The 115,343-nt window shown below is 64.5% G+C and carries 102 protein-coding genes (2 of these 102 cut by a window edge); 60 read left to right on the top strand and 42 right to left on the bottom strand.

Annotated elements, in window-relative coordinates; genetic code table 11:
• The 3 genes from sseA to LPJ38_RS13935 form a co-directional block, all read right to left on the bottom strand.
• On the bottom strand, positions 1-652 hold the 5' portion of the coding sequence (gene sseA, locus LPJ38_RS13945; protein WP_145634958.1) for a 3-mercaptopyruvate sulfurtransferase. 203 nt of this gene lie to the left of the window's left edge; 652 of the gene's 855 nt are visible here — the first part of the coding sequence; its start codon is at positions 650-652; its stop codon lies off the left edge, out of view.
• 135 nt (positions 653-787) lie between these two features.
• Positions 788-1,201 (bottom strand): rhodanese-like domain-containing protein, encoded by a 414-nt coding sequence (locus tag LPJ38_RS13940; protein WP_145634961.1) that lies wholly within the window; start codon positions 1,199-1,201, stop codon positions 788-790.
• 123 nt (positions 1,202-1,324) lie between these two features.
• Complete coding sequence (locus tag LPJ38_RS13935; protein ID WP_145634964.1) at positions 1,325-2,500, bottom strand: vWA domain-containing protein; 1,176 nt, start codon at positions 2,498-2,500, stop codon at positions 1,325-1,327.
• A gap of 122 nt (positions 2,501-2,622) precedes the next feature.
• On the opposite strand from LPJ38_RS13935, the gene LPJ38_RS13930 reads away from it, so the two are divergent.
• Both LPJ38_RS13930 and LPJ38_RS13925 read left to right on the top strand, forming a co-directional pair.
• Positions 2,623-2,868, top strand: a complete 246-nt coding sequence (locus LPJ38_RS13930; protein WP_008559660.1) for a GlsB/YeaQ/YmgE family stress response membrane protein — start codon at positions 2,623-2,625, stop codon at positions 2,866-2,868.
• Positions 2,869-2,974: 106 nt separating this feature from the next.
• Entirely contained in the window at positions 2,975-3,817 is an 843-nt protein-coding gene (locus LPJ38_RS13925) for an AAA family ATPase (RefSeq protein ID WP_145634968.1), read from the top strand.
• 1,108 nt (positions 3,818-4,925) lie between these two features.
• Here the strand turns inward: LPJ38_RS13925 and LPJ38_RS13920 are convergent.
• The 4 genes from LPJ38_RS13920 to LPJ38_RS13905 form a co-directional block, all read right to left on the bottom strand.
• Complete coding sequence (locus LPJ38_RS13920; protein WP_145634971.1) at positions 4,926-6,572, bottom strand: GMC family oxidoreductase; 1,647 nt, start codon at positions 6,570-6,572, stop codon at positions 4,926-4,928.
• A gap of 16 nt (positions 6,573-6,588) precedes the next feature.
• On the bottom strand, positions 6,589-7,182 hold the full coding sequence (locus tag LPJ38_RS13915) for a GNAT family N-acetyltransferase (RefSeq protein ID WP_145634974.1): 594 nt from the start codon (positions 7,180-7,182) through the stop codon (positions 6,589-6,591).
• Between the two features lie 119 nt (positions 7,183-7,301).
• Positions 7,302-8,228 (bottom strand): SMP-30/gluconolactonase/LRE family protein, encoded by a 927-nt coding sequence (locus LPJ38_RS13910; RefSeq protein WP_145634977.1) that lies wholly within the window; start codon positions 8,226-8,228, stop codon positions 7,302-7,304.
• A 140-nt stretch (positions 8,229-8,368) separates the two neighbouring features.
• Entirely contained in the window at positions 8,369-9,202 is an 834-nt protein-coding gene (locus tag LPJ38_RS13905; RefSeq protein ID WP_145634980.1) for an AraC family transcriptional regulator, read from the bottom strand.
• A gap of 180 nt (positions 9,203-9,382) precedes the next feature.
• On the opposite strand from LPJ38_RS13905, the gene LPJ38_RS13900 reads away from it, so the two are divergent.
• Positions 9,383-10,486, top strand: a complete 1,104-nt coding sequence (locus LPJ38_RS13900; protein ID WP_145634983.1) for a mandelate racemase/muconate lactonizing enzyme family protein — start codon at positions 9,383-9,385, stop codon at positions 10,484-10,486.
• Positions 10,487-10,495: 9 nt separating this feature from the next.
• On the opposite strand, the gene LPJ38_RS13895 is transcribed toward LPJ38_RS13900, so the two are convergent.
• Positions 10,496-10,849 (bottom strand): hypothetical protein, encoded by a 354-nt coding sequence (locus LPJ38_RS13895; protein ID WP_145634986.1) that lies wholly within the window; start codon positions 10,847-10,849, stop codon positions 10,496-10,498.
• Positions 10,850-11,032: 183 nt separating this feature from the next.
• Between LPJ38_RS13895 and LPJ38_RS13890 the strand changes: the two genes are divergently transcribed.
• On the top strand, positions 11,033-11,257 hold the full coding sequence (locus LPJ38_RS13890; RefSeq protein ID WP_145634989.1) for a hypothetical protein: 225 nt from the start codon (positions 11,033-11,035) through the stop codon (positions 11,255-11,257).
• 293 nt (positions 11,258-11,550) lie between these two features.
• On the opposite strand, the gene LPJ38_RS13885 is transcribed toward LPJ38_RS13890, so the two are convergent.
• Positions 11,551-12,207 carry a glutathione S-transferase family protein gene (locus LPJ38_RS13885; RefSeq protein ID WP_145634991.1) on the bottom strand — a complete coding sequence of 219 codons (657 nt, stop codon included), beginning with the start codon at positions 12,205-12,207 and terminating at the stop codon, positions 11,551-11,553.
• Between the two features lie 162 nt (positions 12,208-12,369).
• On the opposite strand from LPJ38_RS13885, the gene LPJ38_RS13880 reads away from it, so the two are divergent.
• Positions 12,370-13,593 (top strand): polyhydroxyalkanoate depolymerase, encoded by a 1,224-nt coding sequence (locus LPJ38_RS13880; RefSeq protein WP_145634994.1) that lies wholly within the window; start codon positions 12,370-12,372, stop codon positions 13,591-13,593.
• A 41-nt stretch (positions 13,594-13,634) separates the two neighbouring features.
• Here the strand turns inward: LPJ38_RS13880 and LPJ38_RS13875 are convergent, their stop codons facing one another.
• From LPJ38_RS13875 to LPJ38_RS13865, 3 genes are all read right to left on the bottom strand, one after another.
• Positions 13,635-16,964: an AAA family ATPase gene (locus LPJ38_RS13875; protein ID WP_145634997.1), complete on the bottom strand. Its 3,330-nt coding sequence runs from the start codon at positions 16,962-16,964 to the stop codon at positions 13,635-13,637.
• Between the two features lie 288 nt (positions 16,965-17,252).
• Entirely contained in the window at positions 17,253-17,768 is a 516-nt protein-coding gene (locus LPJ38_RS13870; RefSeq protein ID WP_145635000.1) for a hypothetical protein, read from the bottom strand.
• Between the two features lie 447 nt (positions 17,769-18,215).
• On the bottom strand, positions 18,216-19,241 hold the full coding sequence (locus LPJ38_RS13865) for an AraC family transcriptional regulator (RefSeq protein ID WP_145635003.1): 1,026 nt from the start codon (positions 19,239-19,241) through the stop codon (positions 18,216-18,218).
• 189 nt (positions 19,242-19,430) lie between these two features.
• On the opposite strand from LPJ38_RS13865, the gene LPJ38_RS13860 reads away from it, so the two are divergent.
• The 4 genes from LPJ38_RS13860 to LPJ38_RS13845 all read left to right on the top strand — a co-directional run bounded on the left by LPJ38_RS13860 (position 19,431) and on the right by LPJ38_RS13845 (position 23,715).
• Positions 19,431-19,880, top strand: a complete 450-nt coding sequence (locus tag LPJ38_RS13860) for a cupin domain-containing protein (protein ID WP_008559739.1) — start codon at positions 19,431-19,433, stop codon at positions 19,878-19,880.
• 107 nt (positions 19,881-19,987) lie between these two features.
• Positions 19,988-21,478 (top strand): flavin-containing monooxygenase, encoded by a 1,491-nt coding sequence (locus LPJ38_RS13855; RefSeq protein WP_145635006.1) that lies wholly within the window; start codon positions 19,988-19,990, stop codon positions 21,476-21,478.
• Between the two features lie 92 nt (positions 21,479-21,570).
• Positions 21,571-22,641, top strand: a complete 1,071-nt coding sequence (locus tag LPJ38_RS13850; protein WP_145635009.1) for a hypothetical protein — start codon at positions 21,571-21,573, stop codon at positions 22,639-22,641.
• Positions 22,642-22,707: 66 nt separating this feature from the next.
• Positions 22,708-23,715, top strand: a complete 1,008-nt coding sequence (locus LPJ38_RS13845; protein WP_145635012.1) for an NAD-dependent epimerase/dehydratase family protein — start codon at positions 22,708-22,710, stop codon at positions 23,713-23,715.
• Position 23,716: 1 nt separating this feature from the next.
• Here LPJ38_RS13845 and LPJ38_RS13840 read toward each other — a convergent pair whose 3' ends face one another.
• A complete protein-coding gene (locus LPJ38_RS13840) occupies positions 23,717-24,508 on the bottom strand; it encodes an ABC transporter substrate-binding protein (RefSeq protein ID WP_145635023.1) in 792 nt (263 codons plus the stop codon).
• Between the two features lie 233 nt (positions 24,509-24,741).
• Here LPJ38_RS13840 and LPJ38_RS13835 point away from each other — a divergent pair, with 233 nt between their 5' ends.
• Together LPJ38_RS13835 and LPJ38_RS13830 are read left to right on the top strand one after the other, a co-directional pair.
• Positions 24,742-25,935, top strand: a complete 1,194-nt coding sequence (locus LPJ38_RS13835) for an efflux RND transporter periplasmic adaptor subunit (protein WP_167520505.1) — start codon at positions 24,742-24,744, stop codon at positions 25,933-25,935.
• A gap of 13 nt (positions 25,936-25,948) precedes the next feature.
• Positions 25,949-29,107, top strand: coding sequence for an efflux RND transporter permease subunit (locus tag LPJ38_RS13830; RefSeq protein ID WP_145635036.1), 3,159 nt, complete (start codon positions 25,949-25,951; stop codon positions 29,105-29,107).
• 209 nt (positions 29,108-29,316) lie between these two features.
• On the opposite strand, the gene LPJ38_RS13825 is transcribed toward LPJ38_RS13830, so the two are convergent.
• Entirely contained in the window at positions 29,317-30,489 is a 1,173-nt protein-coding gene (locus LPJ38_RS13825; RefSeq protein ID WP_145635050.1) for an MFS transporter, read from the bottom strand.
• Between the two features lie 59 nt (positions 30,490-30,548).
• Between LPJ38_RS13825 and LPJ38_RS13820 the strand changes: the two genes are divergently transcribed.
• A complete protein-coding gene (locus LPJ38_RS13820; RefSeq protein ID WP_167520506.1) occupies positions 30,549-31,349 on the top strand; it encodes an AraC family transcriptional regulator in 801 nt (266 codons plus the stop codon).
• A gap of 195 nt (positions 31,350-31,544) precedes the next feature.
• On the top strand, positions 31,545-32,897 hold the full coding sequence (locus LPJ38_RS13815) for a malonyl-CoA decarboxylase (protein WP_145635078.1): 1,353 nt from the start codon (positions 31,545-31,547) through the stop codon (positions 32,895-32,897).
• Between the two features lie 122 nt (positions 32,898-33,019).
• On the opposite strand, the gene tarD is transcribed toward LPJ38_RS13815, so the two are convergent.
• The 5 genes from tarD to LPJ38_RS13790 all read right to left on the bottom strand — a co-directional run bounded on the left by tarD (position 33,020) and on the right by LPJ38_RS13790 (position 36,863).
• Complete coding sequence (gene tarD, locus LPJ38_RS13810) at positions 33,020-34,189, bottom strand: D(-)-tartrate dehydratase (protein WP_145635090.1); 1,170 nt, start codon at positions 34,187-34,189, stop codon at positions 33,020-33,022.
• 153 nt (positions 34,190-34,342) lie between these two features.
• Positions 34,343-34,585, bottom strand: coding sequence for a DUF3297 family protein (locus tag LPJ38_RS13805; protein ID WP_008559805.1), 243 nt, complete (start codon positions 34,583-34,585; stop codon positions 34,343-34,345).
• 11 nt (positions 34,586-34,596) lie between these two features.
• Entirely contained in the window at positions 34,597-35,073 is a 477-nt protein-coding gene (locus LPJ38_RS13800; RefSeq protein ID WP_145635104.1) for a glutathione peroxidase, read from the bottom strand.
• Positions 35,074-35,075: 2 nt separating this feature from the next.
• Complete coding sequence (locus LPJ38_RS13795) at positions 35,076-36,476, bottom strand: amidase family protein (protein ID WP_145635117.1); 1,401 nt, start codon at positions 36,474-36,476, stop codon at positions 35,076-35,078.
• 129 nt (positions 36,477-36,605) lie between these two features.
• The gene (locus LPJ38_RS13790) at positions 36,606-36,863 is read right to left on the bottom strand and encodes a DUF6894 family protein (RefSeq protein ID WP_145635130.1); all 258 of its coding nucleotides are present in this window, start codon (positions 36,861-36,863) and stop codon (positions 36,606-36,608) included.
• Between the two features lie 260 nt (positions 36,864-37,123).
• Here LPJ38_RS13790 and pqqA point away from each other — a divergent pair, with 260 nt between their 5' ends.
• The 10 genes from pqqA to LPJ38_RS13740 all read left to right on the top strand — a co-directional run bounded on the left by pqqA (position 37,124) and on the right by LPJ38_RS13740 (position 47,292).
• A complete protein-coding gene (pqqA, locus tag LPJ38_RS13785; protein ID WP_007595659.1) occupies positions 37,124-37,204 on the top strand; it encodes a pyrroloquinoline quinone precursor peptide PqqA in 81 nt (26 codons plus the stop codon).
• Between the two features lie 127 nt (positions 37,205-37,331).
• Positions 37,332-38,261, top strand: a complete 930-nt coding sequence (gene pqqB, locus LPJ38_RS13780) for a pyrroloquinoline quinone biosynthesis protein PqqB (RefSeq protein ID WP_145635144.1) — start codon at positions 37,332-37,334, stop codon at positions 38,259-38,261.
• Entirely contained in the window at positions 38,258-39,037 is a 780-nt protein-coding gene (pqqC, locus tag LPJ38_RS13775) for a pyrroloquinoline-quinone synthase PqqC (RefSeq protein ID WP_145635158.1), read from the top strand. The genes pqqB and pqqC overlap by 4 nt, the downstream gene beginning before the upstream one ends.
• 8 nt (positions 39,038-39,045) lie before the next feature.
• Positions 39,046-39,357 carry a pyrroloquinoline quinone biosynthesis peptide chaperone PqqD gene (pqqD, locus tag LPJ38_RS13770; RefSeq protein ID WP_145635171.1) on the top strand — a complete coding sequence of 104 codons (312 nt, stop codon included), beginning with the start codon at positions 39,046-39,048 and terminating at the stop codon, positions 39,355-39,357.
• Positions 39,354-40,544, top strand: a complete 1,191-nt coding sequence (gene pqqE / locus LPJ38_RS13765; protein WP_145635187.1) for a pyrroloquinoline quinone biosynthesis protein PqqE — start codon at positions 39,354-39,356, stop codon at positions 40,542-40,544. Before pqqD ends, pqqE begins: the two co-directional genes overlap by 4 nt.
• Positions 40,534-41,520 (top strand): prolyl aminopeptidase, encoded by a 987-nt coding sequence (pip, locus tag LPJ38_RS13760; protein WP_145635200.1) that lies wholly within the window; start codon positions 40,534-40,536, stop codon positions 41,518-41,520. Before pqqE ends, pip begins: the two co-directional genes overlap by 11 nt.
• A 13-nt stretch (positions 41,521-41,533) precedes the next feature.
• Positions 41,534-42,211, top strand: coding sequence for a DUF4286 family protein (locus LPJ38_RS13755; protein WP_145635214.1), 678 nt, complete (start codon positions 41,534-41,536; stop codon positions 42,209-42,211).
• 242 nt (positions 42,212-42,453) lie between these two features.
• Positions 42,454-44,253 carry an FAD-dependent oxidoreductase gene (locus LPJ38_RS13750; RefSeq protein ID WP_145635227.1) on the top strand — a complete coding sequence of 600 codons (1,800 nt, stop codon included), beginning with the start codon at positions 42,454-42,456 and terminating at the stop codon, positions 44,251-44,253.
• Positions 44,223-46,070, top strand: a complete 1,848-nt coding sequence (locus LPJ38_RS13745) for a 2-oxoacid:acceptor oxidoreductase subunit alpha (protein ID WP_060735133.1) — start codon at positions 44,223-44,225, stop codon at positions 46,068-46,070. Before LPJ38_RS13750 ends, LPJ38_RS13745 begins: the two co-directional genes overlap by 31 nt.
• Positions 46,071-46,236: 166 nt before the next feature.
• Positions 46,237-47,292: a 2-oxoacid:ferredoxin oxidoreductase subunit beta gene (locus LPJ38_RS13740; protein ID WP_145635243.1), complete on the top strand. Its 1,056-nt coding sequence runs from the start codon at positions 46,237-46,239 to the stop codon at positions 47,290-47,292.
• Here the strand turns inward: LPJ38_RS13740 and LPJ38_RS13735 are convergent, their stop codons facing one another.
• The gene (locus LPJ38_RS13735; RefSeq protein WP_145635257.1) at positions 47,293-47,739 is read right to left on the bottom strand and encodes a DUF4399 domain-containing protein; all 447 of its coding nucleotides are present in this window, start codon (positions 47,737-47,739) and stop codon (positions 47,293-47,295) included.
• 17 nt (positions 47,740-47,756) lie between these two features.
• On the bottom strand, positions 47,757-49,286 hold the full coding sequence (locus LPJ38_RS13730) for an SUMF1/EgtB/PvdO family nonheme iron enzyme (RefSeq protein ID WP_145635272.1): 1,530 nt from the start codon (positions 49,284-49,286) through the stop codon (positions 47,757-47,759).
• A gap of 324 nt (positions 49,287-49,610) precedes the next feature.
• Between LPJ38_RS13730 and LPJ38_RS13725 the strand changes: the two genes are divergently transcribed.
• The 6 genes from LPJ38_RS13725 to LPJ38_RS13700 all read left to right on the top strand — a co-directional run bounded on the left by LPJ38_RS13725 (position 49,611) and on the right by LPJ38_RS13700 (position 52,372).
• Positions 49,611-50,231: a hypothetical protein gene (locus LPJ38_RS13725; RefSeq protein ID WP_145635284.1), complete on the top strand. Its 621-nt coding sequence runs from the start codon at positions 49,611-49,613 to the stop codon at positions 50,229-50,231.
• 33 nt (positions 50,232-50,264) lie between these two features.
• Entirely contained in the window at positions 50,265-50,714 is a 450-nt protein-coding gene (locus LPJ38_RS13720; RefSeq protein ID WP_145635290.1) for a DsrE family protein, read from the top strand.
• A 221-nt stretch (positions 50,715-50,935) separates the two neighbouring features.
• Positions 50,936-51,259, top strand: a complete 324-nt coding sequence (locus tag LPJ38_RS13715; RefSeq protein WP_145635291.1) for an ArsR/SmtB family transcription factor — start codon at positions 50,936-50,938, stop codon at positions 51,257-51,259.
• Entirely contained in the window at positions 51,256-51,687 is a 432-nt protein-coding gene (locus LPJ38_RS13710; protein WP_145635298.1) for an SRPBCC family protein, read from the top strand. Before LPJ38_RS13715 ends, LPJ38_RS13710 begins: the two co-directional genes overlap by 4 nt.
• Positions 51,688-51,716: 29 nt before the next feature.
• Positions 51,717-51,920 (top strand): hypothetical protein, encoded by a 204-nt coding sequence (locus LPJ38_RS13705; protein ID WP_167520507.1) that lies wholly within the window; start codon positions 51,717-51,719, stop codon positions 51,918-51,920.
• Positions 51,921-51,934: 14 nt separating this feature from the next.
• The gene (locus tag LPJ38_RS13700) at positions 51,935-52,372 is read left to right on the top strand and encodes a DUF1801 domain-containing protein (RefSeq protein ID WP_145635311.1); all 438 of its coding nucleotides are present in this window, start codon (positions 51,935-51,937) and stop codon (positions 52,370-52,372) included.
• 225 nt (positions 52,373-52,597) lie between these two features.
• Here the strand turns inward: LPJ38_RS13700 and LPJ38_RS13695 are convergent, their stop codons facing one another.
• From LPJ38_RS13695 to LPJ38_RS13685, 3 genes are read right to left on the bottom strand one after another with little or no spacing between them, the layout of a single operon-like run.
• The gene (locus tag LPJ38_RS13695) at positions 52,598-54,136 is read right to left on the bottom strand and encodes a SpoVR family protein (RefSeq protein WP_145635322.1); all 1,539 of its coding nucleotides are present in this window, start codon (positions 54,134-54,136) and stop codon (positions 52,598-52,600) included.
• A complete protein-coding gene (locus LPJ38_RS13690) occupies positions 54,133-55,416 on the bottom strand; it encodes a YeaH/YhbH family protein (RefSeq protein ID WP_145635335.1) in 1,284 nt (427 codons plus the stop codon). Before LPJ38_RS13690 ends, LPJ38_RS13695 begins: the two co-directional genes overlap by 4 nt.
• Before the next feature lie 25 nt (positions 55,417-55,441).
• Positions 55,442-57,385: a PrkA family serine protein kinase gene (locus tag LPJ38_RS13685; protein WP_060735126.1), complete on the bottom strand. Its 1,944-nt coding sequence runs from the start codon at positions 57,383-57,385 to the stop codon at positions 55,442-55,444.
• Between the two features lie 804 nt (positions 57,386-58,189).
• Here LPJ38_RS13685 and LPJ38_RS13680 point away from each other — a divergent pair.
• Genes LPJ38_RS13680 through LPJ38_RS13650 form a run of 7 tightly spaced genes read left to right on the top strand, consistent with a single transcriptional unit; the run spans position 58,190 to position 66,419 of the window.
• Positions 58,190-61,039, top strand: a complete 2,850-nt coding sequence (locus LPJ38_RS13680) for a bifunctional transaldolase/phosoglucose isomerase (protein ID WP_145635348.1) — start codon at positions 58,190-58,192, stop codon at positions 61,037-61,039.
• Positions 61,040-61,052: 13 nt separating this feature from the next.
• Complete coding sequence (gene gnd, locus LPJ38_RS13675) at positions 61,053-62,051, top strand: phosphogluconate dehydrogenase (NAD(+)-dependent, decarboxylating) (RefSeq protein ID WP_145635361.1); 999 nt, start codon at positions 61,053-61,055, stop codon at positions 62,049-62,051.
• A gap of 41 nt (positions 62,052-62,092) precedes the next feature.
• Positions 62,093-63,604, top strand: coding sequence for a glucose-6-phosphate dehydrogenase (gene zwf / locus LPJ38_RS13670; RefSeq protein WP_145635374.1), 1,512 nt, complete (start codon positions 62,093-62,095; stop codon positions 63,602-63,604).
• The gene (pgl, locus tag LPJ38_RS13665; protein WP_167520508.1) at positions 63,604-64,353 is read left to right on the top strand and encodes a 6-phosphogluconolactonase; all 750 of its coding nucleotides are present in this window, start codon (positions 63,604-63,606) and stop codon (positions 64,351-64,353) included. The genes zwf and pgl overlap by 1 nt, the downstream gene beginning before the upstream one ends.
• Entirely contained in the window at positions 64,340-64,870 is a 531-nt protein-coding gene (locus tag LPJ38_RS13660; protein WP_145635404.1) for a gluconokinase, read from the top strand. Before pgl ends, LPJ38_RS13660 begins: the two co-directional genes overlap by 14 nt.
• A gap of 43 nt (positions 64,871-64,913) precedes the next feature.
• Positions 64,914-65,726, top strand: a complete 813-nt coding sequence (locus LPJ38_RS13655) for an HAD family hydrolase (protein WP_145635418.1) — start codon at positions 64,914-64,916, stop codon at positions 65,724-65,726.
• A gap of 15 nt (positions 65,727-65,741) precedes the next feature.
• Positions 65,742-66,419, top strand: coding sequence for a phytanoyl-CoA dioxygenase family protein (locus tag LPJ38_RS13650; protein WP_145635431.1), 678 nt, complete (start codon positions 65,742-65,744; stop codon positions 66,417-66,419).
• A gap of 4 nt (positions 66,420-66,423) precedes the next feature.
• Here LPJ38_RS13650 and LPJ38_RS13645 read toward each other — a convergent pair whose 3' ends face one another.
• Positions 66,424-68,226 carry a glycoside hydrolase family 15 protein gene (locus LPJ38_RS13645; RefSeq protein ID WP_145635446.1) on the bottom strand — a complete coding sequence of 601 codons (1,803 nt, stop codon included), beginning with the start codon at positions 68,224-68,226 and terminating at the stop codon, positions 66,424-66,426.
• A gap of 30 nt (positions 68,227-68,256) precedes the next feature.
• Complete coding sequence (malQ, locus tag LPJ38_RS13640) at positions 68,257-70,218, bottom strand: 4-alpha-glucanotransferase (protein WP_145635463.1); 1,962 nt, start codon at positions 70,216-70,218, stop codon at positions 68,257-68,259.
• A gap of 204 nt (positions 70,219-70,422) precedes the next feature.
• On the opposite strand from malQ, the gene LPJ38_RS13635 reads away from it, so the two are divergent.
• The 6 genes from LPJ38_RS13635 to treY are packed head-to-tail and all read left to right on the top strand — an operon-like array spanning position 70,423 to position 84,426.
• A complete protein-coding gene (locus tag LPJ38_RS13635; RefSeq protein ID WP_145635477.1) occupies positions 70,423-72,369 on the top strand; it encodes a maltotransferase domain-containing protein in 1,947 nt (648 codons plus the stop codon).
• An 11-nt stretch (positions 72,370-72,380) separates the two neighbouring features.
• Entirely contained in the window at positions 72,381-75,674 is a 3,294-nt protein-coding gene (gene treS, locus LPJ38_RS13630; RefSeq protein WP_145635494.1) for a maltose alpha-D-glucosyltransferase, read from the top strand.
• On the top strand, positions 75,667-77,805 hold the full coding sequence (gene glgB / locus LPJ38_RS13625) for a 1,4-alpha-glucan branching protein GlgB (RefSeq protein WP_167520509.1): 2,139 nt from the start codon (positions 75,667-75,669) through the stop codon (positions 77,803-77,805). The genes treS and glgB overlap by 8 nt, the downstream gene beginning before the upstream one ends.
• Positions 77,806-77,808: 3 nt before the next feature.
• Entirely contained in the window at positions 77,809-79,887 is a 2,079-nt protein-coding gene (gene glgX / locus LPJ38_RS13620; RefSeq protein WP_145635523.1) for a glycogen debranching protein GlgX, read from the top strand.
• Entirely contained in the window at positions 79,884-81,638 is a 1,755-nt protein-coding gene (treZ, locus tag LPJ38_RS13615) for a malto-oligosyltrehalose trehalohydrolase (protein WP_145635537.1), read from the top strand. Before glgX ends, treZ begins: the two co-directional genes overlap by 4 nt.
• Before the next feature lies 1 nt (position 81,639).
• A complete protein-coding gene (gene treY / locus LPJ38_RS13610) occupies positions 81,640-84,426 on the top strand; it encodes a malto-oligosyltrehalose synthase (protein WP_145635553.1) in 2,787 nt (928 codons plus the stop codon).
• A 2-nt stretch (positions 84,427-84,428) separates the two neighbouring features.
• Here treY and LPJ38_RS13605 read toward each other — a convergent pair whose 3' ends face one another.
• Positions 84,429-84,746, bottom strand: a complete 318-nt coding sequence (locus tag LPJ38_RS13605; RefSeq protein WP_145635574.1) for a polyhydroxyalkanoic acid system family protein — start codon at positions 84,744-84,746, stop codon at positions 84,429-84,431.
• Positions 84,747-84,926: 180 nt separating this feature from the next.
• Between LPJ38_RS13605 and LPJ38_RS13600 the strand changes: the two genes are divergently transcribed.
• Entirely contained in the window at positions 84,927-85,091 is a 165-nt protein-coding gene (locus tag LPJ38_RS13600) for a DUF3309 family protein (protein ID WP_008560028.1), read from the top strand.
• A 107-nt stretch (positions 85,092-85,198) separates the two neighbouring features.
• Here LPJ38_RS13600 and ligD read toward each other — a convergent pair whose 3' ends face one another.
• Complete coding sequence (ligD, locus tag LPJ38_RS13595; protein WP_145635588.1) at positions 85,199-87,886, bottom strand: DNA ligase D; 2,688 nt, start codon at positions 87,884-87,886, stop codon at positions 85,199-85,201.
• A 134-nt stretch (positions 87,887-88,020) separates the two neighbouring features.
• On the opposite strand from ligD, the gene ku reads away from it, so the two are divergent.
• Entirely contained in the window at positions 88,021-88,905 is an 885-nt protein-coding gene (ku, locus tag LPJ38_RS13590) for a non-homologous end joining protein Ku (protein WP_145635604.1), read from the top strand.
• A 252-nt stretch (positions 88,906-89,157) separates the two neighbouring features.
• Here ku and LPJ38_RS13585 read toward each other — a convergent pair whose 3' ends face one another.
• The 6 genes from LPJ38_RS13585 to LPJ38_RS13560 all read right to left on the bottom strand — a co-directional run bounded on the left by LPJ38_RS13585 (position 89,158) and on the right by LPJ38_RS13560 (position 97,363).
• Positions 89,158-89,847 carry a response regulator gene (locus tag LPJ38_RS13585; protein ID WP_145635640.1) on the bottom strand — a complete coding sequence of 230 codons (690 nt, stop codon included), beginning with the start codon at positions 89,845-89,847 and terminating at the stop codon, positions 89,158-89,160.
• Positions 89,844-92,567, bottom strand: coding sequence for a sensor histidine kinase (locus tag LPJ38_RS13580; RefSeq protein WP_145635658.1), 2,724 nt, complete (start codon positions 92,565-92,567; stop codon positions 89,844-89,846). Before LPJ38_RS13580 ends, LPJ38_RS13585 begins: the two co-directional genes overlap by 4 nt.
• Positions 92,568-92,607: 40 nt before the next feature.
• Complete coding sequence (locus tag LPJ38_RS13575; RefSeq protein WP_145635673.1) at positions 92,608-93,213, bottom strand: K(+)-transporting ATPase subunit C; 606 nt, start codon at positions 93,211-93,213, stop codon at positions 92,608-92,610.
• Positions 93,214-93,324: 111 nt separating this feature from the next.
• Entirely contained in the window at positions 93,325-95,439 is a 2,115-nt protein-coding gene (gene kdpB, locus LPJ38_RS13570; protein ID WP_145635691.1) for a potassium-transporting ATPase subunit KdpB, read from the bottom strand.
• 18 nt (positions 95,440-95,457) lie between these two features.
• The gene (gene kdpA, locus LPJ38_RS13565; RefSeq protein WP_145635707.1) at positions 95,458-97,161 is read right to left on the bottom strand and encodes a potassium-transporting ATPase subunit KdpA; all 1,704 of its coding nucleotides are present in this window, start codon (positions 97,159-97,161) and stop codon (positions 95,458-95,460) included.
• A 112-nt stretch (positions 97,162-97,273) separates the two neighbouring features.
• On the bottom strand, positions 97,274-97,363 hold the full coding sequence (locus tag LPJ38_RS13560; protein WP_018641117.1) for a K(+)-transporting ATPase subunit F: 90 nt from the start codon (positions 97,361-97,363) through the stop codon (positions 97,274-97,276).
• A 593-nt stretch (positions 97,364-97,956) separates the two neighbouring features.
• Here LPJ38_RS13560 and LPJ38_RS13555 point away from each other — a divergent pair.
• From LPJ38_RS13555 to LPJ38_RS13515, 10 genes are all read left to right on the top strand, one after another.
• Positions 97,957-98,415 (top strand): hypothetical protein, encoded by a 459-nt coding sequence (locus LPJ38_RS13555; RefSeq protein ID WP_167520510.1) that lies wholly within the window; start codon positions 97,957-97,959, stop codon positions 98,413-98,415.
• A 22-nt stretch (positions 98,416-98,437) separates the two neighbouring features.
• Positions 98,438-98,716: a hypothetical protein gene (locus LPJ38_RS13550; protein ID WP_167520511.1), complete on the top strand. Its 279-nt coding sequence runs from the start codon at positions 98,438-98,440 to the stop codon at positions 98,714-98,716.
• A gap of 135 nt (positions 98,717-98,851) precedes the next feature.
• Entirely contained in the window at positions 98,852-99,106 is a 255-nt protein-coding gene (locus LPJ38_RS13545) for a hypothetical protein (RefSeq protein ID WP_167520512.1), read from the top strand.
• A gap of 24 nt (positions 99,107-99,130) precedes the next feature.
• Complete coding sequence (gene dapA, locus LPJ38_RS13540; protein WP_145635758.1) at positions 99,131-100,048, top strand: 4-hydroxy-tetrahydrodipicolinate synthase; 918 nt, start codon at positions 99,131-99,133, stop codon at positions 100,046-100,048.
• Between the two features lie 25 nt (positions 100,049-100,073).
• Positions 100,074-100,532 (top strand): hypothetical protein, encoded by a 459-nt coding sequence (locus LPJ38_RS13535; protein ID WP_231088635.1) that lies wholly within the window; start codon positions 100,074-100,076, stop codon positions 100,530-100,532.
• A gap of 51 nt (positions 100,533-100,583) precedes the next feature.
• Positions 100,584-100,772, top strand: a complete 189-nt coding sequence (locus tag LPJ38_RS13530; protein WP_145635777.1) for a hypothetical protein — start codon at positions 100,584-100,586, stop codon at positions 100,770-100,772.
• 47 nt (positions 100,773-100,819) lie between these two features.
• Entirely contained in the window at positions 100,820-101,011 is a 192-nt protein-coding gene (locus tag LPJ38_RS13525) for a hypothetical protein (protein ID WP_231088634.1), read from the top strand.
• A gap of 87 nt (positions 101,012-101,098) precedes the next feature.
• Positions 101,099-101,227: a hypothetical protein gene (locus LPJ38_RS37935; protein WP_008560079.1), complete on the top strand. Its 129-nt coding sequence runs from the start codon at positions 101,099-101,101 to the stop codon at positions 101,225-101,227.
• A gap of 179 nt (positions 101,228-101,406) precedes the next feature.
• A complete protein-coding gene (gene upp / locus LPJ38_RS13520; protein ID WP_145635788.1) occupies positions 101,407-102,042 on the top strand; it encodes a uracil phosphoribosyltransferase in 636 nt (211 codons plus the stop codon).
• A 33-nt stretch (positions 102,043-102,075) separates the two neighbouring features.
• Positions 102,076-103,650, top strand: a complete 1,575-nt coding sequence (locus LPJ38_RS13515; protein ID WP_145635790.1) for an AMP-binding protein — start codon at positions 102,076-102,078, stop codon at positions 103,648-103,650.
• 30 nt (positions 103,651-103,680) lie between these two features.
• On the opposite strand, the gene LPJ38_RS13510 is transcribed toward LPJ38_RS13515, so the two are convergent.
• Positions 103,681-104,847 (bottom strand): acyl-CoA dehydrogenase family protein, encoded by a 1,167-nt coding sequence (locus LPJ38_RS13510; RefSeq protein WP_060735112.1) that lies wholly within the window; start codon positions 104,845-104,847, stop codon positions 103,681-103,683.
• A 231-nt stretch (positions 104,848-105,078) separates the two neighbouring features.
• Between LPJ38_RS13510 and LPJ38_RS13505 the strand changes: the two genes are divergently transcribed.
• A complete protein-coding gene (locus tag LPJ38_RS13505; RefSeq protein ID WP_145635793.1) occupies positions 105,079-105,531 on the top strand; it encodes a MaoC family dehydratase in 453 nt (150 codons plus the stop codon).
• Complete coding sequence (locus LPJ38_RS13500; protein ID WP_167520513.1) at positions 105,531-106,382, top strand: HpcH/HpaI aldolase/citrate lyase family protein; 852 nt, start codon at positions 105,531-105,533, stop codon at positions 106,380-106,382. Before LPJ38_RS13505 ends, LPJ38_RS13500 begins: the two co-directional genes overlap by 1 nt.
• Positions 106,383-106,386: 4 nt before the next feature.
• Here LPJ38_RS13500 and LPJ38_RS13495 read toward each other — a convergent pair whose 3' ends face one another.
• The 5 genes from LPJ38_RS13495 to LPJ38_RS13475 form a co-directional block, all read right to left on the bottom strand.
• Positions 106,387-106,797, bottom strand: coding sequence for a hypothetical protein (locus LPJ38_RS13495; RefSeq protein WP_145635799.1), 411 nt, complete (start codon positions 106,795-106,797; stop codon positions 106,387-106,389).
• 148 nt (positions 106,798-106,945) lie between these two features.
• Complete coding sequence (locus LPJ38_RS13490; protein ID WP_145635802.1) at positions 106,946-108,052, bottom strand: trypsin-like peptidase domain-containing protein; 1,107 nt, start codon at positions 108,050-108,052, stop codon at positions 106,946-106,948.
• A gap of 154 nt (positions 108,053-108,206) precedes the next feature.
• Positions 108,207-108,542 carry a hypothetical protein gene (locus LPJ38_RS13485; RefSeq protein ID WP_145635805.1) on the bottom strand — a complete coding sequence of 112 codons (336 nt, stop codon included), beginning with the start codon at positions 108,540-108,542 and terminating at the stop codon, positions 108,207-108,209.
• Between the two features lie 86 nt (positions 108,543-108,628).
• Entirely contained in the window at positions 108,629-109,120 is a 492-nt protein-coding gene (locus tag LPJ38_RS13480) for an Hsp20/alpha crystallin family protein (protein WP_145635808.1), read from the bottom strand.
• Positions 109,121-109,195: 75 nt separating this feature from the next.
• Positions 109,196-109,657: an Hsp20 family protein gene (locus LPJ38_RS13475; protein WP_145635811.1), complete on the bottom strand. Its 462-nt coding sequence runs from the start codon at positions 109,655-109,657 to the stop codon at positions 109,196-109,198.
• 275 nt (positions 109,658-109,932) lie between these two features.
• Between LPJ38_RS13475 and LPJ38_RS37930 the strand changes: the two genes are divergently transcribed.
• The 4 genes from LPJ38_RS37930 (at position 109,933) to LPJ38_RS13460 (ending at position 113,993) form a co-directional block, all read left to right on the top strand.
• Positions 109,933-110,067, top strand: a complete 135-nt coding sequence (locus LPJ38_RS37930; RefSeq protein ID WP_283811477.1) for a hypothetical protein — start codon at positions 109,933-109,935, stop codon at positions 110,065-110,067.
• Positions 110,068-110,224: 157 nt separating this feature from the next.
• A complete protein-coding gene (locus LPJ38_RS13470) occupies positions 110,225-111,439 on the top strand; it encodes an ABC transporter substrate-binding protein (protein WP_145635814.1) in 1,215 nt (404 codons plus the stop codon).
• A gap of 8 nt (positions 111,440-111,447) precedes the next feature.
• On the top strand, positions 111,448-113,181 hold the full coding sequence (locus LPJ38_RS13465) for an FAD-dependent oxidoreductase (protein ID WP_145635817.1): 1,734 nt from the start codon (positions 111,448-111,450) through the stop codon (positions 113,179-113,181).
• Positions 113,182-113,198: 17 nt separating this feature from the next.
• Positions 113,199-113,993, top strand: coding sequence for an IclR family transcriptional regulator (locus LPJ38_RS13460; RefSeq protein ID WP_145635820.1), 795 nt, complete (start codon positions 113,199-113,201; stop codon positions 113,991-113,993).
• A 119-nt stretch (positions 113,994-114,112) separates the two neighbouring features.
• On the opposite strand, the gene LPJ38_RS13455 is transcribed toward LPJ38_RS13460, so the two are convergent.
• Positions 114,113-114,892: an SDR family NAD(P)-dependent oxidoreductase gene (locus LPJ38_RS13455; protein ID WP_145635823.1), complete on the bottom strand. Its 780-nt coding sequence runs from the start codon at positions 114,890-114,892 to the stop codon at positions 114,113-114,115.
• A 35-nt stretch (positions 114,893-114,927) separates the two neighbouring features.
• Positions 114,928-115,343 carry the 3' portion of a GntR family transcriptional regulator gene (locus LPJ38_RS13450; RefSeq protein ID WP_231088633.1) on the bottom strand. It continues 289 nt past the right edge of the window, so the window shows 416 of its 705 coding nt (coding positions 290-705); the start codon falls outside the window, past its right edge — the gene reads right to left on this strand; the stop codon is at positions 114,928-114,930.

The following is a 115,343-nucleotide window of genomic DNA, read 5'->3' as shown; positions in this document are numbered from 1 at the left end:
GCGGCTTCATCTCGCCGGTCGCGGCATCGAACAGCAGATTGTAGGGCACGTTGCGGGCGCCGGGGATGTGGCCGGAGCGGATGCCCGGCCGCGGCTCGGGCGCGCGCCCCTCGAAACGGTCGGCAGCGCGCGCGTCGATCACCTGCTCGGCACGGCTTTCGACATTGGCGATGAGCTGCTGCATGCTGCGCACGCGCTTGGCGTCATAGCTCGCCTTGAACGTCGCCGGCTTCGGCTTCACCTCTCCGCTCTCGGTCGCGCGCCCCTCGGCACGCCACTTCTTCAGCCCGCCATTGAGGATGCGCACGTTCGTGTGGCCGAAGGCCAGGAACATCCACCACGCGCGGGGCGCGGCGACCCAGCCGCCGGCATCGTAGAGCACGACGGTGTCGGCGTTGGCGATGCCGAGATTGCCGATGTCGCGGCCGAACTGCTCGGCGCTCGGATACATGTGCGGCAGCGGATTGGAATGATCCGACACCGCATCGACGTCGAAGAACGCCGCGCCGGGCAGATGCGCGGCGAGATAGTCGTCCTTCGGCAGCGGCAGCACGCCCGGCAGCTTGAAACTGGCGTCGAGGATCTTAACGTTGGCGTCGTTGATGTGTGCGGCGAGCCATTCGGTGGAGACGAGGGGGTCGGTGGCGGTCATTGCATGCTCCGGCAATTGTCTCAGTCGTCATGGCCGGGCTTGTCCCGGCCATCCACGTTCTTCGTCGCGGCAAAGACGTGGATGCCCGGGTCAAGCCCGGGCATGACGGAGTATGTGGTGAGGGAGGCGTCCACTTCACCCCTTCTTCTTTGGCGCCCACTGCTCCGTCGGGCCGCCGGCATCGCGCCAGGCGGCGTAGCCACCGGCGATGTGGGCGACCGGCTTCAACCCCATGTCTTGCGCGGTCTTGGCGGCGAGCGCGGAGCGCAAGCCGCCTGCGCAGTGGAAGACGAACTTCTTGTCCTCCTGGAAGATCGGCTTGGCATAGGGGCTCTGCGGATCGATCCAGAATTCCAGCATGCCGCGGGTGCAGGCGAACGCGCCGGGAATGCGGCCGTCGCGCTCGATCTCGCGGGGATCGCGGATGTCGACGATGACGACGTCGCCGTTCTTGGAAATCTCGATGGCGTCCTTGGCGTTGAGGGTCTCGATCTCGGCATTGGCCTCGTCGATCAACGCCTTGATGCCGCGGGTGATGGTCTGGGGCATGATTATTCCCTTCTCTTTCGTCATTCCGGGGCGATGCGCAGCATCGAGCCCGGAATCCATTTCTCACCGACTCTGCCGCCCGATGGATTCCGGGTTCGCCCTTCGGGCACCCCGGAATGACGGCTAGTGCGTCAATTCCTTCATCGCGGCTTCCAGACCCTCGATCGTGATCGGATACATCCGGTTGGCGAAGATGCGTTTGATGATGGTGGTGGATTCCGAATAGTCCCAATGCTTCTGCTGCACCGGGTTGAGCCACACCGTATGCGGATAGGTGCGGATGATGCGATCGAGCCAGACCGAGCCCGGCTCCTCGTTGACGTGCTCGACCGAGCCGCCGGGGACCATGATCTCGTAAGGCGACATCGAGGCGTCGCCGACAAACACGATTTTGTAGTCGTGCGGATATTTGTGCAGCACGTCCCAGGTCGGCGTGCGGTCGGTGAAGCGGCGCTTGTTCTGCTTCCACACGCCTTCATAGAGGCAGTTGTGGAAGTAGAAATACTCCATGTGCTTGAATTCGCTCTTCGCCGCAGAGAACAGCTCCTCGACCTGCTCGATATGCGCGTCCATCGAGCCGCCGATGTCGAAGAACACCAGCAGCTTCACCGCATTGCGCCGCTCGGGGCGCATGTGGACGTCGAGATAGCCGTGATTGGCGGTCTCGCGGATGGTGGTGTCGAGATCGAGCTCGTCAGGCGCGCCGGTGCGCGCGAATTTGCGCAGGCGCCGCAACGCCACCTTGATGTTGCGGATGCCGAGCTCGACATTGCCGTCGAGATCTTTGAACTCGCGCTTGTCCCACACTTTCACGGCGCGGTTGTTGCGGTTCTTCTCCTGGCCGATGCGCACGCCTTCTGGATTGTAGCCGTGCGCGCCGAACGGAGAGGTGCCGGCGGTGCCGATCCACTTGCTGCCGCCCTGGTGCCGGCCCTTTTGCTCCTCGAGGCGCTTCTTCAGGGTCTCCATGAGCTTGTCCCAGCCCATGGCCTCGATCTGCTTCTTCTCTTCCTCGGTCAGGTACTTCTCGGCGAGCTTCTTCAGCCACTCCTCGGGGATCTCCGCCTTGTCCATGGCCTCGAGCAGGCTTTCCAGGCCCTTGAAGACCGTGCCGAACACGCGGTCGAACTTGTCGAGATTGCGCTCGTCCTTCACCAGCGAGGCACGCGACAGATAGTAGAAGTTCTCGACGGTGTAGTCCGCAAGGTCGGCGTCGAGCGCCTCCATCAGCGTGAGGTATTCGCGCAGCGTCACGGGGACCTGCGCGTCGCGCAGAGAGGTGAAGAATTGCAGGAACATGGGTGACAGATTGCCCGTCGGGGGGCGAACGTCAAGGGGCGGAGGCTCCTGCTCCGCACTGGACCGAGAGGCATTTTGCTCTAGAATTGATGCCAGACGGGGTTGTTTTGGGGACGTTTGCAATGGGAATTCTCGCAGCGCTCATCATCGGGGCGATCGCAGGCTGGCTTGCGGGCAAGATTGTCCACGGGGCGGGATTTGGGCTGGTCGGCAACATCGTCGTCGGCATCATCGGCGCGCTGGTGGCGAGCTGGGTTCTGCCACAGCTGCACATCCAGCTGGCAACCGGCACGATCGGCGCCATCGTCGATGCCACGATCGGCGCGGTGATTGTGCTCGTCATCCTTTCGCTGATAAAACGGGTCTGAAAGCCTGACCGACCCAGGAACGGCCGCCGCGAGCGGCCGTTCGCTTGTCGTGACCAAGGCAATGAATGGGCAATGCCTGGCGACGACGACCAAACAAGGACGCGCGATGAAGTTTACCGGCACCAAGGACTATGTTGCGACCGACGATCTCAAGGTCGCCGTCAATGCTTCGATCGTGCTGGAGCGCCCGCTCCTCATCAAGGGCGAGCCCGGCACCGGCAAGACGGTGCTGGCGGAGGAAGTGGCGAAGGCGCTGAACGCGCCGCTTTTGACCTGGCACATCAAGTCCACCACCAAGGCGCAGCAGGGCCTCTACGAATACGACGCGGTGTCGCGCCTGCGTGACAGCCAGCTCGGCGACGCCCGCGTGTCCGACATCAGGAACTACATCAAGCGCGGCAAGCTGTGGGAGGCCTTCACGGACGAGCAACGCCCGGTGCTCCTGATCGACGAGATCGACAAGGCCGACATCGAATTCCCCAACGACCTGCTGCTCGAGCTCGACCGCATGGAATTCCACGTCTACGAGACCGGCGAGACGATCAAGGCCAAGCAGCGCCCGATCATGATGATCACCTCCAACAACGAGAAGGAGCTGCCGGACGCCTTCCTGCGCCGCTGCTTCTTCCACTACATCAAATTCCCCGACGCCGACACGATGGGCCGCATCGTCGACGTCCACTTCCCCGGCATCAAGAAGCGCCTGGTCGAGGAAGCCCTGCGCATCTTCTTCGAGGTGCGCGAAGTGCCCGGCCTGAAGAAGAAGCCCTCGACCTCGGAGCTGCTCGACTGGCTCAAGCTGCTGCTCAACGAGGACATGAGCGCCGAGCAGCTGCGCGAGCGCGACCCGCGCAAGCTGATCCCGCCGCTGCACGGCGCACTGCTCAAGAACGAGCAGGACGTGCATCTGTTCGAGCGGCTGGCGTTCTTGAGCCGGCGGGAAGTTTAGGCCTTTCGTGTCCCGGACGCGCTGCAGCGTGCAACGCTGCTGCGCAGAGCCGGGACCCAGGACGGCACGGATTGCTCGGAGACATGGGCCCCGGCTCTGCAGCGCATCGCAAGGGCGCTGCGCTGCGTCCGGGGCACAAGAGCGGAGTGTGCGCACGCGCTCTCCACGTCATTGCGAGGAGCCCTTGCGACGAAGCAATCCAGAATCCCTCCGCGGAGAGATTCTGGATTGCTTCGCTCCGCTCGCAATGACGGAGTATGAGGCGACAGCTCGCTCTTCCCATTCGCGTTTGAATCGCAGACGCACTTTCGCAGCCTCGCGGCGCATTTCGCCCGAGCTTTGCTTCATCACTCCCTCTTCGATCAGAGGGCGCAGGGAAGGCCGGGTGCTGACCTCGCACCCGCGGTCTGCTGCGCAAAAGGTGCACGCAGAAAACCGCACAGCAGCATACAGGTGGTGCCGAACACACGGCCTTCCCTGCGCGATGGTCGGACGGCTTATGCCGTGCTCTCCCGGGAGCCGAGTTCGTTCTGGCCTCCCTCACCCCGACGAAAGCCGCCGGCATCGCGCCGGTTGACGCGACTGCCGCATTCGCCAAGGCTTGACCGTAGCAACGACGGCCAGGACCACACGGTTTTGCCGTACGCGCGATTCGCTTGACCCCGCCGGCTCCGACGGCCTTGTGCACATTGCCATCGAAAGACCAGCGGGACGAACCTGTCAGCGCCGTTCGTCCGCACGAGGCTTCGGGCTCACGGAGAGCAATCCGCCCTGCCCTTGCCTTTCGTGCCCGACGCTGCCGCGTCCACCGCAACCCGGCCCGCGTTTCGAACGACTCGCGAACCGCCCCTCTCCGTCGGGCCGGGCTGTCGCGATCTATGCCGCAATTCCGAATTTCGGTAAAGTGGAATATTTTTGCAGGGAGGGGTTGACGGCGAGCGAAACAGCCAAGAGCGAGCGGACGCGTCCCGGACGCGCTGCAGCGTCCAACGCTGCTGCGCAGCGCTGGGACCCAGAAGGCGACACGGCAGAATGCGGCGACATGGGCCCCGGCTCTGCAGCACACCGCTGAAGAAGCGCTGCGCTGCGTCCGGGGCAAGAGACCTTCCTAGGCCACCGCGGCCTCCGGAATCCTTGCGGCTTCCATCGGCTGCTTGCCGCGGATCAGGTCGGAGGCGCGGTCGGCGATCATCATCGTCGACGCATTCAAATTCGCCGAGATCATCCGTGGCATCACCGAGGCATCGATCACGCGTAGCCCTTCCAACCCGTGGACGCGGAGGTGGTCGTCGACGACCGCCCAGGTGGAATCCGCCGGGCCCATGCGGCAGGTGCAGCCGGGGTGGAAGGTGGTGGTGCCGCGCTCAGTCGCGGCGTGTAAAAATTCGTCGTCGGTGTTGACGTTGGGACCGGGGAAATCCTCGTAGGCGTAATAAGGCGACAGCGGTGCACTCTTCAAAAGACGCCGCGCCAGTCTCATGCCACCGACGATGACGCGGCGGTCGAGTTCGGCGTCGAGATAATTGGTCTGGATGATCGGCGGCGCGAACGGATCGTTGGAGCGGATGTGGACATAGCCGCGGCTCTCGGGACGCTGCTGCCAGGATGCGACCGTCATGCCGGGCTCGTCCTCAAGCTGGCCTTGCACCCCTTCCTTGTAGCTTGCAGGCGTGAATGTGAGCTGAAGGTCGGAGCTTTCGGCGCTCTCGCCGGAATGCCAGAAGCAATAGACCATGGTCGGCGACAGCGACAGCAGGCCGCGCCGCGCGGTCGCCCATTTCAGCGCCTCGATCCACAGCGAGAAGCCGCGGCGAAGCTCGTTGATGGTCTTGATGTCCTTGACCCGCGCCACCGTGCGCGGCGCGTAATGGTCCTGAAGGCCCTCGCCGACCGGCAGCGCGTGACGCACCGCGATGCCGTGCTGCTGCAACAGGTCGGGCGAGCCGACGCCGGAGAGCTGCAAGAGTTGCGGCGAGTTATAGGTGCCGCCGGACAGGATCACTTCCTTGTTGGCGCGCACCTCGACGGCATGTCCGCCGCGGCCACCCTTGGCGTAGCGCACGCCGACAGCGCGCTTGCCTTCGAAGATGATCTCGGTCGCGTGCGCGTGCGTGTGCACATGCAGATTGGGCCGCTTCATCGCGGGCTTCAGGAACGCGGTCGCGCCGGAGACGCGCAGGCCGTTGTTGATGGTGCGCTGGCAGTAGGAGACGCCTTCTTGCGTCTTGCCGTTGTAATCGGGATTGCGGGGGATGCCGAGCGAGACCGCGCCTTCCATGAAGGCTTCGCAGAGCGGATCGCGCCAGTCCATTGTGGTGACGATGAGGCTGCCTTCGCGGCCGCGATAGGCTTCCTCGCCCTCGCCGACCCGCTTCTCCAGCCGCCGGAAATAGGGCAGCACGTCGGCATAGCCCCAGCCGCGATTGCCCATCTGTGCCCAGGTGTCGAAATCCATGCGCTGGCCGCGATTGTAGATGTGGCCGTTGATCGAGGACGAGCCGCCGAGCGTCTTGCCGCGCGGCGCGTAGATGCTGCGCCCGCCGGTCCAGGGCCCCGGCTCCTGCTGGTAGGCCCAGTTGATGCTCTTCATGTGGAAGGTCTTGATGAAGCCCGCCGGCAGATGGATGTAGGGATGCCAGTCGGAAGGCCCCGCCTCGAGCACGCAGACGCTGACGTTCGGATCTTCGCTCAGCCGGCTGGCGAGCACGCAACCGGCGGAGCCCGCGCCGACGATCACATAATCAAATCTGTCCATGGTGCCTCGGCGCCTCTCAGCGCGGCTTGTCGTTGAGTTGAAATTCGAGATGCGCCTGCACGGTCGGCCATTCGGCAGCGGTGATGCTGTAGACCACGGTGTCGCGCAGCGTGCCGTTCGGCGCGATCTGGTGGCTGCGCAGAATGCCGTCCTGCTTGGCGCCCAGGCGCTCGATGGCGCGGCGGCTCTGATGATTGAAGAAATGGGTGCGGAACTCGACCGCGATGCAGTTCAGCGTCTCGAAGGCGTGCCGCAGCAAAAGCAGCTTGCACTGCGTGTTGAGCGGGCCGCGCTGCGCGCTCTTGCCATACCAGGTCGAGCCGATCTCGACCCGGCGGTTGGCGGCATCGATGTTCATATAGGTCGTCATGCCGACGATGGTGCCGGCGGCATCGAACACGGTGAACGGCAGCATCGAGCCGGCGGCCTGGAGGCCGAGGCGGCGGTCGATCTCCTTGCCCATGTTGTCCGGCAGCGGGATCGCGGTGTACCAGAGCTTGGACAGCTCGCCGTCCCTGACGGCCTCGACCAGCCCCGCGCGATGATCGTGCGACAGCGGCTCCAGACGGGCGTGCTGTCCGCGCAGGGTGACGGGATCGGGCCAGGGCATTCTATGGTTTCCTCTTGATGTCATTCCGGGGCGGTCCGCAGGACCGAACCCGGAATCTCGGGATCCCGGGCTCGGCTCTCCGAGCCGCCCCGGGGTGACGATGGCGTACTACGCCATCGTCACTTATTCAAAAAATTCAACGGCAAACCGCTGCGCGGCCAGTCCATGGCGATCAGCTCACCCTTGCCCGACAGCGTGATATAGGCGGTCTTCAGCTCGGGGCCGCCGAAGGCGATGTTGGTGGTGACGCGGTCGCCGGTCGGCACCTGCTCCACCAGCGTCCCATCCGGCGCAATCACCGAGATGCAGCCGGAGACGAGGGTGGCGACGCAGACATTGCCGCCTGCTTCCACCGCGAGCGAGTCAAACATCTGGTAGCCACCGAGGCCGCAGATCGGCTTGCCCCGCTCGCCACGATAGATCACCTCGCGCGGCTTCAGTGTGCCCGGCGCGGAGAGCTCATAGGCCCAGAGCCGGCCCGTCGGCGTCTCCGCGATATAGACGGTGTTCTCGTCCGGCGAGAGCCCGATGCCGTTCGCGGGCAGGATGCCGTGCACGATTTCGACGATCTCCTGCATGTCGGGCTTGAGATAATACATGGCGCCGACGTCCATCTCGCGCGCGCGGCGCTTGCCGAGGTCGGAGAACCACAGGCCGCCGTGCTTGTCGAAGACGAGATCGTTCGGGCCGCGCAGATCGTGCGCGCCGCATTTGCTCACGACGGTCTCGACCTTGCCGGATTGCAGGTCGACGCGCTGGATCGCGCCGCCGAGATAATCGTCCGGCTGCGGGCCCGGCATGATCATCTTGCCGGCCTGAAGCCAGGAGAAGCCGCCATTGTTGCAGATGTAGATCTTGCCGTCGGGCCCCAGGGCTGCGCCATTGGGGCCGCCCGGCACCTTCGCAACGATCTCCTTGCGGCCGTCGGGATAAACGCGCGTCAGGCGCTGGCCGCGGATTTCCACCAGCACGACCGAGCCGTCCGGCATCACGACCGGCCCTTCGGGAAATTCGAGGTCGGTGGCGAGAACGCGAACGTTGGACATGGTGGGACCCTCCCGGCTGCTTGTTATGACTTGCACGGGATGTCCGGCATGGGCCCCGCAGGCAAGCTTTGCCTGGCGTTATGACAAAGTCACCGGGGCTTGCCAAGCAAGCGGGATGGTATGCCAGCCTTGCGGAAGCTCTACTCCCTCACCGGCAGCCAGATCTCGAATCCGCCATTGCCGGTTGCAGGATCGAACGTCTCATCGTAGCGCTCGAAGTTCGGCGCATCCGCAGCTTTGAGGCCAGATGCCGGCAGCCACTGATTCCAGATTGTGTTCACGGTGCGTCGGATCGACGCGACGTGATCCGTGTGCGTAAAGACGGCATAGCGCTGCTCGGGGATGCGGATGCGGCTGAAGCGACGCGGCAGGTCGGAGAAATCGGTCACCTCGACGCCGGCGATGTAGTCGAAATTGCCGGCATCATCGCCGTTGCAACAGATGCCATAGGCGACGTTGCCGACGCGCGCGGGAACGTCGGCAATCTCCCGATGGAAGCGTTGCCACAGACCCGGGATCATGGCGCCGTTGTCACAGGCGATGCGCTCGCCCGGACCGGCGACGAGGAAGGCCTTTGCGATTTCGAAACGCGGCGGGGCAAGATGGTCGAGCATGGTGGAGTCCATGAGGATCGGCTCCTGGAGCTTGATATGGCTTGCGCACGTTGCCGCCCTCACCGCTTCGGGCGTGGTGCCGAACTGGTCGCGGAACGCGCGGGTGAAGGCTTCGTGCGAGCCGTAATCGGCCTCCAGCGCCAGCGACAGGATGTCGGGTGCACCCTTTGCCAGACTGCGCGCAGCTTCCGTCAGCCGCCGCGCGCGCACGTAACGCATCACCGGGAGGCCGGTGGCTGCGGCAAACGCACGCACGATGTGGAACCGCGACACGCCGGATATCTCAGCGATCTCGTCGAGCGTCATCGGCTCGGCCAGATGGCTCTCGATATACCAGAGCGCGCGCTGGGCTGGATTCACGATGGTCGTCCTCGTTCAAAGCGCTGCAAGGGTGCGCCGGTCATTCCCCCTTCGCTTGATCGGCGTTGCTGTCCCCGCATGAGGATAGTCTGGGAATGGCCACTGGCAACGTCCGCGCGTTCGCGGCTACACTCCGCGTGTTTCTGAACCGCTCACAAGAAAGCACGGAGGAACCGCGTCATGGAAATCACCGATGTGCGGGCGCACCATATCCGCATTCCCTATGACGCCGGCGTCGCGAGCTTCCGCCAGGGCGCGTCCGCCATCAGCGCGCTCGACATGGTGCTGGTCGAGGTCACGACCGATTCCGGCCTGACCGGCTGGGGCGATGCCTTCGCCTATGTCTGCCCGCGAACCACGCGCAGCGCCGTCGAGGAAATGATCGCGCCGCAGGCGCGCGGGCTGACGGTGCCGGATGCGGCCGGCATCCCCGCTGTCATGGAGCAGATCCAGCGCAACCTGCATCTGTTCGGCCGCTACGGCATCACCATGTTCGCGATTTCAGGGCTCGACATCGCATTGTGGGACCTTGCTGCGAAGATCGAGGGCGTGCCGCTGCACCGCCTGCTCGGCGAGACCCGGCGCTCGGCCATCCCGGCCTATGCGAGCCTGCTGCGGATCGGCTCGCCCGACAACATCGCGAGCGAATGCAGGAAGGCGCTCGCGCTCGGCTATGGCGCCATCAAGCTGCACGAGACCACGGCACCCGCGGTGTTCGCCGCGCGCGAGGCGATCGGCCCGAACATTCCACTGATGGTCGACATGAACTGTCCGCTCACGGCCGCGCAGGCGATCGCCTTCGCGACGACATGCGCGGAGGCGCGGCCGATGTTCCTGGAGGAGCCGGTGTGGCCACCGGAGGATTTTGCCGCGCTCGCCGACGTCCGCAGCAAGGGCGGGCTCGGCATTGCCGCTGGCGAGAACGCCTGCACTGAATATCAATTCCGCCAGATGCTGGATGCGGGCGCGGTTAGCCACGCCCAGCCATCAGTGACCAAGGTCGGCGGCATCACGGAGTTTCTGAAGGTCGCTGCGCTGGCGGATCGGCTCGGCATCAAGATCGTGCCGCACTCGCCCTATTTCGGTCCCGGCCTGCTGGCGACGCTGCACCTGCTCGCAACGCGCGAGGACGGGCTGGTCGAGATGTTCTATCTGAAACGCGAGGCCTGCCTCTGGGGCGGCCACGCCGATGTCGATGCGACCGGCCATGTCGCGGTGCCCACGGGTCCCGGGCTCGGCTACGAGCCCGACCGCGGCGTGATGGAGAGATACCGCGTGACGTGACCGGCACGCTTACTTGGAATCCTTGGCCGGCGGCGCGTCCTGCTTCTTCTTCGGATCCTCCACCGGCTTCACTTGGGCCGCCTGAAGATCGGCAAGCGTCTTCTGCAAACCGGCCACCGTCGTCTTCAACGCGTCGATCTGGCGATTGGCTGCATCCAGCTTCTGCTGCTGATCGAGCGTGAGCTTGGTGATGGTCTTCTGGAGGAAATCGACATTGCTCTGGAGGCAGCTGGTGCGCCGCTCCATGGTCTTCTCGACGGTGCATATCTCGATACCGGGCACGTCCTGCGCGCGGACCGGCACGGTCGCCAGCGTGGCGAGCAGCAACATCGCGAAACAGACGCCGGCGCTTCGGGACAGCATGCAGGTTCCTCGTCAAATCGATCACGGCAATGTGCGCTGTTTGAGCGCAGCGGCGTGAGGCTACCACACTCGTACCGCATTCTCGCGTTGAGCTTGCACCTGTTCCCTGGGACGGGGACGATGATCGGCACGCGAAAGATGTGGGCCCTCTTTCCGCGGCTTTGTTTAGGGGAGATTTTTGGAATGGCAACGCGCGATAGACGTCTGGCGGAATTCGACGGCGCCGGAGAACCGCCACCGGGCCTTGCGGTCGAAGTGCTGTGCGAAGACCACAGCGGCACGTATCAGCTGCCGTTCGCCTGCCGTTATGTGGAGGGGCGCTGGCGGAACAACGAGGCCGGAATTGCGGTCGAAGCGACCGTGATCGGCTGGCGCCTGCCGCGTGTAAAGCATTCGGGCGCAGCCTGAGGCATCGTGTTTGTTTCAAAATGCGACGGGGCCGCGCCCCGCTTTAACCTTCGGAACGCGGCCCGAACGAATCACGTCCGAATCAGCTGCCAAGCTTCGTACGCAGCTGTTCACGGCTAGATGTCGCCGGCCGACCAACCGGCTCGCACAATATCTGCGCAGCGCAGGATTCGGTTCGGGCTGACGCTTGGCGACAAAGGTTAACGGCATCAACGACATCAGCCGGACTCGCCGCCTGTCTTGGGGATGACGGTGCCCCGCCGCCGAAACAGGCAGGCGGGCGCAACGGCTGCCTAATATTCGACCTCGAGCTCCTCGATCTCGGCCGGCTCTTCCCGCGCGGCCGCGATCCATTCCTGCATCTCGGGCATGGCCATGATGGTGTCGGCATAGGCCTTCAGCGGCGGCGCGAGCTTGACGTCATAGGTCACGAAGCGCGTCACCACAGGGGCGTACATCGCATCCGCCGTGGTGCGCTTCTCGCCGAACAGGAAGGGGCCGCCCGACTTCTCCAGGCAATCACGCCAGATGAACCAGACGCGGTCGATGTCGGCCTGCGCGCGCGACCAGATCTTGAAGCCGGGAAAGTGCCCCTTCAAATTGACCGGCAGCGAGGCGCGCAGCGTGGTGAAGCCGGAATGGATTTCGCCGGAGATCGAGCGGCAATGCGCGCGCTGGATGCGGTCATCAGGCAACAGCCCGGCGTCCGGCATCGCCTCGTTGAGATATTCGGCGATCGCCAGCGTATCCCAGATCACGGCGCCGTCGTGCCGCAGGCACGGCACCAGGATCGAGGACGACAGCAAGAGGATTTCGGCGCGGGCGGATGCGTCGTCGGGCGCCGTGACGATCTCCTCGAAATCGATGCCGGAAAACTTCGCCAGCAGCCACCCGCGCAGCGACCAGGACGAATAGTTCTTGCTGCTGATGGTCAGTGTCGCCTTCGCCATTGGCCCTTCCCTGATCCCGGCACCCGCTCGGCCCTCGGCGCGCGCCTGCGAGCCGTGCTTCCGGCAAGATGAAGAGCAAGCGATGTGCCAATTCCGGGGGGCGCCCAGCTCCCGCTTGGCTTCGATATTGCATCATCGCAGGCGATAGGTGGGTATTTCAGTATGATGTCGATGTATTATCAGGCCTTTCAGAACCATATGGACCTCACCGCGCCCTGGCGGGACGGCGCTTCCTCCGCGCTCAGATTCCTCAACCTGGTGCCGCAGGGCGCGTCGGACCAGATGGTCGGCCGGCTCTCGGCGGCGCTGGAGCTGATCTCGCGCTCCACCCTCACCTACGACCGTCCGGCCTACGGCATCGACAGCGTCATGGTGGGCAACCGCGAGATCGCGGTCACCGAGGAGATCGCCTATGCGACGCCGTTCGGCTCGCTGCTGCACTTCAGGAAAGACGGTGTGGGCGAGCAGCCGCGCATGCTGCTGGTGGCGCCGATGTCCGGGCACTTCGCGACGCTTCTGCGCGGCACCGTGAAGACGCTGCTCCAGGACCACGACGTCTACATCACCGACTGGCACAATCCGCGCGACATTCCGCGCAGCGAAGGCCGCTTCGGGCTCGACGATTACACGGAGCACCTGATCGATTTCCTGGGCCAGCTCGGCCCGCGCCCGCACATGGTGGCGATCTGCCAGCCCTCGGTCTCAGCGCTCGCAGCCGCCGCGATCATGTGCGAGGACAATCATCCCTCGCGCCCTGCGACGCTGACGCTGATGGCAGGTCCCATCGACACACGGATACAGCCGACCAGGGTCAACGAGTTCGCCAAGAGCAAGCCGATCGAATGGTTCGAGCGCAACCTGATCAACTACGTGCCGGTGCAATGCCGCGGCGCCTTGCGCAAGGTCTATCCCGGCTTCGTGCAGCTCACGGCGTTCGTCTCGATGAATCTCGAGCGCCACATCAAGCAGCACATGGATCTCGCCAACCACATCGCCAAGGGCGAGAAGGAGAAGGCTGCGACGATCAAGACCTTCTACGACGAATATTTCGCGGTGATGGACCTTCCGGCCGAGTTCTACATCGAGACGGTGCGCGACGTGTTCCAGGAGCACCTGCTCCCGCAAGGCAGACTGATGCATCGCGGCCGACCGGTGAACACCAAGGCCGTGAGCCGCATGGGGCTGATGACGGTCGAAGGCGAGAAGGACGACATCTGCGCGATCGGCCAGACCCTCGCCGCGCAGGACCTCTGCACCGGCGTCCGCGCCTATCGCCGCGTCCACCACATGCAGGCCGGCGTCGGCCATTACGGCGTGTTCTCGGGTAAGCGCTGGAACAACGAGATCTATCCGCTGCTGCGGGATTTCGTGCATGTGAATTCGTGAGCGACACGCCCTTGTCGCCGGCCGGTTAAACGGGCGAATGCCTAATGCTCTTGCGCGAGCAGCTCTTTCGCTTCCGCGAATTCAGGAAGATTCTGCTCCACCTCGAATGCGGCCAGCACGGGAGCGAGCAGTTCGGATACCGTGCCTGTTCGGCCATTTGTCTTGTGCAGGCGGGCAAGTCCAAGAGCGCTACGCAGCTCGAAGGTCTTCGTCTGCTGGTGTCGCGCGATCTCCAGCGCTCGCGTGAGTTCGTCTTCGGCACTGGATTCACCCGAAGAACCGTGGCGCGACAGGAGGTTGCTGCGGATACGATGCAGTTCGGCATCAAGCCAATGCTGGCCGGTCTGTTCGGTCCGGGCGATCAATTCGTTCAGGATCTCCAGTCCGGTTTCGACTTGGCCCACCTCTGCATTCGCCACGGCGACATGCATCCCCCAGAACGGCTCGCAGAGGTAGCAATCGTTCTCCTGCAGCAAGGTCCAGCCGTGACGCATGTCCGCCAGTCCGGCCATTCGATCCCCGGCACGCCACTTGGCCAGGCCATTCAGGTAGGTGCCCGCAGCCACGTACAGTGGCATCGTGTGGTCGCGCGCGAGACCGAGTGCCAGGATCGTCTCCGTCTGCTGCAACATGCCCCCGCACACCCCGTCGAACACAGCGCGATGAACCAGCGCGTTAGCCCGGGAAAGCGCCCGCTTTTCGCCCGAAGCACCCACCGCTTCGGCGGCGAGCCTTCGCGCGCGAGCGATGATACCAAGCGGCCACAGCACCAGAGCAAGGAATCTCATGATCACGAACGGCAGATCCAGCGTCGAAGCCCGGAATGTCGCGGGATCCGGCTCGACACTGTAGATCGCCAGCGCCTGCTCGAGATGCGTCCTCGCGTTGAGATAGTCGCCCCCGAACCAGCACGTGACGCCGCCCGTCCAATGGGCGACAACGGCGGCCACGGGTGAGTCCGGTCGTCGGTCAGCTGCGCTCCTGATGGCATCCGCCAGCTCCCGCATCGGAGCGAGTTCGCCATGGGTCAGGCAGGCGTTGAAGAGTCCCGAATGAACAGGCGCAAGTTCAACGGGATCATCGATGCCGGCCGCGAACTGGCGCGCACGCGTCCACGCCGCGACCGTTTCGGGAGCGCTGTGCCCGAGGCTGCCCCTCAGTGCACGGCCATACGAGATTTGAAGATGCAGCCTGCTCGTCATTCGGCGGGGCTCGTCAGGCAGCTCGTCAGCGATCGAAATGGCCTTGCCGAGATGCGCGACCGCCTCTGAATAGGCCGAGCGCTTCAGCGCCTGCTGGCCCGCCTTGCGCCACCATTCGAAAGCGACCTCGCTCAGCCCCGCTTCGGTGAAGTGGTGCGCCAGAACTTCCGGCTCTGTCTCGGCGACGACTGGAAATCTCTCGCGCAGGACCTCGCCGATCCGCGTGTGCAGCAGCTGCCGTTTGCTCTTGAGCAGACTCTCATAGGCCGCTTCCTGAACAAGGGCATGCTTGAAATTGTAATTTGCTTCCGGCGGCGCCCCGCGGCGAAGCAGCAGTTCGGCCTCTTCAAGTTGCCCTAGCGCAGCGCTCAGCGTGGAATCATCGCGTCCCGCCACGTATTTCAGGAGTGCGTATGAGAAGTCGCGGCCGATGGCGGCGCCTATTTGCGCCACCTCCTTGACCGGAGCAAGCCGGTCGAGCCGTGCCATCAACGAATCCTGCAGCGTGGCGGGAATAGCTAGCGGCGGGAGCGGACTGGTCAAGCGATAGCGCCCGGCATCTTCGACGAGCAGGCCGGACTCCAGCACCATCTTGGTCAACTCCTCGACGAATAGCGGGACGCCATCCGTCTTGTCGATGATCTGCTGCATCATCTCGCCTGGCAGCTGGCGACCAACGACCACCTGTTCGACCAGCGCGCGCGTATCCTGCCGATCCAGCCGGTCGAGCCGCAACAGACTGACATTCGCAAGGCCCGACCAGGACGGCTCGAACTCAGGCCGGGAGGTCATGAGCACGAGTATCGGGAGGGCCCTGATCCGATCGACCGCGAGATCGAACAGTTCAAGTGTCGTGGCATCGGCCCAATGCATATCCTCGCAGATAATCAGCAGAGGTTGATCGCGTGCCAACCCCTCAAGCTGATCGAGTAGGACAGCAAATGTCTGTCGACGCTGCTGCGCTGGGCTCAGAGCGAGCGGTAGACAGCGGTTTCCGGGTGGAATCGAAAGGAGCGCCGCAATGAGTTGTGTCGCTGGAACGATCTGCTGTGTTCCGAGCGCTAGCATCGCCTCGAGCTTGTCGAGCTTTTGCTCGGGCATGTCGTTCGAGCGGATACCGGCGGCCCGCTCGAGCTGCGCGACAAACGGATGCAGCGCACTGTTGGTATGGTAAGGCGAACACTGATAACGCACCCGGCGGTGCACCCCCAGTGCGGGGCTTTCGGAGAGCGTTGCGACGATGCGCGACTTGCCGATGCCTGCTTCACCAGAAATCAATACCATCCGGCCTTGGCCCTGCCAGGCCTCCCGCTGGCGGGAGAGGATGTATTCGATCTCGTTCTTGCGGCCGACAAAGCCGATCGAGCGCGCGGCGCGGACTGCCTCGAAGCGGCTCTCGGATGCGGCCGGACCTTCCACCGCCCAGACTGCGATGGGTTCTGCTATTCCCTTGACCTCCCGGCGACCGAGATTGCGAAGAGTGAAGAGATCGCCAAGCAGTCGGCGCGTCGACGAAGCAACGACGACGACCCCCGGTTCCGCCAGGCTCTGGAGGCGAGCAGCGAGATTTGGTGTATCGCCGATGGTTGCGTGCTCCTCCGACGCATCTCCACTTACGAGGTCGCCGACCACGACGAGTCCGGTTGCGATTGCGATCCGCAATTCAGCCCGTTCGCCGGCGCCCGTCTTGAGCTGGCGGATTGCAGCGATAATATCAAGGCCCGCGCGCACCGCGCGTTCCGCATCGTCTTCGTGGGCACGGGGATAACCGAAATAGACGAGGATTCCGTCACCGACGAACCGAGCTATCCTGCCATCATAGGCCTTAACAACGCTCGCGCAGGCAGCGCGGTAGCCCCGGATCACCTCCCACATGTCTTCGGGATCGAGACGTGCCGAGAGCGCAGTCGAGCCGACTAGATCGCAAAACATGACGGTGAGATGGCGCCGCTCGGCGTCATGAGAGGGAGCCGGCGATGCGATCAAGGCGGCCGGATCGAGATCGGCGATGGCACGCAGCATTTTGCGGCGATGACCGAGCAAGACTCCGAGCTTGTCAAAGTCCTCGTCCATCAGCTCGGGGAGGACGCCCACGTCGATCCCATTTTGGGCAAAACGCTCGGCGTATTGTCCAAGCCCCAACTTCTCGAGCCACTCCGCAATCTGCATGGCTCCACCGATCTTGTGGCTAGCGGTTAGCAGAATGTTGGACCACGGCCGCGCGGAAACAATATCTCAACATCACCACGATGGCACGTCTTGTCTGTTGTGCGAAAACTTAGGTTACTAGGTACCGGCACGGTTTGTACCAGGACACTTGTCGATGCGAACGACTGCACTACCAAACATCGCACACGCGCAACGTGGACGGCCGAGGTTGCAATGAGTCATCACTGCTCATTCCAGACGCGAAACCGAATCAACAGGGCGGCTTGTGCTCACGTGAGCGTGTTTCCTTCATTGCTCGTTCGTGGGTGCATCGTGGCTGCGAGCCATCGTGCCCGCCGCAACCTGGAGCGAAGAACCCACCACCCAACAGCCGGCAACAAAGCCTATCAAGCCGTTGGGCAGATTTTGATCAAGGACAAGGATGCTGACGGACAGAGTAGCCGCAATGGCCGCGCCGAATGTTCCGGCCGCACTCATGATCTCAGCCGGCTCGGAGCCGTTCCATTCTTCCGAGATGCTCGATGACGAATTCCGTGCGACTTTGCCGGACAAATCAATACCGACATAATAGCCCAGCGCTCCATAGACCATTGTTATCAGCACAATCCAGCCGCTTTCAAACAGCCCACCTTTCTGACGCAACAGGGTCGCACCCACGTAGAGGCCGCAAGAGGCCCCAACGGCTCCCAGCCCAATTCGCTCAAGAAGGTGGGCCGACCTGATCAAACTTGAACGGGCGATCCGAACACTGCCGAGGCGCCTTGCTAAGGAAAAGGTGTTGGAAATTGCGCTGCTTATCTTCATTGGGGGCTCCTTGTGAGTAAGTAGCAGCCGACCGGCCGCTCTCGAATAGAGCTGCCAGGACGCGTTTCTTGATGCCCTTGATTCCAATTTCTGAAAAAGCTGTGCTGAGTGATGGGACTAGCTTGCTCGTGAGCAAGACGAGGAGCCAATCCAAAGCTGCGAGCACGCGGCTGCGCAGGCATTGCATCTCACCCGCGTTCGTCAATTAGATCCGGGTGCGGCAATTTCTTGCGGGAGTGGTAGTTCAGAAAGAGAGTGATCGAGTATGAAGCGGTTCACATACCACTTTTTCCTGACGCTGCGCCCGGTCACGATTTCCGGAGGACGCGCGAAGCTCGCAGGTCAGGCCGATCACTTCCCGCCTCACACCTGCACCACGTGGCCAGGCGCCATCCAGGATCTGGCCCCGGATGGTGACAACGCTGCCGCGCAAGAAAGTCTTCCGCGTCAGCTCATCCTGCGCCGCAGCGTCGCCGAGGGCGTCTCGCCGAATTTTTCGCGATAGGTGCCGGCCATGCGGCCGAGATGGGTGAAGCCGAGATCGAAGGCGATCTCGGTGATGGACGCATCGGGCGCAGCTCTCGCGAGGCGGGCGTTCAGAGCGGCGAGGCGCATATCGAGCAGCATCTGCGAGATCGACACGCCGAAGTGACGGCGGAAACCGAGCTGGAGTGCGCGGATGCCGATGCCGGCGGCGCAGGCGAGCTGCGTAAGGTCGAGCGGATCGCCCGCATTATCAGCCAGATGGTCCCGGGCGGCGCGGAGCGCGCGCGGCAGACGCTCGGCTCGACCGGAGAACGTTCGAATCGCATCCGACAGACCATGCCGCTGGCCGTTGAGGAGGTGATCGAGCAGCACCTCGCGCCAATCGGCCATCGTGACCGGTGACAGCCGGCCGGAGGGCCCGAGACGCTCGGCGAGCGTCATCAGCCCGGCAAGGCTGGTCCGCAAAGCCCGTCCGGACGGCGCGTCCAGGTCGATCACCGGATCGAACTCGACCCTGCCTGCCGCTCTGCCTGACAACGCCGCCGCGCGCTGCTCGACCATGCGGCGGTCGAGCAGCAGGATCGCCTGCGCACAATCGCTCCACGTCATCCGGGTCGGGATCGTCGGCGACAGCAGCGATGCCGTCCGCTCCTGCGCGGCATCGAACTCGCAGGCACCGGCACGAATGCGGGCGCTGCCCGCGAGCGGGACCTGGACCAGGAAGAAGCGATCGAGGCAGCCGGGATCGATGCTGACCGATCCGCCATAGGCTACGTAGTTGATGGAAAAGCCTGCGAATGCCGCGCAATTGTGCCGCGCCGAGAAGCCGTCCGCGCGCGCTTGTGTCGGCTTGAGATCATGCGGGCAGAAGATGCGCCCGATTGCTTCGGCCGCCTCGTCGACATCATCGGTGGTGACGCGGGCAAAGCCCGCAAGCCGTTCGGCTGCGGGGCCCCTCGCGCTCACTTCCAGCACGGCTGCGGACATCGTCGACCACGCTTCGCGTCAAGGAATTACTTTAAGCCTATAAGAGTTCGCGGGACGCGAAAAGGGCCGCGCCCGCAAAATCGTCGTATTGCATGGCAACAGCGCGGTTGCGGATTCGTTTAGCGGATAGACAGGGCCCCCGTCCCCGGCTGATGCTCCATCCCCGCCGGAATTCACGAGGAGGTAAGCATGACTGCACTCGAAAAGGGTATTACCGCGAACGGCACGGGCTATGGCGGCAAGACTTGGAATATCCTGGGTCAGGTCTATTTCCCCAAGGCCGTCACCGACTCCACCTTCGCATTCGAGACCAACAGCGATCCCGGCCAGTTCGTGCCGGTGCACATCCACCCGACCCAGGACGAGTTCATCCTGGTGCAGGAGGGCACGCTCGACCTCAAGCTCGACGGCAAATGGGTCAAGGCCCATGCCGGCGATCTGGTGCGCATGCCCCGCGGCATCCCGCACGGCTATTTCAACAAGTCCGACAAGCCGTGCCGCGCGCTGTTCTGGGTCTCGCCGATGCAGAAGCTGGAGGCGCTGTTCAACCAGTTGCACAATCTGACCGACCCCGCCGAAGTGGTGCGCATCTCTGCGCTGCACGAGGTCGATTTTCTGCCGCCCGAGGCCAACGAGTAGGCGTCCGGCCTCTTCGTCTACTTTCACCTGCTGGCAGCTCGGTCGGCCGCACCTTGCGGTCGAACGCAACTGCTTGTGCGCGAAACATCTCGATTGCGAGCAAACCCATGGTCAGCCCAAAACATGTCTGCGTGATCGGCGCCGGCGTCTCCGGCCTTGCTGCCGCCAAGGCGTTCTCCACCCGCGGTCACAGCGTCACCATCGTCGAGCGCAGCGGCGATCTCGGCGGGGTCTGGGAGCCGGCGCGCTCCTATCCCGAGGTGCAGACGCAGAGCCCGAAGGAGCTCTACCGCTACACCGACCGCGCCATGCCGGAGGCCTATCCGGAATGGCCAACCGGGCCGCAGGTCCATGCCTATCTCGCCGATTACGCCAAGGGTTTTGGCCTCGATCGTATGCTGCGTTTCAATACGGCGGTCGCCGGCATGGCGCGCCGCGCCGACGGCAAGCCGGGCTGGACGCTCGCGCTGACCGGCAAGGACGGCGCGACCACGAACGAGGACTTCGATTTCGTCGCGGTCTGCACCGGCCAGTTCAACGAGCCACGCGAGTTGCATTGCCCCGGCGAGGACGGCTTTCGGGCCCGGGGCGGCCAGATCCTGCACTCATCGAAATACAACGATGCCGCCCTGGCGAAGGGGCGCCGCGTCGTCGTCCTCGGCGGCTCGAAATCGGCGACCGACATCGCCGTGAACGCGGCGAAGGCGGGCGCACGCGAGGTGACGATCGTGATGCGCGAGCCGGTCTGGCGTATCCCCTATTTCATCGGCGGGCTCGTGAACTTCAAGCGCATCCTCTACATCCGCGCGCAGGAGGAGATGTTTCCGGGCTGGGGCATCGGCCCGATGGCGCGGCTGGCGCACCGCCTCGCCGCGCCGCTGGTCTGGGCGAACTGGCGCGGGCTGGAGAGCCTGTTGAAGGCGCAGCTCAAGCTCGGCCGCTGCAACATGCTGCCAAGGGAGCGGATCGAGGACGGCGTCAACTGCTCGGTGCCGATCGCAACACCGGGCTTCTACCCGATGGTCGCCGACGGCCGCATCAAGGCGGTGTTCGGCACGTTCGATCACTATGAAGGCGACAGCATCGTGATGAGCGGTGGCGAGCGCATCACGTCCGACCTCGCGGTGCTCGCGATCGGCTACAAGCTCGGCGTGCCATTCCTGCCTGCGGCCTACCAGCAGAAGCTGGTCGATTCCGACGGGCAGTACCGGCTCTATCGCCTGATCGCCAATCCTGACCTGCCCGAACTCGGCTTCGTCGGCTTCAACTCGTCGTTCTGCACCGTGCTCTGCGCCGACCTCGCCGCCAACTGGCTGGTGCGCTATGCCGACGGCCGGCTCGCCAATCAGCCGACGACGCAGCAGATGCGCGACAACATCGAGATGATGTTGCACTTCAAGCGCGTCGAACGGCCGGCCGCGGGCGTCTATGGCGGACTGTGCGTCGCGCCCTATCACTATCGCCATTTCGACGAGCTGATGGCCGACATCGGCGCGAAGAACCAGAAGCGCGGCGGGCTTGCCGGTCGCTTTTCGCCGCCCGACGCGGACGCCTATGCCAAGTTCTTGGCCACGGCGCCGGATTACCGGGCGGCGTGAGAAGATTCGCGGCTGAACGGGATTTGCATCTCGCCAGCCTGCGGCTTCGATGTTTACGATCTCCCGGGCTAGCGAATCGATGGGAACCGGCCATGGGATTGAGACGCCTTGCCGCCGCAGCATTTGCGGTGCTCGCCTTGCTCGTCATGGCACCCGCCGTCGGGCAGGCTGGGCTTACGTCCCAGCAAGCGGCTGCGGTCGCTGCCTATGATCGCGCGCTCGCCGATTTCAAATCCATCCTGGCCGAACGGCGGCGCCAGATCGATGCGAAAGAACCATTGCCGAACCTGCCGGGACAAGCGCTCTACCTGGCGCGCGTCGCCGTCATCAGCACCTACAAGGATCTCACGGACGCCATTCCTTCCCGAATTGGAAAGCCCAACAAGTTCGAGATACCTCCCGCCTATTTCGACGCTGCCATCGAGCCGCTGATCGACGAATACGCCGCATTGTTCGAGATCATGGAGGCGCCGCCCGCCGGCGCGCAGAAATCGCCGACGCCGTTCAAGGACGTCGTCGATCTCGCCGTCGTGATTGCACGCGCCAAGGGGCTGGCATCGCATCACGCGGAAATCGCGGGGCGCATCAGTCTCGGGCTGTTCTATGCAGAAACCAACGGCAAGCAGAACGTCCGCAATGCGCGCTCGAACACCTATATGGGCAGCTTCCAGACCGGCCCTTCCGAAGACCGCAACGGCCGGAAGAAATGGGACAAGATCAAGGGCGACATCGCGGCGATCGATCCCGAGCTGAGCGCGCGCGACGACAAGGAAGAGGCGCGGGCCCGCGGCACCGATCATCGCTTCAACCACTGGACCAATGTGCGCGACGGGCTGATGAATGCGCACGCTGAAATTTTCCGCGAGATCCCGGGGATCGTGAAGACGCTGCCCGACCCGATCGACCAGATGAAGCTGTTCCAGCTGATCCAGATCGTTCCGACCCCGACGCGGTCGGCGCTCAAATCGGGCGATCTCCTGAACTACAGGGTGTCCAGTCCCACGGTCATGAAGTATTTGCGCAACAACAGCATCTTCGCGTTCGGACAGGCCGACCGGTCGCGCACCTCGGCGAGGTTCCGCGAGATTCTCGCTGCGATGTGGCTGTTCAACCGCAAGTTCGAGAAAGCGATGGGGAAACACGCGGAAATCAAGGGCCGCTGAGGGTTCGGTTGCAACCGCTACCGGACGTTGTAAGCTCTCGACCTCGTCGGCGGCACGGACCCTTCCATGCGCATCCTCATTCTCGGCGGCAGCCAGTTTCTCGGACGGGCGATCGCAAGCCATGCCTGCGCTGCCGGTCATGACGTGACCTGTGCCGCCCGCGGGCTTGCAGGGCCAATTGCGGCAGGCGCGCGCTTCGTGCGGATCGATCGCGACGTCGCGGACGGTCTCACGCCGCTGACCGGCGAGACGTTCGATGCCGTGGTGGACGTCTCGCGTCATCCCGGCCAGGTCCGCCGCGCGGTCGCAGCGCTGAAGCGGCCGGGTGTGCATTGGACCTTCGTTTCAACCGTCAGCGTCTATGCCGACAATCGCATACCGGGACAACGCGCCGACTCGGCGCCACTGCGCGAGCCTGTTTCGGCGGACATCGCGCACAGCACCGATGCCATTTATGGCGCGGCCAAGGTCGCCTGCGAGCAGGCCGTCGGCAGCGATGCCTTCATATGCCGTGCCGGCCTGATCGCCGGGCCGGAGGACCCGACCGGGCGCTTTGCTTATTGGCCAGCGCGGCTCGCGCGCGGCGGCGAGGTGCTGGCACCGGGATCGCCGGAGGACGCCGTCCAGCTCATCGACGTGCGTGACCTTGCGCAATGGATCGTGCACGCCGCAGAGGTGCGTCTCACCAGCATCTATGACGGGATCGGACCGGCGCGCAGCCGCGGCGAGTTCCTGGCCGAGTGCGCCTCGGCGCTGGACGCATCCTGCACGTTCACCTGGGTCGATCGCGCTTTCCTGGAAGCGCATGACGTGCGGCGATGGGCGGGTCCGCGATCACTGCCGCTGTGGCTGCCGCTGCCCGACTTCGACGGCTTCATGACGCGCGACACCTCGCCGGCGCGCGAGGCCGGATTGACCGCTCGGCCGTTCGCGGCCACGGCGCGGGACACGCTTCATTGGCTCCGCGCCAGCAACGGGCCGGTGGTCGGTCTCAGCGCCGATGAAGAAGGCGCGGTGCTTTCCGCGTGGCACGCACGCGGCGTGACCGCCGCCGCAATCCGGCCCGGCCCGTGAGCTATTCCGTCCGGATCGGCGCATCCTTCAAGCCGTTATTGTCGTAGGCTTTGCGCAGCGTGCCGTTCGCCGTCGCCTCCGTCATGAATTTGGTGACGAACGCCAAGGCCCGGCTGTGGCCGAGCGGGACGGCGACGGCCGTGACGGTCTTCTTGAAGGTCTCGTCCAGCACCTTCGTACCCGGAATCTTCTGCGCCATCTTGTTGAGCTGATCGCGCGACAGCGCGAAGGCATCGATCTCGCCGCTCTTCAGCAGGCCGACAATTTCATCATAGGTCTGATAGCCCGTGACCTTCGCTTGCTTCAGATGCGCGATGGCGCCGCGCATGGTGGTGGTGGCATTGACGGCCGCGACCTTGATGCCGGGCTGGTCGAGTGTGGCGAAGCTGGTGATGCTTGACCCCGGCTTGACGATGTAAGTGGCATCGGCGACCTCGTAGATCGGGCCGAACAGCATCTTGGTCTCGCGCTCGGGGTCTTTCGGGAGCCAGGTGACGTCCCACGTCCTGTTTGATGCGGCATCGGTGATCTCACCGGAATTCTGGTGCACGACGTATTCGACGGGCACGCCGAGTTGCGCCGCCATCTCCTTGCCGAGATCCACGGGAACGCCGGCATAGCCGGCGTCGGTCCTGGTCGACCAGAACGCTCCGCCCGCTGGGCTGATCGCGATCGCGACACGCAACTTGCCGGTCGGCGCGATCTCGTCCTTCAGGCCATCGGCTAACGCGGGCATGGCGACCGCCGCTGCGAGAACGAGGCCGGCGAGGACCGACCGGAATGGCGTTGGCATGTCATGCTCTCCGCACCTTTTCTTCTTTTGACCCATCACGTCGATCACACGGCCTTTGACACAATTCTGGTTGATCATGCGCCCAGTGAAAAGCCATTTGTCATGACAAATCCGTCAAAGGGCACGCCGCCGTTTGCAGTGCAAGGCCCGTGACCGCCATGGCTATGGTGTTCCACGACCGGACATTTGTTGGTAGCCTGCCGCACCGACAGAGAGCAATCGGGGGCCACCGAATGACGCGCGCGAATCTCGCATCTCCCGCACGGCGCATGGAAGCGTGGAGACATGCAGGACGAGGCTTGGCGACGGCGGCCGCCGTGATCGCGCTTGCCGGCTGCGAGGACAAGAACACGTTCGTGGCCCCGCCGCCGCCCAAGGTGGACGTTGCAACGCCGGTGCAGCGCGCCGTGACACGTTATATCGAGGCCACCGGCAACACCGCGCCGATCAAGAGCGTCGACCTCGTCGCGCGGGTGCAAGGCTTTCTGCAATCGATCGACTATCAGGACGGCAGCTTCGTCAAGCAGGGCACCCAGCTCTTCACGATCGAGCCCGAGACCTACAAGCTCAAGCTCGAGCAGGCGCAGGCGGCCGAGGCCGGCGCGCAGGCCTCGCTCAAGCAGGCCGAAGCCGATTTCAAACGGCAGGTCGAGCTCGTGCAGCGCCAAGCGGTCTCGCAGGCGACGCTCGACACCTCAACGTCGACCCGCGACAACGCTCAAGCCAGTCTCCAGCAGGCCCAGGTCAATACCAGGCTCGCCGAGGTCAATTACGGCTACACCAAGGTGACGGCGCCGTTCGACGGCGTCGTCAGCGCCCACCTGGTCTCGATCGGCGAGCTCGTCGGCGTCTCCTCCCCGACCCAGCTCGCAACCATCGTCGCGTTGGATCCGATCTATGTGAACTTCACCGTCAACGAGCAGGACGTGCTGCGCATCCGCGCCGAGGCGGCACGCAGGGGACTGACGCCCGCAGACATGAAGCAATTTCCAATTCAGATCGGCCTGCAGACCGACACCGGCTATCCGCATGAGGGGCATCTCGACTACGTCTCGCCGACCCTCAATCAATCGACCGGCACGCTGGCGGTGCGCGGTCTCGTCCCCAACGAGAAGCGGGTGCTGCTCCCCGGCTATTTCGTCCGCGTTCGCGTGCCCTTCGACCAGGAGAAGAGCGCGCTCCTCGTCCCCGACACCGCGCTCGGCAGCGACCAGGGCGGCCGCTACCTCCTCGTCGTGAACGCCGACAACACGGTCGAGCAGCGCAAGGTGCAGATCGGCCCCGTCGACAACGGCCTGCGCGTGATCGAGAGCGGCCTGAAGCCGGAGGACCGCGTCGTCATCGCGGGCCTGCTGCGGGTGATCCCGGGCCAGAAGATCGATCCGCAGGTGACGAAGATCGAGCAGCCCCAGGCGTCTGCCAAGTGAGGGAGCGCCAGCCATGATCTCGAAATTCTTCATCGAGCGGCCGGTCCTCTCGAACGTCATTGCGCTGCTGATGATCCTGATCGGCGGCGTCGCGCTGTTCAATCTCGCGATCGCGCAATATCCCGACGTGGTGCCGCCGACCGTGCAGGTCACCACGCGCTATCCCGGCGCCAGCGCCAAGACCGTGATCGACACCGTGGCGCTGCCGATCGAGCAGCAGGTCAACGGCGTCGAGGACATGCTCTATATGCAGTCCTACAGCGCCTCCGACGGTACCTACACACTGACGGTGACCTTCAAGATCGGCACCGACCTCAACTTCGCACAGGTGCTGGTGCAGAATCGCGTCTCCAGCGCGCTGTCGCAGCTGCCCCAGGCCGTGCAGAACCAGGGCGTCACCGTGCAGAAGCGATCGACCTCGATCCTGTTGTTCGTGACGCTGACCTCGCCGGACTCCAGATACGACAGCCTGTACCTGAGCAACTACGCCACCATCAACATCCGCGACGAGCTCTCGCGCCTGCCCGGCGTCGGCAACGTCACCGTGTTCGGCGCGGGTCAATATTCGATGCGGGTATGGCTCGACCCGAACAAGCTGCAGGCGCGTGGCCTCGTGCCGCAGGACGTCATCAACGCGATCCAGCAGCAGAGCCAGCAGGTTTCGGCCGGCCAGGTCGGCGCGCCGCCGACGCCGCCGGGCCAGGCGTTCCAGTACACGCTCAACGTCAACGGACGGCTCGACGACACCAGCCAGTTCGAGAACATCATCGTCAAATCAGGCAGCAGCGGCGACGTCACGCGCGTGCGCGACGTCGGCTGGGTCGAGCTGGGTGCGCAGACCTACAGCCAGATCTTCTCCCTCAACAAGCAGCCGGCGGTCGGCATCGGCGTGTTCCAGTCGCCCGGCGCCAACGCGCTCCAGGTGGAGCAGGCCGTGGAGAAGAAGATGGCCGAGATCGCCAAGCGCTTCCCGGAAGGCGTCAAATACGACACGCCGTTCGACACCACCAAGTTCGTGGAGGCCTCGGTGCACGAGGTCTACATGACCCTGATCGAGGCCGGCCTGCTCGTGCTGGTCGTGATCCTGGTGTTCCTGCAGGACTGGCGCGCGATGCTGGTGCCGGCAACGACCGTGCCTGTGACCATCATCGGCGCGTTCGCCGCGATGGCGGCGCTCGGCTTCACCATCAACATGTCGACGCTGTTCGCGATCGTGCTCGCGATCGGCATCGTGGTCGACGACGCCATCGTCGTGGTCGAAGGCGCCGCCCACAACATCGAGCAAGGCATGAACGGCCACGACGCCGCGATCAAGGCGATGGACCAGCTGTTCGCGCCGATCGTCGGCATCACGCTGGTGTTGATCTCGGTGTTCCTGCCGGCCTCGTTCCTCGCCGGACTGACCGGGCGCATCTATTCGCAATTCGCGCTGGTGATCGCCGCGACCGCGCTGCTGTCCGCCATCAACGCGGCGACGCTGAAGCCGACGCAATGCGCGCTCTGGCTGAGGCCGGCGGTGCCGCCGGAGCAGCGCAATGTCTTCTATCGCGGCTTCAACGCCGTCTATAACCGCGTCGAGCGCGGCTACACGCGGTTGATCACCTTTCTCGTCAAGCACGCCGCCATCTCGGTCGCGTTCGCGTTGCTAGTGATCGGCGCCAGCGGCTATGGCCTGTCGCGGGTTCCGACCGGCTTCCTGCCGATCGAGGACCAGGGCTATCTGATCGCCGCCGTGCAGCTGCCCGACGGCGCCGCGCTAGAGCGGACGCAAGCCGTGCTCGACCGAGCAAGCGGGCTGATCAAGGACACGCCGGGCGTGGCGCAGGTCATCACCATCGCCGGCATCTCCGCGCTCGACAACAGCGCCAGCCTTGCCAATGCCGGCGTCGCCTACATCATCCTGAAGGACTGGGACGCACGCAAAGGGCCGGGCGAGGATCTGCGCTCGCTGGTCTTCGGGCTCAACGACAAGCTCTCGACAATCATGGAAGCCCGCACCATCGTGCTGCCGCCGCCGCCGATCCAGGGCATCGGCAATGCCGCGGGCTTCTCGATGCAGCTCGAGCTCCGCGACGGCAACAGCGATTTCGCCAAGCTGCAGGCAATCACCGGGGCAATGGTCTCCAACGCCGAGAGCCAGAGCGCGCTGCAGCGCGTGCAGTCCTCGTTCCGATCGTCGGTGCCGCAATTCAACGTCGAGATCGACCGCGTCAAGACCCAGACGCTGCACGTCACCACCGACCAGGTGTTCTCGGCGCTGTCGACCTATCTCGGCTCGTCCTACGTCAACCAGTTCAACAAGTTCGGCCGCGTGTTCCAGGTCTACACTCAGGCCGATCCGGCCTTCCGCGTCACCGAGCGCGACATCGCCAACATGCAGGTGCGCAACTCGAACGGCGACATGATCCCGATCGGCACCATCGCCAAGATCACGCCGGCCACCGGCCCGTCGCTGATCAGCCTCTACAACCTCTATCCGTCCTCGACCGTCATCGGCCTGCCGGCGCAGGGCTATTCATCGGGCCAGTCGCTGAAGCTGATGGAGGAGATCGCGGACAAGACGCTGCCGCCGGGCACCGGCTATGAATGGACCGCGATGTCCTACCAGGAGAAGGCGGTCTCCAACCAGATCTACTGGGTGTTCGGCCTCGCCATGCTGCTGGTCTATCTCGTGCTCGCCGGCCAGTACGAGAGCTGGTACGCGCCGATCTCGGTGATCCTCGCGGTGCCGCTGTCGCTGCTCGGGCCGATGCTGATCCTCAGCGCGCTCAAGATCGACAACAACCTCTATTGCCAGATCGGCCTGATCCTCTTGATCGCGCTGTCGGCGAAGAACGCGATCCTGATCGTCGAGGTGGGACTTGAGCTGCACGGCCGCGACGGCAAACCGATCGTTGAATCCGCGATCGAGGCGGCGCGCGCCCGTTTTCGCCCGATCCTGATGACCTCGTTTGCCTTCATCCTCGGCGTGGTGCCGCTGGTGCTCGCCACCGGCGCCGGCGCCAGCGCACGCAAGTCGATCGGCATCACCGTGTTCTCGGGCATGCTGGCCTCGACCTGCCTCGCGGTGCTGTTCGTGCCGGCCTTCTTCGTGGTGGTGCAGCGTTTCGAGAACTGGCGCGCCGGGAAGAAGCCGGTGAAGGCGCAGCCCGTGGCGGAGGTGAAGCCCTAATTATTCCGCAAGCTCAACACGACATGCGAAAACAACCCCATGCACAGTAGCGATGGGATTGAATATGCTCGCGAAATTTCGGCCTTGCCGAAGCAACTTGCGTCGTCGGGCAAAACACCGGCATATTGGCATCATGGGTGGCATGGGTGACGTGCCGCCGCAGCAACGCTTACACGTTGCAGCTTGTCCGGGACATGAGACCGCCGCTCTTACGCCGCCTGCGGCGCCCTGATCTCGCGCGGCAGGATCAGAGCGGCGGCGATGGCGAGCAGGCAGAGGGCGGCGAAGGCGTGCAGCATGGTGACGAAGCCGCCCTGCTCGTAGAGCCAGGCGACCAGGCCGACCGAGGCGCCGGCCGCGGTGAAGCCGACGAAATAGCGCACCGCATAGGCGCGCGAGCGCCACTCTTCGGTGGTGTATTTGCCGACCATGGCGTCGTTGACCGTGACCTGCCCGAACGCGCCCATGACGATGCCGATCGAGACCACGATCAGCGGCAGGTTGGATAGGCTCGCGGCCAGATACAGGAACGGCGCCAGCATGAAGGACAGCGGCAGCGCCACCGTCTTCAGCGAATAGCGGTCGAGCAACCGGCCGATCGTGTATTGCGTCATCGCACCGAACACGTAGACGCCGGCCGCGATGACCCCGAGCAGCGCCGGGCTCTTCGTGAGGTCCGCGAGCCGCTCCGCGAACAGCTTTGGCAGCGCCACGGTGACGGCGTTGAACGTGGTCGAGATCGCGATCACGACGATCAGCAGCGACAAGATCACGCGCCACATGTCCTGCTTGGCGACGCGGGCCTGGGCCGCCGCCTGCTTCGAGCCCTTGCGGTCCTCGTGCACGACCATCATTGCGAAGGCGATGCCGAGCCCGATGGTGACGATGCCGGGGACGATGAAGGCAGCGCGCCAGCCGAAATATTGGCCAATTACCCCGGTGACCAGCGCCGACGAAGCGACGCCGAGATTGCCCCAGACGCCGTTGATGCCCATCTCGCGGCCGAGCCTGTCGGCATAGGACACGATCATCGCGGTGCCGACGGGGTGATAGATCGAGGCGAAGATGCCGATCGCGAGCAGCGCGGCGGCGAGCTGCGCCGGGGTCTGCACGAAGCCGACCGCGACCATGGAGGCCCCGATGCCGAGGAAGAAGATCAGCATCATGTGGCGGCGGCTCCAGCGGTCGCCGAGCCAGCCGGTCAGCAGCGAGCCTGCGCCGAAGGCGACGAAGCCCGGCGTTGCGTAGGGCAGGAGTTCCGAATAGGCCATGCCGAGCGCCGGCCCCATGATGATGACCGCAGCTGCAAAGATCAGCATCGAATAATGATCAATGAAATGGCCGGCATTGACGAAACTGATGACCCGGCTAGGGCTGTTCATACGAATCCTCTCCTGCTCCGAAATGAGTTATATGTCGTGCCCATGACGGGATGCCGCCAATGACTGTCTTGGAAACGCCAATCCTTCGGGAGGTCCGGAGCAACCACCGCTCGCCCGCAGGCGTGCACCTGGTCGCGCGCGACTATCCCAAGGGCATGCGGATCGATCCGCATTTGCATCGCGAGGCGCAGCTGATCTACGCGGCGAAGGGCACGATGCAGGTGACGACACCAGGGGGACGCTGGCTGGTGCCGCCCGACCGCGCGGTCTGGGTACCCGCCGGACTCGAGCATGCCATTGACCTGCTCGCCGACATCGAGATGCGGACGCTGTATTTCGACCTGGCCTGGCTGAAGCGCGAAAAGCGCTATGAGGGATTGACCAGGGAGTTCGTGGTGCGGGTGTCGCCGCTGCTCAATCAGGCGATCCTGGCGCTGTTCGACGCGCGAAATACCGAGGAGCGCACCGAGCTGCTGGTTCGGCTCGTGATGCTGGAGCTGCACCAGGCCGAGGATTCCGCGACCTTCGTGCCGCTGCCGCGTGAAGCGCGCTGCCGCCGCGCCGCGATGATCGTGCTCGACGATCCCACGGGCCTGCACGACATCGACACGCTGGCGCGCGAGGTCGGAACCTCCGCGCGGACATTGTCGCGGCTGTTCTCGACCGAGACGCAGCTGAGCTTCAAGCGCTGGTGCCAGCGCGCGAGGATTGCGGCGGCGATCCAACTGATATCGACGAATGCGAATGTGTCGGTGAAGCAGCTCGCGACATCGCTCGGCTATGCCAGCGTGCCGGCGTTTTCGGCGGCGTTCCGCCAGGTGACGGGTCGGACGCCGACGGAGTTTGCGGGGAAGGGGTAGCTCGTCACACGCGGGCTCGACCCGCGTGTCCATCCCTTTCTCCAGTGGATGGATGGCCGGGTCAAGCCCGGCCATGACGAAAGAGACTGCGGACGAGCCGTGCCACACCATCAAAATGACGCTTGATTGTGATCGGCTTCCACCTAAATCACGTGTAAGCTTCCCGCATCGCACAAACCTGATACGAAAGCCCAGATGGCCAATGCCTTCTTCTCCGACCTGCTCGCCACCATCTCCGAGCGCGGCCGCACGCTGCTGCGTCGTGGAGATTCCGCCGATACCAAACGGGATGCCGACGGGCTGATCGAGCTCTGCGATGCACTGCTGTCGGGCCGGGGCGAAGCCTCTGGCACGGCGATGGCGCGTGAGGTGCTCGACATCTACCGCGAGCTGGATGTGGCCGGACGCCGCGCCTTCTTCGAAGGGCTGGTGCGCGATTTCGGCCCCGACCGGGAACGGCTTTCGAGGGCGATCGAGAAATGGCGCGCCAGGCCGACCGATGAGGACGCGAGCTCGCTGCATTTCGCCTCCGAGCCGCGGCGGCAGGAGCTGATCCGCCGCCTCAACCGCGCGCCCGGCGGCACCGGCGATCTCGTCAACATGCGCGCCGACCTGCTCGGCATGATGAACGGGCACACCGATCTCGCCGCGCTCGATCGCGACGTCTCGCATCTTCTCTCTTCGTGGTTCAACAGGGGGTTTCTCGTGCTGCGCAGGATCGACTGGTCGACCCCGGCCAACATCCTCGAAAAGATCATCCGTTACGAAGCCGTGCACGAGATCTCCGACTGGGACGATCTGCGCCGCCGCATCGATCCGGTCGATCGGCGCTGCTACGCCTTCTTCCACCCCGCAATGGTCGACGAGCCCCTGATCTTCGTCGAAGTGGCGTTGACCGAGACCATGCCCGGCGCGATTCAACCCCTGCTCGCGGTCGACCGCCAGCATCTGCCGATCGAGCGCGCGCGCACCGCCGTGTTCTATTCGATCTCCAACACCCAGCGCGGCCTTGGCGGCATCTCCTTCGGCAGCTTCCTGATCAAGCAGGTGGTGGAAGAGCTGCGCCGCGAAACGCCGAAGCTCGACACCTTCGTGACGCTGTCACCGGTGCCCGGCTTCATGGCCTGGGTGAAGCAGGACAAGGATTTGCCGCTCTCGGACGAGGACCGCGAGACGCTGAAGCGCCTCGACGATCCCAAATGGTTCGAGAGCCCCGAGACGACCGCGCTGCTGCGCGGCGTGATCGAGCCGCTCGCGGCGCACTACTTCCTCAAGGCGCGGACGCCGAAGGGCAAGCTGATCGACTCCGTCGCCCGCTTCCATCTCGGCAACGGCGCGCGGCTGGAGCGCATCAACTGGCTCGGCGATCTCTCGCCGAAGGGCGTGCGCGAATCCGCCGGCGTGATGGTCAACTACCTCTACCGGCTCGACGACATCGAGAAGAACCACGAAGCCTACGCCAATGACGGCGAGGTCGTGGCGTCCAGCGCGGTGAAGAAGCTGCTCAAGGGCGAAGGGCGACGGTTGCTGGATATGCGGCTGTCGTAGCGTGCCCGCCACGCCGTCATTGCGAGGAGCCCTTGCGACGAAGCAATCCAGACTGCCTCCGCGGAGAGAGTCTGGATTGCTTCGCTGCGCTCGCAATGACGGCGCGGGTGCGCCAGCGGCCCCTACTCCGCCAGCGCCTTCATCTCCTTATAGAGATCGGACTTGCCTTCGAAGCCGATGCCGGGGAGATCGGGCATGGTGATGTGGCCGTTCTCGACGCGCACGCCGTCGGGGAAGCCGCCATAGGGCTGGAACAGGTCGGGATAGCTCTCGTTGCCGCCCAAACCCAAGCCGGCTGCGATGTTGAGCGACATCTGGTGGCCGCCGTGCGGAATGCAGCGGCTTGGGGACCAGCCGTAGGTCTTCAGCACCTGAAGCGTGCGCTGGTATTCGCAGAGGCCATAGGACAGCGCGCAGTCGAATTGCAGCCAGTCGCGATCGGGGCGCATGCCGCCGTAGCGGATCAGATTGCGGGCGTCCTGGTGGCTGAAGAGATTCTCGCCCGTCGCCATCGGGCCGGGATAGAATTCCGCCAGCGCGGCCTGCAGCGCGTAGTCGAGGGGATCGCCGACCTCCTCGTACCAGAACAAGGGATAATCGCGCAGCATCTTGGCGTAGGCGATGCCGGTCTCGAGATCGAAGCGGCCGTTGGCGTCGACGGCGAGCTGCGCGTCCTTGCCGATCTCCTTCAGCACCGCCTCGATGCGCGTGCGGTCCTCCTCGATCGGCGCGCCGCCGATCTTCATCTTGACGACGTTGTAGCCGCGATCGAGATAGCCGCGCATCTCGCCGCGCAGCATCGAGAGATCCTTGCCGGGATAATAATAGCCGCCGGCGGCGTAGACGAAGACGCGCGGATTGGCGGTGACGCCGTGACGCTCGGCGAGCAGGCGGAACAGCGGCTTGCCGGCGATCTTCGCCACCGCGTCCCACACCGCCATATCGATGGTGCCGACCGCGACCGAGCGCTCGCCATGGCCGCCCGGCTTCTCGTTGGTCATCATCGCGGCCCACACCTTGTCGGGGTCGAGATTGTCGCCGGCTGCGTTCAGCAGCGACTTGGAATCGGCTTCCGTGATGCGCGCTGCGAAGCGCTCGCGGATCAGACCGCCCTGACCGTAACGGCCGTTGGAGTTGAAGCCATAGCCGACGACGCGCTTGCCGTCGCGCACCACGTCGGTGACGACGGCGACGAGGCTGCTCGTCATCTTGGTGAAGTCGATATAGGCGTTGCGGATCGGGGACGAGATCGGCTTGGTGATCTCGCGGACGTCGACGATGCGGACGGACATGGGATTTGGCTTTCTGGTTGACTCTCCACTCGTCATGGCCGGGCTTGACCCGGCCATCCACGCCTTTGCTACGGAGCGAGTTCGGAGGCGTGGATGCCCGGGTCAAGCCCGGGCATGACGACGGAGGGTGTGGTGCGTCCCGAAGCGGAATAGCTACTTCTTATCCCTGAAATACGGCTCGACCGGCCCGTGCACCTTGATGGTCAGCGGGTTGCCGTGGCGGTCCTTGGCGTTCCCAGCGGTGACGCGGACCCAGCCTTCGCTGATGCAGTATTCTTCGACATTGGTCTTCTCGATGCCCTTGAAGCGGATGCCGACGTCGCGCGACAGGATGTCCGCGTTGTAATAGGGGCTGTTCGGATCGACCGACAGTCGATCAGGAAATTCGTCGCTCATGATTGTCTCGCTCACAACAGTGTTTCGATCTGGTTGCGCAATCCTTCCGGCCGCGCGGTCGGCGCGTAGCGCGCGACCACCTTGCCGGCACGGTCCACCAGGAATTTGGTGAAATTCCATTTGATGGCGGCGCCGAGAAGCCCGGATTGCTGACGTTTCAGGTACTCGTACAGAGGATGCGCATTGGCGCCGTTGACGTCGATCTTTGCGAATAGAGGGAAGGTGACGTCGTAATGCGTCGAGCAGAACGCCTGGATCTCGTCCGCCTGCCCCGGCTCCTGCGCGCCGAACTGGTTGCAGGGAAAGCCGAGCACCGCGAAGCCGCGCGGGGAGAGATCGCGATAGAGATCTTCGAGACCGCGATATTGCGGCGTGAAGCCGCATTTGCTGGCGGTGTTGACGATCAGCAGCACCTGCCCTTCGAACCGGCGCATGGCGACCTCCTCGCCGGCAAGCGAGTTGGCCTTGAAGTCGTAGATGGCGCTCATCGCTAGCCCACGGGATCGATCGGCGACGGCGGCACGCCGCCCGCCTCGATCGCCTCGCCCGCGAGCAGGCACAGATCCTCGCGATAGCGGCCGGAGACCACGTGTACGCCGACCGGCGCCTTGCCGACGAGACCGGTGGAGACGACGAGGCCCGGCAATCCCATGAAGGGAATCGCGATCTGCGGCAGCTGCGCTTCCCAGACACGTTTGAAGGATTCATCGTCCTTGCGGTCGAGATGATCTGGGAACGGCAATTCGCCGGAGACCGGCGTCAGCAGCACCGCGTATTTCTCGAAGAACAGCATCCATTCGCGGGTCAGCGAGGCGCGTCGCGTCAGCGCCTTGGCGTAATTGGCCTGGTCCATCGGCGTGACCCTGCCGCGGTTGCCGCGCAGGCAAGCCAGCGCGCCGGGATCGCCTTCGCGCTCGGCCGCTTCCAGCTGCGCCTCGTAGCCTTCGCCGAGCCAGAGCTTGATCTGCCACTCGACCGCTTCGCGCATCGGCGGCGTGTCTTCGATTGTCTCGACGGTCCAGCCGGCGCGCTCCAGCCGCTTGCCGGCATCGCTCACCGCCGCCTTCACCTCCGGCGTGGTGGCAAGACCACCCGGATTGAGGCAGAGCGCGGCGCGCTTGTCCCTGTCAGGGCCTTGCAGCGGCACCGGCACGAACCAGGGGTCGCGGATGTCGCGGGCCGACATGGCTTCGAGCGAGATGCGCAAATCGTTGACGGTGCGCGCCAGGGGCCCCGAGACGGCCATGATCTGCGGCCCGATCGGACGCTCCGGCAGCGCCGGATTGAAGGCGGGGATGCGTCCCAGGGTCGGGCGCAGGCCATGTACGCCGCAGGCATAGGCGGGATAGCGGACCGAGCCGGCGATATCGGTGCCATGGGCGATGTGGCCAATGCCCGCCGCGACCGCCGAGCCGGCGCCGCCCGAGGAGCCGCCCGGCGTCAGCAAGGCATCCCGGGGGTTCTTGGTGTCGCCGTGGATCAGGTTGGTGGTGAACCAGCGATACGAGAAGGCCGGGCAGTTGGTGCGGCCGAGCAGGATTGCGCCCGATTTGCGGAAATTGGCGACGACAGGGTTGTCCTCGCGCGCGATCACATCGCGCTGGAGCTTGAGGCCATTGGTGGTGGCAAAGCCTTCCTGGTCGACATTGGCCTTGATGGTGACGGGCACGCCCGCGAGCACGCCCGGGTCCTCGCCTCGCGCGATGGCGGCATCGACGGCATCGGCCTGCTTGAGCACGTCGTCGGGCCGGTGGTCGATCACCGCATTCAGCTGGGGATTGACGGCATCCAGGCGGGCAAGACCGGCCTTGGCGGCTTCCCTGGCGGACACTTTTCTGGATTTGACGAGGGTGGCGAGGTCGGCGGCCGACAGGCGCCAGAGATCTTGCATGACTTGCTCCGTATGACCGGCGTCTTTTACCGCCGGGAACGGGGCAAAGCCATGCGGATTTCGCGGGGGCGGCCGGCGGGTCCGGCGCCGGTGACGCCTCAATGCCTGGTCATTGCGAGGAGACTGAGGCTAATGCCTGGTCGCGGACTGATCCGGCATGTCGAGCAACGCCTCGGTGAAGGGGAACTCCAGTACGATCTCACCGTCGGCATCGGTCACCTCGATCACCGCCTCCAGCAGGGCCCGTTGCGTGCCTTCCGATTTCACGACTTCAAGGATCATCTGGCGGGCGACCTCCCAGGCGCGGTCGGGATTACGCAGGTCCTCGCCGTCAGGATCCACGATCAATTCGTCGCCGATGCGGGTGTTGAAGAAATATCTGGGCATGCCTGATCCAATGGGTCGCCTGTCGCCGAGGGGAAGCCGTTCCTCACTCACAACTCGTTTATACCGACAGGGATCACGACCTATCGGCACTTTCGCGTAGGTCATTCGCCCATCTTTGCGGCCGTAATGCGCTCGCTTCGCAGTGCAACAATCCGCGGCCTACCGACCTAGATCGGGAAAATTTCACTGGCGAACTTCTGCGCCCGCATTAATTTAACCCATGGGCGGATACGTCCGAATTCGCGAAAATGGAGAGCCAAATGGCCTGGAAAGCCCCGAAGATCGTCGAAGTGCCCTGCGGCATGGAAATCAACATGTATGTAAGCGCCACCCGCAAGTAAGCGGCGGCGACTGCATTCAGCGCAGGTGGATCTTTCGGTCACGATCGATTGCCGGAAGACATGATCTTTGTCGGCAGCGATGGCGGCCCGAGATCCACCTCGCAGCGTTCCCTCCAGGAGACGGATCATGCTTCGTGTCGTCGTCCTGGGCGCCGCAGCCGGCGGCGGAGTGCCGCAATGGAATTGCGGTTGCGAGGGCTGCCGAGCGGCCCGTGCCAGCGGCCATGACCTCATGCGAACCCAGGCGTCGGTCGCCTTCAGCGGCGACGGCGAGCATTGGTTCCTGATCAACGCCTCCCCCGATCTTCGCCAGCAATTAAACGCCACGCCGCAGCTGCATCCAAAGACAGGCGCGCTGCGCCACACGCCCATTGCGGGCGTGATCCTGACCAACGGCGAGGTGGATGCGGTCGCGGGCCTGTTGTCGATGCGCGAAGGCTCGCCCTTCACGATCTATGCGCATGAGAAGGTGCTGGCGATCCTTGGGAGCAACAGCATCTTCAACGTGCTGAACGAGAAGACCGTGCGGCGTCAGCCGACTGAAATCAACGAGCCGTTCGAGCCGCGGCTGCCGGATGGCGCGCGCTCAGGCATCGAGGTGCTGCCGTTCGCAGTGCCGGGCAAGTCGGCCTGGTATCTGGAGGGCAAGGCGCATCCCGGCGGTGAGACCGGTGACGGCGACACGCTGGGCCTCAAGATCACCGACAAGACCACCGGCAAGTGCTTCTACTTCATCGCGGCCTGCGCCGAGGTCACCGACGCACTCAAAGCCGAAATCGACGGCGCGGCACTGGTGTTCTTCGACGGCACGGTGTGGCGCGACGACGAGATGATCAAGGCCGGGCTCGGCCAGAAGACCGGCAAGAGCATGGGCCATGTCGCGATGTCGGGCGAGGACGGCGCGATCGCGCGGCTGGCCGACCTCGATATCGACACGAAGATATTTCTGCATATCAATAACTCGAATCCGGCGCTGCTGCCCACGTCACCCGAGCGGAAAGCCACGGAAGCGGCGGGTTGGCAGATACCTGCGGATGGAACGGAGATCGTGCTGTGAATGCCGCGTCACTGACAGGAATGACCGCGCTCTCGATCGGCAAGGACATCAAGCTCACCAGCGCCGAGGAGCTCGAGGCGACGCTGCGCCATATCGGTGCCACGCGCTATCACAGCCTGCATCCGTTCCATAAGCTGCTGCACGGCGGCAAGCTGAACAAGGGCCAGGTGCAGGCCTGGGCGCTCAACCGCTACTATTACCAGAGCACCATCCCGATCAAGGACGCTGTGGTGATCTCGCGCTTCCGCGACCGCGCCACGCGGCTGGAATGGCGCCACCGCATCGAGGACCATGACGGCGATGTCGGCAGCGAGGGCGGCATCGAGCGCTGGCTGAAGCTGACCGAGGGCCTCGGCCTCGACACGGCCTATGTCGAATCGACCGAAGGCATTTTGCCGGCGACGCGTTTCGCGGTGGAAGCCTACGTGCACTATTGCCGCGAAAAAAGCCCGCTGGAGGCGATCGCCTCCTCGCTCACCGAGCTGTTCGCGCCGAACCTGCATGAGGAGCGCATCTCCGGCATGCTGGAGCATTACGACTTCGTCAACCCCGACATCATGAGCTATTTCAAGCGCCGCCTGGCGCAAGCGCCGCGCGATGCCGGCTTTGCGCTCGACTATGTCAAGGCGCATGCCACGACGCCGGAGCAGCGCGCGCTGGTGTGCAATGCCCTGATCTTCAAGACCAACGTGTTGTGGGTGCAGCTCGATGCGCTCTATCACGCCTACGTCGAGGGCCACATTCCGCCGGGCGCGTTCGTGCCCAAAACGAGCTGAGGGACGCCATGGCCGGGCCGCGCAATATCAGCGTCAGCGAGGCAAGCCGCCCCGTGCTGCCGCGGCATGCCAAGCTGAAATACGACGAGACGCGGAAAGTCTGGGTGATCCTGGCGCCGGAACGGGTGCTGGCGCCTGATGAAATCGCAGTCGAGGTCTTGCAGCTCTGCAATGGCGAGCGCAATGTCGGTGACGTCGCCGATCAGCTCGCCGCGAAATATGCCGCCCCGCGCGAGGCGATCCTCGCAGATGTCATCGTCATGCTGCAGGACCTCGCCGACAAGGGTTTTCTCACTGAGATCAGGGAGAAGACGTCATGAGCGAGGTACTTGGAAATCCTCCCGTTGCGAGCGACAGTCTCGCGGTGCTGGAGAAGCAGCGCTCAACGGCGGAGACGTTCGGCATTCCGCTCGCAGTGCTGCTCGAAATCACCCATCGCTGCCCGCTGCAATGCCCCTATTGCTCCAATCCTGTCGAGCTCGACCGCTCGGGCAAGGAGCTGACGACGGACGAATGGAAGAAGGTGCTGAGCGAGCTCGCCGAGATCGGCGTGCTCCAGGTGCACTTCTCCGGTGGTGAGCCGACCGCGCGCAAGGACCTGGTCGAACTGGTCAAGCACGCCAGCGACGCCGGGCTCTACACCAACCTCATCACCTCGGCCGTGCTGCTGACGCGCGACAAGCTCAGCGATCTCGCGGATGCCGGCCTCTGCCACGTGCAGATCTCCTTCCAGGGCATCGAGGAAGGCCTCGCCGATCGCGTCGCCGGCTACAAGGGCGGCCACCGCAAGAAGCTCGAGGTCGCAAAGTGGACGCGCGAGCTCGATCTGCCGCTCACCGTGAACGCGGTGATGCACCGGCAGAACCTTCATCAGCTCCCGGACATCATCCAGATGTCGCTCGATCTCGACGCGGACCGGCTCGAGGTCGCCAACGTGCAATATTACGGCTGGGCGCTGAAGAACCGCGCTGCGCTGATGCCGACGGTGGCGCAGCTCGACGAATGCACCCGCATCGTCGAGGAGGCGCGCGAGCGGCTGAAGGGCCGGCTGACGATCGACTATGTCGTGCCTGACTATTACGCGCTGCGGCCGAAGAAATGCATGGGCGGCTGGGGCCGGCAGTTCTTCAACATCTCGCCCGCCGGCAAGGTGCTGCCCTGCCACGCCGCCGAGAGCATCACCGGGCTCGACTTCGAATCGGTGCGCTCCAACCATTCGATCGCCTGGATCTGGCAGAACTCCGACGCCTTCAACCGCTATCGCGGCACCGGCTGGATGAAGGAGCCGTGCAAGTCCTGCGAATTCCGCGAGATCGATTTCGGCGGCTGCCGCTGCCAGGCCTTTGCGCTGACCGGCGATGCCGCCAACACCGATCCAGCCTGCGCGCTGTCGCCGCTGCACGAGACCATCTTCAAGCAGGCGGAAGCCGAGGCCGAGGGCGAGACCAGCCGCTTCCTCTATCGCAACTTCGCCGGCGGCACCCTGGAATCCGAGCATGGGACCTGACGCCGACGCGGCCGCTTCCGCTAGACGTGCCGATCCCTTTGCGCCGCTGACCTCCGACATGCTCGACGTCGGCGACGGCCACGAGCTCTATGTCGAAAGCGTCGGCCGCGCCGACGGTATTCCTGCAATCTATCTGCACGGCGGACCGGGCAGCGGCTGCCAGCCCGACCATCGCCGGTTGTTCGACCCTGACCGCTTCTGCGCCGTGCTGTTCGACCAGCGCGGCTGCGGCCGCAGCCGGCCCAAGGGGTCGCGCGCGCACAACACCACGGCGCATCTGATCGCGGACATGGAGAAGATCCGCGAAAAATTCGGCATCGACCGCTGGATGGTGGTCGGCGGCTCCTGGGGCGCGACGGTGGCGCTGGCCTATGCGGAGGCACATCCCGAGCGCGTGTCCGGCATCGCGCTGCGCGCGACCTTCCTCGGCACGCGGGCGGAGGTCGAGACCGCCTTCACCTCGCGCCTGGCGCAATTCTATCCCGCGCTGTACGAGGATTTTCTCAGCGTTCTGCCGCCGGAAGAGCGGGCGCAGCCGGTGGACGCCTATTGGCGCCGCATCCTCGATGCCGATCCGGCCGTGCACGGTCCGGCCGCGCGGGCCTGGCACGACACCGAGCGCGCCCTGTCCGAGCACAAGCCCGCCAAGACCCGGCTGGACCTCGCCTCGCTGAACGTCTGGCGCACGCTGCCGGCGACGCCGTTCATGGAGGCGCATTATTTCGTCAACGACAGCTTCATGAGCGACAACCAGCTGCTGCGGAATGCGGATCGGCTCGAAGGCATCCCGGGCATCATCGTCCAAGGCCGCTACGACCTGTTGTGTCCGCCCGAGACGTCGCAGGCCCTGACGAAAGTATGGCCCGGTTCCGAGCTTCGCGTCGTGGAAGGCGCGGGACATTCGCTCTATGATACCGGTGTGCGGGACGCCGTCATGAAGTCGATCGCGGACCTCGCATCGAAGATCGGGCGATGAGAGGACAAGAAGAATGCCGCTCGCCGGGAAAGGCATGCTGCTGACGTCGATGAACATCGACGCAGCCGATGAGGCCGATTTCAACCGCTGGTACGATCGCGAACATCTGGAAGAGCGCGTCGCGATCGAGGGATTCCTGGAGGCGCGGCGCTATGTCGCGCATGCCGCCAATCCCAAATATCTCTCGCTGTACTCGACAACGACGCTGGACGTGCTCGACAGCCCCGCGTACCGGGCGCGTCTGGCCAACCAGACCGACTGGTCGCGACGGAGCATGGCGCGCTTCAAGGACATGCTCCGCGTCGTCGCGCGCATCACCATCAGCAACGGCACCGGACGTGGCGCTGCGCTGGGCCTGGTGCGGCTGCGGCCGACGCCGGACAATGCGACGTCCTGGCGTGATGCACTGCAAGACAGACTGAGGCCCGAAACACACGACGGCATCATCTCGATGCATCTTCTGGAAAGCGAGCCGGAATTGTCGGGTGCAACGGCGGGCATTCCGGCGGTGCGCAACGAAGGCGCGCGCGACTGGTTCGTGCTGATCGACGGCACGCATGTCAGCGCGGTCTCCGCCGTGATCGCCGAACGCTTCACGGGTCCCGCCGCATCGCCGCTGCCGCCGCCCGTGTCCGTCGGCACCTACTGCCTGATGTGGGACCTCGCGAAGAGCGACATCGCGCACGGCTGACGCGCTCACATTCATCGCAACATGCTGCACTGCCGCATGATCGATGCGGCGGCGTTAATGCTGTACGCGCGCAGCTCCTATGAAAGGCGGTGATCTCGAAAATTTGCCGTTGTACTTCGGAACGGTTCTAATAAGCTAACCCAATGACGTCATTCAGAAACCAGATTGAAGCGCGTTAAGCGCTCGCCGAGCTCAAACAAAAAAGGCCGCGGGGTCTTTGGGCCTGCGCGGACAGGGTAGGAATGAAACCGACCGATATCGCGGCCCCCGACTACTTTCACAAAGTGGTCGATTGCCAATGGGCCTGTCCTGCGCACACCCCCGTTCCCGAATACATCCGTCTGATCGCCCAAGGCCGCTACAGCGACGCCTATATGATCAATTGGAAGTCGAACGTGTTTCCCGGAATTCTGGGGCGCACCTGCGATCGTCCATGCGAGCCGGCGTGCCGGCGCGGGCGCGTCGAGGAAACCCCGGTCGCGATCTGCCGCCTCAAGCGCGTGGCGGCCGATTTCAAGGACGACATCAAGCAGCGCCTGCCGAAGCCGGCGGCGAAGAACGGCAAGCGCGTCGCGCTGGTCGGCGGCGGCCCGGCCTCGCTGACCGTGGCGCGCGATCTCGCACCGCTCGGCTATCACTGCACCGTGTTCGATGCCGATCCCGAAGCCGGCGGCATGATGCGCACGCAGATCCCGAAATTCCGCCTGCCCAATTCCGTCATCGACGAGGAGACCGGCTACATCCTGGGTCTCGGCGTCGAATACAAAGGCGGTCACCGCATCGACAGCATGAAGGCGCTGCTCGCGGAGAAATACGACGCGATCTTCGTCGGCTCCGGCGCGCCGCGCGGCCGCGAACTCGACATTCCCGGCCGGAAGGAGGCCGCCGCCAACATCCATATCGGCATCGAGTGGCTGGCCAACGTGTCGTTCGGCCATGTCGACAAGATCGGCAAGCGCGTCATCGTGCTCGGCGGCGGCAACACCGCAATGGATTGCTGCCGCACCGCGCGTCGCCTCGGTGGCGAGAAAGTCACGGTGATCGTGCGCTCCGGCTTCGAGGAGATGAAGGCCTCGCCCTGGGAGAAGGAGGACGCGCTCCACGAGGACATTCCGATCCTCAACTACATGGTCCCGGTGGCATTCAAGCATGTCAGCGGCAAGCTCATCGGCGTCACCTTCCAGCACGTCAAAGCCGAATACGACGACAAGGGCCGCCGTAACCTCGTGCCTTCGGGCGACCCCGATCAGACCATTCCCTGCGACGACGTGCTGGTCGCGGTCGGCCAGGAAAACGCCTTCCCCTGGATCGAGCAGGATTGCGGCATCGCGTTCGACAAATGGCACATGCCGGAGGTCGACCCCAAGACCTTCGTCTCGACCAATCCGAAGGTGTTTTTCGGCGGCGACGCCGCGTTCGGCCCCAAGAACATCATCTGGGCGGTCGCCCACGGCCATGACGCCGCGCTGTCGATCCACAAAATGCTCTCCGGCGAGGACGTCACCGAACGCCCCCTGCCCGAGGTGGAAATCTCCTCACAGAAGATGGGCATTCACGAATGGAGCTATGACAACGACATCTCGATCGACAAGCGCTTCAAGGTGCCGCATCGCGACAAGGTGATCGCGCTCAAGGACATCCGCGCCGAGGTCGAGCTCGGCTACGACGTCAAGCTCGCGCTCGGCGAGGCGCATCGCTGCCTGAACTGCGACGTCCAGACCGTGTTCTCGACCTCGCTCTGCATCGAGTGCGATGCCTGCGCCGACATCTGCCCGATGGACTGCATCACCTTCACTGATAATGGCGAGGAAGACGATCTGCGCCAGCGTCTGAAGGCGCCCTCGCTGCATCCGGACCAGGATCTCTACGTCTCCTCGGATCTGAAGACCGGGCGCGTGATGGTGAAGGACGAGGACGTCTGCCTGCATTGCGGGCTCTGCGCCGAGCGTTGTCCCACCGGCGCCTGGGACATGCAGAAATATTTCATCGAGATGACCCACGCAGGTTCGACATGTCCGACAAAAAGCCGCTCAGCAGCGTAAACGACTTCGTCGTCCGCTTCGCCAACGTCAACGGCTCGGGCTCGGCCAGCGCCAACGAGATGTTCGCGCGCGCGATCCTGCGCCATGGCGTTCCGGTATCACCGCGCAACATCTTCCCCTCCAACATCCAGGGCCTGCCGACCTGGTATGAGGTGCGGGTGACGGAGGACGGCCATCTCGGCGCCCGCGGCGGGGTCGACATGATGGTCGCCATGAATCCGCAGACCTGGGACAAGGACGTCGCCGGCATCGAGCCGGGCGGCTATCTGTTCTATGATTCCACCAAGCCGATGCCGTCGACCAAATTTCGCGACGACATCACCGTGATCGGCGTTCCCCTCACCGCGATCACCAATTCGACCTATACCGATCCGCGCCAGCGCCAGCTGTTCAAAAACATCATCTATCTCGGCGCGCTCAGTGCGCTGCTCGACATGGATCCGAAGGTGATCGAGCAGCTGATCGGCGAGCAGTACAAGGGCAAAGAGAAGCTGCTCTCTTCCAACGTCCACGCGCTGCATCTCGGCCGCGACTGGGCGCTGCAAAATCTGAAGTGCCCGATCGGGCTGCGGGTGAAGAAGTCCGACAAGGTCGGCGACCGCATCTTCATCGAGGGCAACAGCGCGGCCGCGCTCGGCGCCGTCTATGGCGGCGCCACGGTGTGCGCGTGGTATCCGATCACGCCGTCCTCCTCGGTGGCGGAGGCCTTCACCGCCCATTGCAAGAAGTACCGGCACGATCCTGAAACGGGCAAGGCGAAGTACGCGATCGTGCAGGGCGAGGACGAATTGGCCTCGATCGGCATCGTGATCGGCGCGTCCTGGAACGGCGCCCGCGCCTTCACCGCGACATCAGGCCCCGGCATCTCGCTGATGACCGAGTTCATCGGCCTTTCGTATTTCGCCGAGATCCCGGCCGTGATCATGAACATCCAGCGCGCCGGCCCCTCGACCGGCATGCCGACCCGCACCCAGCAATGCGATATCATCGCCTGCGCTTATGCTTCGCACGGCGACACCAAGCATGTGCTGCTATTCCCGGAAGATCCAGCGGAGGCGTTCGAGTTCGCGGCGGCCGCGTTCGACCTCGCGGAGCGGCTGCAGACCACGATCTTCCTGATGCTCGACCTCGACATCGGCATGAACCACCGGCTCTGCCGTCCGCTGAAATGGGACGATGCGCGGCAGTACGACCGCGGCAAGGTGATGACCACGGAGATGCTGGAGGAAGGCCGCGACTTCGGCCGCTATCTCGACGTCGACGGCGACGGCATTCCCTATCGCACCTATCCCGGCACGCATCCGACCAAGGGCTCCTACTTCACCCGCGGCACCTCGCGTGATCGCTATGCGCGCTATTCCGAGGAAGGCTCGGTCTACGCCGACAACATGCAGCGCCTGGTGCGCAAGTTCGAGACGGCGCAGGACCTCGTGCCGCGGCCGCTGCAGGCCAATGCGGAACGGCCGACCAAGTATGGCGTGATCTATTTCGGCTCGACCTCACCGGCTATGGACGAGGCGATCGGGCTGCTCGAGGCGCGCGGGCATCAGCTCGACCGCCTGCGCATCCGCGCTTTCCCGTTCCATTCGAGCGTCGCGAGCTTCCTCGCCGAGCACGATTTCGTCTACGTGGTCGAGCAGAACCGCGACAGCCAGCTGCGCCAGCTCATCGTCAACGAGAACGGTATCGATCCCGTGCGGCTCGTGCCGATCGTGCATTACGACGGCACGCCGATCACCGCCCGCTTCATCGCAAAAGCCATCGGCGACCATCAGGATCACCTCAAGGTGACCCCGCTCCGCAAGGCCGTGTCATGATACACGCTTCGCCCTCTCCGCCGTCATGCCCGCGCATAGCCGTTCGAAGAACGGCGTCGCTTTCGCTCGCCTATGCCCGGGCATCCACGCCTTTCTTCCCTGCCGCCAAGACGTGGATGGCCGGGTCAAGCCCGGCCATGACGGCCTTGGGATCGCAGGTGCTTCTATGACCTATATTGCCAAGCCGAAATTCCATCATCCCGGGCTGAAGAAGAACGCGCTCGGCTACACGCATCGGGACTACGAGGGCAAGATCTCGACCTTGTGCGCCGGCTGCGGTCACGATTCGATCACAGCCTCGATCATCGAAGCCTGCTACGGGCTGTCGATCGAGCCCCACCGGGTGGCGAAGATCTCCGGCATCGGCTGCTCGTCGAAGACGCCGGACTATTTCCTCGGCAATTCGCACGGCTTCAACTCGGTGCACGGCCGCATGCCGAGCGTGCTGACCGGCGCCAACCTCGCCAATCGCGATCTGATCTATCTCGGCGTCTCCGGAGACGGCGATTCCGCCTCGATCGGCTTCGGCCAGTTCGCGCATTCGATCCGGCGCGGCGTCAACATGACCTATATCGTCGAGAACAACGGCGTCTACGGCCTGACCAAGGGCCAGTTCTCCGCGACCGCCGACCGCGGCTCGAAGAGCAAGAAGGGCGTCACCAACACCGACAACGCCATCGACCTCGTCGCGATCGCGCTGCAGTTGGGGGCCACCTTCGTCGCGCGCTCCTTCTCCGGTGACAAGACCCAGCTGGTACCGCTGATCGCGGCGGCCATCCGGCACAAGGGCGCATCCTTCATCGATGTCATCAGCCCCTGCATCGCCTTCAACAACCATGCCGGCTCGACCAAGAGCTTCGACTATGTCCGCGAGCACAATGACGCGGTGAACCGGCTCGACGTGCTGGTCGGCCGCGATCCCATCGCGGTGGACTATGCGCCGGGCACGGTGCAGGTGGTCGAGCAGCACGATGGCAGCAAGATCGCGCTGCGCAAGATCGATGCCGATTACGATCCGCACGACCGTCTGGGGGCCCAGACCTTCCTTGCCCGGCACGCCGCCAAGGGCCAGATCGTCACCGGCCTGCTCTATGTCGACCCCGAGGCGGACGATCTGCACGAGCACCTCAACACCGTCGAGACGCCGCTCAACGCGCTGGAAGCGGATACGCTCTGCCCGGGCTCCGCGGTGCTGGACAAGATCAACGCCAGCCTACGGTGATCATCTTCGCGCCGACGCCGCCGGCCTGACGCGTATCGTGATCTTCTCCGACACGACGGGTGGTTCGAACGGATAGTGCTTGGCGTCGCCAAGCACCAGCTGCAGCGTGTGCGTGCCCGGCGGAAGCTCGAGGAACGTCTCGGTTTGTCCTGCTCCGAAATGCAGATGGGACTTGTCCTGCGGAATCGGCTCCTTGGGATCGATAGGGTCTTTCACATCGATCAACAGATGATGATGACCGGCATTGTGGTAGTCGTCACCGGCGTGCGTCACGCCCATGTTGCGTAGGCCGAACCGGACCCAAAACCCACCACGGATCTTCTGGCCATTATACGGCGAGATGAAATAGAGCTTGGCGTCCTTTGGCGCAGCTTTGCCTTGCGGATAGGCCGCGCTGGGGAGCAAAGCAATTGCAGCCGCCAGCGCGATACAGGAAACGATCTTCATCAAATTGACTCCAGCACCTACGGACTGAGCGCGATCCGGAATCCATGCGTGGGGTAACGGACACCAGTATCGTATCCACCGCGGTTTGACGGCCGCACATATCTCGAATCGTTCTTCCAGGAGCCCGAGCGCAGGACGTGAGCACTGCAGTCAGCGGTCGTCCATGCCGAGCCGTCGCTGGGCGCGCCCTGATACGTCCGGTGCCAGCAGTCCGCGACCCACTGATCGATGCCGCCGCCCATGTCGTAGAGCCCGAATGGATTGGCCTTGAAGCTGCCGACCTTGGCCGGCTGCTCGGCGGCAAGTTCACCGCAATCCTTGCAGCCGGCCATGCCCGGCTGGAGCTTGTCGCCCCACCAATATTTGGTCTGTGTCCCGCCGCGCGCCGCATACTCCCATTCGGCTTCGCTCGGAAGCCGGTAAGGCTTCTTCGTGGCCTGCGCGAGCCAGGCGACATATTGCTGCGCATCGGTCCAGCTCACATTGCTGACCGGGGCATCCTCCTTGCCGGTGGCGGTGAATCCGCACGCCTTGGCGGCAGCGCATTCATTCCACTCCTGCACTGTCACCGGATATTTTCCGATCGAGAACGGCTTGATCGTGACCTGGTGGACGGGCCGTTCGGTCGGATCATCATTGCTTCCCATCGCGAAGCTGCCGCCGCGAATGGCGATCATCTCGGGCTCGCGAAGCGGCGTCGCCGATGGGCTGGGAGCCGGAGTTGGAGTCGGGGCCGAAGGCGACGAAGCCAATGAAGGAGAGGGTTGCGGCGTCTGGGTCGCCGCCTCGCTTGGCGACGCTTGAGGACTCGGTGATGCGGCCGGAGCTGCGGGCGGCGCGGCGGCCTGCTCGCCCCTCCTGCCGGGCTGCGCCAGCAAATACCAGAGCACGCCGGTGGCAATTATCAGCACTGTTATTGCCAACAGAAAGATCAGCGCGTTCTCGCGCCGGCTCCTTGTCTTGCCGACGGCATCCGCGTCCGGCAGCACACGATAGACCCGCACCGGATCGGTGATGTTCTTGACCTTGCGGTCGCCGAGCGACTCATAGCCGCATACCACCTTGTGCTTGATCTGCTCGTAGATCGCGCCCGAGATATAGACCTGACCAGGCTCGGCAATGCCCTCGATGCGTGTGGCGATGTTGACGCCGTCGCCGTAGACATCGTCCGACTCAACGATCACATCGCCAAGATTGACGCCGATCCGGTATTCGAGCCGCGAATGCTTGGGGAGCGAAGCATTGCGGCCGATGAGGTTCTGCTGGATGACGATGCTGCATCGAACGGCCTCGACCGGGCTGTCGAAAATGGCGATGAAGCCATCGCCTGTTGTCTTCACCAGCGTTCCATGGTGCTCGACGATGCTGGGATAGATGAGATCACGCTCGATCCGCTTGACGCGGACATGCGTCCCCTCCTCATCGGCCTGCATCATGCGGCTGTACGAAGCGATGTCACCGACTATGATCGCAGCGAGGCGACGAGGCATGGAGCCGTGCGGAGGCGGCTCATCATTGCCGGATCTGAAGTTGCGAATTTCGCCCATTGCGGGGGACTCCACACACTGACAAGGCAGCCCCAGCTTACGACCGCCGAAGGCGGTCGTCTGTGAAGGCTATCACATTGACGAACCGAGACAATGTCGCAGCGATCGCAGGCGTCGAGTTCCGAAGGACCTCCCGCTTCACCGCTTGAACCTTCTGGATCCCATCAGTGACTAAGGCGCGGCGTGAAGCCACTGGCGCGAATCCGCACCGCGATCGCTGCTCGAGCGGCATGCGAGGGTTGAACGCGAGGCATCACGTCTGCGTCTAACAGACAGCAGCTCTGTCCTGCTGCGGCAAAGCTTGTCATGCGCGCGAGGGTCCTCATGAAGCTCGTCATCCTTGCTGCCCTCACCTTGGCTGCGCTGACCAGCGTCGCCTCGGCCGACGAAGGCGACGACATCCGCGAGGCCGGCAAGGCCGAAGCCGAAACCTTCAACGCACGCATGTATGCGGGCCCGCCGGGCGAGAAGGCCTATGCCTGCTTCGTCCGCCGCTACGATGCCGAGCATCTGGCACGGCACCCGAAGCAGAAGGTCGCCGCGATGAAGCTGCTGATCTCGGCGGAGTTCGACAAGGAGGACAAGGAGCTGCACCACTCCTTCCGCCTCGGTTTCAGATACCGTCACCGCAGCGGCGACTTCGACTCCAGCGGCTCCTGCAACCACGCTGTGTTCACCAAGAGCGGCAGCGAGGTGCGCCTCGGCTGCGGCGTCGACTGCGACGGCGGCGGCATCGGCGTTGCGCTCTCCAAGGACGACAAGTCGGCGATCGTGCGGCTCGAACGTGTCAGGGTCTGGCAGAACAACAAGCCGGACGAGGAGGCCGAGCATTCGTTGATCGGCGGCGCCGACGACAAGATCTTCCGCATCGATCGCACCGACAACAGCGAGTGCGCCTCGCTGGTGACCGACCGCAAGGAACTCGCCGCGCTGCGCTCCAAGTGATATGTGTCCGGCGAAGCCAGGCCAGGAGTCGCCATGAACCGCCGGAACATCTTGTGGAGCGCCATCTCGGCACTGGGCGCAGCTTTCGGCGCCTCGCGTGCGCAGGCTGCCACCGAGGCAGGTCCGGGCAACAAGCTCAAGGTCGTCTATCACCTCAGCGACGCCGAGAAGGTCAATTTCGTGCTCGGCAACATCCAGAACCACATAGAGGGCGTCGGAGGCCCCGAGCATGTCACGATCGCGCTCGTCATCCACGGCCCGGCGCTGAAGGCGTTTCACTTGGCGCAAGCCAATCCTGATGTCAGCAGGCGCGTCGGCGATTCCTCCAGGGGCGGCGTCGAGCTCGCGGCATGCGGCAACACGATGAAGGCGCAGAACGTCACGTTGACGGACCTGCTGCCGGGCTTCGTCAACGCGGAGAAAGGCGGCGTCGTGCGCATCGCCGAGCTGCAATCGCAGGGGTATTTGTATCTGCGGCCTTAGGAGTGCGCGAGGCGCCGCCACGTTTTCCGTCATTGCGACGAGCCGTTGCGACGAAGCAATCCAGGCTGCCTCCGAAGAGAGACCCTGGATTGCTTCACTGCGCTCGCAATGACGGCGGAGCGAGCTGCGCCGGCGACGGCCATATCCTCCCAATGTCACTTGACTTACCCATAACTCCACGGTTATGAGTATACCCATAACTCTCCGGTTATGGATTCCGCATGTCCGCTGCCCCCGACCTGTTGTTCAGGACGCTCGCCGACCCGACGCGGCGGGCGATCTTCGAGCGGCTATGCCGCGAGGGCGAGCAGACGGTCGGGGCCCTGACGCTGCGGTCGGGCGTGTCCCAGCCGGCGGTCTCGAAACATCTCGGCGCCTTGAAGCAGGCCGGCCTCGTGCGCGACCGCCACGAGGGACGCCAGACCCACTACAGCGCGCAGCCGGGCGCGCTCGATCCGCTGGTCGACTGGACCAGCCAGATGACCGGATTCTGGCAAAAGCGGCTCGACGCGCTCGACAATCTGCTGAAGAGGATGGACCAATGATCGAAGCCTCAAACGAGACGCGCTCCGTGGTGATCGAACGTGAATTCGCCTTTCCGTCCGAGCGGATCTGGCGCGCGCTGACGCAGCCGCATCTGATCGAGGAATGGTTGATGAAGAACGACTTCAAGCCGGTCGTCGGCCATCGCTTCAATCTTCGCGGCGAATGGGGCGGCGTGCTGGACTGCGAAGTGCTCACCATCGAGCCGCAGAAGAGTCTCGCCTACACCTGGAATTTCTCGCACGAGGATGCCGCGTTCGACCTGAAAAGCGTCGTCACCTTCACGCTGACGCCGACCGGCACGGGCACGCATCTGCGCGTCGAGCAGGCGGGCTTCAGCCCGACGCAGAAGCAGGCCTTTGGCGGCGCGCATGCGGGCTGGAAGCAGTTTTTGGCCAAGCTGGACGAAGTCCTGGCGCGGGCCAGTTAGCCGTCGCGATCGTTCTCAAGGAGGTCCCAATGAGCACGCCTATGTGGATTCGGCAGATTCATCGCTGGCTGTCGATGGCTTTCACCCTTGCCGTCATCGCCAACATCGTGGCGATGACCATGCAGGTCCAGGCGGTGTGGATCGGTTTCCTGGCGCTCGTCCCGCTCATTCCGCTGCTCGCGACCGGGCTCTATCTGTTCGCGCTGCCCTATCTCAATCGCCACAACGCGTGAACGAGGGCGCGGCGATGAAGAAAGCTGTGATGGCGAAGAAGCCTGGTGCCAAGGACACCAAGCAGGCTTCCCCCGCAAAGCTGATCGACGGCAGGATCAAGGAGCTCGGCGACTGGCGCGGCGAGATGCTGGCGCGGGTCCGCGGCCTGATCAAAGAGGCCGATCCCGAAATCGTCGAAGAGTGGAAATGGCGTGGCGTTCCCGTGTGGGAGCACGACGGCATCATCTGCACCGGCGAGACCTACAAGGAGGTGGTGAAGCTGACCTTTGCCAAGGGCGCAGCGCTTGCGGATCCGGCGGGCCTGTTCAACTCCAGCCTCGACGGCAATGTGCGGCGGGCGATCGACATCCGCGAGGGCGAGAAGATCAACGAGAAAGCGTTGAAGGCGCTGATCCGCGCGGCGGTCGAGCTGAATGCGTCGAAGAAGAAGGCGGCGAAGCGGTCGGCTTAGTGCAACACGCCAACTCGAAGTCATTCTTGGCGGCGGCCGGAGCGAGCGCCTCGCCCTTCGAGACGACCGCTGCGCGGTCTCCTCAGAATGAGGCTAAGCAGCATCTTGGTCCGCCGAAAGTGCTGCCGCACACTCCGTCCTCATCCTGAGGGCCCGCCAGAGGCGGGCGTCTCGAAGGATGGGCCGAGGGCGAACCAGCCGCCTAATCACCCGGCTTCGACCGCCTCACGCCACCGCGGCCGGGATCGGGCGCGGGCTCACGACGTATTCGCGCAGGACCTTGTCGTTGGCATCGACCTCGATCAGCGCGACGTCGTAGGTCCAGAGGTCGGCGAGATGCTGCAGGACGCGCTTGGCGTCGGTCTCGTTGAGCTGCGAGCCCTTGATGACATGGTGATGCAGGATCAGCCGGCGGTCGCCGGAGAGATCGACGTCGACCACCTCGATATTGGCGTCGATGTAGCCGACATCGTGCTGCCGTGCCAGCTCGCGCCGGACGCGGCGGAAGCCGCGCTCGTCGTGAATGGCATCGACGCGGATGCCGGCGCGCTCCTCGGGGTCGTCGTGCAAATGGAACATGCGGAAGTGCCGCATCAGCTTCGGGCTGAGGAATTGCGCAATGAAACTTTCATCGCGGTAATTGGCCCAGACGTCGCGCAGCACGCCCATCACGTCGTTCTTGCCGGCGATATCCGGAAACCATTCGCAGTCCTCGTCCTCCGGACGGGTGACGATGCGCTCGATGTCCTGCATCACGGCAAAGCCGAGCGCATAGGGATTGAAGCCGGAGAAGCGCGGATCGTCGAATTCGGGCTGGAACACCACGTTGGTGTGCGATCCCAGGAATTCGAGGAAGTTGCCGTCGGTGATGCGGCCCTGCTGATGCAGCTGGGTCATGATGCGATAATGGACGTAGGTCGCCGTCCCCTCGTTCATGACCTTGGTCTGGCTCTGCGGGTAGAAATATTGCGCGATGTGACGGACGATGCGCAACAGCTCGCGCTGCCAGGGCGCCAGCCGCGGCGCGCTCTTCTCCAGGAAATAGAGCAGATTCTCCTGCGGCAGGCCGAGCAGCTTACGGCGGCGCTCGATGCTGAGCGCGGACCGGCTCTTGGCGGTGCCCTTGGGCACGGTGCGCCAGAGATCGTTGAAGACCTCCTCCTCGTGCTGGCGGCGCCGCCCTGCCCGCTTCTCCTCGGCGCGCAGATCGAGCTTCTTCTTGCCGGGATAGCGGTCGATGCCGTGCGACATCAGCGCGTGCGCGGCGTCGAGCGTGCGCTCGACCTCGACGCGGCCGTATCGCTCCTCGCAGGTCGCGACATAGTTTTTCGCGAAATCGAGATAATCCAGGATGCCGTCGGCGTCGGTCCACTGCTTGAACAGATAGTTGTTCTTGAAGAAGTGGTTGTGCCCGAAGGCGGCGTGCGCGATCACCAGCGTCTGCATCGTCGCCGTGTTCTCCTCCATCAGGTAGGAGATGCAGGGCGAGGAATTGATCACGATCTCATAGGCGAGGCCCATCAGGCCCTTGCGGTAGGACGCCTCGTGAAACGCGAAATGCTTGCCGAACGACCAGTGCTTGTAGAACAGGGGCATGCCGACCGAGGAGTACGCGTCCAGCATCTGCTCGGCGGTGATCACCTCGATCTGGTTCGGATAGACGTCGAGACCGAGATCCTTCAGCGCCACCTCCTCGCAGGCATCGGTGATGCGCTGCAAGGTGTGGAAGTCCCAATCCGCGCCTTCGAACAAGCGTTCCGTCATGGAGCGGCTTTCTCCTGAGTGGTTTCGCGGCGCTGGAACAGGTCGTGGAACACCGGGAAGATCTCGCTGCGCTCGGAGACCTTGCGCATCGACAGCGGCGCGCCGCTGTTGCGCAGGCGGTCGTACAGGCTCCAGAGCGAGGAATCGGAGAGATCGAAAGCGCTGCCGCCGGATTCCCCGACCTCGAGGTAGGCAAAGAACTGGCAGACCGGCAGGATCTTGTCGGTCAGCAGCATGCCGGTGAGCTCGCCGTCGGAATAGGAATTGTCGCCGTCCGAGGCTTGCGCGGCGTAGATGTTCCAGTCCGACGGATTGAAGCGCTCGCGCACGATTTCGTGCATCGCCTGGAGCGCGCTGGAGACCAGCGTGCCGCCGGAGGCCGGGCCGTAGAAGAAGGTCTGCTCGTCCACTTCCTCGGCGCGGTCGGTGTGGCGAATGAAGACGATCTCGACATGCTTGTAGCGTCGCTTCAGGAACACGTAGAGCAGCATGTAGAAGCGCTTGGCCAGGTCCTTCATGTGCTCGGACATCGAACCCGAGACGTCCATCAGACAGAACATCACGGCTTGCGCCACGGGCCGCGGCACCTTCTCGTAGCGGCGGTAGCGGATATCGAGCGGGTCGATGAAGGGAATGCGTTTGGACTTCGCCTTCAGCTTCGCGAGCTTCTCCAGCAGCTCGATGCGAACATCCTCATCGGTGCACGCGGCGATCTCGGCCTCGAGCTCCTCGATCTCGCTTTTGCGGGGACGGCGGAGCGCGATGCGGCGGGCGAGGGCGAGCTGCACCGTCCGGCTCACCGAGATGTTGGCGGGGGAGCCCGAGGTGGTGTAGCCGGCGCGCTGGATGCCTTCGCTCTCGGTCTGCGCGATCTTGCGCTTGGCGAGATCCGGCAGTTCGAGATCGTCCAGGAAGAGGTCGACGAACTCGTCGCGGCTCAGCACGAAACGGAAGGCATCCTCGCTGTCGCCTTCGCCCGGACCTGAATCCTTGGCGCTGCCCTGGCCGGAGCGCTGGAGGTAGTCGCCCTCGATGAACTTCTTGTTTCCGGGCAGCACCATGTCGCGCGTGCCGCCTTCGCGGCGGAAGCGCGGCTCATGCATGCCGTCGAGCGGGATCGTGACCTCACCACCCTCCAGGACGTCCTTGATGTCGCGTTCCTGCGAGGTCTTCTTGACGGCGCCCTGCACCAGGGACTTGGCCCGACGCAAGAACCGCTGCCGGTTCTCAAGACTCTTGCCGCCTGGATTCAGGCGCCTGTCAATGATGTGAGTGGGCACTTGACCATTCGCCTCCCATCCCGCCTCAACCGGCCTGCTTCACGCGCATGTACCATTCGACGAGCCGGCGAACCTGACGCTCGGTGTAGCCGCGCTCCACCATGCGTGCAACGAACTCACCGTGCTTCTTCTCCGTCTCGCCGTCCTTCTTCGACCCGAACGAGATGACCGGAAGCAGGTCCTCGACCTGGGAGAATATCCTCTTTTCAATCACGTCGCGAATCTTCTCGTAAGAGGTCCAGGTCGGATTCTTGCCGCCGTTCTGGGCCCGCGAGCGTAACGAGAATTTGACGACCTCGTTGCGGAAGTCCTTGGGGTTGGCGATGCCCGCCGGCTTCTCGATTTTCGTCAACTCCTGGTTCAAAAGCTCGCGATCCAGCAGCTGGCCGGTGTCGGGATCCTTGAAATCCTGATCCTCGATCCAGGCGTCGGCATAATCGACGTAGCGGTCGAACAGGTTCTGGCCGTAATCCGAGTAGGATTCGAGATAGGCCTTCTGGATCTCGTTGCCGATGAACTCGGCATAGCGCGGCGCGAGCTCTGCCTTGATGAATTCGAGGTAACGTTTCTCGGTCTCCTCCGGAAGCTGCTCGCGGCGGATCGCCTGCTCCAGCGCGTACATCAGGTGCACGGCGTCGGCGGCGACCTCCTGCGGATCGTGGTTGAAGGTCGCAGCCAGGATCTTGAAGGCGAAACGGGTGGAGACGCCGTCCATGCCCTCGTCGACGCCGGCGGCGTCGCGATATTCCTGGACGCTGCGCGCCTTCGGATCCGACTCCTTCAGGCTCTCGCCGTCATAGACCCGCATCTTGCCGAACAGCGTGGAATTCTCGTGCTTGCGCAGGCGCGACATCACCGAGAACCGCGCCAGCGTCTCCAGCGTCGAGGGCGCGCAAGGCGCGGCCGCGAGCTCGGAGCCCTGGATCAGCTTCTCGTAGATCTTCTGCTCCTCGGTGACGCGCAGGCAGTACGGCACCTTGATCACGCAGATGCGGTCGATGAAGGCTTCGTTGTTCTTGTTTGCCTTGAAGCTCGCCCATTCGGCCTCGTTGGAGTGCGCGAGGATGACGCCGGTGAAGGGAATCGCGCCGATGTTCTCGGTGCCGATGTAGTTGCCTTCCTGCGTCGCAGTGAGCAGCGGATGCAGCATCTTGATCGGCGCCTTGAACATCTCGACGAACTCGAGCACGCCCTGATTGGCGCGATTGAGGCCGCCGGAATAGCTGTAGGCGTCGGGATCGTTCTGCGCGTAGGTCTCGAGCTTGCGGATGTCGACCTTGCCCACCAGCGAGGAGATGTCCTGGTTGTTCTCGTCACCTGGCTCGGTCTTGGAGATCGCGATCTGGCGTAGCCGCGACGGCTGGATTTTTGCGACCCGGAACTGGGAAATATCGCCGCCGAAGGCTTCGAGCCGCTTGTAGCACCACGGACTCATCAGGCCGGTGAGGCGGCGGCGCGGAATGCCGTACTTCTCTTCCAGCATCGGGCCGAGATGATCGGGATCGAACAGGCTGAGAGGGCTCTCGAACACGGGCGAGAGTTCGTCGCCGGCCTTCAGCACGTAGATCGGATGCACTTCCATCAGCGACTTCAACCGCTCGGCGAGCGAGGATTTGCCGCCGCCGACCGGGCCGAGCAGATAGAGAATCTGCTTGCGCTCTTCGAGACCTTGAGCTGCGTGACGGAAGAAGCCGACGATGCGCTCGATGGTTTCTTCCATGCCGTAGAAGCCGGCGAAGGCCGGATAGGTACGGATCGTGCGGTTCAAAAAAATACGGCCAAGGCGGGTATCCTTGGCCGTGTCAATCGTCTGGGGGTCACCGATGGCAGCTAGCAGTCGTTCGGCCGCGTTCGCGTATTTCATGGGATCGCTTCGACACGATTCCAGATATTCCGCCATCGACATGTCGTGCTGGCTTCTCGCCTCGAACGACCGAGCGAAAGCGTTGAATAGAGAATCGTTGTACATGATCCCTCTCCGCGTGAAGTTCCGCTACAAGCTGAAACGAAAGCAGTTACCGGACCGTTCCTCAGGCCGTTTCGAATCAGCGTGAGCACATGACGATCATTGGACACCTTGGTGCCGGCTCGACGCAACGCACAACGTAGGCACTCGTTGAGTTACGAACAGGCACATGCCTGTAATTTGAGCGAATCTACATCCATATTGGCTCATTTCCAGAAAATGTCACTCGCTCGCAACATCCGGGCATTACCGGGGATGCGTTCATCCGGCGCTGCAGCATAGCGATCTGCCGGCGGCGATCTTATGACGCTAGTACGGCGAAGCCTTGAGCGCTCGTTCATCTTCCTGCTGCAATGCAGTGCGCAGACCGCCGACGGTGCGACGATCATGGCAAGCGCAGCGATGCATCGAAATCGGCCGCCAAGCCCTGCGACAAACGAACCATACGACGCCCCGCGCATGACGCGACACGCTCGGCTCTGCCGCCGCAGGACGGCGTCAGCAGGATCCTCCTGCGACTTGCGTCACGGCTCGGTCAAAACTTCCTCTGTCAGGTCGTACAGCAGTCATTCGTTGCCGACGCGACCGTTGCCGCTGCGACGATCGCCGATACTAACGGAATGACGAACGCTACCCTCCCAGTTAGGCAAAGCCGCCTGGATCGCCATGATCGCGACGGAGTTGCCCCGCAGGGTATGACGCCCATGCCCTTGATTGGTTCCCACAAGGAAGCATGTAGGCTACAGGATAGCGCGTCAGGACCGGCGCGGAAACCCCTCGCCCGCAGGCTTGGAGACAATAAACATCATGAATCCCGTCAAAGAACTGGAAAAGCACGGACAAGCCGTCTGGCTGGACTTCCTCGCCCGGGGCTTCATCGCTAATGGCGATTTGAAGCGGCTGATCGATACGGACGGCGTCAAGGGCGTCACCTCCAATCCCTCGATCTTCGAGAAGGCGATCGGCAGTTCGGACGAATACGACGCGCCGATCGGCAAGGCGCTGAAGCGCGGCGACCGGACCGTGGCAGAGTTGTTCGAGGCGGTCGCGATCGAGGACATCCAGAGTGCCGCAGACGTGCTGCGCCCCGTCTATGACCGCCTCAAGGGCGGCGACGGTTATGTCAGCCTGGAAGTCTCGCCTTATCTCGCGATGGACACATCAGGCACGGTCGCCGAAGCACGGCGGCTCTGGAAGGACGTTGGTCGCAAGAACCTGATGGTGAAGGTGCCGGCGACGCCGGAGGGCCTGCCGGCGATCGAGCAGCTGATCGGCGACGGCATCAGCATCAACATCACGCTGCTGTTTTCCAAGGACGTCTATCTCCAGGTCGCCGAGGCCTACATCGCCGGGCTCGAAAAATACGTCGCCGGGGGCGGCGATCCCTCGCATGTGGCGAGCGTCGCGAGCTTCTTCGTCAGCCGCATCGACTCGGTCGTCGACAAGCAGCTCGACGAGAAGATCGCCCGCGCCAACGACCCATCCGAAAAGGAGCGGCTTGCCGCGCTCAAGGGCAAGGTTGCGATCGCCAATGCCAAGCTCGCCTATCAGGACTACAAGCGCCTGTTCTCAGGACCGCGCTGGGAGAAGCTCGCCGCCAAGGGGGCCAAGCCGCAGCGCATGCTGTGGGCGTCCACCGGCACCAAGAACAAGGACTACAGCGACGTCCTCTATGTCGAGGAGCTGATCGGCCCCGACACCGTCAACACCGTGCCGCCGGCGACGCTCGACGCCTTCCGCGACCACGGCAAGCCGCGCGACAGCCTGGAAGAGAATATCGAGGATGCGCAGCGCGTGCTGGAGGAGCTAGATCGCTCGGGCATCTCGCTCGATGCGATCACCGAGGAGCTGGTCAAGGACGGCGTAAAACTGTTCGCCGACGCCGCCGACAAGCTCTATGGCGCCGTCGCTCACAAGCGTGCCACCGTGCTAGGCCCTGCGCTCGACCGCCAGTCTCTCTCGCTCGGCGATGGGCTCGGCAAGGCGGTGGCCAAGAGCACCGAGGAATGGCGGGCGGCCGCAAAGATCCGCAGGCTGTGGCAGCGCGACAAATCGGTCTGGACCGGCGCGGACGAGGACAAATGGCTGGGCTGGCTCGACAGCGCGGCCAAGGCCGACATCGCCGACTATGAGGACTATGCCGGCCGCGTGAAAGGCCAAAAATTCTCCGATGCCGTCGTGCTCGGCATGGGCGGATCCAGCCTCGGGCCAGAGGTGCTGGCCGAAACCTTTGGCAAGAAGCCCGGCTTCCCGAAATTGCATGTGCTTGATTCCACCGATCCGGCGCAGGTGCGGGCGATGGAGGCCCGGATCGACATCGCCAACACCGTCTTCATCGTCTCCAGCAAATCCGGCGGCACCACCGAGCCGAATGCGATGAAGGACTATTTCCATGCGCAGGTCGCCAAGGCGGTCGGCACCAAGGTGAAGACCGGCCATCGCTTCATCGCGGTAACCGATCCCGGCTCATCGCTGGAGAAGGCGGCGAAGAAGCTGAACTACGCCCGCATTTTCCACGGCGAGCCCTCGATCGGCGGACGCTACTCCGTGCTGTCGCCGTTCGGCCTCGTGCCGGCGGCGACCGCGGGCATCGACGTCAAGACCTTCATCAAGCACGCACTGGCGATGGCCCGCTCCTGCGGGCCGGACGTGCCGCCGTCCGAAAACCCCGGCGTGCAGCTCGGACTTGCCATGGGCCTCGCCGGCCTGGAAGGCCGGGACAAGGTGACGATCCTGGCCTCGAAGAAGATCGCCGATTTCGGCGCCTGGGCCGAGCAGCTCATCGCGGAATCCACCGGCAAAGAGGGCAAGGGCCTTATCCCGATCGAGGGCGAGCCGCTGGGCGACCCTTCCGTCTACGGCAACGATCGCTTCTTCATCGACATCCGCATCGAGGGCGAGGCGGATGCGGCCCACGACTCCCAGCTTGCCGCCATCGAGGCGGCCGGCCATCCCGTGGTGCGTATCGTCATGAAGTCGATCGAGCATCTCGGTCAGGAGTTCTTCCGCTTCGAGATGGCGACGGCCGTGGCCGGCAGCATCCTCGGCATCAACCCGTTCGACCAGCCGGACGTGGAAGCGGCCAAGATCAAGACCCGCGAGCTCACCTCCGCCTTCGAGAAGACCGGCGCGCTGCCGGAAGAGCAGCCGGTGGTCAGCACCAAGGACGCCGATCTCTACACCGACGAGGCCAACGCCACGGCACTGCGCGCCGCGGGCGCCAATGGCGACCTCACCTCCTGGCTGAAGGCGCATCTGTCGCGCTCGGGCGATGGCGACTATGTCGCCCTGCTCGGCTACGTCGAGCGCGACAAGGCCACGATCGACGCGCTTCAGGCCATGCGGCTCGAGGTGCGCGAGAAGCGGCATGTCGCCACCTGCGCCGAGTTCGGCCCGCGCTTCCTGCACTCGACCGGACAAGCCTACAAGGGCGGGCCCGACAGCGGCGTGTTCCTCCAGATCACCGCCGACGACGGCAAGGACCTTCCCGTGCCGGGTCAGAAGGCCAGCTTCGGCGTGATCAAGGCGGCGCAGGCGCGCGGCGATTTCGACGTGCTCACCGAACGTGGCCGGCGTGCGCTGCGCGTGCATCTGAAGGGCGGGGTCAAGAAAGGTCTCGCCGCGCTCAATGCAGCGCTCAACGACGCGCTGAACTAAGGGAATCTCTCACATGCAGCTCGGCATGATCGGCCTCGGCCGGATGGGCGGCAACATCGTTCGCCGCCTGATGCGTCACGGACATTCGACCGTGGTCTATGACAAGGACGCCAAGGCCGTCGCCGGCCTTGCCGCAGACGGCGCGGTTGGCTCGGCGACGCTCGAAGAGTTCATCTCGAAGCTCGAGCGGCCGCGCACCGCCTGGGTGATGCTGCCGGCGGGGCGCATCACCGAGACCACGATCGAGACCATCGCGGGCGTGATGCAGGCGGGCGACGTCATCATCGACGGCGGCAACACCTTCTGGCAGGACGACGTCCGGCGCGGCAAGGCGTTGAAGGAGCGCGGCATCCACTATGTCGACGTCGGCACGTCCGGCGGCGTCTGGGGGCTCGAGCGCGGCTATTGCATGATGATCGGCGGCGAGAAGCAGGTGGTGGACCGGCTCGATCCGATCTTTGCGGCACTGGCGCCCGGCGCCGGCGACATTCCGCGCACCGAGGGTCGCGAGGGCCGCGATCCCCGCATCGAGCAGGGCTACATCCATGCCGGCCCGGTCGGGGCCGGGCATTTCGTCAAGATGATCCACAACGGCATCGAATACGGCCTGATGCAGGCCTATGCCGAAGGTTTCGACATCCTCAAGAATGCGAACATCGACGCATTGCCCGCGGACCACCGCTACGATTTCGATCTCGCCGACATCGCCGAAGTGTGGCGGCGCGGCAGCGTGATCCCGTCCTGGCTGCTCGACCTCACCTCCAACGCGCTCGCCGACAGCCCGCAGCTCGCGGAATATTCCGGCTTCGTGGAGGATTCCGGCGAAGGGCGCTGGACCGTGAACGCGGCGATCGACGAGGCCGTGCCGGCCGAAGTGTTGACGGCCGCGCTCTACACACGTTTCCGTTCCCGCAAGGAACACACCTTTGCCGAGAAAATTCTCTCCGCGATGCGCGCGGGGTTCGGCGGCCACAAGGAGCCGAAGCAGCCGGGCGCTTCTAAGCCCAAATGAGCTGACAAAGCTAAGCGTAACAAAGCGAAGGCCGACAGTTCGTGACAAAAGACCCGCAATCAAAGCGCAAGCCGGAAAATTGCGCCTTCGTCATCTTTGGCGTTACAGGCGACCTCACTCACCGCTTGGTGATGCCTTCGCTCTACAATCTGGCGGCCGAACACCTGTTGCCGGAAAAGTTCTGCGTCGTCGGCGTAGCGCGCAGGGGCCAGTCGGACGACGAGCTGCGCGACAGTCTGTTGAAGGGCCTGCGTCAGTTTGCAACCCGCCCCGTCGACGACGACATTGCCAGGAAGCTGCTGGAATGCGTCACCTTCGTCGAGGCGGACGCAAAGGATCCGCCCTCCTTTGATCGCCTGCGCGAGCATCTGGATTCGCTGGAATGCGCGCAGGACACCGGCGGCAACCGGCTGTTCTACCTGGCCACGCCGCCCGCCGCATTCGCGCCGACCGCACGCGAGCTCGGCCGCACCGGCATGATGAAGGAGAACGGCGCCTGGCGTCGTCTCGTGATCGAGAAACCGTTCGGCACCGATCTCGCCTCGGCGCGCGCGCTGAATGCCGAGCTGCTGAAGATCATGGAGGAGCACCAGATCTACCGGATCGATCATTATCTCGGCAAGGAGACGGTGCAGAACATCCTGGTGCTGCGCTTTGCCAACGGCATGTTCGAGCCGATCTGGAATCGCAACCACATCGACCACATCCAGATCACGGTAGAGGAGAAGCTCGGCGTCGGCCATCGCGGCGGCTTCTACGACGCTACCGGCGCGTTGCGCGACATGGTGCCGAACCATCTATTCCAGCTGATGTCGCTGGTCGCGATGGAGCCGCCGGCGCGGTTCGACGCGCATTCGGTGCGCTCCGAGAAGGCCGACGTGCTCACCGCGATCCAGCGGCCAAGCCGGGAAGAGGCGCTGAGAAATTCGGTCCGAGCGCAGTATCTGGCAGGCCGTGTCGGCGACGAGGAGATCCCGGATTATCGCAAGACCGAAGAGGTCAAGCCCGGCAGCACGACCGAGACTTTTGTCGCACTCAAGCTGATGATCGACAACTGGCGCTGGGCCGGCGTTCCCTTTTATCTGCGTACCGGCAAGGCGCTCGGCCACAAGCGGACGGAAGTGGCGATCAAGTTCAAGCAGGCGCCGCTGTCGATGTTTTCAGGCACGGACATCGATCGCCTGTCGCAGAACTTCTTGACCATCGGCATCGCACCGACCGAGACGATCGAACTTCAGTTCAACGCAAAAATCCCGGGGCCGAGCATCACCATCGACGGCGTCGAGATGAAATTCAAGTACGGCGATTATTTCCGCGCTGACCCCTCGACCGGCTACGAAACGCTGATCTACGACTGCATGATCGGCGACAACATCCTTTTCCAGCGCGCCGACGGTATCGAGGCAGGCTGGCAGGCGGTGCAGCCGTTCCTGGACGCCTGGAAAGGCGCAGGCACCAACGGCGTCGAAACCTATGAAGCCGGCAGCGATGGGCCGGCCTGCGCCGACGAATTGCTTCGGCGCGACGGACGAAGCTGGCGGAAATACTCGTGATGACGGCCGCCGACCAGCCGAAGCTAATCGTCGCGGCGGATGTAGAGGCCCTGGCTCAGGCCGCGGCCGAACGGGTGATGGCGCGGATCGCCGCCAACTCCTCGCGCATCGCGATCTGCCTGACCGGCGGCTCCAGCCCGAAGAAGCTCTATCAATTGCTCGGCAGCGACACTTGGCGCGAGAGAATCCCGTGGGACCGCGTGCATTGGTTCATCGGCGACGAGCGCTTCGTCCCCGAAAGCGATCCCCTCAACAACATGGCGGTGGCGCGCGCGACCTTCCTCGATCGCAATGCGCCCGCAGGCCATATCCACCCGATTCCGACGGCAGCCGACAGTCCGGAGGCAAGCGCGCAAGCCTATGCGCGCACGTTGCAAGGCTTCTACGGCGCTGAAAGCCTCGATCCATCCCGGCCGCTGTTCGACATCGTCCTGATGGGCGTCGGCCCGGACGGCCACACAGCTTCGCTTTTTCCGGGCTACCCCGAGATCGAGGAGACTACCCGCTGGGTCATTGGCGTTCCCAAGGCCAATGTCGCGCCCTTCGTGCCGCGGGTCTCGCTCACTTTGCCCGTCCTGGCATCCTGCCACGAAATGCTGTTCGAGATCGCCGGGCACGACAAGCAGCCGATCTTGACGCGCCTCCTCAATGGCGAGACTCTGCCGGCATCACGCGCGCGCTCGAATGGTGAGACCGTCTGGCTGGTCGACCAGGCCGCGCTTCCGGAGGGATTTCGTGGGCCGCGTTGAAGCACCTTGTGCATTGATCGTGATGGGCGTGTCGGGCTCGGGCAAGAGCACGATCGCCGAAGCGCTCGGCCAGCGCCTCGGCTGGCGCTTCGAGGACGGCGACAGCTTTCATCCCGCCAGCAATGTCGAAAAGATGCGGGCCGGGCAGCCGCTCACCGACGAGGACCGCTGGCCCTGGCTCAACGCCATTGCCGACGAGATCGGGCGGGTCTGCGAGCGCGGCGAGCATGTCATCATCGCCTGCTCGGCGCTGAAACACACCTATCGCGACGTGCTGCTGCGCGGACGCGACGACGTCCGCTTCGTCTTCCTGAAGGGTACCAAGGAACTGATCGCGGAGCGGCTCGCAAACCGCAAAGGCCATTTCATGCCACCCGGGCTGTTGAAGAGCCAGTTCGACACCCTGGAGCCACCGGAAGCGGGCGAGCACGTCATCACCGTGTCGATCGACGAATCCGTCGAGGCGATCGTGGACGGCGTGGTGCGGCAGCTGAAGCTGAGCGGGGCGAAGCGCTGAGCAAGAAAACCGAAATCTGAAAACTGAGCCTTGAGGTCCTGCCATGACGAAGATCTCGCTGGTCGTCTCCGACGTCGACGGCACGCTCCTGACCAAGGACAAGACGCTGACGGAGCGAGCGAGGTCCGCCGTTCAGCGGCTGCATCAGGCCGGCATCGGCTTCACCATCACCTCCAGCCGCCCCGCGATCGGCATGCGCTTTTTGATCGAGCCGCTGTCGCTCTGGCTTCCGGTCGGTCCGTTCAACGGCTCCTCGATCGTCGATCCCGAGATGAGAGCCGTCGAGCAGCACCTGATCCCGGCGAGCGCGGCCGAGCGGTCCCTCCAAATCCTGCGCGAGTTCGGCGCCGACGTCTGGCTCTTCACCACCGACAAATGGCTGATCGACAACCCAAGCGGCAAATACGTCGCGCATGAGCGGCACACCATCCGCTCCGATCCGACCATCGTGACGGACTTTTCGCCGTACCTTGCGAGTGCCTGCAAGATCGTCGGCGCCAGTGCAGATGCCGCGCGCCTGGAGGCTTGCGAGAAAGTCATGCAGGGCGCGCTCGGCAGCGCGGCGACCGCGGTGCGCTCGCAGACCTATTATCTCGACATCACCCCGCCCGGCTTCAACAAGGGCACGTTCGTCGAGGCCATGGCCAAGCGCCTCGGCATTACCACCGACTCGGTCGCCACCATCGGCGACATGCAGAACGACCTCGCGATGTTCCGTGTCAGCGGCATGTCGATCGCCATGGGCAATGCCGCGGACAACGTCAAGGACCAGGCGACGCACGTCACCGCGAGCAACGAGCAGGACGGATTTGCCGAGGCGATGGAGATGATCTTGAAGCGGAATGGGGCGGGCTGAGTTGTTGGTACGACTTTGGCCGTTCAACATCTCACCCTTCCGGCGGACGGCGCGCAGCTGTTCCGGCAGGCGCTGAAATCCGATCGATTGCACCAGCTTGAGGAAATCCTGTCCGATCTGCCGCCTGATCACGCCGGGCTGAGGCTGAGAGGCGTAAAGGGTCTTCCGCCGTTCCTGGCCGCGAGCGGAGATATCGGACACTGTGCCGCGTCCGTGCTGGGAGAAGCCTGCCGTCCGGTCAGGGCCATCTTGTTCGACAAGACTGCCGCCACGAACTGGGCCCTGGGCTGGCATCAGGATCGCACCATCGCGGTGAAGGCGCGCGTCCCGGTCGACGGCTTTGAGACCTGGAGCGTCAAGAGCGGCATGCAGCACGTCGAGCCGCCATTTGCGCTGTTGTCAGGCATGGTGACGTTGCGAGTGCATCTCGATCCGGTCCCGTCCAGCAACGCGCCCCTCTTGATCGCACCCGGTTCCCACAAGCTTGGACGGATTCCAGAGGAAGACGTAAAGGACGTCGTCAAACGTTGCGGCACAGTCGCGTGCCTGGCTGAGCCCGGCGACATCTGGCTCTATGCGACGCCCATTCTCCATGCATCCGACGCTGCGATTAAGCCTATGCATCGCCGTGTGCTGCAGGTGGATTTTGCCGTGGGAAAGCTTCCGGGCGGCCTGGAATGGTTCGGGGTCTAGCTCACTACTTCGACCGCTGCACAGCCGGCTTCTCGCTCTCCTGCCTCGCCGCGGAGAGATTATGCGCGGTGTTGATCAGCGCGATGTGCGTCAGCGCTTGCGGAAAATTGCCGGTCTGACGCCGGGCAACTGAATCATATTCCTCGGCCAATAGCCCGACATCGTTCGCAACGCCCACCACGCGATCGAGCAGGACTTGCGCCTTGTCGAGATCGCCGGCCAGCACATGGGCGTCGGCCAGCCACAGGGTGCAGGCCAGGAACGCGCCTTCGAGCGGCGGCTGCCCGAGAGGCAGCTCACGCGGATCGTGCCGCAGCACGAAGCCGTCGTGCATCAGGCATGTCTCCACGGAAGCGATGGTGCCCCGGATGCGCGGATCCGACGGCGGCAGGAAGCCGACGGCCGGCAGCAGCAACACACTGGCATCGAGCATCTTCGAGCCGTAGGACTCGACGAAGGTATTTTCCTCGGCGTCGAATCCCCTGTTGCAGACGTCGCGATGGATGGCCTCGCGCAAGGCGCGCCAGTGCAGCAGCGGCGCCTTCAAGCCGAAGGTCTCCGCACTCTTGATGCCGCGATCGAACGCGACCCAGGTCATGACTTTGGAGAAGACGTAATGCTTGGGCTCGCCGCGCCGCTCCCAGATGCCGTGGTCGGGATGATCCCAGACCTCGGCGAGATGGTTGAGCACCGCGCATTCCAGCGCCCATGTCGCCTCGTCGTCGAGCTTGAGCTTGGCCATGCGCGACTGGTGGAAGGCGTCGATCAGTTCGCCATAGACGTCGAGCTGGAGCTGCGCGTGCGCGGCATTACCGACGCGCACCGGCCGCGCGCCCTCATAGCCGTCGAGCCAACCGGCCTCCCATTCCAGCAGGCGGCGCTGGCCCCAGATGCCGTACATGATCTGCATGTTCGCGGGCGAGCCGGCGGCGGCGCGCAGCAGCCAATTGTGCCAGGCCAAAGCTTCTTCGGTGTAGCCCGAGTTCATCAGCGCCAGCAGCGTGAAGGTGGCGTCGCGCAGCCAGCAGAAACGATAGTCCCAATTCCTGGAGCCGCCGAGCTTCTCGGGCAGCGACGTCGTGGGCGCCGCGACAATGCCGCCGGTCGGGGCAAAGGTCAGCGCCTTCAACGTGATCAGCGAGCGCATGACGAGATCCTCATAGTCACCGTCGCGCGTGCAATTGCCGCACCATTCCTGCCAGAATTTTTCGGTCTCTTGGAGCGCGACCTCATGGTCTATCGGGGCGGGTGGCTCGATATGCGAGGGGCCGTAGGTGAGCACGAAGGGTACGGTCTCGCCGGCACTCACCTCGAAGTCGGCGACCGTGGTCAGGTCCTCGCCGCGGGTCTCCACAGGTGTGCGCAGCACGGTCATGTCCTGGCCGGCTATCGCCATCAGCGAATGGTCGATCCGCCGCACCCATGGGATATCGATGCCGAAACCGAAGCGGATGACGAGCTCCATCCGCATGTTGATCTTGCCGCTGACGCCGCGGACCAGACGCACGATGTCGGACGCCTTGCCGCGCGGCGGCATAAAGTCGACCAGCGCGACGGTGCCGCTCTTCGTCTCGAAGCGGGTCTCCAGGATGAGGGTATTGCCGAGATAGCGGCGCGAGATGCTCGTGACATCCTTGCGCGGCGCGATTAGCCAGCGGCCGTTCTTGTGGGTGCCGAGGATCGCGGCAAAGCAGGCATCGGAATCGAAGGCCGGCCAGCACAGCCAGTCGATCGAGCCGTTGCGCCCCACAAGTGCAGCGGTCTCGCAGTCGCCGATCAGCGCATAGTCTTCGATCTTCTGCGACAATGCTTTGCCAGCCTGAAAAACCCCGGTCGATCAACTCCCGCCGTTCAACGAACGTTCCCGCGTCGCTGCTCGCAAGGCCGTGAGATCGACCTTCGCGGCGATCTGGTCGAGCGCGACGGGCAGCCGCTGGCGCCAGTTCGGGTGCTCGTCGATCGTACCGGGGATGTTGGGCTGGTCGACCACGCCGAGCAGATCCTCCATCGACACCGCGAGCAGCCGCGACGGCGTGCGCGACAGGAAGGCCAGCACCGAATAAAGATCGTTGGCGGTGATGCCGTTCTGGCGCAAGATCTGGTCCAGCATGCCGAGCGCGTCCCAGCGTGCTTGGTCGCTTTCTCCTGGATCGATCCCGAGTGAAAGCTTCATCTTGAGGTCGCTGAAGGAGCGCCAGCCGGCATAGGTCGACAAATCGTGCGTGTTCAGCGTGACCAGCGCGTTGGGTCGGTAGTGATCGACGCTGCGGAAGCGGCCGGTCTCGTCACGCTCGAACATCATGACGAGGTAAGACCAGATGCCGAAATCCTGCATGGTCTCGCGGAAACCTTCCGGCACGGTGCCGAGATCTTCGCCGATCACGATGCACTTATGCCTGGCACTCTCGCTGGCCACCGCCGCCAGCAACGCCTCGAACGGCATCTGGACATAGGCGCCGTTGTCGGGCTTGAAGCCGCGCGGCACCAGATAGAGCCGCTTCAAGCCGAGCACGTGATCGAGCCTGATGGCACCGGCATGGCGCATCGACGCCGCGAGCATGTCGGCGAACGGCACGAAGGATTGAGCTTCCAGGCCGCCCGCGTTGAAGCCGGCGAGGCCCCAATCCTGGCCGACGGTGTTGAGCACGTCGGGCGGCGCGCCGACGGCGAGATGACGGGAGATCGCCATCTGCTCGTTCCAGGCATCGAAGCCGTTGGACTGCACGCCGACAGCGACGTCGAGATAGAGCCCGACCCGCATCCCGAGTTGGCCGGCCAACTCCTTGGCGGCATGCAACTGGCTGTCGGCTGTCCATTGCACGAACTCGACGAACTCGAGCTCGCGCTTGTCGGGTCCCTTGCGCAGCGCGGCGCATTTCGTATCGTCAGGCTTTTGCCATTCCACCGGCCATTCCCACCACGGCGCGTTGAAGCGATGGCGCAGCACCTCGAAACAGGCAAAGCGCGACAACAACGGCGCGCGGGCGGCGCGGAAGGCGTCGAACTCGCGGCGGCGCGCCTCGCCCGCGCTCGTCGCGAAACTGTTGAAGGCGGCGCGCAAGCCCAGCCATTTCAACGCCGCCATGTCCGTGTAGGGCACGCGATCGCCCTCGCGCAGGCGCGCGGCGGTCGCGGCGGCATCCGGCACGAGGTCGGCGGAGAATTCCGGGATCGCCTCGACGTCGATATAGAGCGGGTTGAGAAACAGCCGGCTGTTCGGCGAATAGGGGCTGCAATCGGCCGGATAATCGTCGAACAGCACATGCAGCGGATTGAGGCCGACGCCGTCAGCCCCCAATTGCTTGGCGAGCCGGACCAAATCGGCGAGATCGGTGAAATCGCCGATGCCCCAATTGCGGTTGGAGCGGACGCTGTAGAGCTGCACGGCGAGCAGCCAGCCGCGGTCGAAATCGCCGCCGAAGGCGCGCTCGGGCGCCACGATCATCGGCACGTCTTCGCTCACACCTTCGGCATCGGTGAGCGTCAACCGGTGATAACCGAGCGGCAGGCCGGCAGGCCAGGCGATCACGGGCTCGCGCGTCTCGCCTTGGGCGACCGATTTGCCGTTCGCGCTCAATGCCCATCGCAGCGGTGGCGCGCCGATGGCCGCCAATTCCGTGCGCGGATGCCCGAGGGCGCGCACCACGACCGGCCCCCCGACGAAGCGGTAGACCCGCTTTTCCGGCAGGGCGTCCAGGATGGATTTGAGGGCCACGGGGTCAGTGACCCGCAGCTTTCCCAGGGCATCGACGAATTCGGATTGAACGCCCTTGATCCGGGCTTGAGCTAAAAGATCCATTCGGCACGCAGCTTGCAGGCCACCCACTTGCCGGGGGCTTCGATTTTAACGAGGCGGTGGAAGACGTTAGTCTGGCCTAACTCGCCAACGGCGCCAGCCGTTCCCAAGGGAACTAATGACACAGAACCGGCTTTCTATATAGGTACCAAGCGTGGGTTCCCGACAAGGGAAACGGGCTCCTGCTTTCTTGTCAATGGCATCACCGTGAACAAGACAATTCAAACTGTCGAAAGTGCCGCAGCCGGCAGCGCTTTCCTCATCGAGGACGTCTATCCCTTGATCGATGGCGGCCGCTTTGCCGTGAAGCGGATCGCGGGCGACCGGGTCGAGGTCTGGGCCGACATCTACCGCGACGGCGACGCCGTGATCGGCGCAGCGCTGCTGTGGCGCCGGGAGCAGGACCGCGAATGGCAGCGAGAGCCGATGGCCCATCATGGCAATGACCGCTGGTCGGGGACATTCACGCCCATGGAGCCGGGCCAATATTTCTATGCGATCGAAGCCTGGACCGATGAATTCGCCACATGGTCTCACGGCGTCACGCGCAAGCAGCGCTCCGGCGCCGACGTCAGCCTCGATGCGATCGAAGGCGCTGGCCTCCTGACCAAGGCACATGGCGCGCCGCAGGACGCAGCAGCGATCATCATCAGGCAGTGCGAGGATTATCTCCAGAGCGGCGACGTCGGCCCCCTGCTCGCGACCGAACTCGGGCAAGCCATGGCCGAGAGCCAACAGCGCCCCGACCTCACCCGCTCGCCCTTATTCCCGCTGATCGTCGATCGCGACAAGGCGCGCTTCGGCGCTTGGTATCAGATGATGCCGCGCAGCCAGAGTCGGGTCCCCGGCCGGCACGGCACGCTGAGAGACTGCATCGCCCGCGTGCCCGATATCGCCGCGATGGGCTTCGACATGCTCTATTTCACGCCGATCCATCCGATCGGCAAAACCCGCCGCAAGGGCCGCAACAATGCGCCGGTGGCGAATGAAGGCGATCCCGGCTCGCCCTATGCGATCGGCACGGCGGACGGCGGACACGACGCGCTGCATCCCGAGCTCGGCACGATCGAGGACTTCCGCGCACTGGTCGCAACCTGTCTCGAGTATGGCCTCGAGCTGGCGCTCGACTTCGCCGTGCAATGCTCGCCGGACCATCCCTGGCTGACGCAGCACCCGGAATGGTTCAAATGGCGGCCGGATCGCTCGGTGCGGACGGCGGACGGCCCCTATTCCGACATCGTCATTCCCGATTTCAACTCCGTCGACCGGGCCGGGCTGTGGAACGCGTTTCGCGACGCCATGCTGTTCTGGATCGACCATGGCGTGACCATCTTCGCCATCGACAATCACGACACCGCGCCGCTTCCGTTCTGGGAGTGGCTGATCCGCGACATCCGCCGCCGACACCCGGAGGTGATCCTGTTCTCCAAGACTTTTGCGCGACCAAAACTGATGAAGGGACTCGCCAAGCTCGGCTTTGCGCAGTCCTTCAGCTATTTTCCCTGGCGCACGGACAGGTGGGAGCTGGAGCAGTATCTCGGCGAGCTGACGCGCTATCCCGAACGCGAGTTCTATCGGCCGAACCTGTTCGTCAACTCCGCCGATTTGCTGCCCTATCATCTCCAGGGCGGCGAAATGTGGGCGTTCAAATCACGCCTCGCGCTGGCGGCGACGCTGTCAGGGAATTACGGCATCTACAGCGGATTCGAGCTCCTGGAGCACGAGGCGATCCCGGGCTGGGAAGAATATCTGGATTCCGAGAAATACCAGATCAAGCAGCGCGACTGGGACAAGCCCGGCAACATCAAGCCCTACATCACCGCCCTCAATCGCATTCGCGACGAGAATGCAGCGCTCCAGCAGACGGTCAGTTTACGCTTCCTCGGCGTCGAGGACGGCGAGACCATCGCCTTCGTCAAGGACGCCGCCGATCCCGCCAACACCGTCATCGTCGTGATCGCGCTGTCGCGCCATGTGCGCGAGTTTTGGCTGCCGCTTGGCGACGTCACCGTTGACGCCGGCGGCCGGCGACACCATGTGACCGGCCTCGAAAACCTTCTCACCGGCGAACAGTCCCGCATCGAATGGGGCGGGATCAGGTTGCGTATCGATCCCGCGCGCGATCCGGCGCTGCTGTTCCGCGCCGTGGCGTAAGGGGTCACGCCATGAATGTTCTGTCTTCCGTCGACACCAAGAAAGCCGAGGCTGCCGAGATCGTGGACGAGCTCTGGTACAAGGACGCCATCATCTACCAGCTCCACGTCAAGGCTTTTGCCGACAGCAACAATGACGGCATCGGCGACTTTGCCGGCCTGACCGAGAAGCTGCCCTATCTCCAGGAGCTCGGCGTCACGGCGCTGTGGCTGTTGCCGTTCTATCCCTCGCCGGGCCGCGACGACGGCTACGACATCGGCGACTATGGCGCGGTCAATCCCGATTTCGGGACGATGAAGGATTTCAAGCGCTTCATCCAGGAGGCACAGAAGCGCGGCCTGCGCGTCATCACCGAGCTGGTGGTCAATCACACCTCGGACCAGCACAAATGGTTCAAGCGCGCGCGTCGCAGTCATCCGGGCTCGAGCGCCCGCAACTGGTACGTCTGGAGCGATACCGACCAGAAATACCAAGGCACGCGCATCATCTTCACCGACACGGAGAAGTCGAACTGGACGTGGGATCCCGAGGCCGGCGCCTTCTACTGGCACCGCTTCTTCTCGCACCAGCCGGATCTGAACTTCGACAATCCGCGCGTGGTGAGCGCCATCATCCAGGTGATGAAGCGCTGGCTGGATGCCGGCGTCGACGGCTTCCGTCTCGACGCCATTCCCTATCTGTGCGAGCGCGAGGGCACCTCGAACGAGAACCTGCCCGAGACGCACGCGATCATCAAGCGGCTGCGCCAGGAGCTCGACGCCTATTCCAAGGGAAAGCTGCTGCTGGCCGAGGCCAATCAATGGCCGGAGGACGTGCAGGAATATTTCGGCCGTGGCGACGAGTGCCACATGGCCTATCATTTCCCGCTGATGCCGCGCATCTACATGGCGATCGCGCAGGAGGATCGCTTCCCGATCACCGACATCCTGCGCCAGACCCCGGACATTCCGGCGAGCTGCCAATGGGCGCTGTTCCTGCGCAACCATGACGAGCTCACGCTGGAAATGGTCACCGACGTCGAGCGCGACTATCTCTGGACCACCTACGCCAACGACCCCCGCGCGCGCATCAATGTCGGCATCCGCCGACGCCTCGCGCCGCTGATGGACAACGACCGGCGCAAGATCGAGCTGATGAACTCGCTGCTGCTGTCATTTCCCGGCACGCCGATCATCTATTACGGCGACGAGATCGGGATGGGCGACAACATCTATCTCGGCGACCGCAACGGCGTGCGCACGCCGATGCAGTGGAGTCCGGACCGCAACGGCGGCTTCTCGCGCTGCGACCCGGCCCGGCTCTACGCGCCGCTGATCATGGACCCGGTCTACGGCTACGAGTCGGTGAACGTGGAGGCGCAGTCGCGCAGCCTGTCCTCGCTGCTCAGCGCCACCAAGCGGCTGATCGCGGTGCGCAAATCGACGCTCGCCTTTGGCCGCGGCACCATGACCTTCATCCGCCCGGCCAACCGCGCCGTGCTGGCCTATGTCCGGCAATATCGGGACGAGGTGATCCTCTGCGTCGCCAATCTGTCGCGCGCCGCGCAGGCAACCGAGCTCGATCTGTCGCCGTGGAAGGACCGCATCCCGCAGGAAATGCTCGGCCGCACCCGCTTCCCGCCGATCGGCGAGCTGCCCTACATGATCACGCTGGGGCCCTACGGCTTCTACTGGTTCCAGCTGCAGGAGCGCGACAAGTCCGAGCCGGTGATTCCGCGCGCCGTGCCGGAGTTCGAAACGCTGGTGGTGCCGGTGAATTCGAACTGGGTCTCGCTCGCCCGCGAGCGCGGCGTGTTCGAGCGCGACGTGCTGCCGGGATTCCTGTCGCGGACACGGTGGTATCCCGAGCACAATCCCAAGCACATCAAGACCGCGCTGACCTCGGCGGTGCCGTTCTGCGACATCGGCGACAATCGGCCCTGGATCGCATTCTTCGAGACCAGGCAGGGTGACCGGGCGACACGTTACGTGATGCCGCTGCAGATCGAGTGGGTACGCTTCGATCGCGAACGCTTCAATCCGAAGGCGCTCGCCGCCGTGCGTCAGGGTGCGCGCGAAGGCACGCTGCTCGATGTCGCGACCGAGCAGATCTTCATCGGCCTGTTCCTGCGCAACTTGTCGCAGAACCTGGCGGTGGAAGAGAACAATCTGCGGCTGGAATTCAAGGCGACGAGCCGCTTCGCCGACTACCTCGTCAAGGAACCCCAACGCATCCGGGCGATCGAGCAGTCGAACAGCACCGCGCTGGTCGACAATCAGTACGTTGCCAAGATCTATCGTCGGCTCGAAAGCGGCATCAGTCCCGAGATCGAGATCGGCCACTATCTCACGGAAGTTGCCCGCTTTGCCAATACGCCGGCGCTGCTGGGCAGCGTCGAGCTGGTCGAGGGCGAGCAACGCAGCGCGCTCGGCGTGCTGCATGCCTATGTCGAGAACCAGGGCGACGGCTGGACGGTGACGACGGGCTATCTCGACCGCTATATCGACGAGCAGCGCGTCCTGCCGGCGGGCGAAACGCTGCGCGAGACCCAGGAGCAGGCACCATACCTGCACTTCATAGCGCAGATCGGCCGGCGGCTCGGCGAGCTGCATGTCGCGCTGACCGCGGCAAAGCCGGACGATCTCGCGCCGGAGCCGATCGGATCGACCTACGTCAAGCACCTCGTGTCCGACCTCAAGGCGCGCGCCGAGCGGATCTTCGAGCGACTGGCCGACAGCCGCGACGGCCTGCGGGAGACGGACCGGCCCCTGATCGACCAGCTCATGGAAGCCCGCGCCGCCTTGTCCGGCCACCTGAATGCGCTATTGCCTTCCGGTATCGGTGGGTTGAACATCCGTCATCATGGCGACTTCCGGCTCGGGCAAACTCTGATCGTGAAGGATGATATCTTCATCATCGACTTCGACGGCAATCCGCATGTGCCGCTGGCCGACAAACGGCGCAAGGCGCCGGCCGCGCGCGACGTCGCCGGCCTGATTCACTCGATCGATGCTTCGGTCAATGCGGCGCTCCGTCGTGCACTCACCGGCGCATCCGACGAGCAGGGCCGGCTCGTTGCCGCGCTCGACGAATGGCGCGAGCGCGCGACCTCGACCTTCCTGTCCGCCTATCGCGAAGCCATGACCGACCGACAGCTGTGGCCGGACGATTCGCAATCCGCGGAAGGCCTGTTGAGGTTCTTCCTGATTGATCAAGCGTTCAACGACGTAGAGTACGAGCTGTCCTACCGGCCTGAGGGGCTGCACGCGCCGCTGACCGGACTGCTTCGCATTCTGTCCAGTGCCGGGAGCGAAGCCCATGCCTAAATTGCCCGCCGAAGCCTACGCGATCATCGAGGGCCGCCACTCCGACCCCTTCCACTATCTCGGTCTGCATCCCGAAGGCGGCAAAAGCGTCGTGCGCGCTTTTCTCCCAGAAGCCACCAATGTCGAGGCGGTCGGCGAGCACGGCGAGGTCGCCCCGCTCGACCGGGTGCACGATTCCGGCCTGTTCATCGGGGCTCTGCCCAATGGCTCGAAGCATTATCAGCTGCGCGCCAAATTCGGCGGCAACGTCGTCGAGTTCGAGGACGCCTACCGCTTTCCACCGATCCTGACCGACTTCGATCTCTATTTGCTCGGCGAAGGCACCGATCAGCGCCTCTACGACAAGCTCGGGGCGCATCCGATGCGGCTCGAAGGCGTCGACGGCATCGCCTTCGTGGTGCTGGCGCCGAATGCGCGGCGCGTCTCCGTGGTCGGCGATTTCAATTTCTGGGACGGGCGACGCCATCCCATGCGGGTGCGCGGCAACGGCTATTGGGAGCTGTTCATCCCGCACGCAAAGGTCGGCGATCACTACAAGTTCGAGATCATCGGCCCGCACGGCCATCTGCTGCCGCTGAAATCTGATCCGATGGCCTTTGCGAGCGAGGTGCGGCCGAAGACCGCGTCGATCGTGCTCGACGAGACGCGTCTGCCGCGGCCGCGGCCGGCGCCGGACGGCATCAACGCGCTGTCCGCGCCGATGTCGATCTACGAGGTCCATCTCGGTTCGTGGCGGCGGAAGAACGACAACGAATGGCTGACCTATCGCGAGCTGGCCGAGCAGCTGCCGGCCTACGCCCGCGACATGGGCTTCACCCATCTCGAATTCCTGCCCGTGAGCGAGCATCCCTTCGACGGCTCCTGGGGCTATCAGCCGACCGGCCTCTATGCGCCGACCAGCCGCTTCGGAAGCCCCGAGGATTTTGCGGCGCTGGTCGATGCCTGCCATCGCGAGGGCATCGGCGTGCTGCTCGACTGGGTGCCCGGCCATTTCCCGGACGATCCGCATGGCCTTGGCCATTTCGACGGCACCGCGCTCTACGAGCACGCCAACCCGCTCCAGGGCCGCCACCTCGACTGGGGTACGCTGATCTACAATTACGGCCGCACCGAAGTGACGAACTTCCTGGTGTCGAACGCGCTGTTCTGGCTCGAGCGCTACGCGATCGACGGGCTGCGCGTCGATGCGGTCGCGTCGATGCTCTACCTCGACTACAGCCGCCCGCCAGGCGCCTGGGTTCCGAACCAGTATGGCGGCCGCGAGAACATCGAGGCCATCAACTTCCTGCGTCGCTTCAACACCGAGCTGTTTGCCCGCTTCCCGCAAGCGACCACGGCCGCGGAGGAGTCCACCGCCTGGCCGCAGGTCTCGCGCCCGGTCGAGTTCGGCGGGCTCGGCTTCGGCTACAAGTGGAACATGGGCTGGATGCACGACACGCTGAATTACATCAGCAAGGATCCGATTCACCGCAAGCATCACCACGGCGACATCCTGTTCGGCCTGCACTACGCCTTCTCGGAGAACTTCATCCTGCCGCTGTCGCATGACGAGGTCGTGCACGGCAAACGCTCGATCCTCGGCCGCATGCCCGGCGACGAGTGGCAACGCTTTGCCAATCTGCGCGCCTATTACAGCTTCATGTTCGGACACCCAGGCAAGAAGCTGTTGTTCATGGGCGGCGAGATCGCGCAGAGCCGCGAATGGAACCACGACCAGTCGCTGGATTGGCACCTGCTCGAATACAAGTACCATTCCGGCACCCAGGCGCTGATCCGCGATCTCAACCGACTCTATCGTGCGGTGCCGGCGCTGCACCAGATGGATTGCGACCAAGCCGGCTTCGAATGGCTGATCACCGACGATGCCAATCGCAACGTGTTCGCGTGGCTGCGCAAGGGCTTCGACGAGCACGCGCGGTGCCTGGTGATCGTCAACTTCTCGCCGAACGTCTACCAGAACTATCGCGTTCGCGTGCCGATCGGCGTCAAGTGGAAGGAAGTGCTCAACTCCGATTCCGCCCATTACGGCGGCAGCAACGTTGGGAACATCGGGGAAGTTCACGCGGTTGACGGTGAGCTGCGCCTCACCATTCCACCGCTTGCCGCGATCTTCCTCATTCCGGAAAGTTGATCGATGCGCCTGACTGCTGGATCGCCCGCACGCCTCGGCGCAAGCTGGGACGGACGCGGCACCAATTTCGCGCTGTTCACCGCCAACGCGCAGAAGGTCGAGCTTTGCCTGTTCGATACGCAAGGCCGTCGTGAGCTCGAGCGCATCGAACTGCCGGAGAAGACCGAGGACGTCTGGCACGGCTATCTCAACGACGTCTCGCCCGGCCAACTCTACGGCTATCGCGTGCACGGCCCCTACGAGCCCGAGCACGGCCACCGCTTCAATTCCAACAAGCTGGTGCTCGATCCCTATGCCAAGCGGCTTGCCGGACGGCTGGTGTGGAGCGACGCGCATTTCGCCTACCGCACCGGCTCACCGCGCGAGGACCTGTCGTTCGACCGGCGCGACAATGCGCGCGGCATGCCCAAGGCCGTCGTCGTCGACGAGACCTTCAACTGGGGCCGGCGCGAGATCCGTCCCAACATCCCCTGGGAAGACACCATCATCTACGAGGCCCACGTCAAGGGCCTGACGCAGAAGCGGGACGACGTCCCGCCGAATCTGCGCGGCACCTATGGCGGACTGTCGTCGCCGGCGATGATCGAGCATCTGAAGAGGCTCGGCGTCACCACGGTCGAGCTTCTGCCGGTCCACAGCTTCGTCGACGACCGCATTCTGGTCGAGAAGAAGCTCGCCAATTATTGGGGCTACAACACGCTGTCCTTCTTCGCGCCCGAGCTACGCTACGCCCAGGACAACGCGCTCGATTCGTTCCGCACCACGGTCGCCCGGCTGCACGACGCCGGCATCGAGGTGATGCTCGACGTCGTCTACAACCACACCGCCGAGGGCAACCACCTTGGTCCGACGCTGTGCTATCGCGGCATCGACAACGCCTCCTATTACTGGCTGAATCGCGAGAACCCGCGCTATTACGACGACTTCACCGGCTGCGGCTCGTCGGTGAACCTCACCCATCCGCGGGTGCTCCAGATGGTGATGGATTCGCTGCGCTATTGGGTCGAGGTCTGTCATGTCGACGGCTTCCGCTTCGACCTCGCCACCACGCTGGCGCGCGGCCCGAACGGTTTTGATCGCGGCATCTCGTTCCTGACCGCGGTCCGGCAGGATCCGGTGCTGGCGACCGTCAAGCTCGTCGCCGAACCGTGGGATCTCGGGCTCGGCGGCTACCAGGTCGGCGCGTTCCCCTCGCAATGGTCGGAGTGGAATGACCGCTATCGCAGCGCCATGCGCCGCTACTGGAGCGGCGAAGGCAGCCTGATCGGCGACATCTCCAGCCGCATGACGGCGTCCTCCGACCTCTTCAACCACGACGGCCGGCGGCCACGCGCCAGCATCAACCACATCACCGTACATGACGGCTTCACGCTCGCCGATCTCTTCAGCTACAACGAGAAGCACAACGAGGCCAATGGCGAGGACAATCGCGATGGCTCCAACGACAACCACAGCAACAATTGCGGCGTCGAAGGTCCGACCGACGATCCCAAGATCCTCGGCCTGCGCCGGCAGCTTCGCAAGAACGTGCTGGCTTGCCTGATGCTGGCGCAAGGCGTTCCGCTGCTCCTCGCCGGCGACGAGGTCGGCAATTCGCAATCAGGCAACAACAACGCCTATTGCCAGGACAACGAGGTCGGCTGGGTCGGCTGGGACAATCTCGGCAAGGAAGGCGACGACATGGTCGATTTCGTCGCCCATCTCGGCGACATCCGCCGCCGTTTCTCGCAGCTGCGCAGCCATCGCTGGCTCGACGGCCGTCCCAAGGACGGGATTTCCTACGGCGCGCTGTGGCTGACGCCTGCCGGTGACGAGATGACGGAGAACGACTGGAAATTCCCCGAAGGGCGGTTTCTCTCCTATGTGATGGGGCCGATGGAACCCGGCAGCGCCGCGATCTTTATCGTTCTGAACGCCGCGCCAGAAGAGATCGCATTCAAATTGCCCAAAATGACCGAATACAAGAGTTGGCAGCAAATCCTCAACACGACCGAAGCCAGGCTGAACTCGATCGACTTCCTCCCCGGAAGCGACAGCAAAGCGCCGCCGCGCTCCGTGCTCGCCTTCGCGGGTGCGCTATGAGGCCATCCTTCGGAGCGAAGCCGACCAAGGACGGCGTGTCGTTCCGGCTGTGGGCGCCCGGCGCACGTCGTGTCGATCTCCTGCTCGAGCGAAGGCACGCGATGCAACGCCGGCAGGATGGCTGGTACGTCGCCGAGATTGCCGGCCTGACCGTCGGGAGCGAATACAAATTTCGGATCGACGACGAGATCGACGTGCCCGACCCAGCCTCAGCCTTTCAGCCGCAGGACGTGTTTGGCCCGAGCGAGGTGATCGACCACGACGCTTACGTCTGGCGCGCGCACGACTGGCGCGGCCGTCCCTGGGAAGAGACGGTGCTGATCGAGACTCATGTCGGCACCTTCACGCCGCAAGGCACTTACCGCGCCATGATCGACAAGCTCGATCATCTCGTAGAAACCGGCATCACCGCGCTGGAATTGATGCCGCTGGCCGATTTCGCCGGGCGCCGCGGCTGGGGTTATGACGGCGTGCTCTGGTATGCGCCCGACAGCGCCTATGGCCGGCCCGAGGACCTGAAGGCGCTGATCGACGAGGCGCATCTGCGCGGGCTCATCGTGTTCCTCGACGTCGTCTACAATCATTTCGGTCCGGAGGGAAACTATCTCGGCCGCTATGCGCCGACCTTCTTCACCGACGCGCATACGCCCTGGGGCAGCGCGATCGATTATCGCGTTCCGCAGGTGCGCGCCTTCGCGGTCGAGAACGCGCTGTCCTGGCTCACCGACTATCGCTTCGACGGCCTGAGGCTCGATGCCGCCAACCACATCATGGCGGTCCCCGGCGAGCAATCGATGCTGCAAGACCTCAGCGTCGCCGCCGGCGAGCTCGCCAAGGCCACGGGCCGCCACATCCACCTCGTGCTGGAGAACGGCGATAACCGCGCGAGCCTGCTCGATGCCGCGCAGGAGCCGCCGAACGGCAAATATCGCGGGCAGTGGAACGACGATTATCACCACGTCTGGCACGTGATGCTGACCGGCGAGCTCGCCGGCTATTATGCCGACTACCAAACTCCGCGCATGGATCTTGCGCGCGCGCTCGCTTCGGGCTTCGTCTACCAGGGCGAAATCTCGGAATTCTGGGGCAAGAAGCCGCGCGGCGAGTCGAGCGGGGAGCTGCCGCCGGCGACCTTCGTCAACTTCCTGCAGAACCATGACCAAATCGGCAACCGCCCGCTCGGCGACCGGCTCGAAAGTCTGGCGTCGCCAAAACAGATCGAGGCCGCGCTCGCGGTCACCCTGCTCGCGCCGATGGTGCCGATGCTGTTTCAGGGCGAGGAATGGGGCTCCAAGGCGCCCTTCCCGTTCTTCTGCGATTTCCAGGGCGAGCTGGCCGACGCCGTGCGCAAGGGGCGCAAGCAGGAATATGCCTGGGCCTATGAGAAATACGGTGACGAGGTGCCCGATCCACTCGATCCGGCAACGCTGCAATCGGCCGTGCTCGACTGGATCAGCCGCACGCCAGAAGAGGACGAACGACTGGCGCTGGTGCGAGAGCTGCTCGCGCTCCGCCGCAAGGTGATCATGCCGCGACTGAAAGGCGCAAGGTTCGGCGATGCCGAGGCCGCGGATACCGGCCTGCTCACCGCACAATGGCGCATGGGGGACGGCGCGGCGCTGCACCTGATCGCCAATCTCTCGGACGATGAAGTGGCCTATTCCAACGGCAATGCGGGCACGCCGATCTGGGGCGGCGAGGCCGGCGAGCGACTTCCGCCCTGGTCTGTGGTCTGGCGCCTCGGAGGTTAGCATGCCTCCCGCCATTCCGCTCGCGACCTATCGGCTCCAGCTCACGGCGGATTTCGACTTCGACAAGGCCGCCGCGGTCATTCCTTACCTGAAGGCGCTCGGGATCACGCATCTCTACGCCTCCCCGGTGATGAAGGCGCGCAAGGGCTCGACGCATGGTTACGACACCGTCGATCACGGCCAGTTCAATCCCGAGCTCGGCGGCGAGGCCGGTTTCGCGCGGCTGAGCGAGGCACTGATCAAGAACGATCTCGGTCTCATCATCGATTTCGTGCCCAACCATGTCGGGGTGCATTTCGCCGACAATCCCTGGTGGCTCGACGTGCTGGAATGGGGCCAGGCCTCGCCGCATGCGGTCTCCTTCGACATCGACTGGGATCAACTGGCCTTCCGCGCCCGCGGCGGCGTGCTGCTGCCGATCCTCGGTTCGTCCTACGGCGAGGCGCTCGAGCGCGGCGACATCGAGCTGCGCTACGATCCCGACGAGGGCAGTCTCTCCGCCTGGTATTTCGAGCATCGCCTGCCCATCGCGCCGGAACGTTACGGCGAGGTGCTCCGCATGATCGTCAAGGAAGCCGATGCGGCGGACACGGAGCCCGGCAAGCGCATGCTCGCGCTCGCCGCGCGCTACACCGGATTGCGCCGGCCCAACCGCAAGGAAGCTCCCGCCTTCAAGTCAGAACTCAAGGAGATCGCGGGCGCGGCCGATCTCATCGCGCGCGGCCTTGCCGCCTATCGCGCCGGCAAGGATCGCCCGGCGCAAACGCTGGCGTTGCATCATCTGCTTGAGCGCCAGCACTACAAGCTCGGCCACTGGCGGCTCGCCTCCAGCGATATCAATTATCGCCGCTTCTTCGACGTCAACGGGCTCGCCGGCCTGCGCGTCGAGGATCCCGGCACGTTTGCCGCCACCCACCGGCTGGTCAAGCAGCTGATCGTCGAGGGCAGGCTGCAAGGCATACGCCTGGATCACATCGACGGCCTGCGTGATCCCGCACAATATTGCCAGCGGCTGCGCCGCCTGGTGCGCGACGCGCAAGGCAACGCGAAGCCCTTCTACACCGTGATCGAGAAGATCCTGTGCGAGCATGAACGCCTGCCGCATTTCGCCGGCGTCCAGGGCACCACCGGCTATGAGTGGATGAACGTCATCACCCAGGTTCTGGTCGACGCCAACGGCCTGGCCGCGCTGGACGAGACCTGGCGACAGATCAGCAACCGGCCGCCGCAGCTCGCGCCTTACGTCAAGGACGCCAAGCGGCGCGTGCTGGAGACCCTGCTCACCAGCGAGTTCACCGTGCTGACGCGCCTGCTCGCGCGCATCGCCAACGGGCACTATTCGACCCGCGATTTCTCCGCCGACAGCCTGCGGCAGGCGCTCGAGCTTTATGTGCTGCATTTCCCGGTTTACCGCACGTATTTGACGCATAGCGGTCCGACTGCACCGGACCGCAAGCTGATCGACGACACCATCGAACGCGCCCGCTCCGAATGGTTCGCCGCGGATGAAGGCATCTTCGATTTCCTGCGCGACGCCCTGACCATGGACCTGCTCAAGCCCGGTCGGCCGCCGCACAGCGCACCGCGGGTGCGCCGCTTCGCGCTGAAGGTGCAGCAATTCACCGGTCCGATGATGGCGAAGTCGCTGGAGGATACCGCGTTCTATCAATTCCACCGGCTGCTTGCGCTGAACGAGGTCGGCGGCGATCCCGCAAGCAACGGCATGTCCCTTGCCGCCTTCCACCAGGCCATGCGGGTCCGTGCCAAGGAATGGCCGCAGGGCATGACCGCGACCGCGACCCACGACACCAAGCGCGGCGAGGATGCCCGCGCACGCATCGCGGCGCTGAGCGAAATTCCTGGCGAATGGACCAGCGCGGTGGCGCGCTGGAAGGTGCTGAACGCGCCGCATCTTACGCACCAGGGCAATTTCCGCGCACCGTCGGCGACGTTCGAATACATGCTCTACCAGACCCTGCTCGGGGCCTGGCCACTCCAGGCTCCGGTCGATCCTGGGTTCGTCGAACGCATCCAGGCCTATGCCCTCAAGGCCGCGCGCGAAGGCAAGGAGGAGACGAGCTGGCTCAATCCGCATGAAGCGTATGAGAACGGCGTCAACAGCTTCATCGGCAAGATCCTCGATCCCGCCCAGTCCGCGGAATTCCTGGAGGCGCTGCAGACCCTGGCCCGCCGCGTCGCACTGCTCGGCATGTTGAACTCGCTCGGCCAGCTCACGCTCAAGGCGACGCTGCCGGGCGTGCCGGACTTCTACCAAGGCACCGAGTTCTGGGACCTGTCGCTGGTCGACCCCGACAACCGTCGCCCCGTGGATTTTGCCGCGCGCCATGCGGCGCTGACATCCTTGGACGCTCCGGACTGGAGCGGCCTGAGCCAGAGCTGGCCCGACGGCCGGCTCAAGCTGGCCTGGACGCGCCATCTGATCAAGCTTCGCAACCAGCTTCCCGACGTCTTCATCCGGGGTGACTACCAGCCGCTCGAGGTGCGCGGGGCACATGCCGACCGCGCCATCGCCTTCGCCCGCAGCCATGGCCGCGCGGCTGTGATCGTCGTGGTCGGGCGTCACTTTGCACCGTTCACGCAAGCAGGCCGGGAATGGCCGGCGCTGGAAGGCATCGATGCAACCATCGACATCGCCGGCTACACCGCGGCAGGACTTGCCGGCAACGAACTGCCACTCGCGCAAGCCTTGCGCGACCTTCCCGTGGCGGTCATCGAGGCGCACACCACGAATGCAGCGAAGCCGGTGCGCCGACGTGCGCACGCCTGAAGTTACTTGCCTCCGTCCTTGGTGAGCAGCAATTGGCCGCGCTTCTTGATCGTGGCCTGCGCCATCTCGGCAAAGCGCTGCAAAAGCCAGGGCAGCACCACCTCGACCCGGACCTGATCGTCGCCGACGTCGACCTGGCCGCTGGCGATCTGTCCGAGCGCGCGGATGCGGAAATTCATCGTATCCCCGTTCCAGCTTTCTTGCTCGACCTGCATCACGGGAATGCTCGCCGCGGCGCGGCCGAGCCCCGTCTTGAGCCGGCGTACCGCCTCCTCGCGGCCGAGGCGATGCGGAATTGAGACGACGAGCGGTGCTGACATGGCCGTGGCCCCTGCTGACTGATCCTCATTCCATCATGCCCGATGGCAGGTCAAAAGTTCCATGCATGTGGAAGTCCAAGCCTGCGTTGCAAGGCCGGAACTTTAAAACCTGCGGCAAGTTGCCTCCGCACAAGGGACAGGTGCAACGACCCTTTCGAGAAAGGGCTGGAGGAGATTCGCATGTCTATCGGCACGATCATTCTGATCATCTTGATCATCGCCCTGCTCGGCGGCTTCAGCGGCATCGGCGGCGGCCCGTTCTACGGCACCGGCTATTATGGCGGCGGCGGCCTCGGGCTCGTCATCGTCATCCTGCTGATCCTGCTCCTGATGGGACGGATCTAGCGACGGATTAGTAGGGTGGGTTAGCCGCGAGGCGTAACCCACCTCTTGGTTTCCGCGGAGACAGAAATGGTGGGTTACGCTCGCCGACCGCGCTTCGCGCCGCCGAGCTAACCCACCCTACTTTTCCCCGCCAGCTTCTTGATCGCCGCCTTGATCGATACGGCGGCATCATCGTAACCCTCCCACGCCTTCGATCGCGCCAGCAGCGACGGCACTGTGCGCATCGTATATCGCTTCGGATCGAGATCACTTTTGACCTGCGCCCAGGTCACCGGCATCGACACGGTGGCGCCGGCCCGCGCGCGCGGCGACAGCGGGGCAACCGCGGTCGACATGCGGTCGTTGCGCAAGTAGTCCAGGAAGATCTTCCCCTTGCGCAGCTTCTTCGACATGTTGAGCAGATAGCGCTCCGGATCGTCATCGGCCATCCACTGGCAGACGCCTTGCGCAAACGCCTTGGCCTCCTTCCAGCTCACCTTGTCGCGCGCGCCGTGCAGCAGCGGCACCACCACGTGGAGGCCCTTGCCGCCGGTGGTCTTGCAGAAGCTCTCCATGCCGATGTCGGCGAGCCGCTGCCGCATCTCCTTGGCGGCCTCGACGACGTCGGCGAACTCGATGTCGGGTGCCGGATCGAGATCGAACACCAGCCGGCCCGGCGTATCATAGGCATAGGGCGCGCAATTCCAAGGATGCAGCTCGACACCGCCGATCTGCGCCACCGCTGCGAGCCCTTCGATTCGGTCGATCTGCAAATACGGCTTACGGTCGCCGGAGACTCTGGCGAGTTCCAAGAGGTTCGACGTCCCCTGCATGGCATGGCGCTGGAAGAAGCACTCGCCCTTGATGCCGTCAGGGGCGCGGATCAACGAACAGGGCCTGCCCTTGAGGTGCACGATCATCCATTCGCCGATGGCTTCGAGATAGCGCGCAAGGTCCAGCTTGGTGACGGGATCGCCATCGTCCGGCCAGAGCTGCTTGTCGGGCTTGGAGATGACGACACCCATGACCTCGGCGTTCTGGGCGGCCTGTTTCGGCTGGCGGCCCGTCCTCGCACGCGATCTCGCCGGTGTTTTCTTGGCTGTCGGTTCGGCAAGCTCAGTATCGACCGGTGTCTCGGCCTCGACCTCCTCGGCAGACTTGTCCTGCCGCAGGCCCTTGAACGCGGCCTGGCGGATATTGCCGTCGGCGGTGAAGCCGGCAAACTCGATTTCGGCGACGAGCTCCGGCTTCAACCAGTGCACCTCGCGGGTCTTCTTCGGCGCGTTCTTGCCGCCGAACGGGCTTTCCTTGGCCGCCATGGCCTTTAACGACGGCATGAGGCGCTTGACCTTGTCCGCGCCGAAGCCGGTGCCGACCATGCCAACGAAGGCGAGATGATCGCCGCGCTGCACGCCGGCCATCAGGGAGCGGAATTTGCCGTTGGTGGTCTTGTAGCCGCCGATCACCACTTCGTGGCCCGCGCGACATTTGGACTTGACCCAGCTCTCGGTACGCCCCGAACGATAGGGTGCATCCAGCTTCTTCGATACCACGCCTTCGAGCTCGAGCTTGCAGGCCGATTGCAGCACGGCATCGCCGCCGCTTTCGAAATGCTCGACATAGCGGATCTGGGTCGATTTCCGCTTGCGCGAGTCCAGCAGCTTCTTGAGCTGCGCCTTGCGCTCGCCAAGCGGCAGCCGGCGGTAATCCTCCCCCTTCGCGAACAGCAGGTCGAAGGCAAAGAAGATCAGCTCGTCGGTCTTGCCATCGGACAGGGCGGCCTGAAGCGAGGAGAAGTTCGGTGCGCCGTTGTGGTCGAGGGCGACGATCTCGCCGTCGATCATCACGTCCGGCAGCGCAGCCGCTTCCTCGGCAATGGCGGCAAACTTCTCGGTCCAGTCGAGGCCCTTGCGCGTCTTCAGCGTCGCCTCGCCGTCCTCGACGCGCAGCTGGACGCGGTAGCCGTCGAACTTGATCTCGTGGCACCAGCCCTGGTCGCCCGGCGGCCGCTCGACCAGCGTACAGAGCTGCGGCGCGACGAAATCCGGCATCTCCGAGACCTTCTTCGCGTTCGTCGCCGTCGTCGCCTTCTTCCGCGCCGATTTGCCGGACTTCAACGCCGTGCGCGGTGCCGGCTTGACCGTACGCCCCTTCGTCTCCTCCGCGCGGTTGGACTGCCAGACCGCGTCGGCCTTGCCCTTGGCGCCCTTCGCCAGCATGAACGGCTTTGGCGCGCGGCCCTTGCCCTCGGCGATCTGCTCCATCGCGCGGCCGGAGGCGACGGACTTGTCCTGGTCGAGAATATCGTTGTCCGCGCCTTCGCGGACATGCTCGTCGCGATGCTTGATGAGGAGCCAGTTGGTGCGCTTGCCGCCGGTGCGGTCGTTGCGCATGCGCACCAGCACCCAGCTGCCATGCAGCTTCTCGCCATGCAGCGTGAACTTCAGATCGCCCTTCTTGAAACCGGCTTCCGGATCATCCGATTCCCAGGTGCCACGGTCCCACAGCATCACCGTGCCGCCGCCATACTGCCCTTCCGGAATCGTGCCTTCGAAATCACCGTAATCGAGTGGATGGTCCTCGACCTCGACGGCCAGCCGCTTGTCGTGCGGATCGAGCGAGGGTCCCTTCGTCACCGCCCAGGATTTGAACACGCCGTCGAACTCGAGCCTGAGATCGTAATGCAGCCGGGTCGCATCGTGCTTTTGGATCACGAAGCGCCGCTGCTTCGAGGGCGCCACCGCGGACTTGCCCGACGGCTCGGGCGTCTTCTCGAAGTCACGCTTCTGTCGGTAGGTGGAGAGTTTTTGCAGCACGACCGGTCCCGCTTCTCTTTCGCCATTCAAGCCTATCACGGCCAAAGTCCCGCCCGGAACCAAAACCCGGCGGGAGGGTTGGGGTTCCAAAACGCCTTGAATTCCAAAACGCCTTGAAAACGCTGGAGAATGGAATGGCCCCGCGCGCCTATTGGAAGGGAACGTTGAAGCTGTCGCTGGTCAGTTGCCCCGTCGTGCTTTATCCGGCGACCACTGCGGCCGAGAAAACGCGATTTCACCTGATCAACCGTGAGACCGGGAACCGGCTCAAGCAGCAGATGATCGATTCCGAGACCGGCGACGTGGTCGAAAGCGACCAGAAAGGCCGCGGCTACGAGCTGCGCAAGGGCAAATATGTCGAGATCGAACCGGAAGAACTCGAAGCGGTCCAGATCGAGAGCAACCACACCATCGACATCGAGAGCTTCGTGCCGAGCGAGGAGATCGACCAGCGCTATCTCAACCACCCCTATTACATCGCGCCCGACGGCAAAGCCGCGGTCGACGCTTTCGCGGTCATTCGCGATGCCATGAAGGATCAGGATCGCGTCGCGCTGGCCAAGATCGTGCTGACCAACCGCGAGCACATCATCGCGATCGAGCCGCTCGGCAAGGGCCTGCTCGGCACCACACTGCGCTTTCCTTACGAATTACGCGACGAGGACCAGTTCTTCGAGGACATCAAGAGCCCGAAGATCACCAAGGACATGGTCGAGCTCGCTGGGCACATCCTGCACACCAAGGCCGCGCATTTCGATCCCAGCGAATTCAAGGACGAGTACGAGAACGCGCTGAAGGCGCTGGTGAAGCGCAAGGCCAGCGGCAAGAAGATCGAGCTGCCCGAGCCCGAGGAACGGCCGAGCAACGTCGTCAACCTGATGGATGCGCTGAAGCAGAGCCTGAAGGGACGCGGCGGGAAGAAGACGGCGGCCAAGTCCTACGCGCGCCGGGCGACGGGACGACATCGAAGCGCGAAGAAGACGCACCGGGGTACGGCGAGGCATCGCAAGGCTGGGTAACCACTTCCGTCATTGCGGGCGCAGCGAAGCAATCCAGAAACTTTCCGCGGATGCAGTCTGGATTGCTTCGTCGCAAGGGCTCCTCGCAATGACGATGCGGAGCCAAATCGCACCACAATCCTCGGTCGTCATGCCCCGGGGCTTGACCCAGGCGTCCACGCCTGCCCTCGCATGCCGACAAACGTGGATGGCCGGATCAAGCCCGGACATGACGAGTGTGCCTAAAGCGCTCGATGCTGACGACGCGGCCGTCTAATCCCCCGCCTTCAGCCGATAGCCGATCCCCGTCTCCGTCAGCACATACTGCGGCCGTTCCGGATCGGCCTCGATCTTCTGGCGGAGCTGCCGGACATAGACGCGCAAGTATTGCGCGTCGGTCAGCTCGTCCCAGAGCTCCTTGAGCAGGAAGCGGTGGGTGAGCACCTTGCCGGCGTGCTGCACCAGTACGCGAAGCAGATCGTATTCCTTCGGTGACAGCTTCACATCGCGCTCGCCGACCTTGACGATGCGGCGTACGAGATCGACCGAGAGATCGCCGGTGCGGAACACGGGACGCTCGCCCTTGACTTGAAGCTGGTGGCGCAGCGCCGCGCGCAAGCGGGCGAGGAGCTCGTCCATGCCGAAAGGCTTGGTGAGGTAGTCGTCGGCGCCGAGATCGAGCGCCTGCACCTTGCCTGCCTCGTCGCCGCGGCTCGACAGCACGACGATCGGCACGCCCTCATTGCGGGCGCGGATGGTGCGCAGCAGGTCATGCCCCTGGATGTCGGGCAAGCCGAGATCGAGGATGATCAGCGCCGGCTCCTCGGCAAGCTTTTCCAGTGCGGTCCTGCCGTTCGGCGCCTCCAGGATCTCATAACCCTGCGTCGAAAGCCCCATCCGCAGCAGCTTTCGGATCGGCGGCTCATCGTCGATGACCAGGACCTTGATCGGAGCAGCACTCATGCGGCGGTATCCAATGCGTGGGTCTGCACGGGAACCGGCAGACGGATGGTAATGACCGCGCCGCTCCGGTCGCTGCGGTTGGCGGCCGAGATCGTGCCCCGCATCGCTTCGACGAAGCCGCGGGAGATGGCGAGGCCGAGCCCGGTGCCGGGTCGGACATGGTCGCCCTTCTGCACCCGATAGAACTTGTCGAATACGCTTTCGAGCTCGTCGGCGGGAATGCCGCCGCCCTCGTCGGCGATATCGAGAACGACCTGATCCCGTTCGCGCCGACTGCGGATCGACACCGTGGTTTCAGCAGGCGAATATTTCGCGGCATTGTCGAGGAGGTTGAACAGCGCCTGCTCGAACAGCACGGCATCGAGCTCGAGCATCGGCAGATCGGCCGCCAGCACCAGTTCGACCTTGTGGGCAGCGAGGATCTTGGCCGCCCGCCGCAGCGCGCTGCCGACGATCTCGCCGAGATCGTGCAAGGCCGTATTCGGCACGATGGCGCCGGACTCGAGCTTGGTCATGTCGAGCAGGTTGGCGATGAAGCGGTTGAGCCGCTCGGATTCGTCGATCACCGTCGCGAGCAGGTCGCGCTTCTCTGTGTCCGAGAGCGCGCCGGCGAGGTCGCGCATGGTGGACGCTGCACCCAGCACGGAGGCGAGCGGCGTCTTCAGATCGTGCGAGATCGATGTCAGGAGCGCCGAGCGCAGCCGTTCGGATTCGACGGTGCGCTTGACGCGGTCCATGTCTTCGACCAGCAGCACGCGCTCGATCGCGAGCGCACCCTGGTCGACCAGCGCGTCCAGAAGCCGGCGCTGGTCCGGCGTCAGCAGCGGGCTGCTGCGGTCGTCGTCGATGCCGATGACGCCGATCAGGCCGCGCCCGGTGCGCATCGGCAGGAACAGCCGTTTTGCGCCCGGCAGCGTGTCCGAACCACGACCTGCAGGGCGGTCGTTGCTCCAGGCCCAGTTGGCGGCCGCCAGATCCGCCTGGTCGAGTTCGTCCTCGGGCGGGTAGCCCGACTTCACCGTGAGCAAACCTTCCTCCGGCAACAGCAGCACGACGCGGACCTTCAGCATCAACGCGATCTGGTAAGCGGTCGCCCACAGCACGTCGTCGAGGGTGGCGGTGCCGGCGAGCTTGCGGCTGAAGGCATGGAGCTGCTCGGTCATCCTGATACGGCCGATGGCGGTATCGGCCTGGATGCGCACGCGCGCCGCGACATTGGAGACGATCATCGCCACCACCAGGAACAGCAGGAAGGCGGCGACATTGGTCGGATCGGTGATCGTGAACGTGTACAGCGGCGGCAGGAAGAAGAAATTGTAGGACAGCGAGGCCGCGACCGTCGCGAGCAGCGACGGCCATAGTCCATAGCGAACCGCGACCGCGACCACCGCCGTCAGCAGCACGAGGTCGACGTTCTCGATGCCGAAGCGCGGCTGGAGCAGCTCCGCTGCGCCGAGGCCGATCAGCACGAAGCCGAGCGCCTTCAGATAGGGCAGCGGATTGAACGGCTCCGACCGCGCAGCGGTCTGCACCGCCGTCTTGGGCGCCGCCTCGCCCGGCAATTCGTCACCGGCGATCACATGGACCGTGATATTGCCGGCGCGGCGCACCAGGTCGTGCACGACGGAGCCGCGCGTCATCTCGAACCAGCGCGAGCGGCTCGACTTGCCGATCACGATCTGGGTGACGTTGTTGCCTTGCGCGAAGTTGACGACGTCGTCGGCAATGCGGCGGCCGACGGCGGGAATGGTCAGCGCCTCGCCGCCGAGCGATTCCGCGAGGCGCAGCGTATCGGCGAGACGATCGCGCTCCTCGTCCGAGAGTTGGAGCGAGCGGCGCGTCTCGATCGACACTGCGGTGAACGGTGCATGCAGGCGGTCGGCCAGCCGCTTGGTGTAGCGCACGAGGCCGGCGGCGCGCGGATCCTCGCTGACGCAGACCAGGATGCGCTCGCCCGCGGCCCAGGGCCCGGCAATGGCGTTGGCCTGCATGTGACTGAGCAGCTGCTCATCGACGCGCTCGGCGGTCCGCCGAAGCGCAAGCTCGCGCAGCGCCGTCAGATTGCCCGGCGAGAAATAATGCTCCAGTGCCCGCTCGGCCTGTTTGGGCACATAGACCTTGCCCTCCTTCAGCCGCTGGATCAGATCGTCCGGCGTGAGATCGATGAGCTCGATGGCGTCCGCGCGGTCGAACACCGAATCCGGCACGGTCTCGCGCACCCGCACATGGGTGATCTGGGCGACGACGTCGTTCAGGCTCTCGATGTGCTGGATGTTGACGGCGGTGTAGACGTCGATGCCGTGGGAGAGCAACTCCTCGACGTCGAGATAGCGCTTGGGGTGGCGGCTGCCGGCCGCGTTGGTGTGAGCGAGCTCGTCGACCAACGCGATCTGCGGCCGTCGCGCGATCACGGCATCGAGGTCCATTTCCTCGACGATCTGGCCGCGATACTCCAGCCTCTTGCGCGGGACGACTTCGAGCCCGCGCACCAGCGCCTCGGTCTCGGCGCGGCCATGGGTCTCGACGAAGCCGATCACCACGTCGATGCCGGCCTTGCGCCTGGCGTGGGCGCTCTGGAGCATCTCGTAGGTCTTGCCGACGCCGGGGGCGGCGCCGACGAAGATCTTCAGCTTCCCGCTCGCACCTTCCTCCCGCCGCGCCGCTTCCAGCAGCGCCTCGGGCGACGGACGTTGTTCGGGATCGCGGCGCTCTCGGACCATAGTCCCAATATAGTCACCTCTGCACTGCGGGCCTAGACCGCTACTTCGCCGCGACCTGATCGAGCGCGAGATTCAGCGCCAGTACGTTAACGCGGGGTTCGCCCAGCAGGCCGAGCAGCCGTCCTTTGGTGTTGGCGGAGACGAGCTGCCTGAGCTGCTCTTCCGACATATGGCGCGCCTTCGCCACGAGCGGCACCTGGAATTGCGCCGCTTCCGGCGAGATGTCGGGGTCGAGGCCGCTGGCCGACGTCGTGACCAGGTCGACCGGCACGGCCGCGTTCGGGTTCTCGACCTTTAGCTTGTCCACATCATCCTTGAGCCGGTCGGCCAGCGCCTTGCTGGTCGGGCCGAGATTGGAGCCGCCGGAGTTGGCGGCGTTATAGGGCGCCGGCACCGTCTTGCTGGAATCATTGGGGTCCGGCGCAACCGTCGCCGACGGGCGGCCGTGGAAATATTTGTCGTCCTTGAACTCCTGCCCGATCAGGGCGGAGCCGACCACCTTGCCGTCCTTTTCGATCAGGCTGCCCTGTGCCTGCACGGGAAACAGTGTGCCGGCAATGGCGGTCATCGCCAGCGGATAAGCGAGACCAGTGATGGCGGTGAGCACCAGCAGCAGGACGATGGCGGGGCGGATTTCTCTGAGCATGTGCTTTCTCCAGTTTCTCCCGTCATTGCGAGGAGCGGAGCGACGAAGCAATCCAGGCTGTCAACCACGGAGATATCTCTGGATTGCTTTGCTTCGCTCGCAATGACGCAATTAAGCCAAGTGCAAGGCGGTGACGACGAGGTCGATCGCCTTGATACCGATGAAGGGAATGACGATGCCGCCGAGGCCGTAGATCAAGAGGTTGCGGCGGAGCAGCGCGCCGGCACCGACCGCGCGATAGGCGACGCCCTTCAGTGCGAGCGGAATCAGCGCGATGATGACGAGCGCATTGAAGATGATCGCCGACAGAATGGCGCTTTGCGGGCTCGACAGGTTCATGACGTTGAGCACGTTGAGCTGCGGGTAGAACGCCAGGAACATCGCCGGGATGATCGCGAAATATTTGGCGACGTCGTTCGCGATCGAGAACGTGGTCAGCGCGCCGCGCGTCATCAAGAGCTGCTTGCCGATCTCGACCACCTCGATCAGCTTGGTCGGGTTGGAATCGAGGTCGACCATGTTGCCGGCCTCGCGGGCGGCCTGCGTGCCGGTGTTCATGGCGACGCCGACGTCGGCCTGGGCGAGCGCCGGCGCGTCGTTGGTGCCGTCGCCGCACATCGCGACCAGTTTGCCCTTGGCCTGCTCGTCGCGGATCAGCTTGAGCTTGTCCTCGGGGGTTGCCTGCGCCAGGAAGTCGTCGACGCCCGCCTCGGCCGCGATGGCCGCCGCCGTCATCGGATTGTCACCCGTGATCATGATGGTGCGAATGCCCATGCGGCGCAGCTCGGCGAAGCGCTCGCGGATACCGCCCTTGACGATGTCCTTGAGCTGAACGATTCCGAGCAGCTTGCCATCCTTGGCGACGGCCAGGGGCGTGCCGCCGGATTTCGAGACTTCATCGGCAATCGCCTGGATCTCACGTCCGACCTCTGACAGCGCAGCAGGCTGCATCGCCCGCGCCGTGTTGCCGGACGCAACCGCGAGCGGCGCGCCGCCGACGACATAATTGAGCATGGCATCGACCGCGCCCTTGCGCACCGACGAGCCGCCGGCATCGACGCCGCTCATGCGGGTCTGCGCCGTGAACGGGATGAAGGTGGCGCCGAGCTCCGCCATGTCGCGGCCGCGGATACCGTACTTCTCCTTCGCCAGCACGACGATGGATCGGCCTTCCGGCGTCTCGTCCGCCAGCGAGGCGAGCTGGGCCGCATCCGCCAGCTCCTGCTCGGTGACGCCGCGCACGGGACGGAACGCGGTCGCCTGGCGGTTGCCGAGCGTGATGGTGCCGGTCTTGTCCAGCAGCAACGTGTCGACGTCGCCGGCCGCCTCGACGGCGCGGCCGGACATCGCCAGCACGTTGAAGCGCACCAGGCGGTCCATGCCGGCGATGCCGATGGCCGACAACAGCGCACCGATCGTGGTCGGGATCAGCGTCACGAACAGCGCGACCAGCACGACCACCGAGATCGAGCCGCCGGCATAGGCCGCGTAGCTCGGGATGGTGACGGTGGCGAACACGAAGATGATGGTGAGGCCGGCCAGCAGGATGTTGAGCGCGATCTCGTTCGGCGTCTTCTGCCGCTCCGCGCCCTCGACCAGCTTGATCATGCGATCGATGAAGGTCGAGCCCTGAGCGGCTGTGATACGCACGCGAATCCAGTCCGACAGCACCTGCGTGCCGCCTGTTACCGCCGAGCGGTCACCGCCGGACTCGCGGATCACGGGCGCGGATTCACCGGTGATGGCGGCCTCGTTGACCGAGGCGACGCCCTCGATCACCTCGCCGTCGGAAGGGATGGTATCGCCCGCTTCGACCAGCACGACGTCGCCGACCTTCAGGCTGGTGCCCGGCACGAGCTTGAAGGCCTGGCCGGCGCCAGTGAGCAGCTTGGCCTGGCTTTCGGTGCGGGTCTTGCGCAGCGTCTCGGCCTGCGCCTTGCCGCGGCCTTCGGCCACCGCTTCGGCGAAATTGGCGAACAGCACCGTGAACCAGAGCCAGAGGATGATCTGGAAGGTGAAGCCGAGGCTCGTGCCGCCGGTGACGACGTCGCGCAGGAAGATCACGGTGGTGAGCGCGGCCACGACCTCGACCACGAACATCACGGGGTTCTTCACCATCAGCCGCGGATCGAGCTTGGTGAAGGACGCCTTGATCGCGGGGAGCACGATCTTGGGATCGAGCATCGCCGACATCGGCGCACGTTTTTGCAGTTTCATCGTATCCATGGAGGTCACTCCAAACAGTCAGAACAGGTTGCCAGCGTTCATCGCGAGGTGCTCGACGATCGGGCCGAGCGCGAGCGCCGGAAAAAAGGTCAGGCCACCGATGATCAGGATCACGCCGACGACGAGGCCGACGAACAGCCCTCCCGTGGTCGGGAAGGTGCCTGCCGACGGCGGGACGGATTTCTTGGCGGCGAGCGAGCCAGCAATCGCCATCGCCGGGACGATCATGAAGAACCGGCCGACGAACATCGCGCTGGCAAGGGTGAGGTTGTAGAACAGGGTATTGCCGGTGAGGCCTGCGAAGGCCGAGCCGTTGTTGCCGGTCGCCGAGGTGAAGGCGTAGAGTACTTCGGTGAAGCCGTGCGGCCCGGCGTTCGCCATCGAGGCGACCGCCGCCGGATAGACGACGCCGACGGCGGTCCAGCCGAGATACATCAGAGGCAGCACCAGGATCGCGAGCATCGCCATCTTGACCTCGCGCGCCTCGATCTTCTTGCCGACATATTCCGGCGTGCGGCCGACCATCAGGCCGGCGACGAAGATCGCGAGCACGATGAACAGCAGCATGCCGTAGAGGCCGGCGCCGACGCCGCCGATGATGATCTCACCGAGCTGCATGTTGATGAGCGGGATCATGCCACCGAGCGCGGTGAAGCTGTCATGCATGGCGTTGACCGCGCCGCAGGACGCAGCCGTCGTGATCACCGCGAATAGCGAGGATGCGACGATGCCGAAGCGCACTTCCTTGCCTTCCATGTTGCCGCCGGCAAGGCCCAGCGCATGCATGGCCGAGGTGCCATTGGCTTCCGCCCAGTAGGTGACGGCGACGCCAGCGACGAAGAGCACCCCCATCACGGCCATGATCGCCCAGCCTTGGCGCTGGTTGCCGACCATGCGGCCGAACACGTTGGTCAGTGCGGCGCCGAGCGCGAAGATCGAGAGCATCTGCACGAAGTTCGACAGCGCGGTCGGGTTCTCGAAGGGGTGGGCGGCATTGGCGTTGAAGAAGCCGCCGCCATTGGTGCCGAGCATCTTGATCGCGACCTGGGAGGCCACCGGACCGACTGCGATGGTCTGCTTGGCGCCCTCCAGCGTGGTGGCCTCGACATAGTCGCCGAGCGTCTGCGGGATGCCCTGCCAGACCAGGAACAGCGTGTAGACCACGCAGATCGGCAGCAGCACGTAGAGCGTGGTGCGGGTGACGTCGACCCAGAAATTGCCGACGGTCCGCACCGACGCGCGCGAGAAGCCGCGGATCAGCGCCACTGCCAGTGCAATGCCGGTCGCCGCCGACAGGAAGTTCTGATGAGTCAGGCCGAGCATCTGAACGAGATAGGACAGCGTGCTCTCGCCGCCGTAGTTCTGCCAGTTGGTGTTGGTGACGAAGGAGACGGCCGTGTTGAAGGAGAGGTCCGGGGCGACCGCGCCCTGCCCGGCCGGATTGAAGGGCAGCATCGCCTGCAATCGCATCACGCCGTAGATGATGAGGAAGCCGCCGACATGGAACAGCATCATGGCGACCGTGTAGGTCAGCCAATGCTGCTCGCGCTTCTCGTCGACACCGGAAATCCAGTAGATGCCGGCCTCGATCGGACGCAGCACCGGCGACAGAAACGTCCGCTCGCCGCTGAATACGCGCGTCATGTACCAGCCGAGCGGCTTGGTCAGCGCGACGATGATGACGCAAAAAAGAATGATCTGGAGCCAACCGATCACAGTCATGGCATTAACCCTTCAGGCATTGTGTCCGGCGCAGGAGCGGCAGGAGCAGCGCAAGCAGGCCAGCGACGAGCGCGGCGTCGGCCAGCAGCAATTTTGCGAGCAGCAGCACGGCTCAGAACCGCTCGGGCCGCAGTAGCGCGTAGGTGAGATAAACCAGGAGGCCGAACGAGACGGCGCCCGCGAGCGCATAATCGAAGATCATGATCCGCTCCGTCACAGCCGTTCGCAGGCGTAGGTGTAGCCGATCGCAAGGGCAAAGAAGACGAAGCCCAGCGCCAGCATCAGAATGTCCATCATGGCGATACTCCTCAATGCGAGACGGTATCCGGCATAGGCCGTCTCTCGATCCCGGCGGGGGGCCTGCTACGCGCGAACGCAATGCGCGCCTCTCCCGATCGGGAACTTGATCGCGATCAGGTGCCACCCCGTCCATAGGTTTTCGAGATGAGGCCTATGGCGACGTTATAGGAATTCCATAAAGGCCGGCGCGCCGGCACCAGGGCACAACCTTCGGCCGTCATTCCCGGCAGGCACGCGACGACGCATTCCACGATCGTTCCCGCGACCGCTGTTACGGCAAGCCGGGGCCGAGGTCTTCTCAAAATGCCCTGTCTTTATAAGTCTCCACCTTCGGCGGAAACGATGGCCGAGGATCCGACGCGCGCAATCGCAAGGCGCCGCGCATTTATGCAACCCCTATATTTCTCGCCCGATCCTCATCTCGCTTTCAAATACCCTCCTGATCATCTTGGCCATGCCGGCCGACTGACCGACGCCAATTCCAGGAGGCCTGACATGACCGCCGCTCTCCGACGCCTCGACCCGCCATCCCTCAGCCAGCGGCTTCGCGCTGCACCGGCGCCGACACGACCGTTGATGCTCGACGTCATCGCGCACGCCTGCCGACGCTTTCCTTTGCTGGGCCAAAGCGAGCGCACCGGCCGCATCATGCGCCTGATCGACGCCGAGGCCTGGGTCGATGCGGCGCTGGCGCTGGTGGAGTTCGAACTGCCGATGTGGCAGGCCCGCCGCATCGTCTATGACGAGGGCGAGTGGCATTGTGCGCTGTCGCGCGAACGTGAGCTGCCGGATTGGCTGGACGCTGCGGTCGAGGCGCGGCACGCCGATCTCGCCCTGGCCTTGCTGTCGGCCTTCATCGAGGTGAGGGCCTTGGCTGCGGAGACGCCGCGGCCAAGCGTACCTTCTGTCCCGGACTCGCTCTACGAGCCCCTCGCCTGCGACAATTTCAGCTAGCGCAGCCTGACGGATCGATGCCGTGTCGCAAGCTCCCGACATACCGCGCACGCCGAATCCGTCGCGGGTGATCGCACGTTTCGCGGTCCGCGTCGCACTGCTCATCGGCTTCGCCGCATTCGGCGGCGTCGGTTTCGGCCGGAGCCTCGCCGTCCTGCTCTGGATGTCCATCATCCTGTGCGCGCTCGCGGCCCTCGTCAGGCGCGAGCCCCTGTTCGAGAGTTCGCTCAATCATTGGGACGAGTGCGTCGTCTTCGGCGCACTGTTTGCGCTGGTTCACATCGCCAATGAGCTGGCCTGAACGTTTTGGCTTTATGATCTTCCTATGAGATCGCCGCGCAGCCGCCCTCGAAATCATATTCGCGACTGAGGATATTGAAAGGCGCCGGGCAAGGACATGCGTCTTACCCGGGCGTCGTTCAGAAGGAATAATCCCGTGAAACTCGTCGAACCTCCCTCGTGCAGCTCGCTTTCGACCATCGTCTTCATCGGCAGGAATCGCCGGGGACAATGGGTCGCCCAGGAACAGAACGGCCTCTATGGCGGCCTGTTCGTCAGCCGCGCGCAGGCGATCAAATATGCGCTGTTCGAGAACGGGCAGCATCCCGAGACCATCGTCGAGCTGCCGCGCGAGATTGAGCTCGACATGGGCAAGACTCCCGATATCACCGTCGCGCAGCGCGCCGCCTGAGCCGGCAACTTCCCGCGAAGCACCATGTTCATCCCTCCCTCCGCCTGGTTCACCGGATTCATTCCGGAGCTGCCGACGCCGTTCGACGCGGCTGATGCGATCGATCTCAAGGCGTTCGCCGCAATTTGCGAGCGGCAGGTCGCGGCCGGCGCTCCCGCCGTCGTGGTCTGCGAGACGGCCGGCGAGGCGCCGACGCTCTCTCCGGCCGAGCAGGAGCTCGTCATTCGCGCTGCGGTCGATGTCGCACGCGGCCGCGTACGCGTCATCGCAGGCGCGGTTTCCAACGCGACGAGCCGCGCCATCGAGCTCGCGCGGCGCGCGGAGGCCGCCGGCGCCGATGCCGTGATGTCGGTGGTCCCGGCCTATAACAAGCCGATGCAGGAGGGCATGCTCGCGCATTTCCGGGCGATTGCCGGCGCGATCGGCTTGCCCGTGATCCTGCACGACGTTCCCTCCCGCACGCTGCGGCCGCTCGCCGACGAGACGCTGCTTCGTCTGGTCGAGTCCCGCCAGTTCGTCGGCCTATGCGACGGCGGCGGCGACATCACCCGGCCGATGCGCCTTACCCGGCACCTGCCGGCGAATTTTCGCATTCTGTCCGGCGACGACACCACCGCCTTCGGCTTCATGGCGGACGGTGGCGATGGCGCGATCTCGGAGGTCGCCAACATCGCGCCGGATCTCTGCCGCACCATCTTCTCGCAGATCAGGCAGGGCCGCATGCAATCGGCGCGATATCTCGACAAGCGGCTGATGCCTCTGATCGGCTGCCTGTCCCGGGAAAGTCCGGCGGCCCTCAAATACGCCCTGAGCGTGCTTGGCCTGATGTCCGCCGACACACGGCTTCCGATCGTGCCGCTGGACGCCACCGCGCAGAGGGAGGTGGTACGCGCCTTCGCTGCGATCGCCGACGAGGAACTGATCGACGGCGTCGGGGCCTGACACGCCAAGGCTCTCAGGACATCGCATGCCGACATCGACCGACGAATCTCACAGGCTGCTCCGCGCCTGGCAGCTGGCGCTGCTCCGCTTTGCCGTGACGCTGGATGAGGCCGACAGGCTCAACGTTGCAGCAATCGCGGCGGAGCTCGACCGTATCGGCCGGCGGCGAAGCGCCGACGACACGCTCCACTTCTTCCGGCGAACCAGCTCACGTCTCTGCGCGGCCATCGGCGGGCAGCTGCTGAACGCGGATGCAACGCTGGAATGCTTCTGCAAGCAGATCGAGGAGCCGCGACTGCGGCTCGCCTTCGCGGCGGCGATCGGGCTTGCGCAGTCCGATCCGGCGCCGTCGCAGGCCGTTCGGCCGAAGCAGCGCCCCGATCTCTTCAGGGACTGCCGTCGCGAGCGTCTGCATCTTTATGACATTCCTATACCGGCGTCCCGGCGTCCATCTCGCAATCCTACGCAGCCATGGACATCATGAGTGGCTGGTTGGAGCGACGGTCGCGCCGCACCAAGAACGAGGACTCCCACAATGTCGACCCTGACACATGACATTGACCGGCCCTTCCAGGCCGAACGCCCGGCGGGCATTTCCGAGGCATACAAGGCGCGGCTCCAGCGTATCGCGCTGCAAGCGCTGACCTTGCTCTCGATGGCTAGCGTGCTCACCGCACTGATCGCGCTCAAGACCGCGATCCATGTCTGGCGCCTCCAAACCTGACCGGCAGAGAGGCCACCATGACCTTGCAGATGTGTGAGGAGGCCGCCATGGCCGCGATCGCTCTTCAAGCTGCGCATCGCCGGTCCGGGCCAAGGTCGCCATCGGCGACGCTCAAGCCGCTCGACCCCGATGTCCTCGGCGCCGCCATTCCCGCGTTCTTCATCGGACGCAACAGCGCAAGGCTCTGGGTCGGAGCGAGGCGGCTGCTCGCGCGCATGATCATGAGGTCGCGGACATGATCGAGATCAAGATCGCCATCCTTGTTGCGCTGGCAGGTGCATTGCTGCTCGGCATGCGCCTCGGCGCACCGCGTGCGGACAAGTAGCGTGCAGCTCCTGAAAGGAAATCTCGAGCACGTGGTCACCACGACCGTCCTGACCATGACGCTGAGCATGGTCTGGGGCGCCATCCTGACGGTCGTAATCACGCTCGTCGCGCGCGGGCTCGGCGTCTAAGTCGCTTTCCGCTCTGCCTCGATCAGCCGCGCTAGCTCTGCCGCGGCGACCTCATGGCTGCCTACGAGGCGAGCAACCGGGCGCGTAGCGCGGTCGCGATGCCCGGTTGAGACCGCGTATCCCGCGGAAAAGACCCGGGCGATCTGGCGCAACTTCACGGAACCGTGTAGAGCGGTTTCATGAGCACCAGCAACGTCAACGTCGTCGCCCATCCCCTGGTCCAGCACAAGCTCTCGCTGATGCGGGAGAAGGATCGCTCGACCAAGAGCTTTCGCGAGATCCTGAACGAGATCGGGATGCTGCTCGGCTACGAGGTGACGCGCGACCTGCCGCTGGAGCTGGTGGATATCGAAACGCCGATCGCGCCGATGCAGGCGCCGAAGATCGCCGGCAAGAAGCTCACGCTGGCGCCGATCCTGCGCGCCGGCGTCGGCTTCCTCGACGGCATGCTGGCGCTGATGCCGTCGGCGCGCATCGCCCATATCGGGCTCTACCGCGACCCCGAGACGTTGCAGGCCGTGGAATATTACTTCAAGGCGCCACAGGACCTGTCCGACCGCACCGTGATCCTGATGGACCCGATGCTGGCGACCGGCAACTCGGCCTGCGCCGGCGCCTCCCTGCTCAAGGCGCGCGGCGCCCGCGACATCCGCTTCGTCTGCCTGTTGGCCGCGCCTGAAGGCATTGCGCAGTTCCAGAGCGAGCACCCCGACGTCCCAGTCTGGACCGCCGCGATCGATGAGCGGCTCAACGGTCACGGCTACATCGTGCCGGGCCTGGGCGATGCCGGCGACCGGATGTTCGGCACCAAGTAGACAGGCCTGCGCGATCCGGTTAGTCCGATTGCCATGAGCGTCAATCCATTCTCGCTTCCCTCGCTGATCGGCACGGAGCCTGCTGCTGCCGCCGCATTCCTGTTCGACCGCACTGCGGTCTCGCGTGCGGAATTTTCGAGCAAGGTGGAGCAGGCCGCGGCCTGGCTCGCCGCGCAGGGCATCGGCAAGGGCGACGTTGTCGCGGTCTGGCTGGTCAACCGGATCGAATGGATTGCGCTGCTGTTCGCCGCCGCCCGCCTCGGCGCGGTTGTTGCCGCCGTCAACACGCGATATCGCAGCGCGGAGGTCGCGCACCTGCTTCGCGTCTCCGGGGCCAGGCTGATGGTGGTCGAGGCCGCGTTCCGTTCAATCGATTTTGCTGCCATTCTGGGTGATGTTGCCAAGGACGAGGTGCCCGCACTGCGACAGCTCGCGGTGGTCGGCGCGGATGCGATCCCGGCACACTGGCCCTGTATTCGGTTCGATGCCTTCGACCGGTCCTATTCGCCCGCCCCGCCGGCGCAGGAGGACGTCGACCTGCCGGTCCTGCTCTACACGACGTCGGGCACGACCAAGGGGCCGAAGCTCGTCGCGCATTCGCAGCGGACGCTGGCCACCCACGCTGTTTCAGTCGCCCGAGCGCTCAAGCTTGATCCGCAGCGCCATTCGCTGCTGGCCATGCTGCCGTTCTGCGGCACGTTTGGCATGACGAGCCTGCTCGGTTTCATCGCGGCGGGCGCGACCATCCATGTCCTCGACGCTTTCGAAGCAGCGCCGGCGCTGAAGATCCTCAGCGAGCATGGGATCACGCATTCGTTCGGCTCGGACGAGATGTTCCGCCGCATCCTCGCGCTCACCGACGCGCCACATCCGTTTCCCAAGCTCCAAGTCTGCGGCTTCGCTGCGTTTCAACCCGGGTGGCGCGAGCTGGCAGTGGAGGCCGATGCGCGCGGCATGAAGCTGTTCGGCCTCTACGGCTCGAGCGAGGTGCAAGCGCTGTTCTCGATCAGCCGTAGCAGCGACCCCTTTGCCGACCGCATCGAAGGTGGCGGTTGGCCGATGTCGCCGGACGCGAAAGTCCGCGTCCGTGACGTCGAAACCGGCGAGCTTGCGGCCAGCGGCGTTTCCGGCGAGATCGAGATCAGCGCGCCGTCACGCTTCCTCGGCTATTTCAACAATCCCGAGGCGACGCGCGAGGCGATCACCGCCGACGGGTTCTTTCGCTCCGGCGACATCGGCCGGGCTCGCGGCGATGGCTCGTTCGTCTACGAGACCCGCGCCGGCGATGCGATGCGGCTCGGCGGCTTCCTGGTCGCACCCGGCGAGATCGAGGACGAGCTCAAATCCTGCGCCGGTGTCGCCGATGCTCAGGTCGTCGCGGTCGATCTCAAGGGTCAGGCGCGCTGCGTCGCCTTCGTGATCGCGGCCGGAGAGCCGCCGCGGCAGGAAGTGCTGACCGCCCATCTGCGCGAACGACTCGCCGGCTACAAGGTGCCGGCGCGGATCTATGTCGTGGACGCCTTCCCGGTCACAGATAGTGCCAACGGCGTCAAGATCCAGCGCGCCCGGCTTCGTGCCATGGCGATGGAGCGAATTGCCGCCGAGTAGGAGGCCTAGTTGGCTTAGCGCCGCAAGCCGTCAATACGACTTCGCCAGTCCCAATACCTTCTCGGCGATGAAGCTGAGCGCAAGCTGCGGGCTGACCGGCGCGATGCGCGGGATCAGCACCTCGCGCAGATAGCGCTCGACGTGGAATTCCTTGGCGTAGCCGAAACCGCCATGGGTCATCACCGCCTGCTCGCAGGCGGAGAAGCCGGCCTCGCCCGCGAGATATTTCGCGGCATTGGCCGCCGCGCCGCACGGCATGCCCTTGTCGTATTGCCAGGCCGCCGACATCACCATCAGCCAGGCCGCCTCGAGCTCGACCCAGTTCACCGCGAGCGGATGCTGGATGCCCTGGTTCTTGCCGATCGGCCGGTTGAACACCACGCGCGTCTTGGCATATTCGGTCGCGCGCGACAGCGCGAGCTTGCCGAGCCCAACAGCCTCCGCGGCGATCAGAATGCGCTCCGGGTTCATGCCTTCGAGGATGTATTCGAAGCCCTTGCCTTCCTCGCCGATCCGGTCCTCCATCGGAATCTCGAAGTCCTCGAAGAACAGCTCGTTGGAATCGACGATCTTGCGGCCCATCTTCTCGATTTCGTGGACCTTGATCCTGTTGCGGTCGAAGTCGGTGTAGAACAGGCTGAGCCCGTGGGTCGGCGAGCGCACCTCCTCCAGCGGCGTGGTGCGCGCCAGCAGCAGGATCTTGTGCGCGACCTGCGCGGTCGAAATCCACACCTTCTGGCCGTTGACGATGTAGCGGTCGTTCTTGGCGACCGCGCGGGTCTTGAGCTGGGTGGTGTTGAGGCCGGTGTTGGGCTCGGTGACGGCGAAGCACGCCTTCTCGCGGCCCTCGACCATCGGCGGCAGCATGCGCCTGCGCTGCTCTTCGGTGCCGAACACGACCACCGGATTGAGCCCGAACACGTTGATGTGCACAGCGGAGGCACCGGACATGCCGGCTCCGGACTCCGCGATGGTGCGCATCATGATCGCGGCTTCCGTGATGCCGAGCCCCGAGCCGCCATATTCCTCCGGCACGCAGATGCCGAGCCAGCCCGCATCGGCCAGCGCCTTGTGGAAGTCGTGCGGGAAGCCGCCGTCGTGATCCTTCTTCAGCCAGTAGGCATCGGGAAAGCCCTCGCAGATCTTGGCGATGGCGTCGCGAATGGCTTCCTGCTGATCGGTGAGCGCGAAATCCATGTCCGTGACCTCCTTTGTCGGGAGCCGCGACCGCGCAATCTCCCTCCTCTCGCGTTTCCCACTCAAAGGCCGTGGCCGATTGCTGCGCCCGGACGTACCCTCTCTCCGCGTTCTTAACTTGAAAAACCGGGTACAGATACGTGAATTTGTCCCTCGAGTGTGTGTAGCATGCATAGGGTCATGCGGCGCGACGCGAAGAGCGCGCCGTTATTTCGCAGGGAGGAAACCGCGATGGCCGGACTTTATTTCGAGGACTTTTCGGTGGGCCAGGAGTTCAGGCATCCGCTGACCCGGACCGTCACGGAGATGGACAACACCCTGTTCAGCCTGCTCACGCTCAACCCGCAGCCGCTGCACATCGACGCCCATTTCTCCGAAAAGACCGAGTTCGGCCAGCGCATTTTCAACAGCCTTTACACCCTCGGCATCATGATCGGCATGACGGTGTATGATACGACCATGGGGACCACCGTCGCCAATCTCGGCATGACCGACGTCACCTTTCCGAAGCCGGTCTTCCATGGCGACACGTTGCGGGCGACGACGAAGGTACTTTCGCTGCGGGAATCAAAATCGCGCCCCAAAGCGGGCATCGTCGAGTTCGAGCACCATGCCCTCAACCAGAACGACGAGATCGTCGGCAAGTGCCGGCGCATGGCGATGATGCACAAGAGGCCGGTCTGATGCGTTCGATGCTGTTCGTGCCGGGCGATTCCCCCCGCAAATTCGAGAAGGCCAGCGAAGGCAAGGCCGACGCGCTGATCATCGATCTCGAGGATTCCGTGGTCACGGAGAAGAAGCCCGAGGCGCGTTCGCTGACGCTGGCGATGCTGAAGGGCTCTCGCGGCCCGCACCAGCTCTATGTCCGCGTCAACGCGCTCGACACCGGGATGACACTCGCCGATCTTGCCGCCGTGATGCCGGGCAAGCCCGACGGCATCGTCTTGCCGAAATCGCAAGGCGGCGACGACGTCCGTCAAGTCGCCACCTGGCTCGAAGCGTTCGAGGCGGCATCCGGCACCACGATCGGCGCGACGCGTATCGTCTGCGTCGCGACGGAGACCGCCGGCTCGATCTTCGGTCTCGGCAGCTACAAGAACTGCTCTCCTCGCCTCGCCGGCCTGATGTGGGGCGCGGAAGATCTCTCGGCCTCGCTCGGCGCCACCGAAAAAGCCTCGGGCGGCGTGTTTCACAGCCCCTATCGCCTCGCGCGTGATCTCTGCCTGATGGCGGCAGCCGCCGCCGAGGTCGCGCCGATCGACACGGTGTATACCGACATCGACAATCTCGCGGGCCTAGAGGCCGAAACGCGGGCCGCCCAGCGCGACGGCTTTTCGGCGAAGGCGCTGATCCATCCCAAGCATGTCGACGTCGTCAACGCCGCATTTGCGCCGACGGACGCCGAGCGCATCTGGGCGGAGAAGGTCATTGCGGCCTTCGCCAGCAATCCCAATTCCGGCACGCTGCGGCTCGACGGCCAGATGATCGACAAGCCGCATCTCCGCGCCGCCAAGAAGATCCTCGGACAGCCCTGAGACCTCAGTCGAATCCCTGAACGGGCGGCGTCGCGGCTTGAGCGGGAACGGCTGGCGCGGCCTGGACCGGCGCAGCTTGGACCGGCGCGGCCTGAACCGGCGGCGGATTGCCGGCAGCTCGCATCTGGCCATTGGCATTCATCGCCTCACGCGTGCGCGGCGGGACGCGGGTTGCGGCCGCGCGACGAGGCGGCTGCCGGTGTCTTGCCGATTGCGAGCCCTTCAGGCCCCAGGACCGGGCGATCGAGGGTCCGGCGGTGTAGCCGACCAAGGCTCCGGCGACGGCGCCGACCGGACCCAGCACAACCGCGCCTGACAAGGCACCGAGCGCTGCCGAGCCCGCGCGCTCCTGCGCAAGCGCACTCGCCGGCACACAAGCCAGCATTGCAATGGCGGCGATCAAAGCTTTGGTCATCGGAGTGCCTCCCTCAGGTGGATCACTCCCGCTCAAATATGGCGGCAGAACGTTTGGATATGGCCCATCGCGGGGCAATCGGCCGGTGGAACTTCGATGAGTGGCGACTCCTCCTTGGCGACCTGGATCACCGCGCGGCGCAAACCTGCTAATGGAGCTGACGATTGCCGCCGGCAACGGCGCTGCTCGTTTCGGACGCGGGCGCTACTCTCACCACGGCCGCGAGCGGTGCGCCATTGCGCAACAAGGTGAGCTTCACTTCCTCGCCGATGCGCGCGAGGCCGATCGTGTTGCGGAGCTGGGCGGCGGTGCGGATCGGGCGGTCGTCGGCCCGAGTGATGATATCGCCCTTGCGCAGTCCTGCCTGCTCTGCAGGCGAGTCCGCCGCGATCTCCGCGACGACGGCCCCCTGGTTCAAGCCCTTGTTGACCGAGGGATGCAGGTCCTTCAGCGAAACGCCGATGCGGCCGCGCTCGACGCGGCCCTTGGCGATGATCTGCTCCATCACCTTCCGCGCCATGTTCACCGGAATGGCGAAGCCTATGCCGACATTGCCGCCGGCGGGCGAGATGATGGCCGAGTTGATACCGATCAGTTCGCCGCGCAGGCTGACCAGGGCCCCGCCGGAATTGCCTGGATTGATCGCAGCATCGGTCTGGATGAAGTCCTCATAGCCCTGCTTGCCGAGTCCGGTCCGGCCAAGCGCACTGACGAGGCCTGATGTCACGGTCTGGCCGAGGCCGAAAGGGTTGCCGATCGCCAGCACGAAATCGCCGACGTCGAGCCCGTCGCTGTCGCCGAAGGCAAGCGCCTTGAGCCCGGATGGGTTCTGGATCTGGAGCACAGCAATGTCAGTCGGTGGATCGCGGCCGATGACCTTGGCCGAGAACTGCCGGCCGTCCTTGGTGGTGATCTGAACTGCGGAGGTGCCTTCGACCACATGATTGTTGGTCAGGACATAGCCGCGCTGGGCATCGACGATGACCCCGGACCCGGTCGCGTTGACCTCCTTCTCGATCTGCCGGGGGACGTCGAAGAATTCGCGGAAGAGCGGGTCGCGATAGAGCGGATTGTCCTCGCGCACACGGCCATGCACGGAGATGTTGACGACGGCCGGCGTCACCTGGCGCACCAATGGCGCCAGGGTCGGCACCGGGCCGCCTGTCTTCAGGTCTGGAATTTGGCCAGCGGCCGGCTGCGATGCCATAAGCGCGAGCACCAGCAATGCCAGCGAAAGCAAACGCACGACATTCATCTTGATCACCTGCCGCTGAACCGGGGATATGAAAGAACTTCGAGGCCTCAGTCACGCGGTGCGGCGACGAGGCCGTGCATGACGAGATAAGGAAGTGCGAGCGCCGCCGAGGCCTGGCCGAGCAGCACGAGCGCCAGGACGGTCTGGGTGAAGATCATGCGGCCCGCCTCTCCGCGGCGGCCCAGGGCCGCCGCAGCCGCATCGGGACGCCACCGCCGCGCGGCGGATCGTCATTGTCATTGTCGCCGTCGAGCTTGCGCAAGGCCGCCAGGACATCGGCAAGCCGGATGGCGTGGCTCATGCCCGGTATCTCGCGCAACGCCGGACAGGATTCGACCGTATACATGTCGGACGCCCAGGACGACAGGATGATCCGCTTCTCCGGCGCAGAGAGCTCTTCTGCATTCAGGACGTCGGCGGGCGAATCGTAATGGGCAGCAGGGTGAAACAGCGGGTTGAGAGTGCCGGCATTGGTGTTCACGTTGGTCATCGGTCGTGCCTCCCTCATGCTCCTTTCCAAGGGATCGATTTGTGGACGATGGACGGCGGCGCCGACCGCCGCCGTCCCGCTTGATGTCAGTGCGTGTTGATCGCGATGCGCTTGACGCCTTCGCGGGCCTTCTCCGATTTCGGCAGCGACACCGTCAGGACGCCGTTCCTGAACGAAGCCTCGGCCTTGTCTTCCTCGACGCCCTCCAGCGGAATCTGCCGCTCGAACGCGCCGTAATAGCGCTCGGTGAAGTATCTGCCTTCTCCGTTGCGCTCGGCTTTCTTCTCGCCGCGGAGCGTCAAGACGCCATTGGCGATCTCGACCTGAACCTCCTTCTCCGTCATTCCGGGCAGTTCGGCCGAGACGGTCAGCGTCTTGTCGGTCTCGCTGAGCTCGACCTTCGGCCAGCCGAAACGGCCCTCCATCAGCGGCGACAGGCTGGTCCCGCCGAAGCCGCGGAAGACGTCGTCGAACAGACGGTTCATCTCGCGATGAAGCGTCAGGAAGGGATCGAAATTGTCGCGCGCCGGCGCGAGTTCCTGTTTCCCTGACCAGGGAATGAGATCACGAAAACCCATTGTTCTCTCCTCCATGCATCGGGGAACGCGGACGCGCACCTGCGCGCCGCGTTCCGCCATTGGCTCGATCGAGCGTCAGGCTGCTTTCTTCTGCTCGATCTGCGATGCCGCAGGAGGGGCGCCCGCGATCGGAATCCGGCGCGGCTTCATCGCTTCCGGAACCTCGCGGACGAGGTCGATGATCAACAGCCCGTCCTGGAACGAGGCCTGCTTCACCTGGACATAGTCGGCGAGGTTGAACACGCGCCGGAACGGACGCGCGGCGATGCCCTGATACAGATATTCGCGCGCGGCCGTCTCGGGCTTCCTGCCCTCGATGGTCAGCGCGTTCTGTTCGGCGGTCACCGTGATGTCGTTGGCGCCGAAGCCCGCCACGGCCAAGCTGATCCGGTAATGGTCTTCGCCGGAACGCTCGATGTTATAGGGGGGATAGTTGTCCTCGGTCGCTTGGCGCAGCGTGCTGTCGACGAGGTCGGCCAGGTGATCGAAGCCGATGGTGGAACGCCACAGGGGCGCGAAGTCGAAACTGGTCCTCATAACCAAGTCCTCCTGAGAGCAAGATGGATACGAAGGAGCGCAAGGCGGGATTTCAGACGGGTCCGAAAGACCAGCCCAGCGCCCGTGCCGGACCCGGTCAGGCATCCGACACACCGCTCTCGCGGCGAAAAACGACTTAGAAAATCAGGAATGGCTTTCAAGGGGCCGGCCAAAAAAATTTTTGACCCCGGGGGCGTCGCCCAAGCCTCGCGGCGGGGCACTGGCTTCAGGACCTCAGCGGGTCCCGGGCCGTCTCCGGCGCCAGCAGCGTGGCGATGATGGTGACGGTCGACAGCGCGACGATTGAGAGCCGCTGCTCCCACGCGCGTCATTGCGAGGAGCGAAGCGACGAAGCAATCCAGAACGCCGCCGCGGTGAGATTCTGGATTGCTTCGCTGCGCTCGCAATGACGGGCGTTGAGGCAGGAGCGCTACTGGAACGGCACCGCGGAGCGATCGGGAACCGCTTCGCGGGCTCCATTCGCAATTGACAAACTAATTCGCCATTATCTAATTTATCGCCAGAATGACCCGCCGCGCCAAGCGGCCAATAAGAGAGGGAACGACAATGAAAGGGCTTCTGGCCTGCGCCATGCTCACGGCCATGACTTCGGCAGCCATGACTTCAGCAGCGACAGCGCAAGTCTCCGACGACGCCGTGCGGATCGGCGTGCTGACGGATCTGTCGAGCTGGGGCCGCGACAACTCCGGGCCGGGCTCGGTCGAAGCCGCGAAGATGGCGGTGGAGGAATTCGGGCCAACCGTGCTCGGCAAGCCGATCGAGATCATCAGCGCCGACCACCAGATGAAGACCGACGTCGGCGTGCAGATCGTGCGCGGCTGGTTCGACAACGGCAAGGTCGACGCCGTCGTCGACATCCCCAATTCCGGCATCGCGATCGCCGTGCACAACATGGTGCGCGAGCGGGGCAAGGTCGCCCTGCTCTCCGGCCCCGGCGCGAGCTCGCTGACCGACGAGCTGTGCAGCCCGAATACCGTGCATTTCACCTACGACACCTATGCGCTGTCGAAAGTGACGGCCTCCGCCGTGATCAAGGAAGGCGGCAAGTCCTGGTACTTCATCACCGCCGATTACGCCTTCGGCCAGCAGCTCGAGAAGGACGCAACCCGCTTCATCAACGAGATGGGCGGCAAGGTGCTCGGCGGCGTCAAGCACCCGACCAACACCGCGGACTTCTCCTCCTTCGCGCTGCAGGCGCAGAGCTCCAAATCCGACGTGGTCGCCTTCGCCAATGCCGGCCAGGACACCGACAACGCCATCAAGCAGTCCGGCGAGTTCGGCCTAGTCCAGGGCGGCCAGAAGCTGGTCGGCCTGCTGATGTTCGACACCGACGTGCACGCGATCGGCCTGAAGGCAGCTCAAGGCACCTACATGACCACCGCGTCCTACTGGGCCATGGACGAAGCCACCCGCGCCTGGTCGAAGAAATTCTACGAGCGCACCAAGGTGATGCCCACCATGATCCAGACCGGCGTCTACGGTTCGGTGCTGCATTATCTCAAGGCCATCAAGGCCGCCGGCACCGACGAGACCGCCAAGGTGATGGCCAAGATGCGCGAGCTGCCGATCGAGGATACATTCGTCCATGGCGGCAAGTTGCGCGAGGACGGCCGCGTCATCCGCGACATGTATCTCGCCAAGGTGAAGAAGCCCGAGCAGTCCAAGGAGCCGTGGGACTATCTGGAGATCGTCAAGACCGTGAAGGGCGAGGACGCCTTCCGCCCGGTCTCCGAGTCCAAATGCCCGCTCCTGAAGAAGTGAGGTGAGACATGACCGGCCGCGAGGATAGCGCAATTGAGACGTACGAGTGCGACGTGCTCGTGGCCGGATCGGGTTGTTCCGGCATGTCTGCCGCGATCACCGCGCGCCATCGCGGTCTCGATGTCTTGATCGTGGAGAAGGAGCCGCGCTTCGGCGGCACCACCGCCCGCTCCGGCGGCTGGCTCTGGATTCCCGGCACGTCGCTGGCAAAGGCCTACGGCATCGAAGAAACGCCGGAGCAGGCCCGCACCTATCTGCGGCACGAGGCCGGAAACAATTACGACGCGGCACGCGTCGATGCGTTTCTCTTGGCCGGCCCCGAGGCGGTCGATTTCTTCACGAGCAAGACAGCGCTCCGCTTCGACATGCCGCTGGTGTTTCCCGACTATCACGCCGAGGCGCCAGGCGGCGCACAGGGCGGCCGCTCCATGGTGACGCGGCCGTTCGACGGCCGCGAGCTCGGCGACCAGATCAAGACGCTGGGCATGCCGCTGCCGGAGCTGACCGTGTTCGGCATGATGCTGGGGAGCGGCAAGGAGATCATCCATTTCATGCGGGTGACGAAATCGCTGACTTCGGCCGTGTACGTCGCCAAGCGCCTGTCTCGGCATTTCATGGACGTGCTGCGCTACGGCCGCGGCATGACGCTCACCAACGGCAATGCGCTCGCCGGACGGCTGGCGAAATCCGCGCTCGATCTGAAAATCCCGATGTGGCTGTCCTCGCCGGTGCGCGAGCTGACGGTCGAGAACGGCGCTGTCACCGGCGCGATCGTGTCGCGCGAGGGACGGCAGGTGCGCGTTCGCGCGCGTCAGGGCGTCGTGCTCGCCTGCGGCGGCTTTCCCCATGACGTCGAGCGGCGCAAGAAGATGTTCCCGCACGCGCCGACCGGCAATGAACACTATTCGCCCGGTCCCACGGGCAATACCGGCGACGGGTTGCGCCTTGCGGAAAGCGCCGGCGGCCGCATCGAGGACCGCCTGTCCAATGCGGCAGCGTGGGTGCCGGTGTCGCTGACCACGCGCAAGGACGGCTCCAAGGGCGTGATGCCGCATTTCATCGACCGCGCCAAACCCGGCGTGATCGCGGTGATGCGCGACGGCAGGCGCTTTGCCAATGAAGGCAATTCCTACCACGACTTCGTCCAGGCCATGGTCAAGGCCGCCAAGCCCGGCGAGGAGATCGCGGCCTTCCTGGTCTGCGATCACAAGACGCTGCGCAAATACGGTCTCGGCTGCGTGCCTCCCTTCCCGATGCCGCTGGGCCACCACTTGGAGACCGGCTACCTCATGCGTGGCGACACGCTGGAAGCGCTCGCAGGCAAGGCCGGCATCGATGCGCAGGCTTTCACCGAGACGATCAGGCAGTTCAACGCGACGGCGCCGCTCGGCCACGACGCCGCCTTCGGCAAGGGCTCGAAAGCCTATAACCGCTACCAGGGCGACGCGATGCACGGTCCGAACCCCTGCATCGCACCGATCGAGAACGGTCCGTTCTACGCCATCAAGATGGTGATCGGCGATCTCGGCACCTATGCCGGCATCGTCACAGACGAGAACGCCCGCGCGCTCGATGCCGAAGGCCGGATCATCCCCGGGCTCTATGCCGCCGGCAACGACATGGCGAGCATCATGGGTGGCAATTATCCCGGCGCCGGCATCACGCTTGGGCCGGCGCTGACCTTCGGCTACATTGCCGGCAGACATCTTGCCGACAGCGCCGAAAAGCGCAACGCGGCGTAAGCCACGCCAGGAGGCGCATGAAGAGGGAAAGCCGCGGCATCCAGTCGATCGAGGTCGGCGGCGAATTGCTCCGCGCGCTCGCCAGGAGCGGCGAGCCGATGATGCTGCGCGATCTCGCGCGCGAAGCAGGCATGACGCCGGCCAAGGCGCACCCCTATCTCGCCAGCTTCTCGCGCATCGGCCTGATCGAGCAGGACGAGAGCTCCGGCCGCTACGAGATCGGCGCGCTGGCGCTGGAGCTCGGCCTGATCAGCCTGCGCCGCCTCTCCGGCGTGCGTATCGCGCGTCCCAAGATCGCCGCACTGGCAAGCCAGATCGGCCACGCTGTCTCGCTCGCGGTTTGGGGCACGCACGGACCGACCGTGGTGCAGCTCGAAGAGCCCGCTCAGCCGGTCCACATCGTGATGCGCGCCGGCTCGGTGATGGCACTGCGGGAGACCGCCACGGGCCGCGCCTTCGCGGCCTTCCTGCCGGAGAAGACGATCAGTGCCGCGCTCGAAAGCGGGCTCGACCGTCACGGCGTCGGCTACAATCCGAAGCGCGCGGTGAAGGGCGCGAAGGTCACGGAGATGCTCACTGAGGTGCGCAAGCACGGCCTCGCCCGCGCGCTCGGCGATCCCCTGCCCGGCGTCAACGCGTTCGCAGCACCAGTGTTCGACCATTCCGGTCATGTCGCACTGGTCATCACCGCGATGGGTCCGGAAGGCACGTTCGACGCGCGCTGGGACAGCCCGATCGCCCATGCCCTGCGCGATTGCGCCGGCGGCATCTCGAAGCGACTGGGTTACGGGATGACGGTGGCGGCGGAGTGAAGGGTCTGAGCCACACCGTCATGGCCGGGCTTGTCCCGGCCATCCACGCACCGCGATCGCTGAGAGACGTGGATACCCGGGACAAGCCCGGGCATGACGACTGATATGCAGCGCGCCCCCTACTTCTCCTTCACCGGCACCGTGTAGTTCAGGATCAGCCGGCCGCCGTCGGGATAGATCGTCTGCCCGGTGACGTAGGAGGCATCGTCGCTGGCCAGGAACGCCACGACCGAGGCGACCTCGCTCGGCTCGCCGCCGCGCCCCGCAGGCGTGCGCGACATCACGGTCTTGCGGGCATCCTCCGAAGTGTAGATGGACGACGCCACCATGTCGGTCAGGATCGTGCCCGGCCCGACCGCGACGACGCGGATGTTGTGCGGAGCAAGCGCGACGGCGGCGACCGAGGTGAGCTGCTTCATGCCGCCCTTGGACATCGCGTAGGTCGCAAGCGCCGGGATCGCCAGCAGCGCGTTCACCGAGGACATGTTGATGATGACCCCGCCGCCGCCCTGCGCGATCATCTGCCTGGCTGCGGCCTGCACGCCGAAGAACGCACCCTTCAGATTGATCCCGATGATCTCGTCGAACTCCTGTTCCGAAATCTCGAGGAAGTCCCGGTTGCGCGCGACGCCGGCATTGTTGACCATGATGTCGAGCCGGCCGAACTCCTTCACCGCTGTGGCGATGATCTGATCCACGTCAGTACGCTTGGCGACATTGCCGACGATCGTACGCAAGGCATCCGGCCGCCCGAGTTCGGCGGCGGTCGCCGCAAGGCCCTCGGCATCGACATCCGAGATCACGACCTTGACGCCGTCATCCAGAAACCTCTTCGCGCAAGCCTTGCCGATGCCGCGTGCTGCGCCGGTGATGGCGGCGACCTTGTCCTTGAGCTTCATGCTTGCGCCTCCTGAAATAGGACGCCGCCTGGGCGTCAGTTCGTCGCCGACCGCGTCACGGCCGGCATGTAGATTTGCGCGTAGCCTTCCTTGATCGCGGCGGTGATGCGGTCGAGGCGGCGATCGATGTGTCTTTCCAGCACGGCGACGCAAGTCCCCTCATCGCGTGCCTTCAGGCCTTCGATGACGGCGCGGTGCTCGCCTTGCGTGTTGGACCGGTTGACGCTGTCCATGTCGATCCAGCGCACGAAGCGGATGCGGGCGTTGACGTTGCGCAGCACACGCAGCATCTCGGCATTGTCGGACATCGCCATCAGCCGCTCGTGAAAGGTCTCATCGAGCTCGACCAACTCCTGGGAGGAGCGCTCGCCGGGATCGGGGCCGGTGGCCTCGAGGAATTTCAGCAGCGCATCGATGTCTTCGTCCTTCGCGCGTTTGATGGCGAGGCGGA

This window comes from Bradyrhizobium daqingense, assembly GCF_021044685.1.
GTDB lineage: Bacteria > Pseudomonadota > Alphaproteobacteria > Rhizobiales > Xanthobacteraceae > Bradyrhizobium > Bradyrhizobium daqingense.
The sequence above is the reverse complement of the archived record's forward strand: the minus strand, read 5'-3'. Positions and strand labels throughout refer to the sequence as shown.

Bases quoted from the DNA above. Each gene is read 5' to 3' on its own strand.
- LPJ38_RS13895 (WP_145634986.1), bottom strand. From the start codon at position 10,849: ATGCTGTCCCGAAGCGCCGGCGTCTGTTTCGCGATGTTGCTGCTCGCC.
- LPJ38_RS13510 (WP_060735112.1), bottom strand. From the start codon at position 104,847: ATGGATTTCGCGCTCACCGATCAGCAGGAAGCCATTCGCGACGCCATC.
- LPJ38_RS13710 (WP_145635298.1), top strand. From the start codon at position 51,256: ATGATCGAAGCCTCAAACGAGACGCGCTCCGTGGTGATCGAACGTGAA.
- LPJ38_RS13845 (WP_145635012.1), top strand. From the start codon at position 22,708: ATGCGCATCCTCATTCTCGGCGGCAGCCAGTTTCTCGGACGGGCGATC.
- kdpA (WP_145635707.1), bottom strand. From the start codon at position 97,161: ATGACTGTGATCGGTTGGCTCCAGATCATTCTTTTTTGCGTCATCATC.
- LPJ38_RS13490 (WP_145635802.1), bottom strand. From the start codon at position 108,052: ATGAATGTCGTGCGTTTGCTTTCGCTGGCATTGCTGGTGCTCGCGCTT.
- LPJ38_RS13560 (WP_018641117.1), bottom strand. From the start codon at position 97,363: ATGATCTTCGATTATGCGCTCGCGGGCGCCGTCTCGTTCGGCCTCCTG.
- pip (WP_145635200.1), top strand. From the start codon at position 40,534: ATGGGACCTGACGCCGACGCGGCCGCTTCCGCTAGACGTGCCGATCCC.
- LPJ38_RS13525 (WP_231088634.1), top strand. From the start codon at position 100,820: ATGGCCGCGATCGCTCTTCAAGCTGCGCATCGCCGGTCCGGGCCAAGG.
- LPJ38_RS13730 (WP_145635272.1), bottom strand. From the start codon at position 49,286: ATGGGCGAAATTCGCAACTTCAGATCCGGCAATGATGAGCCGCCTCCG.
- treY (WP_145635553.1), top strand. From the start codon at position 81,640: ATGCCTCCCGCCATTCCGCTCGCGACCTATCGGCTCCAGCTCACGGCG.
- LPJ38_RS13605 (WP_145635574.1), bottom strand. From the start codon at position 84,746: ATGTCAGCACCGCTCGTCGTCTCAATTCCGCATCGCCTCGGCCGCGAG.
- LPJ38_RS37930 (WP_283811477.1), top strand. From the start codon at position 109,933: ATGATGGTGACGGTCGACAGCGCGACGATTGAGAGCCGCTGCTCCCAC.
- LPJ38_RS13940 (WP_145634961.1), bottom strand. From the start codon at position 1,201: ATGCCCCAGACCATCACCCGCGGCATCAAGGCGTTGATCGACGAGGCC.
- LPJ38_RS13875 (WP_145634997.1), bottom strand. From the start codon at position 16,964: ATGCAGATTGCGGAGTGGCTCGAGAAGTTGGGGCTTGGACAATACGCC.
- LPJ38_RS13890 (WP_145634989.1), top strand. From the start codon at position 11,033: ATGGCAACGCGCGATAGACGTCTGGCGGAATTCGACGGCGCCGGAGAA.
- LPJ38_RS13910 (WP_145634977.1), bottom strand. From the start codon at position 8,228: ATGTCCAACGTTCGCGTTCTCGCCACCGACCTCGAATTTCCCGAAGGG.
- LPJ38_RS13680 (WP_145635348.1), top strand. From the start codon at position 58,190: ATGAATCCCGTCAAAGAACTGGAAAAGCACGGACAAGCCGTCTGGCTG.
- LPJ38_RS13555 (WP_167520510.1), top strand. From the start codon at position 97,957: ATGACCGCCGCTCTCCGACGCCTCGACCCGCCATCCCTCAGCCAGCGG.
- LPJ38_RS13585 (WP_145635640.1), bottom strand. From the start codon at position 89,847: ATGAGTGCTGCTCCGATCAAGGTCCTGGTCATCGACGATGAGCCGCCG.
- LPJ38_RS13835 (WP_167520505.1), top strand. From the start codon at position 24,742: ATGACGCGCGCGAATCTCGCATCTCCCGCACGGCGCATGGAAGCGTGG.
- LPJ38_RS13515 (WP_145635790.1), top strand. From the start codon at position 102,076: ATGAGCGTCAATCCATTCTCGCTTCCCTCGCTGATCGGCACGGAGCCT.
- LPJ38_RS13575 (WP_145635673.1), bottom strand. From the start codon at position 93,213: ATGCTCAGAGAAATCCGCCCCGCCATCGTCCTGCTGCTGGTGCTCACC.
- LPJ38_RS13830 (WP_145635036.1), top strand. From the start codon at position 25,949: ATGATCTCGAAATTCTTCATCGAGCGGCCGGTCCTCTCGAACGTCATT.
- LPJ38_RS13820 (WP_167520506.1), top strand. From the start codon at position 30,549: ATGACTGTCTTGGAAACGCCAATCCTTCGGGAGGTCCGGAGCAACCAC.
- LPJ38_RS13740 (WP_145635243.1), top strand. From the start codon at position 46,237: ATGACCTATATTGCCAAGCCGAAATTCCATCATCCCGGGCTGAAGAAG.
- LPJ38_RS13705 (WP_167520507.1), top strand. From the start codon at position 51,717: ATGAGCACGCCTATGTGGATTCGGCAGATTCATCGCTGGCTGTCGATG.
- LPJ38_RS13930 (WP_008559660.1), top strand. From the start codon at position 2,623: ATGGGAATTCTCGCAGCGCTCATCATCGGGGCGATCGCAGGCTGGCTT.
- LPJ38_RS13470 (WP_145635814.1), top strand. From the start codon at position 110,225: ATGAAAGGGCTTCTGGCCTGCGCCATGCTCACGGCCATGACTTCGGCA.
- LPJ38_RS13480 (WP_145635808.1), bottom strand. From the start codon at position 109,120: ATGGGTTTTCGTGATCTCATTCCCTGGTCAGGGAAACAGGAACTCGCG.
- ku (WP_145635604.1), top strand. From the start codon at position 88,021: ATGGCCCCGCGCGCCTATTGGAAGGGAACGTTGAAGCTGTCGCTGGTC.
- malQ (WP_145635463.1), bottom strand. From the start codon at position 70,218: ATGGATCTTTTAGCTCAAGCCCGGATCAAGGGCGTTCAATCCGAATTC.
- LPJ38_RS13735 (WP_145635257.1), bottom strand. From the start codon at position 47,739: ATGAAGATCGTTTCCTGTATCGCGCTGGCGGCTGCAATTGCTTTGCTC.
- LPJ38_RS13900 (WP_145634983.1), top strand. From the start codon at position 9,383: ATGGAAATCACCGATGTGCGGGCGCACCATATCCGCATTCCCTATGAC.
- LPJ38_RS13465 (WP_145635817.1), top strand. From the start codon at position 111,448: ATGACCGGCCGCGAGGATAGCGCAATTGAGACGTACGAGTGCGACGTG.
- treS (WP_145635494.1), top strand. From the start codon at position 72,381: ATGAATGTTCTGTCTTCCGTCGACACCAAGAAAGCCGAGGCTGCCGAG.
- gnd (WP_145635361.1), top strand. From the start codon at position 61,053: ATGCAGCTCGGCATGATCGGCCTCGGCCGGATGGGCGGCAACATCGTT.
- glgX (WP_145635523.1), top strand. From the start codon at position 77,809: ATGCGCCTGACTGCTGGATCGCCCGCACGCCTCGGCGCAAGCTGGGAC.
- pqqA (WP_007595659.1), top strand. From the start codon at position 37,124: ATGGCCTGGAAAGCCCCGAAGATCGTCGAAGTGCCCTGCGGCATGGAA.
- LPJ38_RS13880 (WP_145634994.1), top strand. From the start codon at position 12,370: ATGATGTCGATGTATTATCAGGCCTTTCAGAACCATATGGACCTCACC.
- LPJ38_RS13885 (WP_145634991.1), bottom strand. From the start codon at position 12,207: ATGGCGAAGGCGACACTGACCATCAGCAGCAAGAACTATTCGTCCTGG.
- LPJ38_RS13720 (WP_145635290.1), top strand. From the start codon at position 50,265: ATGAACCGCCGGAACATCTTGTGGAGCGCCATCTCGGCACTGGGCGCA.
- LPJ38_RS13915 (WP_145634974.1), bottom strand. From the start codon at position 7,182: ATGCCCTGGCCCGATCCCGTCACCCTGCGCGGACAGCACGCCCGTCTG.
- pqqE (WP_145635187.1), top strand. From the start codon at position 39,354: ATGAGCGAGGTACTTGGAAATCCTCCCGTTGCGAGCGACAGTCTCGCG.
- LPJ38_RS13460 (WP_145635820.1), top strand. From the start codon at position 113,199: ATGAAGAGGGAAAGCCGCGGCATCCAGTCGATCGAGGTCGGCGGCGAA.
- LPJ38_RS13935 (WP_145634964.1), bottom strand. From the start codon at position 2,500: ATGTTCCTGCAATTCTTCACCTCTCTGCGCGACGCGCAGGTCCCCGTG.
- LPJ38_RS13700 (WP_145635311.1), top strand. From the start codon at position 51,935: ATGAAGAAAGCTGTGATGGCGAAGAAGCCTGGTGCCAAGGACACCAAG.
- LPJ38_RS13475 (WP_145635811.1), bottom strand. From the start codon at position 109,657: ATGAGGACCAGTTTCGACTTCGCGCCCCTGTGGCGTTCCACCATCGGC.
- glgB (WP_167520509.1), top strand. From the start codon at position 75,667: ATGCCTAAATTGCCCGCCGAAGCCTACGCGATCATCGAGGGCCGCCAC.
- LPJ38_RS13860 (WP_008559739.1), top strand. From the start codon at position 19,431: ATGACTGCACTCGAAAAGGGTATTACCGCGAACGGCACGGGCTATGGC.
- upp (WP_145635788.1), top strand. From the start codon at position 101,407: ATGAGCACCAGCAACGTCAACGTCGTCGCCCATCCCCTGGTCCAGCAC.
- LPJ38_RS13600 (WP_008560028.1), top strand. From the start codon at position 84,927: ATGTCTATCGGCACGATCATTCTGATCATCTTGATCATCGCCCTGCTC.
- LPJ38_RS13530 (WP_145635777.1), top strand. From the start codon at position 100,584: ATGTCGACCCTGACACATGACATTGACCGGCCCTTCCAGGCCGAACGC.
- treZ (WP_145635537.1), top strand. From the start codon at position 79,884: ATGAGGCCATCCTTCGGAGCGAAGCCGACCAAGGACGGCGTGTCGTTC.
- LPJ38_RS13840 (WP_145635023.1), bottom strand. From the start codon at position 24,508: ATGCCAACGCCATTCCGGTCGGTCCTCGCCGGCCTCGTTCTCGCAGCG.
- LPJ38_RS13580 (WP_145635658.1), bottom strand. From the start codon at position 92,567: ATGGTCCGAGAGCGCCGCGATCCCGAACAACGTCCGTCGCCCGAGGCG.
- LPJ38_RS13755 (WP_145635214.1), top strand. From the start codon at position 41,534: ATGCCGCTCGCCGGGAAAGGCATGCTGCTGACGTCGATGAACATCGAC.
- LPJ38_RS13750 (WP_145635227.1), top strand. From the start codon at position 42,454: ATGAAACCGACCGATATCGCGGCCCCCGACTACTTTCACAAAGTGGTC.
- LPJ38_RS13850 (WP_145635009.1), top strand. From the start codon at position 21,571: ATGGGATTGAGACGCCTTGCCGCCGCAGCATTTGCGGTGCTCGCCTTG.
- LPJ38_RS13795 (WP_145635117.1), bottom strand. From the start codon at position 36,476: ATGCAAGATCTCTGGCGCCTGTCGGCCGCCGACCTCGCCACCCTCGTC.
- LPJ38_RS13455 (WP_145635823.1), bottom strand. From the start codon at position 114,892: ATGAAGCTCAAGGACAAGGTCGCCGCCATCACCGGCGCAGCACGCGGC.
- LPJ38_RS13535 (WP_231088635.1), top strand. From the start codon at position 100,074: ATGCCGACATCGACCGACGAATCTCACAGGCTGCTCCGCGCCTGGCAG.
- LPJ38_RS13790 (WP_145635130.1), bottom strand. From the start codon at position 36,863: ATGCCCAGATATTTCTTCAACACCCGCATCGGCGACGAATTGATCGTG.
- LPJ38_RS13725 (WP_145635284.1), top strand. From the start codon at position 49,611: ATGAAGCTCGTCATCCTTGCTGCCCTCACCTTGGCTGCGCTGACCAGC.
- LPJ38_RS13655 (WP_145635418.1), top strand. From the start codon at position 64,914: ATGACGAAGATCTCGCTGGTCGTCTCCGACGTCGACGGCACGCTCCTG.
- LPJ38_RS13800 (WP_145635104.1), bottom strand. From the start codon at position 35,073: ATGAGCGCCATCTACGACTTCAAGGCCAACTCGCTTGCCGGCGAGGAG.
- LPJ38_RS13925 (WP_145634968.1), top strand. From the start codon at position 2,975: ATGAAGTTTACCGGCACCAAGGACTATGTTGCGACCGACGATCTCAAG.
- LPJ38_RS13825 (WP_145635050.1), bottom strand. From the start codon at position 30,489: ATGAACAGCCCTAGCCGGGTCATCAGTTTCGTCAATGCCGGCCATTTC.
- LPJ38_RS13505 (WP_145635793.1), top strand. From the start codon at position 105,079: ATGGCCGGACTTTATTTCGAGGACTTTTCGGTGGGCCAGGAGTTCAGG.
- kdpB (WP_145635691.1), bottom strand. From the start codon at position 95,439: ATGGATACGATGAAACTGCAAAAACGTGCGCCGATGTCGGCGATGCTC.
- LPJ38_RS13745 (WP_060735133.1), top strand. From the start codon at position 44,223: ATGTCCGACAAAAAGCCGCTCAGCAGCGTAAACGACTTCGTCGTCCGC.
- LPJ38_RS13865 (WP_145635003.1), bottom strand. From the start codon at position 19,241: ATGTCCGCAGCCGTGCTGGAAGTGAGCGCGAGGGGCCCCGCAGCCGAA.
- pgl (WP_167520508.1), top strand. From the start codon at position 63,604: ATGACGGCCGCCGACCAGCCGAAGCTAATCGTCGCGGCGGATGTAGAG.
- LPJ38_RS13685 (WP_060735126.1), bottom strand. From the start codon at position 57,385: ATGTACAACGATTCTCTATTCAACGCTTTCGCTCGGTCGTTCGAGGCG.
- LPJ38_RS13695 (WP_145635322.1), bottom strand. From the start codon at position 54,136: ATGACGGAACGCTTGTTCGAAGGCGCGGATTGGGACTTCCACACCTTG.
- dapA (WP_145635758.1), top strand. From the start codon at position 99,131: ATGTTCATCCCTCCCTCCGCCTGGTTCACCGGATTCATTCCGGAGCTG.
- pqqB (WP_145635144.1), top strand. From the start codon at position 37,332: ATGCTTCGTGTCGTCGTCCTGGGCGCCGCAGCCGGCGGCGGAGTGCCG.
- LPJ38_RS13500 (WP_167520513.1), top strand. From the start codon at position 105,531: ATGCGTTCGATGCTGTTCGTGCCGGGCGATTCCCCCCGCAAATTCGAG.
- LPJ38_RS13920 (WP_145634971.1), bottom strand. From the start codon at position 6,572: ATGGACAGATTTGATTATGTGATCGTCGGCGCGGGCTCCGCCGGTTGC.
- tarD (WP_145635090.1), bottom strand. From the start codon at position 34,189: ATGTCCGTCCGCATCGTCGACGTCCGCGAGATCACCAAGCCGATCTCG.
- LPJ38_RS13715 (WP_145635291.1), top strand. From the start codon at position 50,936: ATGTCCGCTGCCCCCGACCTGTTGTTCAGGACGCTCGCCGACCCGACG.
- LPJ38_RS13805 (WP_008559805.1), bottom strand. From the start codon at position 34,585: ATGAGCGACGAATTTCCTGATCGACTGTCGGTCGATCCGAACAGCCCC.
- pqqD (WP_145635171.1), top strand. From the start codon at position 39,046: ATGGCCGGGCCGCGCAATATCAGCGTCAGCGAGGCAAGCCGCCCCGTG.
- LPJ38_RS13485 (WP_145635805.1), bottom strand. From the start codon at position 108,542: ATGACCAACGTGAACACCAATGCCGGCACTCTCAACCCGCTGTTTCAC.
- LPJ38_RS13815 (WP_145635078.1), top strand. From the start codon at position 31,545: ATGGCCAATGCCTTCTTCTCCGACCTGCTCGCCACCATCTCCGAGCGC.
- LPJ38_RS13870 (WP_145635000.1), bottom strand. From the start codon at position 17,768: ATGAAGATAAGCAGCGCAATTTCCAACACCTTTTCCTTAGCAAGGCGC.
- LPJ38_RS13855 (WP_145635006.1), top strand. From the start codon at position 19,988: ATGGTCAGCCCAAAACATGTCTGCGTGATCGGCGCCGGCGTCTCCGGC.
- LPJ38_RS13495 (WP_145635799.1), bottom strand. From the start codon at position 106,797: ATGACCAAAGCTTTGATCGCCGCCATTGCAATGCTGGCTTGTGTGCCG.